At 41.5% G+C, this 115,343-nt stretch carries 90 protein-coding genes and 1 pseudogene (2 of these 91 running past the window's edge); 44 read left to right on the top strand and 47 right to left on the bottom strand.

The features are described 5' to 3' along the window. The 4 genes from BM386_RS10705 to BM386_RS10690 form a co-directional block, all read left to right on the top strand. Positions 1–1,141, top strand: partial view of an ABC transporter permease gene (locus tag BM386_RS10705; protein ID WP_091693662.1) — the final stretch only. It extends 1,262 nt beyond the left edge of the window; 1,141 of the gene's 2,403 nt are visible here — the last part of the coding sequence; the start codon falls outside the window, past its left edge; it ends in the stop codon at positions 1,139–1,141. Between the two features lie 194 nt (positions 1,142–1,335). Next, the gene (locus tag BM386_RS10700; RefSeq protein ID WP_091693660.1) at positions 1,336–3,762 is read left to right on the top strand and encodes an ABC transporter permease; all 2,427 of its coding nucleotides are present in this window, start codon (positions 1,336–1,338) and stop codon (positions 3,760–3,762) included. A 177-nt stretch (positions 3,763–3,939) separates the two neighbouring features. After that, positions 3,940–6,300: an ABC transporter permease gene (locus tag BM386_RS10695; protein ID WP_091693658.1), complete on the top strand. Its 2,361-nt coding sequence runs from the start codon at positions 3,940–3,942 to the stop codon at positions 6,298–6,300. 153 nt (positions 6,301–6,453) lie between these two features. Continuing rightward, entirely contained in the window at positions 6,454–7,353 is a 900-nt protein-coding gene (locus tag BM386_RS10690; RefSeq protein ID WP_091693655.1) for an energy transducer TonB, read from the top strand. A 104-nt stretch (positions 7,354–7,457) separates the two neighbouring features. Here the strand turns inward: BM386_RS10690 and BM386_RS10685 are convergent, their stop codons facing one another. The 4 genes from BM386_RS10685 to BM386_RS10670 form a co-directional block, all read right to left on the bottom strand. Continuing rightward, positions 7,458–9,236 carry an arylsulfatase gene (locus BM386_RS10685; protein WP_091693651.1) on the bottom strand — a complete coding sequence of 593 codons (1,779 nt, stop codon included), beginning with the start codon at positions 9,234–9,236 and terminating at the stop codon, positions 7,458–7,460. A 131-nt stretch (positions 9,237–9,367) separates the two neighbouring features. Further along, positions 9,368–9,973, bottom strand: a complete 606-nt coding sequence (locus BM386_RS10680) for a DUF2911 domain-containing protein (RefSeq protein WP_091693648.1) — start codon at positions 9,971–9,973, stop codon at positions 9,368–9,370. 63 nt (positions 9,974–10,036) lie between these two features. Next, on the bottom strand, positions 10,037–11,185 hold the full coding sequence (locus BM386_RS10675; RefSeq protein ID WP_091693645.1) for a geranylgeranyl reductase family protein: 1,149 nt from the start codon (positions 11,183–11,185) through the stop codon (positions 10,037–10,039). A 179-nt stretch (positions 11,186–11,364) separates the two neighbouring features. Then, positions 11,365–12,207 carry a sugar phosphate isomerase/epimerase family protein gene (locus BM386_RS10670; RefSeq protein ID WP_091693642.1) on the bottom strand — a complete coding sequence of 281 codons (843 nt, stop codon included), beginning with the start codon at positions 12,205–12,207 and terminating at the stop codon, positions 11,365–11,367. Positions 12,208–12,296: 89 nt separating this feature from the next. Between BM386_RS10670 and BM386_RS10665 the strand changes: the two genes are divergently transcribed. From BM386_RS10665 to BM386_RS10655, 3 genes are all read left to right on the top strand, one after another. Next, on the top strand, positions 12,297–13,340 hold the full coding sequence (locus tag BM386_RS10665; RefSeq protein WP_091693640.1) for an NHL repeat-containing protein: 1,044 nt from the start codon (positions 12,297–12,299) through the stop codon (positions 13,338–13,340). 338 nt (positions 13,341–13,678) lie between these two features. After that, positions 13,679–14,059, top strand: a complete 381-nt coding sequence (locus tag BM386_RS10660) for a VOC family protein (RefSeq protein WP_091693637.1) — start codon at positions 13,679–13,681, stop codon at positions 14,057–14,059. Positions 14,060–14,170: 111 nt separating this feature from the next. After that, positions 14,171–15,478: a sensor histidine kinase gene (locus tag BM386_RS10655; RefSeq protein ID WP_091693634.1), complete on the top strand. Its 1,308-nt coding sequence runs from the start codon at positions 14,171–14,173 to the stop codon at positions 15,476–15,478. Here the strand turns inward: BM386_RS10655 and BM386_RS10650 are convergent. The 6 genes from BM386_RS10650 to BM386_RS10625 are packed head-to-tail and all read right to left on the bottom strand — an operon-like array spanning position 15,475 to position 22,709. Then, positions 15,475–16,035 carry a LutC/YkgG family protein gene (locus BM386_RS10650; protein WP_091693632.1) on the bottom strand — a complete coding sequence of 187 codons (561 nt, stop codon included), beginning with the start codon at positions 16,033–16,035 and terminating at the stop codon, positions 15,475–15,477. The two genes, BM386_RS10655 and BM386_RS10650, sit on opposite strands and share 4 nt — an antisense overlap. Beyond that, entirely contained in the window at positions 16,032–17,390 is a 1,359-nt protein-coding gene (locus BM386_RS10645; protein WP_091693629.1) for a lactate utilization protein B, read from the bottom strand. The genes BM386_RS10650 and BM386_RS10645 overlap by 4 nt, the downstream gene beginning before the upstream one ends. After that, complete coding sequence (locus tag BM386_RS10640; RefSeq protein ID WP_091693626.1) at positions 17,387–18,145, bottom strand: (Fe-S)-binding protein; 759 nt, start codon at positions 18,143–18,145, stop codon at positions 17,387–17,389. Before BM386_RS10640 ends, BM386_RS10645 begins: the two co-directional genes overlap by 4 nt. Positions 18,146–18,164: 19 nt before the next feature. Further along, positions 18,165–19,487, bottom strand: coding sequence for an FGGY-family carbohydrate kinase (locus BM386_RS10635; protein WP_091693623.1), 1,323 nt, complete (start codon positions 19,485–19,487; stop codon positions 18,165–18,167). A 10-nt stretch (positions 19,488–19,497) separates the two neighbouring features. After that, the gene (locus BM386_RS10630) at positions 19,498–20,532 is read right to left on the bottom strand and encodes a GntR family transcriptional regulator (RefSeq protein WP_091693620.1); all 1,035 of its coding nucleotides are present in this window, start codon (positions 20,530–20,532) and stop codon (positions 19,498–19,500) included. A gap of 56 nt (positions 20,533–20,588) precedes the next feature. Further along, complete coding sequence (locus tag BM386_RS10625) at positions 20,589–22,709, bottom strand: bifunctional aldolase/short-chain dehydrogenase (RefSeq protein ID WP_091693617.1); 2,121 nt, start codon at positions 22,707–22,709, stop codon at positions 20,589–20,591. A gap of 810 nt (positions 22,710–23,519) precedes the next feature. Between BM386_RS10625 and BM386_RS10620 the strand changes: the two genes are divergently transcribed. From BM386_RS10620 to BM386_RS10610, 3 genes are all read left to right on the top strand, one after another. Beyond that, a complete protein-coding gene (locus BM386_RS10620) occupies positions 23,520–24,794 on the top strand; it encodes a TIM barrel protein (RefSeq protein ID WP_091693614.1) in 1,275 nt (424 codons plus the stop codon). Positions 24,795–24,822: 28 nt separating this feature from the next. After that, complete coding sequence (locus BM386_RS10615; protein ID WP_091693612.1) at positions 24,823–26,304, top strand: arylsulfatase; 1,482 nt, start codon at positions 24,823–24,825, stop codon at positions 26,302–26,304. 375 nt (positions 26,305–26,679) lie between these two features. Further along, on the top strand, positions 26,680–27,705 hold the full coding sequence (locus tag BM386_RS10610; RefSeq protein ID WP_091693609.1) for an SMP-30/gluconolactonase/LRE family protein: 1,026 nt from the start codon (positions 26,680–26,682) through the stop codon (positions 27,703–27,705). Positions 27,706–27,718: 13 nt separating this feature from the next. On the opposite strand, the gene BM386_RS10605 is transcribed toward BM386_RS10610, so the two are convergent. Then, entirely contained in the window at positions 27,719–29,338 is a 1,620-nt protein-coding gene (locus BM386_RS10605) for a mechanosensitive ion channel family protein (protein WP_170857078.1), read from the bottom strand. Positions 29,339–29,489: 151 nt separating this feature from the next. On the opposite strand from BM386_RS10605, the gene BM386_RS10600 reads away from it, so the two are divergent. The 3 genes from BM386_RS10600 (at position 29,490) to BM386_RS10590 (ending at position 31,115) form a co-directional block, all read left to right on the top strand. Next, positions 29,490–29,852 (top strand): transmembrane 220 family protein, encoded by a 363-nt coding sequence (locus BM386_RS10600; protein WP_091693604.1) that lies wholly within the window; start codon positions 29,490–29,492, stop codon positions 29,850–29,852. Positions 29,853–29,934: 82 nt separating this feature from the next. Next, positions 29,935–30,681, top strand: coding sequence for an NIPSNAP family protein (locus BM386_RS10595; RefSeq protein ID WP_091693601.1), 747 nt, complete (start codon positions 29,935–29,937; stop codon positions 30,679–30,681). A 71-nt stretch (positions 30,682–30,752) separates the two neighbouring features. Further along, positions 30,753–31,115 (top strand): hypothetical protein, encoded by a 363-nt coding sequence (locus BM386_RS10590; RefSeq protein WP_091693599.1) that lies wholly within the window; start codon positions 30,753–30,755, stop codon positions 31,113–31,115. A gap of 140 nt (positions 31,116–31,255) precedes the next feature. Here the strand turns inward: BM386_RS10590 and BM386_RS10585 are convergent, their stop codons facing one another. The 11 genes from BM386_RS10585 to BM386_RS10535 all read right to left on the bottom strand — a co-directional run bounded on the left by BM386_RS10585 (position 31,256) and on the right by BM386_RS10535 (position 46,310). Beyond that, the gene (locus tag BM386_RS10585) at positions 31,256–34,693 is read right to left on the bottom strand and encodes a ThuA domain-containing protein (protein WP_091693596.1); all 3,438 of its coding nucleotides are present in this window, start codon (positions 34,691–34,693) and stop codon (positions 31,256–31,258) included. Positions 34,694–34,820: 127 nt separating this feature from the next. Then, the gene (gene galK, locus BM386_RS10580) at positions 34,821–35,966 is read right to left on the bottom strand and encodes a galactokinase (RefSeq protein ID WP_091693593.1); all 1,146 of its coding nucleotides are present in this window, start codon (positions 35,964–35,966) and stop codon (positions 34,821–34,823) included. Positions 35,967–35,970: 4 nt separating this feature from the next. Further along, entirely contained in the window at positions 35,971–36,993 is a 1,023-nt protein-coding gene (locus tag BM386_RS10575) for a LacI family DNA-binding transcriptional regulator (RefSeq protein ID WP_091693591.1), read from the bottom strand. 72 nt (positions 36,994–37,065) lie between these two features. Continuing rightward, a complete protein-coding gene (locus tag BM386_RS10570; RefSeq protein WP_091693588.1) occupies positions 37,066–38,046 on the bottom strand; it encodes a M28 family peptidase in 981 nt (326 codons plus the stop codon). Continuing rightward, a complete protein-coding gene (gene cysS, locus BM386_RS10565; protein WP_091693586.1) occupies positions 38,036–39,526 on the bottom strand; it encodes a cysteine--tRNA ligase in 1,491 nt (496 codons plus the stop codon). The genes BM386_RS10570 and cysS overlap by 11 nt, the downstream gene beginning before the upstream one ends. A 123-nt stretch (positions 39,527–39,649) precedes the next feature. After that, positions 39,650–40,432 carry a hypothetical protein gene (locus BM386_RS10560; protein WP_091693583.1) on the bottom strand — a complete coding sequence of 261 codons (783 nt, stop codon included), beginning with the start codon at positions 40,430–40,432 and terminating at the stop codon, positions 39,650–39,652. A gap of 126 nt (positions 40,433–40,558) precedes the next feature. Beyond that, the gene (locus BM386_RS10555) at positions 40,559–40,777 is read right to left on the bottom strand and encodes a type II toxin-antitoxin system HicB family antitoxin (protein ID WP_091693581.1); all 219 of its coding nucleotides are present in this window, start codon (positions 40,775–40,777) and stop codon (positions 40,559–40,561) included. After that, entirely contained in the window at positions 40,767–41,027 is a 261-nt protein-coding gene (locus BM386_RS10550; protein ID WP_091693579.1) for a type II toxin-antitoxin system HicA family toxin, read from the bottom strand. Before BM386_RS10550 ends, BM386_RS10555 begins: the two co-directional genes overlap by 11 nt. Positions 41,028–41,154: 127 nt before the next feature. After that, complete coding sequence (gene purH / locus BM386_RS10545; protein ID WP_091693576.1) at positions 41,155–42,681, bottom strand: bifunctional phosphoribosylaminoimidazolecarboxamide formyltransferase/IMP cyclohydrolase; 1,527 nt, start codon at positions 42,679–42,681, stop codon at positions 41,155–41,157. A gap of 194 nt (positions 42,682–42,875) precedes the next feature. Continuing rightward, positions 42,876–43,967 carry a glycoside hydrolase family 18 protein gene (locus BM386_RS10540; RefSeq protein WP_091693573.1) on the bottom strand — a complete coding sequence of 364 codons (1,092 nt, stop codon included), beginning with the start codon at positions 43,965–43,967 and terminating at the stop codon, positions 42,876–42,878. A gap of 405 nt (positions 43,968–44,372) precedes the next feature. After that, positions 44,373–46,310, bottom strand: coding sequence for an ATP-binding protein (locus BM386_RS10535; RefSeq protein WP_091693571.1), 1,938 nt, complete (start codon positions 46,308–46,310; stop codon positions 44,373–44,375). A 509-nt stretch (positions 46,311–46,819) separates the two neighbouring features. Here BM386_RS10535 and BM386_RS10530 point away from each other — a divergent pair. The 3 genes and pseudogenes from BM386_RS10530 to BM386_RS10520 all read left to right on the top strand — a co-directional run. Continuing rightward, positions 46,820–47,512: a head GIN domain-containing protein gene (locus BM386_RS10530; protein WP_091693568.1), complete on the top strand. Its 693-nt coding sequence runs from the start codon at positions 46,820–46,822 to the stop codon at positions 47,510–47,512. Positions 47,513–47,799: 287 nt separating this feature from the next. After that, positions 47,800–50,226: an ABC transporter permease gene (locus BM386_RS10525; protein WP_091693565.1), complete on the top strand. Its 2,427-nt coding sequence runs from the start codon at positions 47,800–47,802 to the stop codon at positions 50,224–50,226. Positions 50,227–50,521: 295 nt separating this feature from the next. Continuing rightward, a pseudogene (locus tag BM386_RS10520) lies at positions 50,522–51,109 on the top strand (head GIN domain-containing protein); the annotation flags it as partial. 249 nt (positions 51,110–51,358) lie between these two features. Here the strand turns inward: BM386_RS10520 and BM386_RS10515 are convergent. After that, positions 51,359–52,345, bottom strand: coding sequence for a bestrophin family protein (locus BM386_RS10515; RefSeq protein WP_091693559.1), 987 nt, complete (start codon positions 52,343–52,345; stop codon positions 51,359–51,361). Between the two features lie 272 nt (positions 52,346–52,617). Here BM386_RS10515 and BM386_RS10510 point away from each other — a divergent pair, with 272 nt between their 5' ends. The 7 genes from BM386_RS10510 to BM386_RS10485 all read left to right on the top strand — a co-directional run bounded on the left by BM386_RS10510 (position 52,618) and on the right by BM386_RS10485 (position 63,298). Then, on the top strand, positions 52,618–53,949 hold the full coding sequence (locus tag BM386_RS10510) for a cytochrome ubiquinol oxidase subunit I (RefSeq protein ID WP_091693556.1): 1,332 nt from the start codon (positions 52,618–52,620) through the stop codon (positions 53,947–53,949). Positions 53,950–53,958: 9 nt separating this feature from the next. Next, the gene (locus tag BM386_RS10505; RefSeq protein ID WP_091693554.1) at positions 53,959–54,975 is read left to right on the top strand and encodes a cytochrome d ubiquinol oxidase subunit II; all 1,017 of its coding nucleotides are present in this window, start codon (positions 53,959–53,961) and stop codon (positions 54,973–54,975) included. A gap of 317 nt (positions 54,976–55,292) precedes the next feature. Beyond that, positions 55,293–57,653 carry an ABC transporter permease gene (locus BM386_RS10500; RefSeq protein WP_091693551.1) on the top strand — a complete coding sequence of 787 codons (2,361 nt, stop codon included), beginning with the start codon at positions 55,293–55,295 and terminating at the stop codon, positions 57,651–57,653. 181 nt (positions 57,654–57,834) lie between these two features. Then, the gene (locus BM386_RS23950; protein ID WP_244545502.1) at positions 57,835–58,653 is read left to right on the top strand and encodes an ABC transporter permease; all 819 of its coding nucleotides are present in this window, start codon (positions 57,835–57,837) and stop codon (positions 58,651–58,653) included. A gap of 66 nt (positions 58,654–58,719) precedes the next feature. Then, positions 58,720–60,258, top strand: a complete 1,539-nt coding sequence (locus tag BM386_RS23945; RefSeq protein ID WP_244545501.1) for an FtsX-like permease family protein — start codon at positions 58,720–58,722, stop codon at positions 60,256–60,258. Between the two features lie 177 nt (positions 60,259–60,435). Then, a complete protein-coding gene (locus BM386_RS10490; protein WP_091693548.1) occupies positions 60,436–62,844 on the top strand; it encodes an ABC transporter permease in 2,409 nt (802 codons plus the stop codon). A gap of 172 nt (positions 62,845–63,016) precedes the next feature. Further along, complete coding sequence (locus tag BM386_RS10485; RefSeq protein WP_086498493.1) at positions 63,017–63,298, top strand: hypothetical protein; 282 nt, start codon at positions 63,017–63,019, stop codon at positions 63,296–63,298. A 101-nt stretch (positions 63,299–63,399) separates the two neighbouring features. Here the strand turns inward: BM386_RS10485 and purN are convergent, their stop codons facing one another. From purN to BM386_RS10420, 13 genes are all read right to left on the bottom strand, one after another. Next, the gene (purN, locus tag BM386_RS10480; protein WP_091693545.1) at positions 63,400–63,957 is read right to left on the bottom strand and encodes a phosphoribosylglycinamide formyltransferase; all 558 of its coding nucleotides are present in this window, start codon (positions 63,955–63,957) and stop codon (positions 63,400–63,402) included. 280 nt (positions 63,958–64,237) lie between these two features. Further along, positions 64,238–65,434: an ATP-binding protein gene (locus BM386_RS10475; RefSeq protein WP_091693543.1), complete on the bottom strand. Its 1,197-nt coding sequence runs from the start codon at positions 65,432–65,434 to the stop codon at positions 64,238–64,240. 183 nt (positions 65,435–65,617) lie between these two features. Beyond that, the gene (locus BM386_RS10470) at positions 65,618–66,859 is read right to left on the bottom strand and encodes a glutamate-5-semialdehyde dehydrogenase (protein ID WP_091693540.1); all 1,242 of its coding nucleotides are present in this window, start codon (positions 66,857–66,859) and stop codon (positions 65,618–65,620) included. Beyond that, entirely contained in the window at positions 66,852–67,934 is a 1,083-nt protein-coding gene (gene proB / locus BM386_RS10465; protein ID WP_091693537.1) for a glutamate 5-kinase, read from the bottom strand. Before proB ends, BM386_RS10470 begins: the two co-directional genes overlap by 8 nt. 165 nt (positions 67,935–68,099) lie before the next feature. Then, the gene (locus BM386_RS10460) at positions 68,100–68,963 is read right to left on the bottom strand and encodes a geranylgeranylglycerol-phosphate geranylgeranyltransferase (protein WP_244545500.1); all 864 of its coding nucleotides are present in this window, start codon (positions 68,961–68,963) and stop codon (positions 68,100–68,102) included. A gap of 495 nt (positions 68,964–69,458) precedes the next feature. Beyond that, entirely contained in the window at positions 69,459–71,042 is a 1,584-nt protein-coding gene (locus BM386_RS10455) for a glucoamylase family protein (RefSeq protein ID WP_091693535.1), read from the bottom strand. A gap of 73 nt (positions 71,043–71,115) precedes the next feature. Beyond that, positions 71,116–72,600, bottom strand: coding sequence for a RagB/SusD family nutrient uptake outer membrane protein (locus BM386_RS10450; RefSeq protein WP_091694467.1), 1,485 nt, complete (start codon positions 72,598–72,600; stop codon positions 71,116–71,118). A 13-nt stretch (positions 72,601–72,613) separates the two neighbouring features. Beyond that, positions 72,614–75,628 carry a SusC/RagA family TonB-linked outer membrane protein gene (locus tag BM386_RS10445; protein ID WP_091693532.1) on the bottom strand — a complete coding sequence of 1,005 codons (3,015 nt, stop codon included), beginning with the start codon at positions 75,626–75,628 and terminating at the stop codon, positions 72,614–72,616. Positions 75,629–75,892: 264 nt separating this feature from the next. Continuing rightward, on the bottom strand, positions 75,893–77,773 hold the full coding sequence (locus BM386_RS10440; protein ID WP_091693529.1) for a 7TM diverse intracellular signaling domain-containing protein: 1,881 nt from the start codon (positions 77,771–77,773) through the stop codon (positions 75,893–75,895). Positions 77,774–77,876: 103 nt separating this feature from the next. Then, a complete protein-coding gene (locus tag BM386_RS10435; RefSeq protein ID WP_091693527.1) occupies positions 77,877–78,659 on the bottom strand; it encodes a glycerophosphodiester phosphodiesterase in 783 nt (260 codons plus the stop codon). Between the two features lie 512 nt (positions 78,660–79,171). Next, positions 79,172–81,832 (bottom strand): DUF7133 domain-containing protein, encoded by a 2,661-nt coding sequence (locus BM386_RS10430; protein WP_091693524.1) that lies wholly within the window; start codon positions 81,830–81,832, stop codon positions 79,172–79,174. 135 nt (positions 81,833–81,967) lie between these two features. Continuing rightward, entirely contained in the window at positions 81,968–83,209 is a 1,242-nt protein-coding gene (locus BM386_RS10425) for a hypothetical protein (protein WP_091693521.1), read from the bottom strand. Positions 83,210–83,255: 46 nt separating this feature from the next. After that, positions 83,256–84,434: an FG-GAP repeat domain-containing protein gene (locus BM386_RS10420; RefSeq protein ID WP_091693518.1), complete on the bottom strand. Its 1,179-nt coding sequence runs from the start codon at positions 84,432–84,434 to the stop codon at positions 83,256–83,258. A gap of 292 nt (positions 84,435–84,726) precedes the next feature. Here BM386_RS10420 and BM386_RS10415 point away from each other — a divergent pair, with 292 nt between their 5' ends. After that, on the top strand, positions 84,727–85,434 hold the full coding sequence (locus tag BM386_RS10415) for a ferritin-like domain-containing protein (RefSeq protein WP_091693515.1): 708 nt from the start codon (positions 84,727–84,729) through the stop codon (positions 85,432–85,434). 25 nt (positions 85,435–85,459) lie between these two features. Beyond that, positions 85,460–86,278, top strand: coding sequence for a ferritin-like domain-containing protein (locus BM386_RS10410; protein ID WP_091693513.1), 819 nt, complete (start codon positions 85,460–85,462; stop codon positions 86,276–86,278). A 653-nt stretch (positions 86,279–86,931) separates the two neighbouring features. Here the strand turns inward: BM386_RS10410 and BM386_RS10405 are convergent. Further along, the gene (locus tag BM386_RS10405; protein WP_091693510.1) at positions 86,932–87,465 is read right to left on the bottom strand and encodes a GNAT family N-acetyltransferase; all 534 of its coding nucleotides are present in this window, start codon (positions 87,463–87,465) and stop codon (positions 86,932–86,934) included. Positions 87,466–87,614: 149 nt separating this feature from the next. On the opposite strand from BM386_RS10405, the gene BM386_RS10400 reads away from it, so the two are divergent. From BM386_RS10400 to BM386_RS10380, 5 genes are all read left to right on the top strand, one after another. Continuing rightward, positions 87,615–88,424 carry an ATP-binding cassette domain-containing protein gene (locus BM386_RS10400; protein ID WP_170857076.1) on the top strand — a complete coding sequence of 270 codons (810 nt, stop codon included), beginning with the start codon at positions 87,615–87,617 and terminating at the stop codon, positions 88,422–88,424. Beyond that, entirely contained in the window at positions 88,421–89,245 is an 825-nt protein-coding gene (locus tag BM386_RS10395; protein WP_091693505.1) for a hypothetical protein, read from the top strand. The genes BM386_RS10400 and BM386_RS10395 overlap by 4 nt, the downstream gene beginning before the upstream one ends. Position 89,246: 1 nt before the next feature. Continuing rightward, a complete protein-coding gene (locus tag BM386_RS10390) occupies positions 89,247–89,624 on the top strand; it encodes a GntR family transcriptional regulator (RefSeq protein ID WP_091693502.1) in 378 nt (125 codons plus the stop codon). Continuing rightward, a complete protein-coding gene (locus BM386_RS10385; RefSeq protein ID WP_091693499.1) occupies positions 89,611–90,321 on the top strand; it encodes a hypothetical protein in 711 nt (236 codons plus the stop codon). The genes BM386_RS10390 and BM386_RS10385 overlap by 14 nt, the downstream gene beginning before the upstream one ends. Positions 90,322–90,452: 131 nt before the next feature. Then, a complete protein-coding gene (locus tag BM386_RS10380) occupies positions 90,453–90,884 on the top strand; it encodes a hypothetical protein (protein WP_091693496.1) in 432 nt (143 codons plus the stop codon). A 57-nt stretch (positions 90,885–90,941) separates the two neighbouring features. Here BM386_RS10380 and BM386_RS10375 read toward each other — a convergent pair whose 3' ends face one another. Beyond that, a complete protein-coding gene (locus tag BM386_RS10375; RefSeq protein ID WP_091693491.1) occupies positions 90,942–91,448 on the bottom strand; it encodes a RidA family protein in 507 nt (168 codons plus the stop codon). A gap of 81 nt (positions 91,449–91,529) precedes the next feature. Here BM386_RS10375 and BM386_RS10370 point away from each other — a divergent pair, with 81 nt between their 5' ends. Next, the gene (locus BM386_RS10370) at positions 91,530–91,991 is read left to right on the top strand and encodes a GNAT family N-acetyltransferase (protein ID WP_091693489.1); all 462 of its coding nucleotides are present in this window, start codon (positions 91,530–91,532) and stop codon (positions 91,989–91,991) included. A 23-nt stretch (positions 91,992–92,014) separates the two neighbouring features. Here BM386_RS10370 and BM386_RS10365 read toward each other — a convergent pair whose 3' ends face one another. Further along, on the bottom strand, positions 92,015–92,938 hold the full coding sequence (locus BM386_RS10365; RefSeq protein ID WP_091693486.1) for a DUF6089 family protein: 924 nt from the start codon (positions 92,936–92,938) through the stop codon (positions 92,015–92,017). A gap of 51 nt (positions 92,939–92,989) precedes the next feature. Next, positions 92,990–93,892: a mechanosensitive ion channel family protein gene (locus BM386_RS10360; RefSeq protein WP_091693483.1), complete on the bottom strand. Its 903-nt coding sequence runs from the start codon at positions 93,890–93,892 to the stop codon at positions 92,990–92,992. Positions 93,893–94,216: 324 nt separating this feature from the next. Here BM386_RS10360 and BM386_RS10355 point away from each other — a divergent pair, with 324 nt between their 5' ends. The 5 genes from BM386_RS10355 to BM386_RS10335 all read left to right on the top strand — a co-directional run bounded on the left by BM386_RS10355 (position 94,217) and on the right by BM386_RS10335 (position 100,717). Then, entirely contained in the window at positions 94,217–95,758 is a 1,542-nt protein-coding gene (locus BM386_RS10355; protein WP_091693480.1) for a carbon-nitrogen hydrolase family protein, read from the top strand. Beyond that, the gene (locus BM386_RS10350; protein ID WP_091693477.1) at positions 95,740–96,324 is read left to right on the top strand and encodes a KdsC family phosphatase; all 585 of its coding nucleotides are present in this window, start codon (positions 95,740–95,742) and stop codon (positions 96,322–96,324) included. The genes BM386_RS10355 and BM386_RS10350 overlap by 19 nt, the downstream gene beginning before the upstream one ends. Next, positions 96,311–97,162 carry a 3-deoxy-8-phosphooctulonate synthase gene (gene kdsA / locus BM386_RS10345; RefSeq protein ID WP_091693475.1) on the top strand — a complete coding sequence of 284 codons (852 nt, stop codon included), beginning with the start codon at positions 96,311–96,313 and terminating at the stop codon, positions 97,160–97,162. The genes BM386_RS10350 and kdsA overlap by 14 nt, the downstream gene beginning before the upstream one ends. An 8-nt stretch (positions 97,163–97,170) precedes the next feature. Continuing rightward, the gene (locus BM386_RS10340) at positions 97,171–98,811 is read left to right on the top strand and encodes a L,D-transpeptidase family protein (protein ID WP_170857075.1); all 1,641 of its coding nucleotides are present in this window, start codon (positions 97,171–97,173) and stop codon (positions 98,809–98,811) included. A 250-nt stretch (positions 98,812–99,061) separates the two neighbouring features. Further along, positions 99,062–100,717 carry a L,D-transpeptidase family protein gene (locus BM386_RS10335; protein WP_091693469.1) on the top strand — a complete coding sequence of 552 codons (1,656 nt, stop codon included), beginning with the start codon at positions 99,062–99,064 and terminating at the stop codon, positions 100,715–100,717. On the opposite strand, the gene BM386_RS10330 is transcribed toward BM386_RS10335, so the two are convergent. Next, the gene (locus tag BM386_RS10330) at positions 100,697–101,386 is read right to left on the bottom strand and encodes a murein L,D-transpeptidase catalytic domain family protein (RefSeq protein WP_091693467.1); all 690 of its coding nucleotides are present in this window, start codon (positions 101,384–101,386) and stop codon (positions 100,697–100,699) included. The two genes, BM386_RS10335 and BM386_RS10330, sit on opposite strands and share 21 nt — an antisense overlap. A gap of 295 nt (positions 101,387–101,681) precedes the next feature. On the opposite strand from BM386_RS10330, the gene BM386_RS10325 reads away from it, so the two are divergent. Together BM386_RS10325 and folE are read left to right on the top strand one after the other, a co-directional pair. Beyond that, on the top strand, positions 101,682–102,092 hold the full coding sequence (locus tag BM386_RS10325) for a 6-pyruvoyl trahydropterin synthase family protein (protein WP_091693464.1): 411 nt from the start codon (positions 101,682–101,684) through the stop codon (positions 102,090–102,092). Further along, on the top strand, positions 102,052–102,756 hold the full coding sequence (gene folE, locus BM386_RS10320) for a GTP cyclohydrolase I FolE (RefSeq protein WP_091693462.1): 705 nt from the start codon (positions 102,052–102,054) through the stop codon (positions 102,754–102,756). The genes BM386_RS10325 and folE overlap by 41 nt, the downstream gene beginning before the upstream one ends. A gap of 262 nt (positions 102,757–103,018) precedes the next feature. Here folE and BM386_RS10315 read toward each other — a convergent pair whose 3' ends face one another. Continuing rightward, positions 103,019–103,633, bottom strand: a complete 615-nt coding sequence (locus BM386_RS10315) for a hypothetical protein (RefSeq protein ID WP_091693460.1) — start codon at positions 103,631–103,633, stop codon at positions 103,019–103,021. Positions 103,634–103,778: 145 nt separating this feature from the next. Further along, on the bottom strand, positions 103,779–104,267 hold the full coding sequence (locus tag BM386_RS10310) for a hypothetical protein (protein WP_091693456.1): 489 nt from the start codon (positions 104,265–104,267) through the stop codon (positions 103,779–103,781). Positions 104,268–104,511: 244 nt separating this feature from the next. On the opposite strand from BM386_RS10310, the gene BM386_RS10305 reads away from it, so the two are divergent. From BM386_RS10305 to BM386_RS10290, 4 genes are all read left to right on the top strand, one after another. Next, positions 104,512–105,648 carry a hypothetical protein gene (locus BM386_RS10305; protein ID WP_091693453.1) on the top strand — a complete coding sequence of 379 codons (1,137 nt, stop codon included), beginning with the start codon at positions 104,512–104,514 and terminating at the stop codon, positions 105,646–105,648. A 112-nt stretch (positions 105,649–105,760) separates the two neighbouring features. Then, a complete protein-coding gene (locus BM386_RS10300) occupies positions 105,761–106,894 on the top strand; it encodes a hypothetical protein (RefSeq protein ID WP_091693451.1) in 1,134 nt (377 codons plus the stop codon). 56 nt (positions 106,895–106,950) lie between these two features. Then, positions 106,951–107,631: an SDR family NAD(P)-dependent oxidoreductase gene (locus tag BM386_RS10295; protein WP_091693446.1), complete on the top strand. Its 681-nt coding sequence runs from the start codon at positions 106,951–106,953 to the stop codon at positions 107,629–107,631. 65 nt (positions 107,632–107,696) lie between these two features. Further along, entirely contained in the window at positions 107,697–108,689 is a 993-nt protein-coding gene (locus tag BM386_RS10290; protein ID WP_091693444.1) for a phosphotriesterase family protein, read from the top strand. Between the two features lie 61 nt (positions 108,690–108,750). Here the strand turns inward: BM386_RS10290 and BM386_RS10285 are convergent, their stop codons facing one another. The 4 genes from BM386_RS10285 to BM386_RS10270 form a co-directional block, all read right to left on the bottom strand. Further along, positions 108,751–109,080 carry a type II toxin-antitoxin system RelE/ParE family toxin gene (locus BM386_RS10285; RefSeq protein WP_091693441.1) on the bottom strand — a complete coding sequence of 110 codons (330 nt, stop codon included), beginning with the start codon at positions 109,078–109,080 and terminating at the stop codon, positions 108,751–108,753. Next, entirely contained in the window at positions 109,071–109,313 is a 243-nt protein-coding gene (locus BM386_RS10280; protein WP_091693438.1) for a hypothetical protein, read from the bottom strand. The genes BM386_RS10285 and BM386_RS10280 overlap by 10 nt, the downstream gene beginning before the upstream one ends. A gap of 86 nt (positions 109,314–109,399) precedes the next feature. Next, on the bottom strand, positions 109,400–111,106 hold the full coding sequence (locus BM386_RS10275; RefSeq protein ID WP_091693436.1) for a M28 family peptidase: 1,707 nt from the start codon (positions 111,104–111,106) through the stop codon (positions 109,400–109,402). A 51-nt stretch (positions 111,107–111,157) separates the two neighbouring features. After that, positions 111,158–111,763 (bottom strand): hypothetical protein, encoded by a 606-nt coding sequence (locus BM386_RS10270; protein WP_091693433.1) that lies wholly within the window; start codon positions 111,761–111,763, stop codon positions 111,158–111,160. A gap of 294 nt (positions 111,764–112,057) precedes the next feature. Between BM386_RS10270 and guaA the strand changes: the two genes are divergently transcribed. Then, complete coding sequence (gene guaA / locus BM386_RS10265) at positions 112,058–113,587, top strand: glutamine-hydrolyzing GMP synthase (RefSeq protein ID WP_091693429.1); 1,530 nt, start codon at positions 112,058–112,060, stop codon at positions 113,585–113,587. Positions 113,588–113,771: 184 nt separating this feature from the next. Further along, on the top strand, positions 113,772–115,343 hold the 5' portion of the coding sequence (locus BM386_RS10260; protein ID WP_091693426.1) for an ABC transporter substrate-binding protein. 78 nt of this gene lie beyond the right edge of the window; 1,572 of the gene's 1,650 nt are visible here — the first part of the coding sequence; it begins with the start codon at positions 113,772–113,774; its stop codon lies off the right edge, out of view.

Here is a 115,343-nt window from a genome sequence, read left to right as displayed (position 1 = left end):
TCGGAAGTCACTTGTCGTTTTTCAGTTTGTGATTTCTATAGGAATCATCATTTGCACCTTGGTTATTCGCGACCAACTTTCCTTTATGCAGTCTCAAAGCTTAGGAATGAATGTAGCTCAGAAACTGGTGGTAGCAGGTCCAAATGACGTAGGGGAGAACCGTTCTTCTAAAATGGATGCCTTCAAGCAATCTCTAGCATCTCAAATAGTTGTAAAGGGAATTGCTGGTTCAAATAGTTTACCCGGTCAGGGCTACAATTTTTCCACTTCTGGAATTACCCCTTTAGTAGCAAGGCCGGAGGATAAGGAGTACAATTATTCTATGTTTATCATCGATGAGCAGTTTATCCCCATCTATGAAATCGAGATTTTGGCTGGTAGAAACTTCACTTCCAGTGAGGCAGTTCAGGGATGGAATGTAATAAATAAAGTAATGCTGAATGAGTCAGCAGCTGCGCAACTTGGATTTGAGAATCCTGCAGCTGCCATCGGTCAAAACATCCTCTGGGGTAGGCCTTTTGAAGTAGTTGGTGTGACCGCAGATTATCACCATATGTCTTTGCGTGAGACAATCAAGCCCATGATTTTCCTGGCTGCCCAAGCTGACGGATTCTTTACCTTAGTTGTGGATCCTGCTCAGGTTAAAGAAGCTATTTCCGCTACCCAAGAGACTTATGAATCCATTTTCCCTGGAAATCCATTTACCTATTCCTTTATGGATGAAAAGTTTGCTGCCCAATATGAGCAGGAAGCTCAGTTGAGTTTGGCCTTTTCCATTGCAGGGATTTTGGCAATTATGATTTCATGTTTGGGATTATTTGGTCTGGCCGCTTATGCAGTGCAGCAGCGAACCAAGGAGATTGGTATCCGCAAAGTGCTGGGAGCAAGCACAGAAAGCCTAATCAATTTGATCAGTAAGGATTTTATTGTTTTGGTTTTCTTCGCAATGATTTTCGCATTTCCTCTAGCGTATTATGCGATGAATTCCTGGCTGGCAGACTTCCCTTATAAAGCTGGTCTTTCCATCTGGACTTTCTCCTTAGCAGGTCTTTTAACGCTAGTTATAGCACTAGTTACGGTAGGTTTCCAAGCTTGGAAAGCAGCCTGGGCAAATCCAGCTGAGACGCTTAAGAGCGAGTGAGACGATGTCGGATTTGGGATTTATGATTTGAGATGAGGTAGGGGCGAAGCAATCCTTTTTAAAACATAGGAAAAATAGATTGCTTTGCTCGTTCCTCACTACCGATGACGGGTAAACCGAATGATGAATGTAGAATATCGAATGATGAATAGTGAAGTTAAAGAATTAGTAAGAATCAAATAATATAGAAAACCATGTGGAAAAACTACCTTAAAATCGGCTGGAGAGTCTTGAAGAAAAACAGACTTTACACATTACTCAATGTAGTCGGACTGACTATGGGTATTTCCGGTTTTTTGATGATCATGCTCTTTATTCAGGATGAGGTGAATTACGATCGCTTCTATCCAGAGTCGGAGTCAGTTTTTAGAATAACTTCTCACTGGGGAGATTATAGTACTGCAAGTTACGCCACTGCACCACCATCCCTCGGTCCGAGAATCCAATCGGATATTCCAGAGGTGGAGGCAGTCACCCGGCTATTGAAATGGAATGATTTCACCATACAGCCGGGCTCTGGACAAAATAAGGATCAGGTATTCCGGGAAGAAAATATCTTTTATGCTGAGCCAAGCTTCTTTGAAGTATTTGACCTGAATGTACTTGCAGGCAATAAAGAAACGGCTCTTGCTGACTCCAGAAATGTTGTGATTACCGAGGCATTGGGGCATAAATACTTTGGAGATGTCTCACCTTTTGAGATGGTAGGAAAGACCGTGATGATGGGGAGTAACAATCCAGATCCCAAGCAAATAGCGGCTGTGGTGGAGAATCTTCCTTCTCAGACGCATTTTCATTTCGATATGCTGGTGTATGAGCCGGGGATGAATGCGGAGATTTTTGACATGGAAAGTTGGTCTTGGGCGATACTTTATACCTACGCGAAATTCCCTCCGGAAAAGCAGGGAGTAGTTGCGGGAAAACTGGACCAAATTGTAGCGGACTACGCTATTCCTATGCTGGAAGGTGGAGACGAAAATTCGGATTATAATCTGAAAGTCATGCCCGTGCAGGACATTCACCTGAATTCTCATTTGCTTCGGGAGCATGAGGCGAACGGTTACCAAAGTTACATTTACATTTTCTCCTTTGTGGCGGCATTTGTGCTGCTGTTGGCCTGTATCAATTTTATGAATCTGGCAACTGCCAAAGCTGGACTTCGCTCCATGGAAGTAGGTGTGCGCAAAGTAATGGGTTCACAAAAGTCCCAGTTGATTTACCAATTTCTTACTGAGGCATTGATTCTGGTACTGATTAGTGTCATAATTTCAACCGTGCTGGTGACACTTTGCAATGGTCTATTCAATCAATTGACTGGCAAGGAACTTCAGTTTGAGCTCTGGAAGAATCCTATGATCCTTTGGATGGTCCCATCTCTGGTTATTATCCTGACGGTTCTTTCCGGCTTTTATCCTGCTTTTTATCTTTCCTCCTTTAAGCCGCTTCAGATTATCAAGCGGCAATTGTCTTTTGGGAAAAACAGCAATAGCCTTAGACATGGATTGGTGGTATTTCAGTTTGCTACTTCACTTACTCTGATCATTTGCACCCTGCTGGTGCAGCGACAGATGAGTTTTATCCAAAACTCTGATCCGGGATTTGAGCGGGATCAGCTGGTGATCATCCATAATGACGGAGAGATTCAAAACTCCCAGCGGGAGGATTTCAAAGGAAATTTTGTCTCCAGTTCGAATGTGCAAAATCTCAGTTTTTCCACTGGAATTCCTATGTCCGGGCAGTTCCAGATGCGCTCTTTCAATATCCCAACCAATGATTTGGAACAGGGCATGAACTGGTATGAGGCCGATGCTTCCTATCTGGACACGTATCAATTTAAGTTAGTCGATGGAAGGAATTTCGCAGAAACCGAGGGAGCAGACAAGAACAAGATCATCATCAATCAAACTGCAGCTAGACAACTTGGGATTTTGGATGATCCCATCGGGCAGTTGGTGATGAAAAACCAAGGGGAAAACGATGAAGCTACGCTGGAGGTAATTGGTTTAGTGGAGGACTTTAATTTTGAATCCTTCCGAAATGAGATCAAGCCGCTTGTGATCGAATACATGCATGATTATTACCTACGGGATTATATCACTGTAAAAGTCCAAGGTGGAAATATCACTGCGGGAGTCGCTGAATTGGAATCAGCCTGGAAGAAGTTTGAGCCTAGAGTTCCTATGAATTACAGCTTCTTAGATGAGGATTTCAACAGGGTTTACCGATCCGAATTGAAGATGGCAAATCTACTTCAGGTCTTGACAGGGATTTCAATTTTGATTGCCTGTCTAGGGCTCTTTGGACTGACTGCTTATACGACAGAGCGGCGCTACAAAGAGATCGGTATCAGAAAAGTATTTGGAGCGACTATGGCTGAAATATTCCTGATGCTTTCTCTTTCTTACCTAAAATTAATCTTGATATCCATGCTGATTGCAGTGCCACTAGCGATGGTGTTTATGAATAAGTGGTTAGAGGAATTTGCCTTTAAAACTGGAATAGAGCTTTGGGTGATTGGAGCGGCGATACTGGCTTGTTTTGGACTTGCTTTAGGGACGATATTCTTCCAAACTTATAAGAGTATCCGGGCCAATCCGGTGAAGTCGCTGAAGAGCGAATAGCACGTCATTGCGAATGACGAAGGAGTAAAGCAATCTGTATGTGATTAATAAAGGAATTGCTTCGCCGACTCATGGTGCAGGCTGTTCCTTGCAATGTCGAATAATGATGAATGACGAACATAGAATGATGAATATTGAAGTTAAAGGATAAGTAAGAATCAAAAAGTATAGATAATCATGTGGAAAAACTACCTAAAAATCGCCTGGAGAAATATCAGTAGAAGTAAGGGATATGCTTTTATAAATGTCACAGGATTGGGAGTTGGGATGGCAGCTTCCATCTTGATCCTGATGTGGGTGCAGTTTGAGCTTTCTGTCGATCGATTTTATGATAACACTGATCGGATCTATGCCAACTGGAGGAGTGCCGAAATGCAAGGAGAAATTTTCACTTGGGATTATACGCCTGCACCTTACGCTCCGGCTATAATAGAGCAGTTTCCTGAAGTAGAAGAGGTAGCTAGGATTACGGAATGGGACCAGCAGTTGCTTACAGTGGGAGATAATAACTTTTACGAAGAAGCAACTTTTACAGATCCAGGGTTTTTCAAGATTTTCAGCTTTGAGGTGCTGCAAGGTGATCCTGCTGCTGCATTGACAGAGCCTGGAAATATTGTTTTGACAGAATCTGTAGCAAAGAAGCTTTTTGGAGAGTCTTCGGCTATGGGTAAATCAGTTACTGTCGCTCAGCAATTGGAGTTTGAAGTGAAGGCTGTGATTAAAGATTTGCCGACTAACACAGATTTTCCCTTTACAGCTTTTTTGCCTTTTAAGAAGTTGGAGGCAATGGGCTGGGCGGATGATTACTGGGGGAATAACTCCTACCGAACCTTTACCATGCTAACCGAGGGGGCTGACCTCGCCACATTTAATCAAAAGTTTACTGATTTCACTGCCAAGAATTCAGAGATGGAAGATGTCTCGGATTTCTTGTTTCCAATGAGTGATCTGCACTTATATGCAAAGTTTGAGAATGGAAAATCTGTAGGTGGTAAAATCGAACTGATCCGCATGTTTGGAATAATTTCTATCATCGTTTTGTTGATTGCAGCCATCAATTTTGTGAATCTGAGCACTGCCCAAAGTGATAAGCGAGCCAAGGAGGTCGGAATTCGAAAAATCTCCGGTGCTGGAAAAGGAATGCTGATTGGACAATTTTTGGCAGAATATATTTTGATCGCATTGTCTGCCTATTTGGTAGCAATTATTATTGTGTCATTGTCTTTTTCATGGTTCAGAGATTTGGTAGGACAGGAATTGGAAAGTCCATTTACCCAACCATTCTTTTGGTTGATTTCGGTGATTTATGTCTTTGTTACTGGGATTTTGGCTGGAAGTTATCCCGCATTTTTATTGAGTTCCTTCAAACCTACGGTGGTATTTAAGTCCAAAATGAATGTAACTAGAAGTTTTGGAATCAAGCCACGCGAAGTCTTAGTTGTATTCCAATTTGCCGTGGTGGTCACCTTGATCTCTAGCGTATGGATCGTACAAGATCAGATGACCTTTGTCCAAAACAGAGACCTGGGGATAGATAAGGATAATCTGATTTTTCATGAGGTCACCGAGAGTATGAGAAAGAATAAAGTTGCACTGCGTAATGAACTGCTGGCACTCCCTGAAGTTGCTGAGGTGAGCTATACATTTTCCCCGATGACAGACATCTACAGTGATACAGATGCGATGAGTTGGCAGGGAAAAGATCCGGAGTATAAGCCAAATATCAGCAGAATGGGTCAGGACGCCAACTTGGTGAAAACTGCAGGAATGGAGTTGGTTGCTGGTAGGGATATCGATGTTTACACCTACGCCAGTGATAGTCTTTCGGCTATCGTAAATGAAAAGACAGTTGAAATTATGGGTTTTGATGATCCTATAGGCCAGGTGATCAAGGATGATTCCTATGAATTTACCATTGTGGGTGTAGTGAAGGATTTTATCATGGCTTCACCTTTTGAGGAGGTAAGACCCATCGTAGTGATAGGACCTGAGCGTAACCTGAACTTTATTCACATTCGGTTTGCAGAAGGCGGGGATTATATCAAATCACTGGCAAGTGTGGAAACCGTTTTCAATAAATTTAATCCTGACTCCCCGTTTGACTACAAGTTTGTAGATGAGGAGCATGCACGGAAGTTTAGCTCACAAAAGCGCACGGCCAAGCTTACTTCAATTTTCACAGGATTAGCTGTGCTGATTTCCTGCATGGGCTTGTTTGGTCTAGCTACCTTCATTGCGGAGCGAAGGAAAAAGGAGATTTCAGTACGAAAAGTTATGGGAGCTTCTGTAACCAGTGTGGTAGGGTTAATTTCTTCAGAATTTACCAAACTTGTACTTATCTCTGTGATCATCGGCATTCCAGCGACATGGTATTTTATGAGTGACTGGCTGGAGACATTTGCCTACAGGACGAGCATAAACTGGGCTGTATTCGTGTGGACTGGTGGGTTGACGCTTGCCATTGCTTTACTGACAGTGAGCTCTCAAGCAATCAAGGCTGCCTTAGTAAATCCTGCAGAAACGCTGAAGAGTGAGTGATTTGATTTGTGATTTGGGATTTCGGATATACGATTTGGGATTCGGACTGAAAACTCCGAATGCATATGTCGCTAGTATTTCGAAAGGGAGTTATACTTAGTTTATTTTGAATACACAAATAGATGTATTTTTAAGGCTTCAATTTCCCTACCTATGCGAATCAAAGCAATTAAGTGCCTACTATTTAATACAGTTTTTCTCCTTTCCATGGTTCGTGCTTTTGGACAGGGTGACAACTGCTTTGAGAATGCTTCTGGTTCTTATTGGCCCGTGGAGGTAGGGTTGAAGAAAAATCTTACCTATGGAAACAATTCCTATGTTTCGACTTTTAATGGGGATAGTGTGGAGTTTGAAGGAAAGTATTTTCTAGTTGAAACTCAATCCTATTCAAATGGAGATGTGAAAACTAAGTATTGGCGTGCGGAGAATGAGGCTGTTTTCAGTTTAAATCAGGAGAAAAACAAGCAATCCATGGAGTTGCCTTCTAATCCGGAAATTGGCACAAGGTGGAAAAGCAGTGATCAGGTATGGAGCTATGAGGTTGTAGGTTTAACAAGCTCTTATTCGACACCATTTTGCCAATTTTCAGGTCTTTTGGAAGTGAAAACGGAAAGTTCAGAACGGGAAGAAACAGTCTATAATTTGTTTTACAAAAGAGGTGTAGGAATGATTGGGCTAAATGTGAATGGAACCCCTTTTTCCTACATCAAGCCTAACCAAAAGCCCAATGAACGAAGTTTTATAGCCTTCGGATGTGAGGAGTTTGGCACTTCGCAGGAGATTGAAAAATGCACTAACTCTAAAATTTCACAGCATATCAGAGAAAATCTCAAAGCTCCCCAATCGGCAGCCAAGGGTAGAATAGTTTTAAATGTACGGATCGGAGAAACTGGGGAAGTGAGTGAGGTCACGGTATTGGAGACAGTTCCAAACGGAGAAGCACTTGAAGCAGAAGCCATACGGGTGATGAGTTCCATGCCAAAGTTTATCCCTGCTCAAGTTGACGACAATCAGCCAATAGCAACGAATCTTAAAGTTCCTTTTAGGTTTTAAAGGTGCCTCAGAAGTGGTTTTTAAACCATTAGGATTGCAATAGGAATTAGAGTTTGAAGTCTGAATGAGAAATGATTTCGGATTTCGGATGTTTGGTTTCGGGTTTAGTCTAAGCGCTCCAAAACCAACAAGCGAACTTCAATAAATTTGGGTCCCTTTATTTCCAATGCCTTCATCGTAATAGGATGATGTCCTTTGTCCAATTGAATAGTTCCAATTTCCATTGGCATATAATCCTTCTCAAAAGACTCATCCCGAGGGGAACGATCATATTCCACGTTTATGTAGTCTGTATCATGCGCTTCTTTGATGGTAGCACTTACTTCATTGGTTCCCTGTTTCAATTGCAGCATAGATCCTACGGCAGAAGGCTTAGCAGTGTAATAAACTGTCGCTTTGTACTTGCCGGAAGTTAGAATGTCTGTATCCCAGGTGATGCTATCGGAAGTAGAAGTCCAATTGGTGAAAAAGGATGAGTTGGGGTGGATGCTGGACCGCTCGATTCCACCGTGTGGAATACCATCTCTGGCTGGAAGGAGGGTGTATTTGCTGTCATTATATCCCACAGGGAATATTTCCTCTCGATCCCGATCTAGCTCTGATAATACCGAATTGATCCACTCATCTTTCGCTTTGGTTAATTCAGAAAAAACAGCTCCTGAAGGCTGGGCAACGGGTTGAAGTTGTCCGGGATCTGAACTTAAGTCATACAACTGATTTTCGGAATCTAGGATATAGTTTTGGTTACGGACACTGACTCTGCCATTCCAATGACTATAAACAATCCGATCCGTCCATGCTTCTTCAGATTGGGTAAGTAGAGGTTTTAAACTCACACCGTCCAGTGGCTTTTCGTAAGGATTTGTAATGCCAGCCAAGTCCATCAGCGAAGGTAAAATATCAATTGTACTTGCTAGTTGAGAGATGATCTGAGGTTTCAATGTTTCCTTCCAAAACATAATGAAAGGAGAGCGAACCCCACCTTCATCAGTGCTTCCTTTGATGCCTTTCAGTCCTTCATTCCATCTCCAACCATTTGGACCATTGTCAGATATATAGATCACTATGGTGTTTTCCAAAAGCTTCAGACTATCGAGTTTGTCAACGACTCTACCTACATTCCAATCCAGGTTTTCACATAAAGCATAAGCAGCTCGTGTTTTATCCATCTTTTCTTTATCGGCATAGCGATGAGTAGTATCTATAGCTGCATCCTTGTATTTGTCCCACCAGACATCAGGAACCTGCATAGGACTATGAGGTGTATTGTAGGCCAAGTAAACAAAGAAGGGTTGATCAGTATTTTTCTCGATATACTCTATCGCATGGTCTGTGAAGTCATCGATAATAAAGCCGTTGCCTTGGGTTACCTCACCGTTGTGCTCTAGCATAGGGCTGAAGTAATTGCCCCAATGACCCGAAGCAAAACCGTAGTATTCTTCAAACCCTCTATTGTTGGGATGATAAGGAGGTTGGGAACCGTTGTGCCATTTTCCGAAAGCAGCTGTTTTATACCCGCTAGATTGAAAGATCTCCGCAATAGTCTTTTCATCTAAATCCAATCGCTCACCACCTCTGGAGGTGGAATATACACCGCCACGAGGATGATATCTACCCGTCAAGATCTCAGCTCGGGTAGGCGAACAAACTGGATTCACATAGAACCTGCTGAATTGAACACCATTAGTTGCGAGCCTATCAATGTTAGGCGTATGTACATATGGATTGCCATTGATTCCTAAATCTCCCCAGCCCTGATCGTCAGATACGATGAGTACGATGTTGGGTTTGGTAGTCATTGTATGTTCCGGTGTACAGGCTTGAAAAAGTAGTAGTCCAATTCCAATTATTAAGTAGAATATGCTTTTTGGGTTTGGAAACATGATTTGAAAAAGGTTATTGGGCTTAAGAATTAGCTATGGATATTTTCACTGCAACTTAAGTAGAAATGCCTTAACGAAAAAAAGCCCGGATCATCTCCGGGCTTTGGTGATTAATTTTGTGAAGATTTTGATTAAAACACTCCTTTAAACTGCTCCAGCTTCTGATCCACTTGGGTATCTACTTCAAACCACAGCATTACGTCTGCCCACATAAAGGTTACCGTAGCTACTTTATTGTCTTCCGCTGAGATAAAGTAAGCTAGTCTTTCAAACGTTTCAGGAGCTGGCACTGGGGCAACCTTTATCGCTACTGCATCATCCTTAGCCATGGCTTCCTCGTCGATTTTGCCATCTTTCATGTAAGCAAAAACTGCATTTGCTTTGCGGTTCAAGTGGATAGTCCAATCCCCTGATTCTTGTGGCGTGATGAATATAGAGTATTTGCCTGCGGCTAAATTTTTACCAGCTATGTTTACTCCCGTGCTGAATTCTATGATGGTTGGGCCATTGGCGCCTGCTCTCCAGGTCACACCGTATTTTTCCAATTCACCGAAAACTTTTCTGCCTTTTACCGCAGGAGAGGAGTAGTCAATGCTGATTTTGGTGAAACCTACCGTCTGAGAAACGTGGGCTGCCGGGCTTGGTGCCGGTGCTTGTAGCTGCGCAAAAGATGCTGTAGAAACGGAGAAAAAGAGAATTAGTGCAAAGGCAGCTAAAAAGAGTTTGTTGTTTTTCATGATTGAGTTAATTGTGATATGATTTTAAAAGGGGAAAGCTAAGCCAAATTTTGCGAAAGTTGTTTATTTGTTAAGTGGGGATTTTGCTTCCAGAATTTTACTCTTTATCGTTTTCATCAGATTCTTCGGGTAGCTTCTGTCTCCCACATAGAGGTCTGTCATCAAGGACATGGCAAAGTCTCCATATCTTTTCAGCAGCATGTTTCGGATAATTCGGTAACTGTAAAACCATTTGGCTGCTGTCTGAGAAGTGTTAATCTCCGGCAACATTTCTTCCTCCAGTTTTTGCTGATAGAGTTTTCCGGCTTGGTCTGGGACTAAATTGGCTTCGATGATGGCTTCGGCTGCCAACTTACCACTCCATAGTGAATTGGAAATCCCTTCTGCTGTGATCGGATCGGCGAAACCGGCAGCGTCTCCGATCAGCAATACATTTTTGCGGAAAAAACCATCTGTACGAGGCGTGATTGGAATCTGGAAACCATGCGCTTTTTCACTCAAAACCTCTTTGATCTCCAGCTTTTCCAGGTACTTTTTATAGTAAGCTTTTAGATCGATCTTTTTCCTACGTGTAGAAGCTATGCCTAGAGAAAGGTGATTTTTCTTCGGAAAGCTCCAGGCATAACCATGTGGAATAGCGTCCATGTCGAATCGTACTTCTTTGGACAGGCGCTCGAAATCTGACTCGCTCACTTCCACTTCATATTCCAGCGCTGGAATGAGTTTTCTTGTTTCCGTCCAGCCAGCAAATTTCGCAGTAGGGCTGAGAGCTCCGTCTGCTGCTATAATCAACTTTGCATGAATGTCTCCCTGGCTGGTGTGTAGGGTAGGCGTTTCGCCGAAAGTGATCCCTGTCAGCTTGTGATCCTGCTTTAGATGAACTCCAAGTCCTTTTGCTTTTTCAATCAGGAAATTATCAAACTCATCGCGCATCACCATGCTGATCACAGGCACTTCTCGCGTGCTGCTTAGCGGCGTTTTATCACCGTCGAAGTATAGTTTGATGTCAAAAAACTCCCGATCCACCACAGCCGATATATCAAAGGGCAACTTCCTTCTTCCTCTGAAAACCAACCCTCCACCACAGGTCTTATATCTTGGCAAGGTTTCTTTTTCGATGATAACGGTTGAAATGCCTTTCTCTGCCAAATAATAGGCTGCCATGGCACCAGCTGGCCCACTACCTATTATTGCTACCTCATAGTGATTCATGCGTGAATTAGAAATCAATGTAAATTTTCAGCGTAAAGAAAATAGAAAATGAAAAGAAACCGCTGTTTTTTTTACTTTAGTCTAGGCTCGATACCTTTCACCTTTTACTTCTTACACATCTTTTCACATTTTACGAATCAATCATATTCTCATTATTTGATGTATCCGCTCTCCCAATACTAGTTGCTTTTCTCCAGTTCCCTTTTGATAAAGGCGGCACTTATTGGGATTTGGGTGACCGATCTGGAACTTTCATCCTCAATAGTTAGGTATTCAGTTCCCTGCTTTTTTGCTTCCTTGATGATCCCTGCGATATCGATATCACCAGTACCCAGAATCACATTGGTCTCTACGTCAGCTTGGCCATTTTTGGAGCCTGGAGTTCCTTTTTTGCGGTCTTTAAGGTGTAGAATCGGGAATTTTCCAGGATACTTTTTCATGATTTTCAGAGGGTCACCTCCGCCCATTTTCACCCAAAACACATCCATGTTGAAGGCGAAGTTTTTGGCGTTGGCGAGCATGTAATCAAAGCGGACTTTATTGCGGTCCTTGGCAAATTCATATCCATGTGGATGATAGAGAAATGTGATTCCTTCTTTTGCTAATTCTGCCCCGACTGCATTGAAAAGAGCAGTGGCAATTTTGATTTCTTCCATGGATATGGGGCCTTCAGCATGAGGAATCCAATAGCAGGTGGCGTATTTGGCTCCATACTTTTTTGCCTGATCTATGATGGGCTGGATGTTTTTGGTGAGTTGCATGTATTCAGCACCCACACCGATGATGCGCAGGTTATTATCCGATAAGAGCTTTGCATATTCGGCATCTGACATGCCATATCCGCCCCCTCCTTCCAAAGCTGAGATGCCCCATTCGGAGATTAATTCATGATATTTCACAGGATCCACTTTCATCTCATTTCTCAGGGAATAGAGCTGAAGAGCCACTTCTTGCGCTTGTGATTTAAGGACGGGGGTCAAACAGATTAGGGTAATTGAGATTACTTTTAAATAGTTTTTCATTTAATATTTAATTTAGTCTTGACCTTAAAATATACATTATTATTCGGTTTTCGATAGGATTCCTTAAATTGATCACTTAGCCTTTACCCATGAATACCACTAGAAGAAAGTTTATCCAACACTCCTCCCTGATGGGACTAGCCATGTCTATTTCCCCTTCGTTTACTTTCGCCCAAAACCGTGATAAAGTAATTGGACACGGTGATTTTCAATATCAAGTTGACCAAAAATGGGGAATGCTTGATCCTAGCAAGATCCCTGTAAATAACTGTCACGAGATGGTGATGGATCGCAAGGGTCGGATGATAATGGTCACTGATGAGCCAAAAAACAATGTCATTATCTACGATCAATCCGGGAAATTCCTAAGGGCGTGGACTCTCGGAATGGATAGAGCTCATGGACTGACTCTAGTAGATGAAGGCGATGCAGAATATCTGTGGATATCAGACAATGCAGGTAGGGTAGTGAAGACAACCCTGGAAGGTACACTGGTGGCAGAGATTCAAGCTCCGGCGAAGGAAGGAATTTATACTGAGAAAATGTCTTTTGTACCTACAGAGACTACTGTGGGGCCAAATGGTGACTTGTATGTAGCTGATGGCTATGGTTCTCAGTACTTTTTGCAGTATGATAAAAACGGAAATTTCATCCGGAAATTTGGAGGAAGTGGATCGGGAGATGCCCAGTTTAGCACTGCACATGGCATCACAGTAGATCAGCGTGGTGGCAAAGCGCCCACCTTGCTTTGCACTTCCCGGGGGCATAATTCCTTCAAGAGATTCACGATGGATGGGGAGTATATGGAGACGATATTTTTGCCAGGAGCTTTTGTCTGCCGCCCGGTGATTCATGGCGACAATCTCTATGCAGGAGTCTGCTGGTCTAGGCTTCGATACCTAGAGCAAACCCCTGACTCTGGTTTTGTAACGATACTGGACAAGGATAACAAAGTGGTTTCTAATCCTGGCGGAACTGCACCAGAATACAGAAATGGCGAATTACAATTGATGGTGCAATCTGAGTCTATCTTCAAGCATTGTCACGATGTATGCATAGATCAGGATGAGAATATCTATGTATGCCAGTGGAATGCAGGAAAAACGTATCCGATTAAATTGACTAGAGTGTGATATTTATAGCTGAGAAATCGAGGTTTTCTTCATTTTTTTCAATTTTATAAACTAAGTCCATATGAACATAAAATCGAGCCCGTCTGAGTCATGTCGAAAACGACATTCAAGAGGATGATTAGATCTGCTCATCCATCGATTTAGCAGATTTGCTTATAGTTATGGAGCGTTGGGTTGACGCAGCAGCGAGCCAGCGGCTGGTTTGCGCGCTGAAGCTTTGCTGGTGTCTTGGCCTTTTGCCTGCCCGACTTGGCGGGGTTCTTTTGTGACAAGCCAAAAGAACAGAGAAATTGAGGCTGACCTCTTTATAAGAACTAAAAAAAATAACTTATAAAAAAATGAAAAAAGTAACAGTTGGCTGGTTTGAAATTCCTGTTCTGGAGATGGACAGAGCTATAAAATTCTACGAAACGGTATTTGACTGCACCCTTCAAAAAATGGATATGGGAGATTTCCTGATGGCCATGTTTCCCGGAGATGCGGGCGGCAGTGGATCCGGAGGAAGTCTGGTATATCACCAGGATTTTTATGCGCCAAGTGATTTAGCAGGGCCATTGATCTATTTTTCATCCGAAGACGTATCTATCGAGCTTGCAAAGGTGGAAGGAGCTGGAGGAACTGTGCAAATTTCTAAAAAGATGATTTCTCCGGAATACGGTTATATGGCAATATTCATAGATTCAGAAGGCAATCGAATTGCCCTTCATTCCATGGGGTAGTTTTAGGCTAATGGGCTGAAAATGTGTTTTTAATGATATTTTAAGTTTGGAAGTCTTTGACAAGCATTAAACTTTATTATTTTCGAGTCAATTTAGTTAACACCAATTTTTATGCTGATTACAAAAGGTTTATTGCTCTCTGAAGAGAATGTTACTGATCTGAATTACATCCAGAGGCAGATTGCTAAAATATTTTCGCTACTAACATTCTTCCTATTATTGCTCTTAGGCCTTTCCGATTTTCTTCTTGGGATGTCTCCGGTTATTTATTTCTCTAAACTCGGATTATCCTTACCATTCTTAATTTCCTATTATATCATATCGAAATATGGCTATGAGCAGTTGATCGTAAATGTGCTTCTGATAGTGGCTCACATTATCATTTGCATCAATTTTCTATACAATGATGGAAGTAATGGTCCTACGGTCTATGCTTTCTTTTTGATGTTGGTAGTTTCTTCTTTGTTGGTTCATGGCTGGCTCAAAATTGTTTGGTACTTAGGCTCATTATCCATGTTTTTCTTCCTTTTTTATGGGGAGGTAAAGGGATTTATTACAGTGGAGCATTTTTATGAAAATGCTGAAAATCAGTTTGTTGATCATGCTGTGGCTATTTTGTGGATTAGTACATTTGTTTTTATTGTAATCCATTTTTTCATAAGAAGCTATAGAAATCAAAGTCAACTTCTTTACAAAATAAAGGAAAGACAGGATCGCTCTCTCGAAGAGGTAAAGATGCTTAATGATCAGAAAAACAGGCTTATAGCCCTGCTATCCCATGATTTAAAAAATCCCATAGGAATGCTTCATACCACCTTAGGTCTAGTGGAAAAAGATGCCTTTGAGCCTGGAGAAATGGAGCAAATTCTCTTTAATCTGAAGGGACAAAGTTATCACCTGAATAAAGTTCTCAATAACACCTTGAGTTGGGTGATGACCGAACTTGAGGATACTCCTATCCAACTGCATGAGATCAGCTTGATCGAATTGACTCAGGAAATGAAGGATATGATGGCTATGCAGGCAGAGGAAAAAAATCAAATAATAGAATTTTCTATAGAAGGGGAGGATAGAAAAATCTCCTTGGAAATCAATGAGATCAAGATCATCCTCAAGAATCTGCTGGATAATGCGATCAAGTTTGCACCTATAGGCTCTACAATTTACCTTGACCTTAAGATCTCAGCGGATAAATTGAGTTGGCTGGTGTGCAATGGGGGAGCGACTATCTCCGCAGCTGAGCAGCAGGAGTTATTTATGTTCAGAGCCAGAACCTCCTATGGTACTAAGAAGGAAAAAGGCACAGGTGTAGGCTTGCCGCTTTGCAAAAGAATAGCCGATAAAATCAATTTTGAGTTAAAGTACTCCAGCAGCGAGGATAGCAACAATTGCTTTACGCTATGTAGAAAGCTGGCTTAAATAAGCACAACTCTTAGGCTAATGGCACCGTGAGCACCGACTACCAGCGATTGCTCTATATCGGCAGTTTTGGATGGCCCTGCAATGAAAATCCCGAATCCTGATTTGGTCAAGCCTATTCGGTCATAAGCTTGATGCATATTTCCCAGAATGTTCTCTTTTTTGACCACGATCACCAGATGCGCTGTGATAAAAGGGATAGCTCTCAGGTCTAAATTGCTATCATCCAGCCAAATCGCCGCATTCTCTGCTGATGCAAATTGACCTTCTATAATTGCAAGATCCAAGTCAGCAAATTCAGCTGCATGCTGCGGTACCTGACAATTGGAATAGCTTTCGAATGCAGGTGAAGAGCTGTAGATTTTCGAAAAGGCAGTTTCTGAAATTAAGTGTTCAATCTCTTCCTTGCTTGCTACTGTTCCTTTGTTGGCATTTAAAGCAGTCGTAAAGGCCTCAACGAGGTCATCGGCTATCTCAAAATCAGGAATATCCGGAAGCGGTTTCTCCTCCAGTTTTAATCCTTGGATGGCTCCCAGTATGGATTCTTTGCTGCTCATGGTCTGTTCTTTTTATACCAGGCTTTGAATGATTCCTCAGGTAAATCAGGTAGATTTCTTCCTTTTCCCCAAGCATTCAGAGGATTGTAAATGATGCTATCAGGCAGGTTTTTCAAAGACGCCCGCATTAGTTGCCCGGAGATTCTGTAGGCCAGTGGACTTTTGAATATCCCATTTGCCATCTTCATAGATAGACCCTTCAGGGATGAACCGTTTGCCTTGGTGATTTCTTGGCGCCATTCATACAGTTGCTCGTGAATGTTGATTTTCACAGGGCACACGTCTGAGCAGCTACCGCAAAGTGTGGAGGCAAAGGGTAAGGTGCTGTATTTTTTCAGATCTATTCCCGGGGAAAGTATGGAGCCTATTGGCCCTGGAACGGTGCTTCCGTAGCTGAATCCGCCACTTCTGCGATAAATAGGGCAGGTGTTCATGCAGGCTCCACAGCGAATACATTTCAGTGAATTTCTGAATTTCTCTCTACCAAGCTGCTTGGTTCGTCCGTTGTTCACCAAGATCAGGTGAAGTTCTTTGCCAGGAGATGGACTTCTGAAATGAGAATTGTAATTCGTTATTGATTGGCCTGTGGCGGATCTTGCCAAGAGCCTTAGGAATACGCCTAGGTCTTTTCTACGGGGAATGAGTTTCTCAATCCCCATGCATGCGATATGCGTATCTGCCAGATGCACACCCATATCCGCATTGCCTTCATTGGTGCAGACGACGAACTCACCTGTCTCTGCCACAGCAAAATTAACTCCTGTGATAGCAACTTTAGCTTGGAGGAATTTTTCGCGAAGATGCAGGCGAGCAGCATGAGTCAGGTAAACCGGGTCAACGTTTCCTTTTTCTGTATTTAGCTTTTCATGGAAAATATCCGAAATATCGGACTTCTTCAGGTGAATGGCCGGCATGACAATATGACTAGGCGGTTGCTTCAGAAATTGTATAATCCGCTCGCCCAAGTCCGTATCGACTACTTCAACGCCTCTTTCTGCTAAATATGGATTCAAATGGCATTCTTCTGTAAGAATGGATTTACTCTTGACGATTGTCTTGCAGTTTTTCTCCCGTAATATCCTGCCGATTATTTGATTATGTTCTTCAGCATTTTCTGCCCAGTGAACTTTTATTCCATTTGCAGTGGCATTCCTCTCCAGTTCTTCGAGATAGAAGTCAAGCTTGGAAAGCGTATGATCTTTGATTTGTGAAGCCAATTCCCTGAGTTTTTCCCACTCTGGAATTTGGTGGATTGTTGCATCACGCTTCTCGCGCACGATCCAGAGTGTTTCATCATGCCATTTGGCACGGGCTTTATCTTTCAGAAATACCGTAGCGTTCTCTGGATGACTCATGAGATGGCTTGGTTTAGTATTTCTGCAAAGTGCATGAGCTGTACCTTGTTTTTATCACGGGTAGCAATTCCCTGCATGTGCATAAGACAAGACATGTCTCCCCCTACGATGATTTCCACGCCCTTATCCAGGTGATCTGCTATTCGATCTTTTCCCATTTGGACAGAAATAGCTTCTTCACTTACGGCGAAAGTACCGCCGAAACCACAGCATTCATCTTTGCGGGTGAGTTCCACCACTTCCATTCCCTGCAGTTCTCTCATCAATTGCAAAGTTTTGTTGAATGCAGGTTCATTTCTCTCCGAATCACTGGCAAGTCTCAGGCCGCGCAATCCATGGCAGGACGCATGAAAACCAATCTTATGGGGAAAGCTTCCTTGAATGGAATCTACCTTGAGGACATCGGTGATGAACTCACTGAGTTCGTAGATCCTGGATTGTACGTATGCTTGGTTTTTATGAAGTTTATCCACCTTGGGCGAATGCTCCTTTACATGCAAAACACAACTTCCTGAGGGAGCGACAATGTAGTCGAATCCTGCAAAATCCCGGATGAATTTGGAGGTGGTACCTAGCGTATCAGCTTCAAATCCAGAATTGGCCATGGGCTGTCCGCAGCAGGTTTGTCCCAGCGGATAAGTGACTTTGCAGCCTAGTTTTTCCAGCAGTTCCAGCGTTGCTATTGCTACATTGGGATAAAACTGGTCAATGTAGCAAGGGATAAATAAGCCAATATGGGGAGAGTGATTGTTCATGTGTGATAAATTAAGTCATCTATTCCATGGATACCAACATGGCAGCGCCTAAAGCGGAGCCATTTGGAAAGTCACTTGGAATGATCGTTAATTCTGGGAGCTTTTTGCGAAGCATCTCCACAAATATATCATTTGCATTGAAGCCTCCATCAATAAAGAGCCTGTCAACAGGAGCATTCTCTGTTACTAGCTTTATAGCAGCAGTTTGCACATCTGTCAATTCATGGATAAAGGTGTAGTAGGCTTCATTAAACTCATTGAAAGCGGACCAGTTATTTTCACTTGCCTGTTCAAAGCCATAGTCTTCGGGTTTCAGGTATTGAAAGTGTACACGTCTTGGCTTGTCTTTTACTTTTTCAAAAAGCGTGGCGTTGAATTTCAGTTTCTTGTAGGTGCCAAGTGGCATCTGAAAATGCTCATACAAGTGCTCAACCTGATATTTATGTTCCTCTCCGATAAACAAGCGCGAAATTTTGATAGGATCACCTTTGATGCTGAGGAATTGTAGGCAATCGCGCTTCAGCTCTTTTTTGGTGAGTTTGGTCTTGTTAAAAGGATTGATGCAAATAGACCACGTGCCTGTGGAAAGTAGGGCAAAGGGCTCCGCTTCTTGCTTGATGTAAGGGAGTAAAGCTGCTGAGGAATCATGAACTCCAATCCCGCAGGGGATATTTCCCAGTTCTGGTTTGGTTTTCAAAAGCGTGTTTCCGGGAACAATCGGAGGAAGCAATTTGCGAATTCCTTCCCGATCTACCCAAGCATGGTAATCCTTTGCTTCGTAATCCCAAAGCCCGGTGTGACAGCCAATACTGGTGTAATCAGAGACCATTTCTCCGGTAAATAAGAAACTCAAGTACTGAGGAAAATGAAAGGAGTGTTTGATTCTCTTGAAGAATTCCGGTTTTTGGTATTTGATAAAGTAAAGCTGCAAGCCAGAATTTAGCATGGCCAGAGGAGGGGAGGAGGTAGCCCTGCAGAAGGTCATTTTCCCACCGTTTTCCTCATAAAATCTACTTAAAAGTTCTTCAGGGAAGGGTTTTAAGTAATCGTAAAGTGGAGTGGCTGGAAGCCCATTTTCATCCGTATGCACAAAAGAGGCTCCGTGGCAGGAGAAGTTCAGTCGCCTGATCTGATAGTCCGGGGACTTCAGTGCTTCCTTGAAAGTCCTGATCATCCAGTCTTCCAGCGGAGAAAGCGGCTCACTGGGGAAATCATCTTCGTCTGGGATCGGTTCTAGACGAGTGTAGGAACTGTAAACTTCGGCCAGATTTTCATCAAAAAGAAAGAACTTTTTATTCGTCTTGCCGATGTCAAAAACAGCCGTTACTGGAATTTTACTCATAGCTACGCTGTCAAAGCGATTTTCGGATGATCATCTTGAAAGGGCTTTTAAGTGGGATTTTATCCTCTTCGCCTAATATTTGGTTTGCGATCGTGGTTCCCATTTGCACAAAATCAGTAGAAATGGTCGTTATACCTTCGGCTAAAATTTCCTTCAATGGAGTTTCGTTGTAAGAGATAATTCCTATGTCTTTTCCAAGCTCAAATTTCTGTTCCCGGGATTTTTTTACAATGTTGGCTAGGTCAGTTTCCGCTAAAACGATGAATGAATCTCCTTCGTAAAGCTGCTCGTCATCAATACCATCTAGTATAAGGTTATTGAAGTTATGGAAATAGCAAAAACGCTTGAATCCATCAATAATCTCCACCGGATACATATCTCCTTTTGGAAATACTAGGATGAGCCTTGAATACTTTCGTAGGTGAGTGATGCCAGATTCAAGCGCTTCGAGAATGTCCCTGGCAAAATCCTGATAAACACCCGGAAATTCGTTTTCATGCCCTTTGACGTCACGATCCATGATCAGGAGCTTGTCTTGAGGGACTTTCTTAATCAAATCATAGCAAGTTTCCGGATGGTTATTCTCATCAAAGAAATGAGGTGCTAAGACATAGTAATTGTAGTTCCCCAGGTTTCTTTCTAATAAGTTTTCGAGAATTGTACTGTTGTAATGGTGGATCTGGAGATCTACCGTAGCCTGATTCCCTAAAGTCTCCACTATGGAATAATAGATGATTTTCTTATAGGAACTCAGCTTATTGAATATCAACAACACTTTTAACTTATTAGCCATGTTAGTCGAGTTGATATAGAATCCCTTCCCTCTAACAGATGTGATAATTCCTCTGTCACGAAGTTCGTTATAAGCTTTTTCAACCGTGTCTCTTGAAAGTAGAAAGTCAAAACTGGTTTCATTAATAGAAGGAATTCTATCTCCGATTTTCAGTTTTCCACTATCTAAATCATCCAGAATCAGATTGACCACTTGCATGTACTTGGGGGTTCGAGAATCCGTGAGGATTTTTTCTGATTTATCGACTAACATGGCATTTTGGGTTGTTTTTAAGGTATTAGGGTAATAGAGGTTTATTAATTCATATTCTATCTTGGGAATGCAGCAGCGAGTCCGCCATCTACATTCAGCATGTTGCCGGTGGTTTTGCCTAGCTGACCGCTGACGAAAACAAAGGCCGCATTTGCGATATCACTGGTTTTTACACTTTCTTTTAATAAGGTACGATTAGCGTAGAATTGCGGTAAATCTTTCACCTCGATTCCATAGGCTTTCGCGCGATTTTCGCCCCAGCCACCTTCCCAGATGTTGGAGTTTTCGATCACAGCATCAGGATTTACTACGTTTACTTTGATTTTATCTTCTGCCAGTTCGGCTGCCATCAGTCTTGACATATGGAGTTGTGCTGCCTTGGCCGTACCATAAGCTACGTTTTTAGGGCCAGCTACTAAGCCGTTTTTGCTGGCAATGTTGACAATGTCTCCACCATGACCCTGAAGCTTCATGATTTTTACTCCAGCCTTGGAGATGTGGTACTGACCCATTACCAGAATGTCGTTCAATCTCTCCCAATCTTGATCCGAGTGATCCTCGAATGACTTGCTGATAGATATTCCGGCATTGTTCACTATGATGTCCACTCCACCAAATTGCAGGCAGGTAGCCTCAATTGCAGACTCTAGGCTTTTGCTATCTGTCACATCCAGCTTCACTGCCAAGAATGCGTCTTTGCCGTATTTTTTCAAAAGTGCATCGCTGGTGGTCTTCAATCGATCTCCGTCGATGTCTGTGACAACTACACAAGCACCTTCCTGGATGAATTTCTCGACTATAGCCAAACCAATTCCTCCAGCGCTGCCAGTCACCAAGGCTACTTTTCTGGAAAGTGGCTGCTCCTTAGGCATTCTTTGAAGTTTTGCTTCTTCTAGTAGCCAATATTCAATATTAAATGCTTCCTGCAGTGGCAAAGAAACGTATTGAGAAACAGCCTCCGCGCCACGCATCACATTGATTGCATTGATGTAGAATTCACTGGCTACCCGGCTAGTCTGCTTATTTTTTGCGTAGCTGAACATACCTACACCCGGCCAGATAATGATCACTGGATTAGGGTCACGCATGGCTGGGCTATTCGAATGCTTGTGATTCTCGTAGTAGTCGGCGTACATTTCTCTGTAGGCTTGGAATGCCACACGTATTTGCTCTTTTAGCTCAGTAAGGTCAGAGAGGTCTGCATCAGCTGGAACATCAAGCACCAATGGAGATATTTTTGTTCTCAAAAAGTGATCAGGGCAGCTGGTACCCATTGGTGCCAATTTACTCAAGTCATTACTATTGATAAACTGAAGTACTTCTGGTGCATCAGTGAATGTGCCTACCATTAAGTTTTTAGAAGAAGCTAGACCTCTAAGTAGGGGAGCAAGCTTTGCCGCTTGGCTTTTTCTCTGCTCTGGAGCTAATGCTTGTACTTTCTCACCTCCGAAAACGGGACGAGTCTTTCCATAATTTTGAGCCAAATATTCAGAAGCAGTTTCTATTACTTCCAAGCTATTGATGTAGCATTCGTAGGCTGTGTCACCCCAGGTGAATAGTCCATGTCCCCCCAGCATAATCCCGCGGATTCCCGGATTTTCATCCAGCGCCTGCTTCAATTGCAGGCCAAGATCAAAACCTGGTTTTTGCCAAGGCACCCAAGCGATTTGGCCATTCCAAAGTTCTTTGGTGATCTGTTCACCGTCTTTAGCCGCAGCAATAGCAATGGCTGCATCTGGGTGCAGGTGATCTATGTGTTTGAATGGGAGAAAAGCGTGTAGCGGGGTGTCAATAGAAGGTGCTTTTGACTTTAGGTCGTAGATGCAGTGGTTGAAAAGTTCTACCATCTCATCTTCAAAATCCAGTCCTCTATAGATGCCTTTCAACGCACGAAGTTTATCTACATAAAGCCCAGCCAAACCAGCTTTTGTTAAGGTTCCAATGTCGCCACCGGAGCCTTTGACCCACATTATTTCTACTTTTTCGTTGGTAAGCGGGTCAGCTTCGTAGGTTTTGCAGCTGGTGTTTCCTCCGCCGTAATTGGTGATTCTCAGATCAGCTCCAAGTATATTTGAACGGTATATTAAAAGGTCAACTTCCTTTCCCTCAAGTTTGGATGCTACTGCATCATCCCAGAGGTAACTTACATGCTTAAAGTTTTGTGTTGTTATGCTCATTGCGTTTGGCAGATTGTTCTGATGGTGAATATGGGTGAAAAGAATGCCTCAGGTATCCTGTGCTGTCTTGAATAGTAAAAGAATTAAAGTGATTTACATGCTTCTTGAGGCTGTTTTCGTGGATAAAGGGAATGATGCCAGTATGCAATATTTCTCGGCTGAACCGGCCATCCCGATAGCTCGGGAGACCTATGGCCGATGACTCAGTGGCGGGATAGGCAAAAGGGTCCTCAATTCTCAAGTTTAAAATATCCTGGATTGCTTTTACCTACTCACAGGCATCATTCCGTATATCCATGTGAATTATTGTTTAGATCTGTAATCTAAAAAGTAAAATTCAAAATCCATAAAGACCAAAGAGTAAGAGTACACCTAGCAAAAACACTCCAGCTTTTTCAAACTAGCTTGAAAACTAATTCAGGAGCACTCAAAAACAAAAGCTCTCCAGGTGTTGGAGAAGTATTTGATAATTTATCCTTCAGAAATGGCATTAAAATTCATCCTTGCCCTTGGTTGTAGTTTTTCTAAATCGCTCCGCAAAGGCAATTTGAACTTTCGAAACAAAGGCTAAGAAATTCAAATAAACTTCCCTAGTTGGTGTTTTAGGCCTTTTTGCTTTTCTGTAGGAGCATTTCGAAATAGGTACAAAAACGGATTGATTTCATATTCATTTTTCAAACGCTATGAAAAAATGAATTTGTTACCGCCTTTTTTCTTACCAAATAATGGAGGGGAGCTCGTAGCTGTACCTTTTGTAAATGCCCTTTTTAGAAACAAAATGAGTAGTACAGTAACAGTGTATAGTTTAGGATGAAACTCACAGAAGATCATTTAGCATCATTTTCTACCAATAATTTTCACAGCAGATCGCTGGATCTTTTACGGGATCGATTCTCAGATCAGCAGATCGACTTTGATCATTTTATACGCAAGGTTCAGGCCTTTCAGATTGCCATCCCGAGTGCAGCTTTGGGTAATGGAAAAGCCAGCACTAAAATGCATAGAACAGGCGGGGAACCGAGGAATTTGAATGAAAAACTGGAGGACATAGGCCTGCTGCAGCAGTTGACACGAAAGACTAATTCTATTTCTGTCTATATCCCTTGGGACATGCCAGAAGATTACAGAGAAACTAAGGACTTGGCAGCAGAATTGAATTTGGAATTTGATACCATGAACAGTACCAGTTCCCAGGATCAAAATCAGCAGAAATATGCTAAATTGGGATCCTTGGGCAACCCTGATAAGGAAATTAGAGAGGAAGCCATCGCTCACAATGAGGAGGTAATAAGTATTGGTAAAAAACTCGGAAGCAAAGGCTTGACGGTCTGGATGGCCGATGGAAGTAATTTCCCGGGTCAGTCAAATTTCAGAAATACGCTAGGTTGGACTGAGGAGTCGCTTAGAGAAATTTACGAATTCATGCCTTCTGACTGGAAGTTGATGCTGGAATATAAACCTTACGAGCCCAATTGCTATCACACGGTAGTACCTGATTGGGGGACTTCCAGCATGCTTGCCAAGAGATTGGGGTCCCGGGCCAAAGTACTGGTGGATTTAGGCTATCATTTGCCCAAAACGAATATAGAGCAAATCGTGGCAACACTGATGTATCAAAACCTTCTTGCGGGATTTCACTTCAATGACAGTAAATATGGGGAGGATGACATGAACCCAAGTAGCATCAAACCCTATCAGTTGTTTTTGATTTTCAATGAATTAATAGAAGGAGACCAATCAGGTGCGCAGACTTGGGAAAGTATTTCCTGGATGATCGATGCCAGTTACAATACACAAGATCCGCTGGTCGATTTAATTCAGGCGTTGGAAGCTATTACCATCGCGTATGCCAAGGCATTGCTGGTGGATCGAAAGAAACTGCACGAATGCCAGCAGAATGGTGAAAGTTCCCAAGCCCAAGAAATCTTGCAAATGGCTTATTTGACCGATGTGCGACCTTTGGTGTGTGAAGCAAGGATAAGGGCTGGAGGAGTTGCCGAGCCTTTGGAAGCCTATAGAATTCTGATGATTAGAAATAAGTTGGTTCAGGAGCGGGGAGCAAAATCCCATAGCTATCTATTTTAGTCAGATATATTTATTATTATCTTAGGGCATGTTTAAAACGCAAAACCTGCCCATAATCCTTCTTTTTCTTTGCTCTTACTTAACTTTTTCCAGCTGTACTTCAAGTTCAAATAAGGAAGTAATTGAAGAAGAAAAAAAGACAAATATCATTTTTATCCTGGCAGATGACCTAGGTTATGGAGACTTAAGTTTCTTGGGCCAGGAATATATAGAAACTCCTAACATTGACCGCCTGGCTAAGGAAGGGATGTTCTTCACCAATCATTATTCTGGAGCTACGGTATGTGCTCCTTCCCGGTCTTCATTTTTGACAGGGTTGCATACCGGGCATACTCCTATTCGCGGCAATCTAGGAACAGAGCCAGAGGGGCAATATCCATTGCCTGATTCTATTCCATCCCTAGCTAAAATCATGGAAGGCGCTGGGTATGCTACTGGAGCATTTGGGAAATGGGGATTGGGATACATAGGAACGACAGGGGATCCCAACCGTCAGGGGTTTGGTCAGTTTTATGGGTACAACTGCCAGAGTCTGGCACATAGATATTATCCTGCATACCTTTGGGACAATGCGGAAAAAGTGATTTTGGAAGGAAATGGATGGGTAGAGAAAGCTGTTTATGCTCCCGATGTGATTCAGTCTGAGACGATTACTTTTTTGGAAAATAATAAGAGCAATCCATTTTTTCTCTTCATGCCAATAGTGATGCCGCACGCAGAACTTGCTGCGCCTGACGATGCCATTTTTCAAAAATACAGAGCAAAATTCGGTGAAGAACAAGCTTACCCAGCAAGAAAGGGTTCTGAATATGGCTCTGATATCAAAACCTCTGCCTATCAATCCCAGCCTTATCCACATGCTACCTTTGCTGCCATGGTGGAGCGAATCGACAGCTACCTAGGGGAGGTACTTGACAAGTTGGAGGAATTAGGGTTGGAGAAAAACACGTTAATCATCTTTGCCTCAGATAATGGCGCACATAAGGAAGGTGGCGCTGATCCGGATTTCTTTGATAGCAATGGCCCTTTTCGTGGTCATAAGAGAGATTTGTATGAAGGTGGCGTGAGAACCCCAATGATAGCTTGGTGGCCAGGCAAAGTTAAGGCTGGGACCCAGAGTGATCATATTTCAGCATTTTGGGATTTGCTGCCGACTTTTGCTGAGTTAGCTGGAGCTCCGGTTCCAGAGAATATTGATGGAATTTCCTTTTTACCTACACTTTTGGAAAAGGAGCAAAAGGAGCATGACTATTTGTATTGGGAGTTTCATGAGCAAGGAGGCAAACAAGCGGTGAGGCAGGGGAAATGGAAGGCTGTCAAACTACAGGTATTCGGGAGCGAGGAGCCAACACTTGAGCTTTACGATCTAAGTGTGGATTTGGGGGAGGAAAATAATATAGCTGCCGAAAATCCGGAAAAAGTAAAGGAATTGGAAGAATTGATGAATTCATCACATACCAGAAACCCGGTTTTTGGTTTGTTGCCTTCGGAGAGAAAGTCTGGGGAATAAATAACATGAATATACGGAATGATGCCAGTAACCATATTTTCCTTGGTTTATTGGCTAGAAGACCCCTGCCCGACAGCAGGCGGGGATGACGGATGACTCCCGCATTGGCGGGACAGGCTGAAGTACCAACAATGCTAGTATTTACCATACTTTAAGTCGCTTTTTACCTATTTCTGGTGCAATTGCGGATATATATTTAAATAAAAAAGGCGAAGAAAATTCTCCGCCATTTTTACCCAAATGATTTACTCTTAAACTTATGATGAACTAATACTAACAAGAAAATTGAGGTCAAGTATCCTTTCCTGTCCTGCTACCTTTCACCCAAATCATGATAATGGTAATGGGATTTAACCTTTAAGTCGAAAAATTGAAATGAAAAATTCCAGTCTCCTTTACCTTTTACTTGCTTTTTCGGCATGTTCCAGTCCGAGTACTTCATCCAGTAGTAATGATGAAAATGAAGCTATTTCTTACCAGACTGTTGGTTCTGTCGATAGATTGGAGCAAGAGTTGGATTTGTTTATTTCTGAAAATGCCAAGATTGAAGTGATTGCTTCTGGCTTTGAATGGTCTGAAGGTCCCCTTTGGCTTGCCGATCAAAATGCCCTAATCTTCTCCGATGTGCCTACCAATAAAATCTGGAAATGGACGGAGAAAGATAGTTTGGGCTTGTTTTTGGAGCCGTCTGGTTACTTGGGTACTGAGACCAATAAGAAAGAGCCAGGTTCCAATGGTTTGACATTGAATGCGGATGGAGAACTCATACTTTGCCAGCATGGCGAAAGACGAATAGCTAAGATGAATGCTTCACTTTCTGACCCAACTTCTGATTTTAGTGTTTTGGTGTCAGATTTCGAAGGGAAAAAATTCAATAGCCCAAATGATCTGGTATTTAATGAAGCAGGACAGTTGTTTTTCACTGATCCTCCCTATGGCTTAGACGATTGGAATACCAAAGAATTGGACTTTCAGGGTGTGTATAGGTTGGATCCTGATGGGAGTTTGAATCTGCTTTTGGATACGCTAAATAGACCAAATGGAATAGGATTGAGTCCTGATGGGAAAACCCTCTATATTGCTCAGTCTGATGCTCAAAAAGCCAGGTACTATGCCTATGGTTTGGATGGGGAAGGAAATGTCCTAAGTGGTAAAATCCTTTTAGACGCAACGGAAAGTGTGGGGACACAGCTTCCGGGCTTGCCAGATGGCATGACAGTCCATAGCTCGGGAACATTGTTCGCTTCGGGTCCAGGGGGTGTTTTGGTGATTAGTCCGGATGGAAAACATTTGGGTACTATAAAGACCGGACAAGGCACTGCAAATTGTGCTTTTGACGAGGATGAAAGCTATTTATATATGACTGCGGATGCCTTTCTGATGAGGATCAAGATGAAATAGAAGTCTATTTCAATTAGGAATCTCTATCCTCTTTGGGCAAATTCCCTTCAGGTAAAAAAGTCGGGGGAATGGTGAGCTCATTTCCATCCCTAGAAGCACGATAATGCGGAGACATGATTTCCACTCCAGCTTCGGTAAAAGCATCTTGGATAAATGAGTGTAGGTCTGAATAGATCACAGCTGCTTTTTCAGGGGTTGCGGTATAAGCATTGATCTGGTAACTCACATAAAAGTCATCTAGACTGGTTTGCAGTACAAATGGGGAAGGTGCTTTCAAAATCAAGTCAGTTTTCATTGCTGCACCGATCAAAAGCTCATGGACTTGTCGCCAAGGTACATCATACCCAATGGTCACAGTGGAGTGGAGAATTAGACCTGGGCTATTTGCTTCTACCGAATAATTGATTGTTTTACCTGCTAAAATGGATGCATTCGGAATGGTGACTTCCTCATTTTTAATGGTGCGAAGTCGAGTAACCAACATGGTTTTCTCTATAACATCACCCGTAGTATCCCCGATTTTTACTCTATCACCTAGTTTAAATGCCCGCATGTAAATAATTACCAAACCTGCAATGATATTACTGATAGCAGAAGATGAACCGAGCGAAATCAACAAACCCAGAAATACACTGACGCCCTGAAAAGCAGGGGAGTTTGATCCGGGGAGATACGGGAAGATTACTATAAAAGAAAAAGCAATTATTATAATCTTGACGAGATTAAAAGTTGGTTTTGCCCATTCGGGATAGAATCCTGGTATGGAGAGCGTTCCTTTTTCTACTTCAAAAGAAATAAAATTGATCGCCTTGATAATGTAATAGGTGATAAAACCCACCACAATTATCATAAACAGCTCAGGGAGGTAGCCTATAAAACCAAATACGATTTGCTTGACAGGTGAAGTAATATAGGAAAGCAGCGTGGTTGCCAGACCTTTTGTAGTAGGGAAAATACTGAAAATAATAGGCAGAGAAAGGTAGAGAAGCAAGATGATCAGGAATATTTTAATCACTCGCATAGTGAAGAAAAACAACCTTTCTTCACGGTCTGCTGAGAGGATTTCAAAGTTTTTAATTTTTACACCTTTGAAGAGTTTATGCCATTTGCGAAGGATGTAATCAATCAGCTTGTTGAATCCTTTATTGATAAATCTTACGAGAATAAAGAGAACAAGAAATACTACTATGATAAGACCCGTTCTTGTGAGATAAGTTATCAGGTTTTTCTGTTCATAATTTGCTGAAAAGCTCGATTTGATAGATGCGAGGTATTCTTCCGCTACTTCAGACTTACTTTTGTTGAGAAGATTAGCATCGGCTTGGGTGACACTTCCGATTACTTGGTCACCATGAAGTATTTCCACTGCTACTTCATCTTCAGAAGTGGAAAGCAAGAGGGTGTCAAACAGGTCGTTGTCGATCAAAGCTTCTAGTTTAGCACTTTGATTTGATGCCCGCTCTTGAGCTGAATATGGGCCGAGTTTGGATGTTATGAAATAGACGGTGTCATTCAGAAAAATCACAGGACTTCTTTCAGGTAGAACTGTGGTATCAGCACTTGTTTCTTGCGCTGCGTGGACTGAGATAAGAAAACCGAAAAATAGGAGGACTGCCAATGATTTGAATTTCATGCCTCTGGATAAGATGAATGTGAGCGTCATATATAGCAGTCAAAAATGCCTTGCTTACCAAAATTAACAAAGGTAATTTGTGGGAATCTTAGCATTTCAAGTTAATTAAAAATTCTTTGTTTTGTGGTAGTTTAAATCAACCCCTGGTATTATGAAGTTTAACAAAATCTATTTCGGAATCTGGATTTTCATTTTTGCGCTCTTTGCGTTTTGGCAATTCAACGATCCCGATCCTGAAATTTGGGTGAGTATCTATGGTGTGGCAATTATATTTTGTCTGCTGGGTGTTCGCGGTATTTTTCCCAAAATTCCGTTGACAATACTGGCAATAGGCTGTATCCTCGGTGCCATCTATTACTGGCAAGGCGATGTGGGAGGTTGGATTTCTGAAGAAGTCGAGCAGCATAATTTAAGTATGAAAACCCAGTCCATGGAAGAATCCAGAGAGACCTTTGGCTTACTGATAATACTTTTTGCTATGCTTCCAGCAATCTGGAAAGCTTGGAAAAAATAGGGCTTTCGCAATAGAGAAAACTATTTATTGGAATACGGAGCATATTTCCACATTCTACTAGAACCCTTTAAATCCGATAACCATGAAAAAAATATTCCTAAGTATGATTGCAATGTTTTTTGCCCTTGGAGGCTATGCTCAACAGTTAAACGGAACATCTACCTATTTTGAAGTAAGAAAGTACTACGCCAATGAAGGGAAGCTTCCTGATTTGATAAAGCGTTTTGAAGACCATACGTTAGGACTTTTTGAAAAAAGTGGGATGGAAAATATAATTTACTTTCTACCCGTTGATAATGAGGATAATTCACTGACCTATATCCTTGGCTATCCAGATGAAAAATCCAGGGATGTAATGTGGGGTAAGTTTGCTAACGATCCAGAATGGCAGAAGGCAAAAAAGGAATCGGAGGTAAATGGAGCCTTAGTAAAAAGTGTGGATCAGACCTTTATGAAGTTGGCCCCTGGGCTGAACGATTTGCCCAAGCAGCAAGCAAGCGGTGTTTTTCAGATGAGAATCTACACTTGTTTTGATGGAAGACTTGATAATTTGCTGACAAGATTTAAAGACCACACACAGGATCTATTTGCGAAGCAAGGCTTGAAAAATTATCCTTACTGGATTACAGTCGAAAAAGACGGTAGTCAGCCAAAGCTCGTTTACCTATTGGGGGACAAAGATCAAGGTTCTTTTGAGGCTAATTTTCAAAAGTTCGCAAAGGATCCAGAGTGGGTAAGAGCTAAAGAATTGTCTGAGGCTGATGGTAGGATTGTAGAAAATGTAGATGCTGTTTTCTTTAAAACTCTCCCTTTTTCACCGATGAAATAAGCTGAAATGTAGCGTTTGCTTTGGGCTGGTCGTCATGGGATTAACTTCTTTTTATCACTTAAACTACTACCATGATTAAGTTACACTATTTAATTTTATGCTGTGCGCTGTTCAGCTTTGCATGTAACAGTGAAGATGAGGACTTTGAGCCAACCGCAGCATGCGGAGTCAATGATGCAATTTCTGACCTGCCTTGGCTAAAGGCAAAGTACGAAGGTCTATCCACAGGTGAATTATCAGAATATAGTTATTTGGTACAGGCTGAATTAGAAGGAGAGACGGTCTTTTATATGGGATCTTGCTGTCCTTTTTGCAACTGGGCGATCATCTTGTATGATTGTGCAGGCAATAGCGTGGAGTATAATGCCACTGAGGATGAGCTAGTTGATGGGAAGGTGATTTGGCAACCGGAAAATAGTGTGTGTCAATTCTAACTTAGGCACCTTACTAGCTCTATTGAATAAACCTTGACTGAAGCAGAATCGAAATAGTCGAACATTTAAACCAAAGAACTAAACAAGAAAGCCATCCCAAAATGTTTCGGGATGGCTTTCTTGTTTAGTTAAGGGTGGTTTTATTTTGAGTTGAAAGTGAATGATCTGATAATAAATCTGCCTTCACTTCCTTCAGTATTTGGTTTAGAAATCAAATAAACCTTATGCATTTTTCCATCAACAGTTCCAGTGAATGGAATTGTGAGCTCACCTTGATTTGGCGTTCTTCCCTCAGAAGGTTTTGGACTAAAAGATACTTCTCCTGCCAATTCTCCAGTAGGGCTATCCAATCTGATTTGTAGATCATATTGTCCAGCTAGGGCGCCCATAGTAAAGGTGTTAATTGTAACTGAACCAACGTCGGTCAAATCCACATTAGCGATGAGTGCGGAACCTTCTTCATTAGGAACTGTCAGTAAATTTGCTCCGTTATAGGCACTGCTACTAAATCCACCAGTGAATTCTTCGGCACCGCCCAAGTCTATGGAATTACTCTTGAGTAATAAGGTAGATGAGCCGGAAAGTGGTTTAATATTTTCGCCTCCTTGATCAGTGTAGGATGCATTCAGCATCAATACGCCAGTAGCAGTTGGTTCCTTGCCTGCAGTAGCCTCAACAGATCCAGAAGCTGGTAGAGATGGAGTGCTTACCTGGTCCAGGGAAAGAATATAGGCTACCAAAGCATTCAAATCAGACTCTTTCATATCTGGATTAGCTGGCATAGCAACTTCTCCCCATACGCCAGCACCACCATTTTTGATTTTATTTTTCAAATAATCAGCATCTCTCTGGTTGTACTTTTTCGCCACATCGATGTAGGCTGGCCCCACAGAAGCCTCGGCTTCCTTGTGACAAGTTTTACAAGTCAGTGTCGTAAAGAGTGATTTACCCATCATGGCTTCTGTCATGACTTTGTGTCCCATGTCTGATTCTGCCTGATCCAAACCTTCGATATAGTCTGCAGACACGTATAATGTGCTCAAGTCAGACGATGCTTCAGGATGATCATCGTCTTTTACAGTGACAGTATAGCTTACTTTCTTTCCAGGGAAATAAAAGGACTGGTTGCCATTGATTGCGATAGATACTTCTGGAGCAACATTTCCCGAGTAAACGCTTTCCACATTACTCGTCCCAGTTAATCCATCAGGATCTTTTGCAGTTACCTTCACTTCATATTCTCCAATAGTTTCAAATGTATGAGTTAGCGTAGGCAAATCTGTTGATTTGGTTTCTCCGTTGCCCAAATCCCAAGTGTAAGTCAAAGGATCGTTTTCAGGATCAGAAGTTTCTGCACTGAAAGTGACTGTTAATGGATTAGTGCCAGAAGTTTTATCAGCTGAAACCTGACTCACAATTGGTGCTCGGTTTCCACCGTTGAAGTCAATTCTAGAAAGTCCGGCATCTGGATTTTTGGCAAACCAACCATTACCATATTCTAAGATGTAAATCCTTCCATCGGGGCCCATTTCCATATCGATGATCGCATTGAATTTGGTGCTTGGCATAAATGCTTCCATTTTGTCATAATCACCATTTTCTTTCAGGGTCACCGCCTTTATCCATCCTCTAATCCAATCATAGATGAATACTTTCGAATCATAGTAATCAGGGAATTTAGTGTCCGCACTGTACATGTCCGAGTAATAAACTGGTCCAGCCATAGCATTTCTTCCGCCAGTACCTAATTGAGGGAATTCTTTGGATTCTCCATAAGGGTACCAAATGAACGCAGGTGCTAAAGCAGGCAAGTCTTTTTTACCGGTATTATTAACTGAGGTATTTGTAGGGCCATTAGGATCAAAAGCGGCTCCTGATTCTCCAGTTTCGTAATTATATTCACGGTAAGGATAATTGTTCCCTACAAAGTATGGCCATCCAAAATTGCCAGCTTTTCTCGCTTGATTTAACTCGTCATAGCCTCTTGGGCCGCGGGTTTCAAAGCTATCATCATTAGCATCGGGACCAACTTCACCCCAGTATAAGAATCCATTTTTCTGATCTATGGAGATTCTATATGGGTTTCTGTTTCCTTGCACATAAATTTCAGGTCTAGTTCCTTCGGTCCCTTCAGGGTAAAGATTTCCTTCAGGGATGTCATACGAACCGTCCTCATTTACTTTGATTCTAAGAATTTTACCTCTCAAATCATTAGCGTCTCCGGAAGATCTTCTGGCATCAAATTGCTCAAATCCAGGTCTCTGGTCTAACGGTGCAAAACCATTGTTTCTGAATTCCGAATCAGGCTGATTGAAAGGAGTAGAGTTATCTCCTAAAGAAAGGTATAAGTTCCCTTCCTTATCAAAGGCAATCGAACCACCGGTATGGCAGCAGATGTCGCGATCCGAATGTACTTCAAGTACCACAACCTCAGAGTTCATGTCCCAGGTGTTGTTTTTGAAAGTAAATCTGGAAAGTCTATTAATTTCTTCATCTCCGGAAGGCGAATAGTAAACAAATACATATCCGTTTTCACTGTAATTAGGGTCTTTTTGAATCCCTAATAATCCCTCTTCGGCATTAACCCCTCTTACATCTGTCTTCCAGTAAACATCAAATTTAGCCACCTCAGTAAGCTCTTCAGTCTCGTTGTTGAAGAATAAGATTTCGCCTCTTCTTTGAGCTACCAGGATGTCTAGGTTTGGAAGTATGGTCATTTCAGTAGGCTCTGTGAATTCTGCACCTACCAAAGACGTTTTTGTAAATCTGTTTTCTTCAGGAACACGCTTGCTTTTAGCATTGGAATAGTTCAATTCGGAATTGCTTCCGATGGCATATTCAATTCCTGCTAGCACATGCTTTAAGAAAAGCTCTTCTGTATATGATTCGTCCGTATGACCGCCTCCTGTATAGAATGCTCGTCCTCCATCGTAGTCATGATACCAGGCGATAGGATGATCACCCATGTCCATTCCACCTTTGTAGGATGCTTCATCTAGATTTAAAAGGACATTTACCTCAGGGTTCATGTTTTTGTAGCTGTACCACTCATCGGTCCTAGCCCATGGGCTCGGCAGGAAAGATGTAGAGGCATTACCAGCATCCACCACTGTGATCTCACCAGCCTGAACATTTGGGTTAGGGTCATTGATGCCTGGATGATCAGCGAAATTTCCGCCAACTAAGCGTGCGTACCAGCCCCAGTCATATTCAGTATCAGCCGCCGCATGGATGCCCATGAAGCCGCCTCCTGCCTGAATGTATCTTTCGAAATCAGCTTCTTGGTAGTTATTCAATACATCTCCGGTAGTGCTCAAAAAGATTACCGCTGAATATTGTGCTAAATTTTCTTCGGTGAATTTTTCTGACTGAGTGGTTGTATCCACTTCAAAATCATTTTCAGCTCCTAGCTTTTGTATTGCTGCTACTCCTTGGGGAATTGATGCATGATAGTATCCTGCAGTTTTGCTAAAAACGAGGACTTTTGGTTTTCCAGAGCGAGAATTACAGCTCCAAAAACCAATGCACGCAATTAGACCAAGTAGCAGTATGCTTCTTAGGTTTTTTGGGAAATTCATAGGTTTAATGTTGTTAGGATAATAGGCAATTTTACTCGATTGAGAGATTGGGGTACAAAATGGTGATTTTTTCGGGAAAATTCACAGGAATTATCTCCTGCAAGCTATAGAAACTGTGAGCGGTAATTTAGCTCAGTATTCTAGCGCCTTCGGAAAGAGTGACTGGAATAAAATCAGCGTCTATTCCAAACTTTTCTTTATAGGCTGTATGAATTTCAGTTTGGAAAGTCTCCAAGCTCTCATTAGAAATCAGATTGATCGTGCAACCTCCAAAACCACCGCCCATCATTCTGGAACCAATAACTCCAGGTAGTTTCCAGGATTTTTCTGCGAGAAAATCGAGCTCTACACAGCTTACTTCAAAATCTTTACTCAGGCTTTTGTGAGACTCTTTGAGTAAGGCACCAAAAGATATGAGATCGCTCTCATTAAGTGCTTTTGAAGCTAGATTTACTCGTTCAATTTCGGTAATAACGTGTTTAGCTTTAAGGAAAAGTTCGTTTGGTAGAGTCTGTTGAACTTTCGCCAAATCTTCCACAGGAATATCTCTAAGCGTGGTAGCATCTGGGTAAATAGATTGTAGGATTTTAACACTTTCTTCACAAGATTCCCTCCGTTTATTGTAGGCCGAATCGGCAAGGTTATGCTTCACTTTCGAGTTGACAAGTAGGAGAGAATGAGACATAAAATCTACTGCGACTTCTATATGCTTATTAGTTCGACAATCCAATAGGAGAGCATGGTTTGCTTTTCCGAACGCAGAAGCATATGGATCCATAATTCCGCATTTCACTCCAGCAAATAAATGCTCAGACTTCTGCGCATACAGGACGATTGATTTTTGGGAGATTTCCAACTTGAACAGTGCTGACAATGCAGTCCCTACAGCCACTGATAGTGCTGCTGAAGAAGATAACCCTGAAGCCGGAATATTTCCTCCAAAAACCAAATCAAAGCCTTCTAATTTATACCCTGCTTGTTGGAATTGGGCAACCATTCCCATGGTGTAATTTGCCCAGTGCCCTTTTTTCGGAGAAAAAGAATTGATGTCAAACACAAACTCTTCACTATAGTCTTCCGAGTAGATTCTGCATGTAGGAAGATTGTTTTTTTGAATTGCCACCCATATTCCTTGTGCTACTGCGGCTGGAAAAACCAGTCCATCCTGATAGTCGGTGTGTTCTCCGATTAAATTGATTCTTCCAGGTGCAAAAGCCAGAATAGGGCTACTTCCAAAGAGATTCTCAAAGGATTGGGCAATTTTATCTTTCATGAACTTAAAGCGCTTTTGTCGATTGACGAGGTAGCAAGGTGGTCTCTAAAACAATGGAAATAGGATCGTCAGATGCTTGACCATCTAATTGATCGAGGAGATGGCTTACAGCCAATTTACCCATTTCATAGCCTGGTTGGGCCACAGTAGTTAGGGGAGGTTCTATCACTCCTGAAGCGGGGTTGTTGGTAAATCCGGCAAGTGCAATTTCGTCAGGGATTTTGATTCCCATAGGTTTCCACACGGCCATAAAATCCAGAGCTATTGGATCTATCATACAGAATACACCGTCAGGTCGCTGGTTCATTGAGGCGATCTCATGGGCTATTTTAATATTGCCTTCTGAAGTGAGATCTGAGATTTTAACTAATTCAGGGTCTAATTCCATCCCAAATTCAGTGAGTGCATGAAGATAACCTTCCTTACGTTTTTTGCTGATATATAGGTCCTCAGGCCCTGAAACGTACATTACACGCTTGCATCCAGTCTCCAAGAGATGCTTGGTGACTTGATATGCGCCACCCTCATCATTGAAGGTGACTCTTGATACAGGTATATCTTCATTGACTCTGTCAAAAAGCAAGAAGGGGATTTCTCTATTATAGAGATCAATCAAGTGCTCGTATTTGTTAGTTTCTCGGCTCAAAGAGATTAATAAGCCATCTACTTGTGAAGCAACTAAAGTTCTGATATTGGCTTTTTCGAGCTCCAAAGTCTCATTTGATTGACAAATCATAACGTTGTATCCACGCTTATTGGCGTGATCCTGAATGCCTGATATGCAGGATGCGAAAAAGTGAGAAGTGATCTCTGGTACGATTACACCCAATGTATTAGTACGACTTATTCTAAGACTTTGGGCAAGGAGATTTGGCTGGTAATTCATCTCCTTAGCCATTTCCACTATTCGCTTTTTAGTATCTGGATGAAGCTCTGGTGAATCTTTAAGTGCTCTGGAAATAGTCGATACAGAAACGCCTAATTTCTTGGCAATTTCCTTCATCGTAACCTGATGTCCTTTTTTCATTTGGCAAAACGAGTTAACAATCCACTTTTCAACGTCCAAATTGGACGATTCTAAGATGGAAAGATAAGGTTTTTACTCTTGGTAAACAGTAAAAAGAACAGTTTCTCCTACTGCCTGCAAAGTTCGACGATCAATGATCTCTATATTGTCTGTGTGCTTATGGTGGTACTGGGCAAAGCCAAAATCCGGGGAAAACTCGATAATGTCTATCATTGGGATTTTTGCAAATGCGTTTACAAATACATGGTCGTCCGTGATTTCAGGAGCATCTTTGTAAATAAAGAAGTCACCTTGACCGATGCTGTGGGCATTATCCCAAACTTTTTTCAATATACCTGAAGCATACTGGCGGGAATATCCTTCTCTATAGAATCGCGCTCCTTTTGCTCCGACCATATCCACGAGTATGCCGAAATAGGCGGAATAATTTGGTTTATGCTTGTTTTTGGACCAATGTTGTGAACCCAGACACCACCAGAAATCCTGGGCATTGTTCTTTACTTTGGTGCTCTCAGGCTCTCCATCATCCTCTCCGTCGAAGAGAATAATATCAATGCCCACATCCGGCTTCAGTTCCTGAGTGCCAATTACACGGGCGATTTCCAATAAAACACCTACACCGCTACCTCCATCATTGGCTCCATCGATAGGTTCATCGATCCGCTCGGTATCTTTATCCGCAATTCTGCGTGTATCCCAGTGTGCTGCCAAAAGAATTCTCTTGGTAGCTTCTGGATTATAAGAAGCAATGATGTTGCTCAGATCCCATGTCAGTCCATCGTAAGTTTTTGCTTCGAAATCCTGAGTTTCTACAGCAAAGCCATAACCTTCAAACTTGGACAAAAGCCAATTTTTAGTTGCTTCATGAGCTTCAGTTTCAGGCACACGTGGGCCGAAGTCCACCTGCTTTTGGACAAAAGCATAAGCAGAATCCGGGTTGAATGTAGGGTAAGGCTTTGCAGGAGCTTTCTCAATAGTCTCAGTTTTTTTCTCTGGGCTAGTACATGCCCAAGCCAGAGCTAGCAAACTGACTAACCAAAATCTATTCTTCATATGCCCAGTCAATTTTATCTTTCATGTCTTTCACTACAAAACCTAAGGCCTTTAAGCCTGCTCTGATCTCATCTACTTTTGTGTAATCGCGAGCCGTTTTTGCTTCAGAATAAAGTTTCAGAAGCAAATCCAGCATCTCATTTTGGCTGTCTGATTTCTCTTCCATCAATCCCAAAATATCAGAGACGAATGTGCTAAATGTGTCAATCAATTTATTGAAAACCTCCTCACCAAATACGGCAGGATTCAGTTGTCCGGTGTACATGGAGTTGATTTTCTTCAGCAGATTGAAAAGATGACCAATAGCTTGAGCTGTATTAAAATCATCATCCATAGCTCGATAGGCGTTGGTGATGATTTGTTCTACTTGCTTGATTTGCTCCTCATCTTGCTGCGCATCACTTGCCTCATACTTCAAAAGCTTGGCAATTCTCAATCCGTTGATCAGTTTCTTATAGCCTTTTTGCGCAGCCTGAAGTGCTTCGTTGGAAAAATCCAAGGTAGATCTATAATGTGCCGTCAGGATGAAATAGCGGATCGTCATCGGACTGTAGGCCTGATCCAGGAGCTTATGGTTGCCGGTGAAAAGCTCCTGCAAGTTGATGAAGTTCCCCAAAGACTTGCCCATCTTCTGGCCGTTGATGGTGATCATATTATTATGCATCCAGTACTTGGCCGGATCCTGATGATTGCAGGCATTACCCTGTGCGATTTCACATTCGTGGTGAGGGAAAAGTAAATCCATTCCGCCTCCGTGTATGTCAAACTGCTTGCCGAGGTACTTTGAACTCATGGCTGTACACTCTAAGTGCCAGCCTGGAAAGCCGACTCCCCAAGGAGATTCCCACTTCATCAGATGCTCAGGAGAAGCGTTTTTCCAAAGCGCAAAATCAACTGGATTGCGTTTTTCATCCTGTCCATCCAGCGTACGGCTTCCGCTTAACAGGTTTTCCAAATCACGTCCGGAGAGCTTGCCGTAGTTGCTGGTTTCGTTGTATTTCAAAACATCGAAATATACAGAACCATTGATTTCGTAGCCCAAGCCTTCCTTCAAAATCGCTTCTACCAATGCAATCTGCTCCGGGATGTGGCCAGTAGCACGTGGTTCTATGCTAGGTTTCCAGGTATTCAGCAGCGCCATATCCCTATGATAGCTGTCCGTATATTGCTGTGCAACCTCCATTGGCTCAAGTTGCTCTAGCTTAGCTTTCTTAGCTATTTTATCCTCGCCCTCGTCAGCATCTCCCTGCAAATGACCTACATCTGTGATGTTGCGCACGTACCGAACTCTATATCCTAAATGGGTCAGATAGCGATTGACTGTGTCAAATGTGATCGCGGGGCGGCCATGGCCAAGGTGAGCATCCCCATAGACTGTCGGTCCACAGACATACATACCTACAAAAGGCGGATTGATGGGTTTAAACTCTTCTTTCTGGCGGGAAAGCGTATTGTATAATTTGAGATTATGCGACTTCATTTATAGAATCAAGATTCAAGTATCAAGAACCAAGAACGGAAAAAGCCCGAAATTGATTCAGGCTGCAAAATAGGGGATTCGAGTGGGGAAATGAAAGGGAATTAAATTTAGATTGTATGCCGGCTAATTCGACTGGCTGTAGCTATAAACTGTTTTGAAATAAGGAGAGAAGCCATATTCAGGATAAAGCTCTACTTCTTCTATCATTCTATCTTGATCATCGTAAGAATAAACAAACATGGGCTCTAAATTATCAATGCTGGAGACAGGAATAGATTTAGATATAAGTCTCCCGCTTTCGTCGTAGATATAATGCCAATCCCTGATAGGAGATTCTTGCTGATCAGACACACCCCAGATCTGGCGAGTGATTCGACTATTCTCATCATAGAAAAAGAAATAGGCCTCGTATTGGTCAGTGAATGGTCCTAGAATTTTTTCACTGACCAAACCTTGGTCATTGTACTTATACTGAAAATGGTTTAATCCATCTCTTGTGATTTGATGCAAGCTTCCATCTGGGTTATAATGGTATTTTAAGGTTACTGTCAACTTATAATCAGTGTGGAATTTTGGGTAGATATTTTTTTCAATGATCAAATCATCTGAATAGACGTAAAGAACAATACTGGTAGTGTCCAAAGATTCATCGAGGTAAACGTTAAACAATTCATTACCCTGAGAATCGTAATAGATGTCTCTATGACCTAAAAAAGTGTCTAACTGAAATTCTGTTACACGATTTGGCTGATCGTCTGAAGGTACTGCTTTCGGCAAAAGCTGAATTAAAGTAAGTTGTGGTTCAGTGAGAGTCTCTGAAAAATCCTGCTCATCCGGAACAACTTCACAACTCACAATGGATAAAATAAAGCCTAACGAAACAATTGGTTTTAGTGAGCTTTTCATGACCTAAATAGTTTTAAATCAAAATGTTGAATATAGTTGATTAATAAATATTAGACGCGAATAATATCGAAATTATTGAAACTATATGGTTATTTGTTTTGCACTTCTAAAGCATCTTAAACTTGTTTAGGTAAGCATCAATTTTCCTTTAGGAGTAGGAATAGATCTTCCAAGAGATTTCGCTGTTTCTACCCATTCCTCGATGACGATTTCTACATTAGCTAGAGCCTCTGAATAGGAATCTCCATCTGCTAGACAACCTGCCAATTCAGGAACTTCAGCAATGAATGCTTGGTCTTCTTCACTCCAGTAAATGATTATTTCGTATCTCGGGTTATTTTTCATCTTTTAGCTTTAATCTATATTTCAATATAAGATTTCTTACTTGTTTGACCTGATAAGGTTTTGCTTTTCCGCCTTTTTCCTGGATGTTAAGTATCTCTTCTACTTGGGATTTGGAGAATATATGATGACTTCCTTTGATTCTTTCTTCAAAACCGAAAATAACCAACAATCTTTTGAGGTCTTCAAAATCAATATTTTGATCTGATGCCCCTCTCATTATTTTCAGAAGGATTTTCTCATACTTTCCCATTATTAAATATATGGAAACTTCCGATTTTCAAATCCATTCTGGTTTAAAATCAATTAATCAAAAAAAGACCTTCGAAAACGTAGGTTCCGAAGGTCTTGATATTTATTTCTAGCGACTTGCTATTTCTTTAATGCTTAAAGTGTCTCACTCCTGTCATTACCATTGCAATACCATTTTCGTCACAATAGTCAATGCTTAATTGATCTTTGATTGAACCACCCGGCTGAACAACTGCGGTGATTCCTGCTTTACCAGCGATCTCCACACAATCTGGGAATGGGAAGAAGGCATCAGAGGCCATTACAGCGCCATTCAAATCAAAGCCAAATGCTTTCGCTTTCTCAATCGCTTGAAGCAATGCATCCACACGGGAGGTTTGACCCACTCCGCTGGAGAATAATTGATTCTCATTGGAAAGGATGATTGTATTTGATTTGGTGTGTTTACAGATTTTGGCTGCGAAAACAAGAGCGTTTTGTTCAGCTTCTGAAGGAGCTTTTTTGGTAGCTACGGTGAAATCAGCTTTTGTTTCTGTTGCCAAATCCTTGTCTTGCTCGATCACGCCGTTCAGCAGAGTCTTGATCATCTTGGTGCCAGGAAGATCCATTTTCTGCTTTAGCAAAATCCTGTTTTTCTTACCAGTCAATACTTCAAGTGCTTCTTCTGTGAAATCTGGAGCAATCAAAACTTCGAAGAATAAAGAATGCATTTCTTCTGCTGCGTCTTTGTCCACGGTCTGGTTGGTAACCAATACACCTCCGAAGGCTGAGGTAGTATCAGCGTCGAAAGCTTTTTGATAGGCTTCCTTTACAGTTGGAGCCAATGCAACGCCACATGCATTGGTGTGCTTTAAGATAGCAAAAGCTGTTTCTCCTTTGAATTCAGCAATCAAGTTCACCGCTGCATCCACATCTACCAAGTTGTTATAAGAAAGTTCTTTTCCATTCAACTGATCAAAAAGTGCCTCCATATCCCCGTAGAAGTGGGCATTTTGATGAGGGTTTTCACCGTAGCGTAGTGCTTTAGCTTTCGTCTCAGATACTTTCAACGCCGGAATATTTTCAGCTTCGTTGAAGTAATTGAAAATATGTGTATCGTAGTTAGAAGAAACCTGGAATGCCTGAGCGGCGAAATAACGACGGTCAGCTAGGGTAGTGGCTCCATCTTGTTCGGTTAATCTGCCTTCCAATTCAGTGTATTGATCTTTCGATGCAATGATCGTCACGTCCTTGAAATTCTTTGCTGCTGCACGGATCAAGGAAATTCCACCAATATCGATTTTTTCTATGATATCTGCCTCAGAAGCTCCAGAAGCTACAGTTTCCTCAAAAGGATACAAATCCACAATCACCAAATCTATCGCTGGAATATCATATTCTCCAGCTTGAGAAAGATCACCTTCATTATCTCTTCTGTATAAAATCCCTCCAAAGATCTTTGGGTGAAGCGTTTTCACTCTTCCTCCGAAGATAGAAGGGTAGCTTGTCAACTCTTCCACTGGAATAACTTCCGCGCCTTGGTCCTCGATAAACTTCTGAGTGCCACCGGTAGAATAAATGGTGACATCATGTTTTTTCAATAGGGCGATGATTGGTTCGAGGTTGTCTTTATAATAGACAGAAATTAGGGCGGATTTTATTTTTTTTGTTGCCATTTGGGAATGGGTTGGTATGAAAACTTAGCAAGCTGCAAAGGTAAGAAATTTGCTTGGAAGAGAGGTAGTGGAAATTTGATTTACGAAATACGAATTTCGAGATCTTCGAAACTATATACTGGTCCCAACTACTCCTTAAATTCAACTCTTTTATCGAAGGATGAATATTGAATACCGAGTAAGGAGTTGTTAAACTAATCCTTTGACGCCTTATAAATAGCATCCAGCAGACTGCCTTCCTCCTTGGTATCGTTTCCTAATTCCCAGAACATAATGCCGCCCAAGCCTTTCTCCATAGTATATCGGGTTTTTAAAGCAACAGAAACGGTATCATCATAGGATACAAAAAGACTATCAGAAGCATTATACATATAAGGAGCCTGGGCTTTTTCATCCCAGAAACGCTGGAAACTGCTGTCTTGCTCATAGTTGTTACGGATCTCATGATAGGCCATCCAACCAATATGAAGTCCTTTACTCAATTGGTGTAAACCATTGTTCACCGGTGGTACGCCTGCCCAAACTCGACCATAAAATGCACTTCCAATCACAATCTGCTCAGGTCTCACTCCCGATTGGATAAGGAAGTCGACAATCTTCTCCGCTGAGCGCGGGTCTGGATCTTGATTGTGACCATCTGCAAACAAGCTATCCAAATGTGCCTGAAAAGGTGTTCCTGTTATTTCTTCACTTTTCACATCACCTAATGGCGTATGATGGCCTGTGTAGATGGATACTCCGGAAACCTGATCGTAAGTCATCACATTGGTGTAATCGGCATATTTCATCACCTCATCCATGTCCACAAAATCATAATAACGTTTCCAGCCCGCTGAAGCAAAAGTCAACACTTTTGGGGTATCGAATTCATCTAGCATCTCTCTCAATCCCTTCATCAAAGCAGTAAAGTTCACTGTGTCTTCAGGGCGAGCCATCGTTCCGGCACCGGATATCCCTGGGTATTCCCAGTCCACATCCATCCCATCAAGTTTATATTTTGTGATGAATTCAGAAGCACTTTTGATGAATTTAGCACGGCTTTCTTCTGTGAGTGCCATATCCGAAAATCCATCTGCACCCCAACCACCACAGGCGATCATTACTTTGAGGTCTGGATTTCTTTCCTTTTGCTTTACAAGTGCTTCAATCTTCGGTCCTGCAGCCTCTTCGTTTCTGAATTTCATTTCTCCGTCAATTACATTGGTGAAGGAGTAGATGATATGAGTTAATTTTTCCACTGGAATCTTTTCTGGCTGGAAATCACGCTCAGCTACGTAATAGGCCATGATTACCGGTTTTGGAGTAAGTAAAGATGATTCTTGGGAGTCTTCAGTTTGATTATCAGTTGGGGTAGAGCAACTTAAGAAACCAAGTAGAAGAAAGAGGCAGGAGAATGAAGTGATTTTCAAAGTATGGTAATTTTAGTACTTATTAAATAATTTCGTATAAGTTAAAATTACTTATTTTAAAATATTCTTTAGGGTGAAAGGAATAAATTTTAAGTTTTTTCCATGGTTTTGAATAAAGATCAGTGGTAAATGTCCTACTGATTTTTGGAGGGCAAATGCTGATTAGGGGACTTCGGTAAATCTATTTTCATATCCAAAAAAGAACCTGAGGACTTGGATTTCCTTCCGTCTTTTTGAGGTTCGATCACTAATTCTCGCAAAAAATTCGCAGCTAAATAGGCTTTAAATTTCCACTCTGAAAGTCGTGCTACGTCCTGCCTGGCTGCTAACGGTGATTTTTGCACCTATGCTATCCGCAAAATCTTTGCAAAGCATCAGTCCTATTCCTGTGCCCTGTTCGCCGTTGGTTCCTACCGAAGAGTACTGTTTCTTATTAAACAAGCTGTCGATCTGGGCTTGACTCATTCCTATGCCGCTATCTTTTATCAGGATAGCAGTTGGGTGATCTGGATCGATGGATACCGTGATTTCTCCTCCATCTGGAGTGAATTTGATGGAGTTGGAAAGGATGTTTCGAAGAATGAACCTTAGCCTATCCCGGTCTGTATGCAGTGTCACTTCCGCAGGGATTTCGTTATGAAGCGTGAGTTCTTTTTGATCTAATTGTTTGGCAAAAAGCTGTTGGTTTTCGGTGATGAGTTCTGCGAGAGCGACTTCGGTTTTTTCTACTTTCTCTGAGCTCATCTGAGTTCTGGCCCAAGTGAGTAAGTTGGAAAGCAGGATAGATGCTGAGCGGGTATTGGTGGCAATATTGCTAAGGATATAATTCATCTCAGTGAGGCTGAGTTCACCTTCTTGCCAGAGATCCAGCGAGTTATTGAGCGAGGCAAAGGGAGTTCGCAGATCATGAGAAATGATAGAGAATAGCTTTTCCCGGAACTTATTGGCCTTTTTGAGTTCTTTGTTCGAGGTCTTAAGTTGTGCTGCCTGTTCCTGAATTTGATTATTTTGGAGCTGTACCTTTTGGTTGGTTTCTTCCAATTTGTGATGAGCTATCCGTAGTTTTTGGTTGATTTTGCGCTGATGCCAGGCAAGACCGAGCAAAAGCAACCCTACTGAGATGAATATCCAGAGTAGCTCATTTTTACGTGTAATAGTGAGTTCAGCGAGCGCTTGGTCCTGTGTCAATTTCTGATTTTCCAGCTCTTTTTTTTCACTCTCATATTGGATCTCCAACTCATCTCGGATTTTTTGCCTTGAGTCATTGAAGACTGAGTCCTTACTGGCTCTATGAATGAGTTGGAATTCGTAAGCATTTTCAAAATCCTTATTCAAGGCCGACAGATTAGACATTCTACTTGCTGCAATGGAGATCTGGTAGTATGATTCGGTTTTTTCCGCCAACTCGTAAGCCTCCTTTGCATAAGCAAGAGATTTGCTGAGGGACTGCTCATCCCGGTAGTAATCAGAAAGCGTCCCAAGTGAAGAAAGCCTGCCCTCTATATCGTTTAGTTCCTCAGAGTATTCCAAGGACTTCTCCACCATCTCAATGCCTTTGGCTTTTTCTCCTGATTCGTAATAAAGCTCACCAAGCTGGCTGAGGGTGTTGATGATACCCCGATTGTCCTGAAGTGTTTCTTTTAGGGTTAGCGATTTTTCTAAATAATCCTTAGCCAAAGTAAAGTCATTCCCATCCTTAAAAGCCAGCCAACGATCTCTATAAAAGCTCCCCAGGTTATTGAAAAGTAAACTCATAGCTCGCTCATGGTTGATCTGCTGCGCCAGGGCGAGTGCTTCATGGTATTGCAATACTGCCTTTTCCGGATCATTTAATCTGTAATAGATGTTGCCCAGATTCATTGTGGATTCTATCATTCCCACGGTATCCTGCAGCGTTTCACGTATTCCCAATGCTTCAAAATGTGTGCTTAGAGCTTTTTCGTATTCAGCTTTGATCAGATAGGAAACTCCAATGATATTGAGGGAATTGGCCTCCATCTTTCGGAAATTCATCGCATGAGAGATCTCCTTGGCTTCAGTAGCAAAGAGAATAGCTGAGTCTTGATCGTACGGATAATAAATTTTGCTCAGATTATATAATCCTGATGCTTTGATAGAATCATTGTCTGTCTGCTCCACAACCGTTTTAAGACTATCTGTCTGTGACTGTTGAATAGGTGGAACAAATAGAACCATCCAAACCAGTAAGTGAGTAAGCATATGGGTAAATAAAGTAAGAATTTATCCTTGGGTGATAAACAGGATTCGTAGGTAAAGATGCATTTGAATGCCTGTAAATCAAACCTCTGAACTTATATATTGAAAAAAATACTTCATGCCTATCCAAAATATTGACAGGGGAGAAAATAAGAAAATGTAATTCGGCTAGTTCCGAGATCTCTTCTTGTTCTCTATACAAGGCTCTGAAGGTTAAGTTTACCGTGGCCATACTGGTTTTTTTACCGACTTAGAAAGTTTGTAATCAGATTTCTATTCTTGAAACATTCGTAAAAGCTCGTCTTGCGGAGCTGTTTGGAATTGTGTAAGCCGAAGAAGCCGCCTCATCCCAATCTTTACTATGTGCAGTAATTGTTCGTATCCGAACAAAACGGCTGTTTCTCGGACAGAGTAGAAACGTGAAATACTGTTAAATCAGGCATAGAGGCATTTTTATGCCTTGGCATAATCTCTGAAACCTATCTGTCAAACACGACATAAATTAATTTGACATGAATACTTCAAAATTATCTGCATTTGTCCTTCTCCTATTTTTGATGGGCACAACTGTACAGGCACAAACTGAAACCCGTAGTCCCGGCAAATTCACAGGAGTCAATTCCGAAGGATCTTGGGATGTGATCATCACGCTTGGGGACAAGGATGAAGTCAAGCTCGTCTCCAAAGGCTTTGACTTGGGCGAGGTAATCACCGAAATCGAAAATGGAAGTCTTAACATTGAGTTGGAAGACTCCGATGATGATAAGCGTGCAAATTTCACTGCATATGTGACTGTCAGAAATCTGGAAAGCTTGGGTTTAAGTGGTTCGGGAAATATGATTGTCCGTTCTGATATCTCCTCTCACGAGTTTAGCATCGGTCAGGCCGGCTCAGGAACGATAGAAATGGAGATGCTTACAACCGGAGAATTGAATATAGGTATGGCTGGCTCGGGTAGTGTTTTGATCGCCAGCGGAACGGCTTCTGATGTGAATATTGGGCAAGTAGGCTCCGGAGATTTAAAAGCTTTGGCATTGCTGGGCAAAGATGTGAATGTAGGTAAAACAGGTTCGGGGGATACTTATATAGGAGTAGAAGGCGACCTTACCGTTGGCTCGCTTGGTTCCGGGAATGTTTATTACAGTGGAGATCCTACTGATATTTCTAAGGGGAGTTTAGGGTCTGGAAAAGTAGTTAGAAAATAGTAGGCAGTATCTAGTAGTGAGAACCAAGATCCAAGAACCAAGAACCAAGAACCAAGAATCAAGAGTTTAGAGACAAGATAGATAGGGATAAGTAAGATGTGGAAAGTAAAATGTAAGAAGAGAATTAGGGTTAAGAAAAACGGTTTGCGAAGAATGAGAAATCACTTCAGCTTTCACACCTTCTATTGGCTTCCTATGAACTTTACATCCTTAAACATTTACCACCTTCCAACTCTTAATTAATCTTTCAATTTTTAAATTTTCCAATTTTTAAATCAAAACAAGCCATGCTCAAAAACTACCTAAAAATACTGATCCGAAATACTAAGAAAAGTCCTTTATACATGTTTATCAACGTGTTTGGGCTGGCTGTGGGAATGGCTGTGAGTATTCTGATTTTCCTTTTTGTACAGCATGAGCTGAGTTATGATAAGTACAACGCAAATGCTGACCGGATATATAGAGTTTCCAGGAGCTGGAGCAATGCAGACGGTGAAGTGAGCTTGCATTTGGGGCACTTGGCTCCACCTTTTGGACCACTGATCAAAGCGGATTTTGAGGATCAGGTAGAAGAGGTGGTCCGGTTTTTCAATGCAGGACTTTTAATCAAGTCCGGAGAAAATACATTTGTAGAGGACGAGTTTTTCTTTGCTGATCCTGAGGTGTTTGATGTGTTTTCCTGGAAAATGTTGGAAGGAGATCCTAAAGCTAGCCTCAATCAGTCCGATGGGGTTTTGATCTCCGAAGATATGGCAAATAAGTACTTTGGTGATGTGAAGGCTACGGGCAAGGAACTACTCGCAGAAGTAGATGGCATGGAAATGACTTTTCAGGTCCGTGGTGTTTTTGAAAATGTTCCTGACAATTCCCATATGCACCCGGATTTCATTGCATCCATGAATCCCGTGATCCAGTTCTACGGTGGGTTGGAGCCCTTTATGAGCAACTATGGCTCAAACAATTTTTCTACCTATGTTTTGATGAAGGAGGGTTATGATTATAAGAACTTGGAAGCTCAGTTTCCTGCTATGATTGACAGAAATATGGGAGAAGCACAGGCAGGGATTCCCATGTCCAAGACTACAGCTTTGACCATGTGGCCATTGGAAGATATCCACCTTTACTCCAATCTGGATTCGGAGATTGAGGCCAATAGCAACATTGATTATGTTTATATCTATTTCGCAGTTGCGCTGTTTATCCTGCTGATTGCCTGCATCAACTTCATGAATCTATCCACAGCAAGATCTTCCATGAGGTCTATGGAGGTGGGCTTGCGCAAAGTGATGGGAGCTGATAAGAGTCGTCTGATCAGACAATTCATGGGCGAATCATTTATGCTGACCTGCGTCTCCATGATTTTCGCATTGATATTGGTTTACTTGTTTTTACCTACATTTTCGAATTTCACGGATAAAGAACTCAGTTTAAATTTTCTCCAAAATCCAGAATACATAATCGGAATAGTTGGTCTGATTGCTTTTGTTGGACTGATATCCGGTAGTTATCCAGCCTTATTTCTTTCCGGTTTTTCTCCAGCCAAAGTGCTGAAGGGAGCATTTAAGGCAGGAAAAGGGCATGAGAATTTCCGTTCTGTGCTGGTGGTGGGACAATTCGCGATCTCAGTTGTGTTGATTGTAGCAGTGTTGGTTGTCGTGAGACAGTTGGACTTCATGCAAAGTAAGGATTTGGGTTTTGAAAAGGAGGACATCGTAGTGCTTCCCTCCAGCCCGGCTATTGAGCAGAATTATCAGATTATAAAGGACAGATTGGAGAGGCAGCAAGGCATACAATCCGTGAGTATTTCCAGCCGGGTCCCTTCGGGAAGATTGCTGGATTCCCAAGGTAGTACAGCCGAGATAGATGGGGAAATGACACAGCTGAACGTGCGCATTGCTGACGTGCATGTAGCACATAATTTCCTGGATACCTATGGTATTCCGGTCGTGGCAGGAAGAGATTTCGATTTTGATCTAGCCAGTGATTCTACGGAAGCTTTTATCCTAAATGAAGCTGCAATCAGGGAGATCGGATGGCAGACTGCAGAGGAAGCAATAGGCAAAAAGTTTTACTATGGAGGAAGACGTGGATTTGTGACGGGTGTGATGAAAGATTTTCATTTCGAATCCCTGCATCAGCCTATCGTGCCGATTGTTTTTATGATTTCGCAGGATAGAAACAATCAGGTGAGCTTGAAGATAGATGCCGAAAACAAGGAGCAAACTTTGGCCTACTTAAAAGAAGAATGGGCAACATTAAGATCCGATTTTCCATTCGAACCCATATTTGTAGATGAAGGATTCAATAGACAATACGAAGCGGAGGAGCGAGTGAAGACTATTTTCACCTTCTTTTCTGGATTAGCAGTGATCATTTCCATTCTTGGGTTGCTTGGCTTGACCACCTTCGCCACACAGCAGAGAACGCGAGAGATCGGTATCAGAAAAGTAATGGGAGCAGAGACAGGGAATATTCTGATTTTACTGGGTAAGGACTTCCTAAAACTCGTGATGATTGGTTTTCTTATAGCTATTCCGATTTCCTGGTTTGGAATGTCCAATTGGCTGGAGGATTTTGCCTACAAGATCGGTATCAGTTGGACAGTGTTCCTCTGGGCAGGGTTGATTGCTGGGGCGATAGCTGCCATCACCGTAATGTCACAATCGCTGAAAGCCGCTTGGGCTGATCCGGTGAAGAGTATTAAGAGCGAGTGATGTTTTGGTAGCAAGTATCAAGATGCTAGAACCAAGAGTCAAGATCCAAGAGTCAAGTGTCACGACTTAAGAATCAAGAAAAAATCAGCTGATGCAACCTTATTCCTAGATGTCGCATCTAACGAATACAAGACTGTTTAAAAAACCTTTTAACATTTCAACTTTACAACCTTTCAACTATATAAAAATGAAACTCTATTCAAAAATTTTAGCATTTGTCTTCACTGCTTTCGTGATGGCCTCATGCGTACAGGCACAGCAAACTGAAACCAGGACTCCTGGACATTTTACAAAAGTACATTCTGGCGGGAGCTGGGAAGTGATCTTGACAGAAGGAGATAAGGAAGAAGTAAGAATCGAAGCAAAGGGTGTTGACCTCAACAAAGTGAAAACAGAGATAGACGGTGATGTGCTAAGTGTGGGCTTAGTAAAAGGAAGCTATAATAATGTTAAGCTGAAGTTTTACATCACCTACAAAGATCTTGATGGTATTAAGTGCTCAGGTTCTGGAACCATGGAAGTGACTTCTCCGGTAAGATCTGAATCATTTTACGCAGCCCTTTCTGGATCTGGGGACATTATTATAGAAAAGCTGGAAGCAGAGAAATTATCAGTTGGAATTTCAGGGTCAGCAGATATGCTGATCAAAAGCGGCTCTGTAGATCAAGCTGAGATCAAGCAGTCTGGTTCTGGTGATTTCGAAGCAGAGCGCTTGGCAATCGGCGAGTTGGTAGTGGGCAAATCAGGATCAGGAGATACTTTAGTTGGTGACCTTGGAATGCTTTCTGTAAGCTCTTCAGGATCCGGTGATGTTGTTTACTCAGGTTCGCCAAAATTGGGAAATATCAGAACTTCAGGTTCTAGCAGCATAACAAAAAGGTAAAAGACACAAACCAACCAAAAAGTCCCTCAAGCGAAAGTTTGAGGGACTTTTTTTTAAATTATTTAACCACAAAGTACGCGGAGATTTCGCAGAGTCCGCAATTTTCAAAGTGTCTTACACTCGTCAATATAGAAACTAAAGCATTGCAAGATTTGGTAAAGACTAGAATATGGACCACTTCGGTCTTTTTATTCGATTTAGAATTTTTAAAACTTTACCACTTTTCAAACTTATTACTTTAGAACAACATCACATCAAAAACCCATTTTCCACCGCGTAAGGAGCAGGGATGTTTTCCTCTTCCAGCATTTCCAACAAATCAATTTCTATCGCTCTGGCAATGGATGAAATAGGCACATCGTTATAACCGCCTTCGAATGGATTCTCTGAATAATCTCCGATCCGGTCCACTACAAAGAAAGTCCAGATGATTATCGCTGAAAATGGAATGGTCAGCCAATAGTGTAAGGCTGAGGACTGAGCGAAAATATCCAGCAAACCGAAGGGAATCAATGCGCAAAAAATGTAAGTAATCCATAATCCTGTAGATGCATATTGTCTTGGAAATGGAAAGTTTTTAATACGTTCGCTCATTCCTTGATTGGTGTACAATTGACCGATCAGCTCATGAAGCCGAACTTGTTTGTAATCAGAGATGTAGGCTTTTTCGTTTAAACTTCCGATTTCCAAACTTTGATTTTTCAGCAGTTGGGAGGGGATATTGGATAGTTTCTTTAAGCTCCCGAGCTCTTCTTTTGAAAGGTATTTTTCTATTTCAGCGAAGATTCCATCGTTATATTCTTTAATAAAGCCTGGGATGAAATTCAGCTTATTTACAGGTAGATTATGCTCCCAAGTTTTCTCCTTTCGCATCACATGTTTTAGCGCCAAAAGCCAGGCGAGGTGTCTGTAAATAAGTTTCTTTTTGTCTTCCGCTGGCATATTTTGGCTAGGAAGACTTAGAACAGCTGTGGCAAATGTTCTGCTGTCATTGACTATTGCTCCCCAGATTTTTCGGGCTTCCCAAGTCCGATCATAAGAAGAGTTGTTTTTGAAACCTAGAAAAAAAGCTACAGCTACACCGATTACAGAGATTGGCTGCCAGGGAAGTGAAAAAGGAATGGAGGTGACTTCGTATAACACGATTATGACCACAGAGTACAGTATGCCATAGATCAATGATAATTTGGACCAGCGCACTGTCATCCAAAAACTGTAATACCGTTTTACGTACATAAAAATATTTTTTTGCAATTAAACTACAGAAAATTGTCAAAAGTCCGGTATTTAAAGACTTGATTCTGTGGGAAAAAGTAAAAAATCCTTGAAAATGGGGATCTGTTTTTACCTCAGAATATCAGTTCTTCTGAATTTTGAAATGCCTGGTCACGTATGGGTAAATTAAGTTTACTAAACTTGAACTTATCCTGCATTTTCAGCGTCAATCCTATGATTAGTTTAATGTGTTCAGTTCTGGGTTTTTGGCTGAATTAAACCAAATAAAGTGCATGGAAGATCTTTTTGCTGCCCGTTCTCAGATGGCTCTTTCTCTGGGATTCCATATTATTTTCGCTTGTATCGGCATGGTGATGCCGTTTTTTATGGCGACTTCCCATTACAAATACCTCAAAACAGGAAATCCACTTTACAAGGATTTGACTAAAGCTTGGAGTAAAGGAGTAGCGATTTTTTTTGTCACAGGAGCAGTTTCCGGAACCATGCTTTCCTTCGAACTCGGATTGCTTTGGCCGGAGTTTATGCTTCATGCAGGACCGATCTTCGGGATGCCATTTTCGCTGGAAGGAACAGCTTTCTTTATTGAAGCGATCGCCTTAGGATTTTTTTTGTACGGTTGGGATCGATTCAAACCTTGGTTTCATTGGTTCACAGGTGTAGTGGTAGGTGTGAGTGGCTTGGCTTCGGGGATTTTAGTTGTGGCTGCCAATGGCTGGATGAATAGCCCGAGTGGATTTGAATATGTAGAGGGTAAGTTTCTGAATATTGATCCTGTAGCAGCGCTGTTTAATGAGGCTTGGTTTACGCAGGCTTTGCACATGACTTTGGCGGCTTTTACAGCTACAGGTTTTGCAGTGGCGGGAATCCATGCGTATATGATACTGAAGGGGAAGTATATAGATTTTCATAGAAAAGCGTTTACTATCGCAATTTTGTTTGGGGCAGTTGCTGCCTTGCTTCAGCCAATTTCCGGTGATATTTCTGCGAAAGATATTGCTGTAAGACAGCCCGCCAAACTAGCGGCTATGGAAGCGCACTTTGAAACTAGTAAGGCAGCTCCGCTGATCATCGGTGGGATTCCAGATGAAGAAGCTAAAGAAGTTAATTATGCGATTGAAATTCCCGGTGCTCTAAGTTTCTTGGCTCATGGGGATTTTGAAGCAGAAGTGATTGGTCTGGATCAGTTCCCTGAGGAGCATCATCCTCCTGTGGCAGTGGTTCATTATGCATTTCAGATCATGGTTGGGTTAGGGATGATTCTGGTTGGCTTGAGTTTGCTGTATTTTTTCTCTACTTGGAAAAAGAAAAACTGGCAGGCTCAATCCTGGTTTCTATGGCTTTTTGTGCTTGCCACCCCGCTGGGATTTATTGCGCTGGAAGCTGGATGGACAGTCACGGAAGTGGGAAGGCAGCCTTGGATTATTTATGAAATCATGCTGACCAAGGATGCCGTGACTCCAATTCCAGGAATCAAATACTCGTTTTTCATATTTACAGCGATCTATGTATCTCTTGCTGGGATAGTTTCCTTTTTGCTGTACCGTCAGATCAAAGCAGTTCCAGCGACACTGGCACAAAAAACCATGGCAAACGTTGAATCTTAAACTGTACTCATGCTATACGTCGTAATCATTTTCCTTTGCCTTGCTCTATTGATGTATGTCATCCTTGGCGGTGCTGATTTTGGCGCTGGGATTTTGGAGATTTTCACGCCAGCACGCATGCGTTCTCAACTTCAAGACACTACCTATAAAACCATAGGGCCGATCTGGGAAGCAAACCATATGTGGTTGATTATCGCCATCGTAATTCTGTTTGTGGGGTTTCCATCGATTTATACGACGCTTTCGGTGCATCTGCATATTCCCTTGGCTTTGATGCTGATCGGAATTATCGGCAGGGGAACTGCTTTCGTTTTTCGTCATTACGATGCCTATCAGGATGATATGCAAAAGGTTTATAATTTTATTTTCACCTATTCCAGCTTTATCACACCTTTCTTTCTCGGATTGATTTTCGGGGCAGCTGTGGCAGGCCAAATAGATCCAGAAGCCAAAGGGTTTTATGAGGCCTACATTCATCCTTGGTTCAATTTTTTTAGTGTTTCTGTCGGGATTTTCACTGTTGCGATTTGTGGGTTTTTAGCTTCCGTATTTTTAGTTGGCGAGGCCAAAAAGTCTGAGGTCAAAGCGTTTGTTGTGAGGAAAGCAAAGCTGTTTATTGTGTTTACTGTACTTACGGGAGGTTTGGTGTTTGCGGCTTCGATCATAGATGAAGTGCCTTTGGTAGGGTTATTATTGACCGAATGGATTACCATTGGGACTTTGGTGTTGGCTACTCTTGCGATAATTGCGCTTTGGCTAAATTTGAAAGAGGGAAGTAAATCGCTTGTTCGCTTACTGAGTGGTTTTGTCGTTACCGCTATTTTAGCAGCTTTTGGTTACCATTATTTCCCAGACTTGATCATCACCAAGTCAGGTGAAAACTTATCTCTTTTTAACTCCGCTGCTATTGGAAAACCCATAGATACCTTGGCTTGGGCACTGATGATAGGAAGTGTTTTTATTTTGCCTTCGCTTTTTTACTTATTGTATAGTTTTCAGGGGAATAAAATGGTTGAGAAAAAATAGCTAAGCGTTGGGTTTCCTTAATCCCACAAAAGTCTGGGGATCGAATTGAATTTGCCCGTTGGCGAACAAAACTGTCCGACAGCTAATTAGGATTAAATGGAAAAATGCCTTCCTACGCTTAATTAGGCAACTTTTTAATGGCATAAATCTGGAATTACTATTTGAAAGAACCAACTTGTTCTACCAGAGGTAGAACGATAAATTAAGTTACGTGATGTGGTGGGTTAGGCTATGCAGTCTGATTTATTGCTACTCAACTTTACCACTTTGCAAGCTATCAACTGTCAAACCTTAGTGTCTTTTAACTTTCCAACCTTATGCTCAAAAACTACTTTAAAATCGCCTGGAGAAATATCGTTAGAAGTAAAGGTTACGCTTTCATCAATATCGGAGGATTGGGTATTGGGATGGCGTCAGCTATTCTGATTTTGCTGTGGATACAGAACGAGGTGAGTATGGATCGGGAGCATTCCAAGTCGGACCGAATCTATCGAATGTATAACAGAGATACGTTTAGCGGCGAACTATGGGCATGGGGTACAACTCCCAAAATAATGGGGCCTACGCTAGAAAAGGACTATCCAGAAGTAGAGCAAGCGGTTCGGATCAATCATGCCAATTTCCTTTTCACGGTTGGAGATAAGAAAATGAACGAATCAGGTTCTTTCATCGATCCAGATTTTTTGGATGTGTTTGATTTTCCGATGCTGCAAGGCAATAGTTCTACTGCTTTGGAAGATCCGTATAACATGGTGGTCACTGAAGACTTTGCCAAAAAATTGTTTGGTACTGAGATGGCTGTGGGGCAGACAGTCAAGATCGATAGTACAGATATTTTTACAGTGACGGGAGTTCTGGAGAATTTGCCAAATAATACCCGCTTTCAGTCGGATTACTTTCTGTCGTGGGCTTACATGAAAAAACTGGGTTGGGATGACGAATGGTGGGGAAATAACTCCGTTGAGAACTATGTATTGCTCACAGAAAATGCTTCCCACGAGGCATTCAACGAGAAAGTGATAAACATAACCAAGGAACATACCAACGGTGAGAATACAGCAGACGTATTTAGCTACCCTCTTTCACAGATACACCTATATGGAAAAAGTGAGAACGGCCAGCTCGTAGGAGGAAGGATAGTGACTGTCCGAATGTTTGGATTTATCGCATTGTTTATTCTGGTCATTGCCTGTATCAACTTTATGAATCTGAGCACTGCTCGAAGTGAAAAGAGAGCCAAGGAAGTAGGTTTGAGAAAAGTCGTAGGAGCTAGAAAAACTTCTCTTATCGCACAGTTTATTGGGGAAAGCACGCTCATTGCGTTGATCGCGGGGGTTTTGGCAATCCTTCTGGTGGAACTGGCGCTTCCTTCCTTTAATATACTGATTGGCAAGCAGCTATTTCTTCCATACACTGAGGTGATTTTCTGGCTTCAGTTGATCAGCTTTATATTGCTTACTGGTCTTTTGGCAGGAAGTTATCCTGCATTTTTCCTCTCTTCGTTTAGTCCAGTAAATGTATTAAAAGGTACTTTTCGTTCAGCTGCTTCGGCGGTTAATCCCCGGAAAATACTGGTTGTGATCCAATTTAGCTTCGCTATTATCCTAATTGTCTCTACGATCATCATCCAGCGTCAAATAAGTCATGCTCAAAACCGTGAGTTGGGTTATAACCAAGATAATCTCATCTACATCTCCATGCAGGGCGATATAGAGAAGCATTATAGCGCAATCAAACAAGCACTTCTTTCTAGTGGCTCCAGTCTTGCGGTCACGCAATCGATGAGCCCGATTACCCAGCGCTACAGCGATGGTTGGGGTTATTCTTGGGAAGGTAGTACGCCAGAGGATGAAAAGCTTGATTTCATTCGGTTCAGTGCAGATGCTGATTTTATGAAAGTAATGGGAACCAATTTGGTAGAAGGTAGAGACATAGATATCTATGAATTTGCAAGTGATTCTACAGCGATTTTATTGAATGAAACAGCGATAAGAAAAATGGGATTGGAAAATCCTTTGGGGCAGATAGTTTCTGATGGAGAAGATAACTATACAGTAGTTGGCATCATTGAGGATTTTATTTTCGAATCCCCTTATGATCCAGTTAACCCATTAATGGTATTTGGACCTTCTTCCTGGTTCAGTTACCTGCATATCCGTCTGAATCCTGATCAACCTGTAGCAGATAATCTCGCTAAAATTCAGAGCGTTTTTGAAGAGTTTAACCCAAATTTCCCTTTTGAATACCAATTTGCCGATGAGCAATATGCCAGGAAATTTGATGATACCGCTAGAACGGCAAAGCTTTCCATTGTCTTTACTATTCTGACTATTGTGATTTCATGTTTGGGGTTATTTGGACTTTCCACTTACATGGCTGCCAATCGTCTGAAAGAAATAGGAGTGAGAAAAGTGCTGGGAGCAAGTGTAGGCAGTATATCACTATTGCTTTCTAAGGACTTCCTAAAGCTAGTTGGGATCGCCTTTTTGCTTTCAGTTCCTATTGCCTGGTATATCATGGATCAATGGTTGCAAAATTATGACTACAGTGTAGGAATCGAATGGTGGGTTTTTGTCGCAACTGGTACTGCTACGATGTTGATTGCTTTGTTCACCGTAGGTTTTCAATCCATCAAAGCTGCTTTGACTAACCCGGCTAGAACGCTGAAGAGCGAGTGAGGATTAGTATCAAGGAACAAGACATAAGTAACTAGTATCAAGTATCAAGACATAGGCACAAAGTATTGATTGTCAATCACAAAGTGTCTTGAATTAAAACTGAGAGTATTTAAGGATTGAATGATTGTTAGGGCTAAATTTTTCAATCTTCCAATCTTTTAATTTTCCAATTCAAAAAATTATGCTCAAAAACTACTTTAAAATCGCCTACAGAAACCTGCTCAAGAAGAAGGTGTATTCCTTTATCAATATAGTAGGTTTGGGGATTGGTATGGCTTGCTGTGTACTTATTTTCATGTTTGTGCAGGATGAACTTTCCTATGATAAGTACCATGAGAAAGGTGACAGGATATATCGACTTACACATGGTTCTAGCTCACCGGAAGAAGTGGAGGAAGGATCTGAAGCTGAGCCTTTCTGGGTTTGGCATAATGCTCCGGTTGGTCCGGCTATGAAAGAGCAATTTCCGGAGATTGAGAAGATTGTTCAGTTTTCCGGTCGATCAGATTTATTGTTGAGCTATGGGGAAACTACCCAGCAGGAGGATGGCGTATTTTTTATGGATTCCACGGTATTTGATGTGTTTTCCTGGAAGCTGATTGAAGGCGATCCGAAGACAGCATTAGTCGCGCCATTTAGCATAGTGCTTACAGAAAGTACGGCCAAACGATATTTTGGAGAGGATGAAGCATTGGGAAAAACGCTGAAAGGAAGTGAATCCTCAGGAAGAGCGAATGCAGGAGATTACACTGTCACGGGAATTATGGAAGATGTACCTGGAAATTCACATTTTAAATTCAATGCGCTTCTTTCTTTGAGCACGTTCAAACAATCCCGTCCAAGTGTTTTTGACGAATGGGGATATGTGGATTTCTATACGTATTTCTTGGTGAATGAAAGTTTTGATCAGGTCGCTTTTGAACAAAAGATCCCTAAATTTTTGGAGGAGAACTATCCGTATAAAGAAGATCCATATACAGTTCATGTTGAAGCGCTATAGGATGTTTATCTCCGAACTTCTGCTGACCGTCAGCCAGGAGAAACTGGTTCACTAGCCAATATCTATGTGTTTTCTATTATAGGTCTATTTATCCTAGGGATTGCGATTATCAACTTTATGAATCTTTCTACGGCCAGATCTATGGAGCGAGCGAAGGAGGTGGGAATTCGGAAATCTATTGGCGCAGATAAAAGCAGTTTAATTTTTCAGTTTTTAGGGGAATCCCTGATTATCGTACTTCTTTCCGGAATTGTGGCAATTTTCTTAGTGACTGTTTCTCTTCCCCTAATGAATAGTCTTACTGGAAAAGTATTGGTGGTCAACCAGATTATCAATTGGCAGACAATTCCTTTCTTTTTGGGAATAGTTGTTCTGGTTGGCTTACTAGCTGGTTCTTATCCTGCATTGATACTTTCGAGTTTTCGCCCGGTCATGATCTTAAAAGGAATTAATAAATCCGATGCAAGGGGAGTTAATCTTCGAAAGGGATTGGTGGTGTTTCAGTTCAGTCTTTCCATTGCCCTAATTGCAGGGACATTCATAGTTTACTCTCAGATGAGCCATATTCTTGATAAGGAAATGGGATTTGACAAGGAGCAAATGCTGGTGTTGGATTACAATTATGACGAGGATGTAAACAGGGTTTCTTCTGCTTTGAAAACAGAGATGGAAAACATTCCATCTGTGACATCAGCCGCTTTTTCGCGTAGCGTACCGGGTAGCTATTTTCCAAATGCAGGAACCTCCATTGAAAATCCTGAGGGAGAAATGATTCAAGAAGGGCAGCCTATTTTCCAGGTTGGGATCGATTTTATAGATCATTACAGTCTAGAATTAGTCGCAGGGAGATCTTATTCCAGAGATTACCCATCAGATTCCAGTGCTGCTTTGGTCATGAATGAAGCCGCCGCAAGACAATACGGCTATGCAAATCCAGCGGATATTATAGGAAAAAAGTTTTCCCAGTGGGGCAGGGAGGGCGAAGTGATTGGAGTAGTGAAGGATTTCAATTACATCTCCCTACACCGTACTATCGAACCTTTGACCTTGCCATTTGAAGCGTATGCAAGTCGGTATATGTCATTGAAAGTGACTGGAGAAAATCTTCCTGCGACAATTGACCAGATAGAGCAGGTTTGGAGCCGAATTGCACCTCACAGACCTTTTCTGTATAGTTTTCTCGATGCTGATTTTAACAAGCAATATGAATCAGATTTCAGGTTCAGACAGATCTTTACCACGTTCTCAGTCTTGGCGATTTTGATAGCCTGTTTGGGTTTGCTAGGCTTGGCTACTTACACTGCAGAGCAGAGAACCAAAGAAATCGGAATCAGAAAGGTATTAGGTGCAAATATCGGCAACATAGTAGGATTACTATCCAAAGACTTTATCAAATTGGTTTTGATAGCGATTCTGGTCGCTACTCCTGTTGCATGGTTTGCCATGAATAAGTGGCTGGAAGGATTTGCTTATCAGGTTCCTGTTCATTGGTGGGTTTTCTTGGTTTCAGGACTTTTGGCTGTTATTGTGGCTTTAGTTACAATCAGTTTCCAAGCAATTAAAGCTGCTATGCTGAATCCGGTGAAGAGTTTGAAAAGCGAGTAAGAAAGTATAAAGTATCAAGTACAAAGTATCATGATTAAGAGCCAAGAATCAAGAACCTAGGTTCAAAACTTCGATCCCGGTAATAATCTGACACACTTTACAACTTTATTACTTTCCAACCTTTGAACCCAAAATATTCCGATCTTCCAATTTTATATTCTTCCAATCTTAGAACAAATGCTGAAAAACTATCTTAAAATCGCCTTCAGAAATATCAGGAAGAACAAGCTCTTCTCTTTTCTGAATATTGCAGGACTGTCCATAGGTATGGCGGTTTGCATTATGATCCTGCTTTTTGTGAATTATGAGCGGGATTTTGATAGTATTCACACTAAAAACATTTATCGACTGGATGTGGTGCAGAATTGGGAAGGGATGGTGGCTCCACAAAAAGTCGCTTTGTCCATGTATCCTATGGGGCCGACTCTTCTAGATGAGTTTCCTGAAATTATGAACTTCACTAGGGTAAGGCCAGGAGGAGAATTGAGGTTTAAGAATCAAGAAAAAGAAGCTATTCTCTCAGAAACCATATGGGCAGATTCTTCCTTTTTTCAGATTTTTGACTTCAAACTTGTAGAAGGTAACCGAGCCACAGCTTTGACTGAGCCTTACAGCCTTGTTTTGACTGAGAAAAGTGCTGAGAAGATATTTGGTGAAGAATCTCCTTTGGGTAAAACCCTCACACTTTCTGACCAAGACACTATCTCATATACGGTAACTGCTGTATTGGAAAATATCCCTGAAAATTCCCATTTGAGATTTGAAGGACTTACTTCTTTCAGTAGCTATGTAGGTCCTCAAGCCATGGAGAACTGGGGTGGGAATTGGCTGACAACTTATCTCGAACTAGGAGAAGAAGCAGATATTGAGGCAATGGAATCAAAATTCCCGGCGTTTCTAGTTTCTCATATGGGTGAAGAAGGAGCAGGAGGGTATGAGCTTTTTCTTCAGCCATTAAGTGAAGTGCATGCCGGCTCTACAGATATCACTCACGATTACATCAATTATCAAAAATTTGACGGAGCTTACACTAGGATATTTTTCTACATCGCATTGATCGTGCTTTTTATCGCAGGAATCAATTTTGTGAATCTATCATCTGCCAAATCAGTAAGCCGTGCCATGGAGATTGGTGTGAGAAAAGCTTCCGGAGCTTCCAAATCCCAGTTGTACTTACAATTTATTGGCGAATCCATTCTAATTAGTTTGATGGCGATGGTGCTGGCGGTGATTTTCGTTTTTCTGGCTCTGCCATTTTTGAACGAGTTCAGTCAGCGGCAGCTAGAGTTTCCATTATTCAGTAATCCTCTTTTCCTAGTTTCAATGTTTTTTGGAGCTGTGATAGTAGGCATACTTTCCGGTTTATATCCTGCGCTTTATTTATCCAGTTTTAACCCGGTAAAGGTTTTGAAAGGCTCTCCAGTCACTGGAAAAAGGAAGGCTGATTTTAGGAATGTATTGGTTGTGGTACAGTTTAGCTGTGCTATTTTCCTGATTATCTCTACCTTATTTGCCTCTCGTCAAGTGAGGTTCATGCAGGAAAAAGATCTTGGGTTTTCCCACGAGCAAGTAATCACAATTCCATTTGGTCAGCGATATACAGATCGATATGAGACGCTAAAGCAGGCATTGCTTGGTAGCTCTCAAGTGCAGGAAGTCTCTGCGTCTGGACAGAGACTTGGCAATAATCTTCATCAGACTGGAATTACTTTTCATGGAGCAGGTCCAGCTATTAATTTGGCTACCTCCCAAGTGGTAGTAGATCCTGATTTTTTGGATGTTTACCAGATTGATTTGATAGCAGGGAGAAACATCAATGATAGTGAAGGGGACAACGGAAATACCTACCTGATCAATGAATCCCTTGCCAAGGAACTTATCTTAAAGGATGGAGAAAACAGAGATATCGAGTCATTGATTGGTTCTCAATTTGGATTCAGCGGAATGGACTCTGCCGGAAGATTGGTGGGAATTGTGAAGGATTTCAATTTTAATTCTCTACATCATAAAATTGAAACACTGACCATATTCAATCAGCGCAATTGGGGATTTGAAGAATTGTCTGTGAAAATAAGCGGTGAAAATGTTCCTGAAGCTCTAGCTCAAATAGAGTCTATCTGGAATACCCAGATCCCTGAACGGGAATTTGAATATCAGTTTTTGGACGATCACTTTACAGAATTGTATAGAGCTGACCAAACTGTAAATGCTATTGTGGGCATGCTTACGGGGCTTTCCATCTTGATTTCCTGTTTGGGGCTTTTTGGATTGGTCTCATTCACCTTGGAGCAGCGGGTTAAAGAAATAGGCATCAGAAAGGTTTTGGGTGCTTCCGTAACCACGGTTGTCGCCATACTTTCCAAGGATTTTATCAAACTGGTATTGGTTGCGATTGTAATTGCTGTTCCGGTTTCCTGGTATGTGGTAAATCAATGGATTCAGGATTTTGCTTATAGAATCGATATTGAATGGTGGGTTTTTGCCCTCTCAGGACTAGTTGCTATCCTAATTGCTTTGGCGACTGTAAGTTCTCAAGCTTTCAAAGCGGCGCTGAGGAATCCGGTGAAGAGTTTGAAGAGTGAGTAGAGTAGCTAGTAGCAAGACATAAGTACTAAGATTTTAGAGCCTAGAGTCAAGAACCTAGTGTCACGATGAAGGATTTCAATTTCATCACAATTAGAATATCAGATTAAAAAGTTTAAAGTAAACCAACCCACAATACATGCATCAATAAGTACACACTAAAACATCTAAACCCATGAGTCACATTGCCATTCCTATTCCGAACTTGCCAGGCAAGCAGAATATTGACATTCAAGTTATCATCAACAATGAGGTGAAGTCGCTTCATTACAAAGTGGAGTTATTTTATTGGGATGACTGTCAGAATCCCACGGCGCATCGCGCAGACTGCATCTCCGAAATGCTGACTAAACACGATCCAAATTGGACTGTGTATTACATTGGAGCACCTACGGATAAATTTGTTCCGATCACCTTTGTGGATCGGGAGAGTAAGAAGTGGATGCAAGTCCGCTGATTTCGGATTTATGATTTCGTTATTGCGAACTAGGAAGGAGGGCGGCACTCTGTTTTTGATATCCCTAAAGTGACGCTATAGGATGAAACCGAAAATTGAATCTATAATAGCCCCTCAATCACCTCAGGAAAGTGCTTGTGCTCTAAGGCGTGCACTTTCTCGGCGATGGAATCTGGCGTGTCATCTGAAGTGAGTGGGGTGGAGGCTTGGAAAACTATTCTTCCTTCGTCGTAATTTTCATTGACCAAGTGAATAGTAATGCCGGTTTCTGCTTCACCCGCAGCTTTTACTGCTTCATGAACGAAGCTTCCGTACATTCCTTTTCCTCCATATTTAGGCAAAAGAGCTGGATGAATATTCACCATTCGATCTGGAAAAGCTCTAGTCAATTCAACTGGGATTTTCAGTAAAAAGCCAGCCAGAATCACCCAGTCTATATTTTCTTGCTGCAATTTTTGAAGTAAAACACCAGCATCCATTTCTTTTCTGGAAAAAGTAAAAGTCGGAACGTCGAATTTCTTGGCTCTCTCCAACACAAAAGCATCAGCCTTATTGGAAGCTACTAATGCAATTTCGGCTATTTCTGAATTCTGGAAATGTTCCATGATCTTTTCGGCGTTGCTGCCAGATCCGGAGGCTAAGATTGCGAGACGTTTCAAGGTAGTATTGATTTTGGTAGGTTGTTGCGAAATTAAGGGAAATCTCCTGTAGGGCAGGGTAACCTTTGAGGTTTTTTTCGAACCTCAAAGGTTTTGGTGTTTCTGTTTCTCGCGACGGCGCTCCCGACAGCTGTACGTGAGGCGCAGCTAAAAGATTTTCTAAATATTCGAGGTTTTTGCAGTCTTTAATAATTTAGTTAAATGTATAGTCTCAGTCTTTCTGATGATTTCTGGCTTTTGTGATTTTCGCGGAAATTGTCATTTCAACGTTCAGCTATTTTCAATATAAAAACCCGAATAACCATAACGGGATTTTTCTTCCAAATCCAATTTCCATTTCATCCAGAGCTAAAAAACTATTTTCTAAATCTTTGATTTGGTCTCCGCTTTTTGATTTTCCACCGATTTCTACTGTCCAGTTTTCATCTATAAGAAAGTCTCCTTTCATAGCTAGCTGCAGTTCATGTCCAGAATTTGATAATTGATTTGCAAAAAAAGTTTCTCTGATAGTGCCTAAATTAGGTTGTGGCTGCAAAGCATACGCAAAATTCGTGTTTTCAAAATAAATTTTATCGGGCTTTTGCAGATAGTTTATTCCTCGATTTGGTTTGTTTATCATTCGAATGACTTTCGCATCTTGCAAATGAGCCAGAAACGAATAAACAGTTGTTCTACCTAACCCTAGTTTTTCTGCAATTTTTGAAATGTTAGGTTCAAAAGGTACAGAAACTGAGATTACTCCCAGGAGTTTTTTGATTTTAGTAATGTTAGATGATGAATATTCTTTGGCAAAAGCCAAGTCACTTTCCAGCACGGTATTTATTATCTGAAAAATCCTTGTATTTACACCTTCAGGTGATATTTGATTGACTATCGGGAAATATCCATAATTGAGATAGTTTTTGAAACTCGAAGTAACTTGGAATTTATCAATAAGAGTTGAGGAGATTTCTAAGTGATTTTCGATCACCTCTCCAAATGAAAACTTAGGTAATTCCAAGTTTTGGGTCAAAACCAAAAATTCTCTAAAAGACAGCCCGTCTAGGTTTTGTGTAATCAATCTTCTGCTCAAATCCGATTCACCTCGGTACAAATCCAAAGCAGATGAACTGGTGAAAATCACTTTTAGATTTGGAAATCCATCGTAAATGAGCTTTAACTCCCTTGACCAGTTTTTATATTTATGTACTTCATCTATCAATAGTAGTCTTCCTGAAGCTAAATAAAACTGTGAAGCGAGATCAAAAAGAGTGTTTTGATAAAAATAGGGGTGGTCTGCTGTAACATACAGCTTTTGGCTAGTAGGTTGTGGAGAAGAAATTAAATATTGAAGAAGTAAGGTGGTTTTTCCAACTCCTCGAATTCCCTTCAGCCCCAGTAATTTTTCATCTGTTTTGAGGTTTGAAAATAAGTATCTCTTCCATTCTAGGGATGTTTGCGATACTAAATTATGTTGGAATAAAAAGAGCTCTTCCATGATATTGTCTTGAAGTCAAGACAAATATATAGATAAATTGTCTTGACTTCAAGACAACCGGAGATAGAAATTGTCTTGGACTCAAGACAATCTTCCAATTTTTCAATTTTCAAATCCTCCAATATCGAATACCCAATGATGAATACTGAATACTGAAGTCCACTTAATACTGACCATTGAAAACTATTCTCTCACTTGTCCATTCCCTCTCACGATCCACTTATAGCTGCAAAGTTCTTTCAAAGCCATTGGACCTCGGGCGTGAAGTTTTTGGGTACTGATTCCTATTTCTGCTCCCAAACCAAACTGAGCGCCGTCTGTGAAAGCCGTCGATGCGTTGGCATAAACAGCAGCGGCATCTACTTCCAGTAAAAAGCGATCAATAATTTCCTGATTTTCTGCGACAATAGCCTCAGAATGCTTCGAGGAATATTCCGCGATATGATCTAGTGCTTCGTCTAGATTAGCCACAGTTTTGATAGCCAGTTTCAGCCCGAGGAATTCTGTCCCAAAGTGCGATTCCTCTGCTTTGGAAATCAATTCATTTGAAGTTAAAGCAGCAAAGGATTTCTCATCTGCAAATACCTGAACCTTGCTTTCCAACATAGGTTGGATTAACTCATTCAACACATTGAGATGAGATTCATGGATCACCAAGCAATCCAAGGAATTGCATACACTTGGTCTTCTGGTCTTTGAATTGAAGATGATTTCTTTTGCTTTTTCTAAATCAGCTGATTCATCCACATAGGTATGCACGATTCCAGCTCCAGTTTCTATCACAGGCACTTTTGCATTATCTCTGACGAAATTGATCAAGCCCTGAGATCCTCGCGGTATGATCACATCCACAAAACCAACTGCCTCCAAGAGCGCTTTTGTGGCAGCTCGATCTGCAGGTAAAAGTTGAAAGGCTTCTGTCGGCAATTCATTATTTTCTAAGACCTGATGGATCAAACTCATGATTGCGCGGTTGGAGTGGTCAGCATCTGAACCACCTTTCAGTACCAAGCCGTTTCCTGATTTTAAGGCTAGTGTAAATACATCAAAAGTTACATTTGGTCTAGCTTCATATATGATCCCAATCACACCAAGTGGAACGGTAGTTTTCTCCAGTGAAAGTCCATTTTCTAAGGTTTTACTTTCCAATACATGATGCAAAGGGCTAGGCAAGGCACTCACTTGGATGATTTCTCCTGCGATACTTTGAATGCGTTCTTCAGTAAGCAACAACCTATCATACATAGGATTGTCCTGATCCATAAGATCCAGATCCTTTTGGTTTTCCTCCAGTAAAAAGTACATGTTTTCAACGGCTGAAATTGCCAGGTTGTGTAAGACTTGGTTAACCTTCTCATTGCTGAGTCCAGTCAGTTTCCTAGACCCTTTTTTCACTCCTTCAAATATATATTGGTACTCAGTCATGATCGAAAATATAGAGGTAATCGTAGTGTATTAGTGCTTTTTGATTCTTTTGGCCGATTCGTTCATTGGCGACTTTGGAGGAATATTCTGCGCGACCTAAGCCTATTTTGTGACCTGTTTCATCGCGAATTAGTAAGATATCTCCTTTGGAAAACTCTCCTTCCAGTTTAATAATTCCAATTGGCAAAAGACTGCGGATAACCTCAGCCGTCAGCGAGCTTTTCGCACCTTCATTTATAGTGATCTCACCTACATAATAGTGCTCTCCATGTGCTAGCCATTTTTTAGCTCCATGCTTCGCTTTTTGTGGTTCAAACCATGTGCATCTCAAGCTTTTGTCAGCAAATTCGCCCAATACATTTTCCCGCTTTCCATTGGCGATAATCACTTGAATGCCTAAATCAGCTGATTTCTTTGCCATTGCATATTTGGTGAGCATTCCGCCACGTCCGAAAGAGGATTTGGATGCAGAGATATAATTAGAGACTTCAGGCATTTTTGAAGATACTTTTTCGATTAGCTCCGAATCTGGGTCAGAAGGATTTCCTGTGAAAATACCATCCACATTTGTCAGCAACATCATCGTGTCCGCGTTGATCATAGCAGCCGTCAGACTTGCCAGTTCATCATTATCAGTAAACATCAACTCGGTGATCGTGACCGTATCATTTTCATTGATGATGGGCAAAATACCCTGTGAAAGCAACGCCTGAAAGCAGTTCTTCATATTCAGAAAGTGCTTTCTGTCGCGAAAATCTTCCTTGGTTACTAAGATCTGGGCCACTGCCTGCCCATGCTTTTCAAAGAAGTTTTGGTACTGATTGATCAGGCGGATTTGTCCTGTGGAAGCCCAGATTTGTTTTTTGAAAACCGGATTGAGCTTTTCAGGAAGAGGAATTGCCTGTCTTCCAAAAGCCACCGCGCCTGAACTGACCAGTACTACTTTCTTTCCCAGAGAAGTCAAGTCTTGGATTTGTGCCACAAGCTTTTCCATGCGCTCCAAATCAGGAAGCCCATTTTCCTGAGTCAGTACATTTGACCCGATCTTGATTACCAGTAATTTGCTATCTAGCATGATTGAAAAATTTCGGTGAAAATAGGCAAGAAGGGCTGGAATAGCTAAAATTCAATGAATGAAGTGGGGTTGAGGATAAGAACTTGGTCATTCATTATTTCTTATTCATCATTCGATATTCAATTTTAATAATAAATGATGAACGTGTAATGTCGAATAATGAAGTTAAAGGAGCCCCATACTAAGCGTTCCAATCAACATCAACACTTTGGCCATTGTGCTCAATTGTGTAAAGTGATCTTTGCGATCAGCTATGTAAATTCTGTACATGAAATAGGTAAAGAATATACCTAGACCACTGAAATAAATAAAGATTATCGGGCGGTCAAGTTTGAACATTACAATCAATATCGCACAAACAAATACTGCCGCAATCAGGAAAATCACCGCTTTTGTTTTACGAAATCCCAACACAATTGGCAATGTTCGACAACCGTGTTTCCTGTCGCCCGGTCTATCTTCTATATCTTTAATGATCTCACGGATGAGATTTAGGAAAAATGCAAAGATGGCATAAGTCAGAACCAGCAGTTCGGATTTCTGAAAGTAGAAACCAATCAAATAGATGGATAACCCCGTGAGAAAAGCCACGGTAAGATTCCCTACAAAAGGTTCTCTTTTTAGATTATTGCTGTAAAACCAGAGGAGAAAAGCTGCAAGGAAATTGATTAAAGCGAATATAGGGCTCACCAGAAAACCAAGTCCGATAGCAGTGAAATTCAACACGGTGTGAAGAAAAATAACTACCCGGCGCTTAATTCCTTTTCCTACCACGACATTTCCAGGGCGATTGACGTAGTCGATTTTGACATCGTAATAATCATTGATCATGTAACCCGCTGCAGTGATCAATAAGGTTGAGATAATGATCAGATACAGTTTGTAATCCTGAAGAACAGGCAAACCAGCATTTGTAGTGCCCACCAAAAAGTAGGCTGTCATTAGCTGCGCGAATCCCACCATCAGCAGATTGATAGGTCTGCTGATCCGAAATAGTCCTCGGATGGAGATGGTTCTTTCCACAGTCATGGTATGCATACCTCAAAAATAGATTCAATTCCTGTCACATCTAAGGAAATAGCTAGGTATGTGGGAATTAAAAGGTTTTTTTACCACTGAGGTCACAGAGGGTAACGCAGAGGACGGAAGTAATCTTTTTTTTATTTCTTGTGAGAAATGATGAATTGAGTATTATCCCATTAAGCTATTCGGAGACAATTGAGAATTGACCATTGAATTTGATCATTGAGAATTTTTCTGCTTTTGATTAAAATGACCAGTGGCATTGATTTGTCCCGTCAGGGACAAACTATGGGTAGATAATTAATCGAAAATATATCCGGTTGTGCCTTTAGGTACGGCACTGTGATAGAAATTATCCGAATGCAACCTTGGATCAAAATTATCGGGCTGCGCAAAAGAAATCATCCTAGCCCCCTTTTGGAAAGGGGGAATAGCCGAATTGATCCTTAAGAGTTAATTCAGGATTCTTGTTTTAAAAGCCCCAACAACTAAGTGAAATTTCTATTTAGTAATACTAGGACTCTCAAAACCCAACTTCTTCAAGCCTTCCTGAACTTCAGGTGCTTCCATAAATAATTTCCACCCCAGCCCGGTTCTGTAATTTTCTATCATAGCGACCATCGGGCCTTGATCGATCGCAAGGTATCGCTCAGGATAATATTCATGCTCAGGACTCATTGCATCGTAAAAGCCGTATCGCCCCAAAACTTTCTTACCATAATTGTAATATAGATTTTTGATCACTTTCATGGATTCCTCAGGAGTGTAAGGAATGGAGGAAATCGCTGCTGTTGGAGAGATCACTCCGGTATCATTTCTGGGGAAATGCGCATTATAACCATTGATGGAATAGGAAGCAGTAAGCCCCCAGAGATCTTCACCGTAGCCAGCAAATCCGTTCGGGTTTTCTACAGCATGCGCCCTATTGATCAGCGTATGGTTAGTGTTCAGTTTTTGATAATCAGCGTATTGATCTTTCAATCCCATAGGATTAAGTCCCAAATAGGAATAATGTGCCCAAAAAAGTGGCCCGCCTTTTTCTTCTGCGCCGTTATGTTTTAGAATCAAGTCATATCCAAAAGCTTCCTTGTCTGATTTGATTCCTCCGCTTCTTGCCCAGCCTTTGTGATAAGCAGCTGGATCGATGGTGTGAGTAGGAGAGGAAGCTGCGAGTACATAGGTGATTAAGCACTCATTATATCCTTCCAGAGGGAAATTCATATCCCAGGCATACTCGGGTGACCAGTGCCAATACAGCACATCCTGCCCATCTCTTGTGTACCAAGTCCAGTCCATTTCCTTCCAAAGTTTATCTATCCGCTGGGCAACAGCTTTTTCTCTATCATCTCCATCTTTGAAATACTCCCGGACAGCAATCAAACTTTGCATCAGAAAGGCAGATTCGACCAAATCACCTCCATTATCTTTCTGGCCAAAAGGTTGAACTTGTCCTGTTTGTCCATTAATCCAGTGAGGCCAAACTCCTTTGAATTTGTCGGCTTTTTCCAGAAAACCCACAATCTTTTCAAATCTAGCAATGCCCTGCTCCTTAGTAATCCAGCCCCTTTCCATTCCTGCGATCAATCCAAAAATTCCCATTCCTGATCCACCTGTGGTCACTACATGAGCATCGTTTTGTGGATATTCTCCGTCAATATGAATCCGCTCAGGAGCCAGACCCGAATTGGGCTCAGCTCCATCCCAGAAGTATCGGAAGGTATAAAACTCCACCATGTCCAGAAGTTCTTCATCGGTCATCTTGTGGGTTTTGGAAGCAGCTTTTCCTACGATAGTAGAATCCGCGCCAGAATAAGCTCTGATCTCATAATTCAGATCCAGCTCCATCCCAAGGTCATTTACAAAATCCAGGTAAAGTGTGTCTTCCAGAATTGCTCTTTGGGTGTAGTGATCATTATCCATGCTTACCCACACGCCATAGGAATCTGCTTCTGGGTTTTTGTCCCAAGAGAGTTCCACATGGATATCGTATGGGGTGGCTTTGATGGTATTGGTTTTTTCTTCTGTTTTTTGGCAGGCAAAAGAGATTGCTGCTATCGCGATAAATTGGAGAGAGTAGTATTTCATAGCTTAAAAATTGGGTGAGATTTAGAAATAAAGAAGACTCCCGCCACAGCAAGTAAACGGGAGTCTAAGGGGATTAATACCCCGGGTTTTGGGTGATAGAACCTCCACTAATATCGATTTCTGATTGTGGAACAGGATAGACTTCATGCTTTCCAGGAGTCCATGTGATTCCTAACTCAGCAAATACTTCCTGAGCTCTTCCCTGTCTTACCAAATCAAAATATCTGTGTTGCTCCATGGCAAGCTCTACTCTGCGCTCTTGGTAGATGGCCATTCTCAGATCCGCTTGATCAGTAGTAGCCACATCCGGCAAAATATCCTCATTGCCTTGACGCGCTCGCTCTCTTACCATATTTACATATTCTAGCGCTTGGCTTGGATTTCCGATTTCATTAGCCGCCTCTGCTGCAATCAAGAGTAAGTCTGCATATCTGAACAAACGGATATTTGCACCGCTGTTTCCGAATCCAGATGGTGGTCTTTCTGGAAGCCAGGCTTTTCTACTGAATCTTGCATTTTCACCCATATTGGGATCTGGCATCACTACCTCACCCGATGGAAGTGTATCTCCTTCATTGATGATTGTTGCTGCAAGTCTTGGGTCATTTTCCTCATAAGCAGCCATCAGATCATCCGATGGGCCATTGAATCCCCAGCCGTTGTTTGGATTCCCGCGTATTCCTTGAACCTCATTGAACTGGGATCCACCGCCCCCGGCTTCGAGAGCTACAGTGGATACTTCGAAAATGCTCTCGGAGGAATGTTCTCCTTCTCTTCGGAAAATTCCCTCGTAGTCAGGATAAAGTTCGTATTCACCGCTTGCGATCACTTCCTGAGCTAGGTCATAAGCTTCCTGATACTCGTTTTGGAAGAGATGCACTTTTGCCAAAAATGACTTTGCTGCACCAGAAGTAGCCCTTCCCAACTCTGAAGCTGGGTATTCGGATTTTTCTGGTAGGTTTGCTGCCGCAAAACGAAAGTCCTCTTCGATGAATTCATAAATCTCCTCTTTGGAAACTCTGGCTTGTGAATACTCATCTGGGTTCAAGGGACGATCGATTAGCGGAAGGTCTCCATAAGTTCTTACCAGAAAGAAGTAGAAATATGCTCTAAGAAAACGCGCTTCGCCAATTAGTCGGCTTTTCAATTCCTCATCCATGTCGATTTCAGGCACGTTTTCTATCACCTGATTGGCACGAAAAACCCCTTGAAAGTATCCTGACCAGATGCCATTTACCGCAGTGTTATTTGCGTCAAAAGTGAAGTCATTGATATCCTGAAGGAAGCCTGCATCACCTGGTACGGAACCTTTATCTGCATCATCTGATGCGATATCCGTAATTCCTATGTAGGAAAACACGTGTACATTGAAATTTCTCAAGTGTGAATAAATTGCATTCACAGCCTGCGTTGCCTGTAGCTCATCCTTGAAGAAGTTTTCCGAAGTGAGTTGACCTAATGGGGCTTTCTCCAAATAATCTTCGCAGGATACTATCCCTACACTCATCAGAATGCCTAGACCGATCACTGCTATTTTATGATTTATCTTATTTTTCATGGTTTGATTGGGTTTAGAAGCTAGCTGAAACACCTACGTTAAAAGTTCTTGCTACTGGATAAAGACCGCTGTCATATCCAGTTCCTAGTACATTTCCACCGCCGATTTCAGGAGTGTAGCCAGAGTATTTTGTCCATGTCCATACATTTGTACCAGACAAGAAAACTCGGAAGTTTTGAAGTTTTACCTTGCTTAAAACAACTTCGGAGAAGCTGTAGCCAACTTGGATATTTCTTAATCGAAGGAAAGAACCATCTTCTACAAATCTGTCGGAGACTTCGTAGTTGTGTCCACCGTTAGTGACTCTAGGCTCTGTATTGCTGCTGCCTTCTCCAGTCCATCTGTCTAGGTAGCTGGTTTCAAAATTGTAGGTATTAAAGCGCGTCTGCTTTTTGGCATTGTAGATTTCGTTTCCGAGCGTACCGTTGAAATCTGCTCGTAGATCAAAACCTTTGTAATCAAAGCCGAAATTGAAACCATAAACCAGATCAGGAATAGGGCTTCCAAGAATTACCCGGTCATTGTTGTTCACAGCGCCATCGCCATTGGTGTCTTCATAGATTAAGTCACCAGCTACTTCTGGTCCTCGCTTAGGTATGGAAGAAAGGTCAGCTTCGTTTTGGAAAACTCCTGCTGTCTTGTAACCATAGTAATGTCCGATTGACTCCCCTACGATCGTTCTTGATCCTAGGTAGCCAGAGATTCCTACGGCTCCGCCGAAAATGGCCTCATTGCCATCGCCCAAATCCAATACTTCATTATTCACAGTGGAAGCTACTATTCCAAAATTGTAGGAAAAGTCACCTTTTTGATCTCTCCAATTTAAAGTCAGATCAATCCCTGAGTTCTTCACATTTGCTGCATTGACCACAGGATTGTTGGAAGCACCTACGTAAGAAGGAATCGGAACTGCTACCAGGATGTCGTTGGTGGTTCTAGTATAATAGTCCAATTCACCTGTCAGTTTCTCATTAAAAAAGCCAAACTCGAAACCAATATTTGAGGTAACTGTTTCTTCCCACTGAATAAATGGATTAGAAAGTCTGGTTATTGTCGCACCGTAAACCAATTCTTCATTTTCACCGAATACTGCGTTTTGATTTCCATTTACCACAGGACGGCCTTCATAAACATAGATTTTGTCGTTACCGACTTTTCCCCAGCTACCGCGTATTTTCAGGTTGGAAAGGAAATTTTGGTTTTGTAGAAATCCCTCTTCGATGATGTTATATCCAAGTGCAATAGAAGGGAAATTTCCATATCTTCTTTCTTCTCCAAATCGGCTGGATCCATCTCTCCTGAATGTTCCGGTAAAGAGAAACTTGTTTTTGAACGTATAATTCACTCTGAAAAGGTAGGATAGCATAGCCCAGGATTCTCCTCCATTTGAATTGGTCTGAGAGGTGAGCTCACCAGCATTCAGATACCAAAGCGAAGGATCTTCCCCAGGAAGATTTCTTCTACCACCACCAAGCGATTCTGTGTAGAAATCCTGCGTAGTGATACCGCCTAAGAGGTTAAGGCGATGGTCTTCCCACTCTTTGCTATAGTTCAGCGTATTCTCCCAGAGAATATTCGTATTTCTCAGATTGGAAACATTGACAGAATTTTCAGGGTTTTGCTGAGTAGGAGATACGAAATATACAGGAGTAAAGCTTTTCGAATCCTGAAAAACCAGATCAAGTCCTACATTACTTCGGAAGGTGAAGTTCTTAAGGAATTTGACGTCCATGAAGAAGTTACCTACCCCGCGGTAATTGTTGGTTCGGTTGTTTGAATTGTACTCAAACTGTGCCGCCGCGTTTCCTACAGGTGCTGTGTTGGTATAGCTTCCATCAGGCTGAGTTGGTTCAAATATCGGATAGGCACGATAGGCATTTCCGATAACCCCGGGTTCATTTTGCTGATTGTAATAGATGAATGATAGGTTGTGCCCAAAGGTAACTGCTTCGCTCATCTTGTATTGGTTGTTCAGTCGGATTGTCAAACGTTCGAATTCTGATTCTTTCACCACTCCTTGCTGATTGAAGTAATTTGCACTTAAGTTGAAGTTAGTTTTCTCCGAACCTCCATTTGCACCAATACTAAAGTTGTTAATTGCAGCATTTCTGAAGATGTAATCTTGCCAATCTGTGCCCTGACCAAAATCGTTCACATTATAAATTGGCTGATTGCCTACATTTTGCTCCAACTCATTTGCCAGCTGTGCAAATTCACGGGCATTGACCAAGTCTATTTTGTTGGCAACTTGCTGCACACCGGTGTAAGCATCCACGGTGACTCTCGTGTCTGTGTCAAATGAACCTTGCTTGGTTGTAACGATAATAACTCCATTTGCACCTCTGGAACCGTAGATAGCAGTTGCGGAAGCATCTTTAAGCACTTCCATCGATTCTACGTCATTTGGATTCAGGAAATTGATGTCGTCAAGCAACATCCCATCGACTACATAAAGCGGAGAGGAATTATTCAAGGTGCCGACGCCACGAATACGAACAGTAGATCCAGCACCAGGGGCACCTGAGTTTTGGGTGATCTGAACACCACTGACTCTACCTTGGAGAGATTGGGTCACATCCGATACAGGAAGCCTACTGATGTCTTCCGATTTCACACTGGAAATGGCACCTGTCAGATCACTTTTTCGCTGGATGCCATAGCCGACAACAACAAACTCATCAAGATCAGATAGGTCTTCTCCAAGAGTCGCGTTTATGGTAGATCTTCCATTTACTGGCTCTTCTATAGTTTCAAACCCTACAAAGGTGAAGACCAAAACTGCATCTTCGGGGACTTCTAAGGAGTAGTTACCATCAAGGTCAGTGACGGTTCCATTGGTGGTTCCTTTGATCACCACATTGACTCCTGGAAGTGGAAATCCAGTATCATCGACAACAGTACCGCTGACTGGAACATTTTGTCCAAAGGAATCATGGGAGATAACTAAGGAGAATAGGAGGAGTAGGGATAACATAAAATGCTTGCTATGATGCCATGCATTTTCCCTCTCAGGTAGCAATTTTTCCATTTGGCTAATTGGGTTAGGTTATAGTTTTCGATAAAATCCTGCGACACTTCGCAGACAGTAGATGAAACTATAAACCTCATGCTATGCTACGCATATTTGGAAATGAATTCTTGCCAAAATACCTATGAAAAATTGTTCTAATTGGAACAAAATTCCTGCTTTAATTTCAGGGAAAAATACCTTAAAATGCGAAAATGAGGCGATTTTGAAAAAGTATTCCCGCTTTATTGACAGAATAGCTAGAATGAAAATTTAGTGTCACATTCAGTTCAATTCATGAGATCTCTCCAGCACAATATCTTCCCATTCTGGATGATGAATTCCCTTCATTTCAAGCTGCAATTTTACCTTCACTCGGAAGCTGCTGATGGCATTTACCCGCAAATCCAACAGCTTCGAAAGCTCATCCAAAGTGAGCTTGTCGTGCTCAGAGATGACCGTGTAGCTTAGATAAAAAGCCTTCTCAATGGGTAGTCGAATTCCATGGAAAATAGTCCCTGCTGTAGCGGATTCTATATGTCCACAACGGGAGCAGCGACGGTGAAAAATCTTGGAGCTCTTGGAGGATTTTTTATGCTCACAGGCTTTGCAGGTAAAACCGTTTTCCCATTTTACCTGCTCCAGATACCTTAGGCAAGAGGTAGAGTCAGGGAAGATCTTTTGGAAATCTGCGTAACTCATTCGTTTATTCGTAATTCTTGCCTGTAGATTTTCCTTGATTTGGGATTTGAGTTTCCAGATATCTTTGTCAAGCATGGAGTTCATTCGCTTGATTTCCTCGTCTTTTGCAAGGATTTGCTGGTTGTATTCTAAGAGTAATTGGTTCTTTTTATCAAGCTCCTGAGTTCGTTCATTTACGCGCTGCTCAAGTTCTCGATTCACTTTGTCTTTCAACTTAGCGTTTGCCTCAGCCTGCCTCAAAGAGCGGAGAAGAGCACGATCCCGGTTTTCTTTGAGGATTTTTACTCGATCTCCCAGAGCCAATGTGAGAAGTAACATTTCCATTAGAAAGGCAATATGCAAACTGTAATATAAGACGGTGCTATGGGGGATGATGGCAGTATGCACCATTACTTTCAAGGCTACGCCCAAAAATAAGATGGCGTAAGCGATCACAAAAAGCCTCGCCACACTGTAGCCTTTTACCCACACATAAATACTGGAAAACAGGATCAAAAAGAACGGAACAATGTCATAAATCTGAATTTCCAGCAACTTGGGGAAAAAGGCTATGCCTGCAGCGAAAAGCATCGTCTTCACTAGCAGGATGACCTGAAAACTGCGATGCATGCTGGGGAATCTCCTCTTCAAATTGAGGAAGTGAGTGGAGAAAAGCAGCGCAAAAATCACGATCAGATAGCTGAAAAGGCCAGATGCGGGTTGGTTCCATCCAGGATGATCGGGCCATAAATACTGAAAAGCTATACCGTCCACACATGCGGCATAAATACCTACACTCATCAGATAAAAAACGTAATACAAGTACTTCACCTCCTTGATTGCCAGATAAATAAGTCCGTTGTAAAGGGAAATAATCAAGATCATCCCGTAGAAAATCCCATAGAGAAAATACTCGTTTAGGGCATAAAAGATGAAGCGATTATAAGATCGAAAGGCGATTCTTACGTCAGCTTTTTGGGAGGATTTGATCTTGAAATAGTAGGTGTCAATTCCTTCAGTTTGGTTTGCTACAGGGATTTGGAAGTTTTTGTGCGAAAAAACCCTATCATTAAATGGAGCTTGATCTCCAAGTTTTAATTCCTTGAAACCATCCTCTGTGGGGATATAAGCCGTTATTTGATCAATGGTCTGATCATAAAACTCCAGAAGCCATTGTTTATTGCTAGTGGGAGTTTTCTGAATTGCTACTTTGACCCAATAGGTGTTTTCGGTAGAGAACTGATGCTTGGTAAAGTCGGAATTGATCTTCAGTTTTCCGGATATTGAACTGCTAAGAATATCGTCCAATTCAAGTTTATTGCTTTCATCTTCGTAGAAAGTGAGTCGGTCTATCGCATAGATACGCTCGTCCAGTTGGTCATTGATCTGAAATGTGTAGTTAGAGGATTGGGCAAAAGCAGAAAAGGAGAAAATGCTGGCTATTGCACAAAGCAATACGAATATCTTCCGATAAAACTTATCCATAATACATTGGGTCTATTCCAGTATAAGGATCAAAAACGAGGCCCAAGGTGTATAGTTAGCTCAAAGAGCTCATTTTAAAAATTGTAAAGAGCTGAAATTGTAATTATTTCCGCTCCTCGATAAGCTTCAATAGTAGCTCAGGCTCATCAGTAGTGATGAAATCAGGATTCTGATCCAGAAACCACTTAAGATCCTCTTCCTTATTTACTGTCCATGCATTTACCGTCAAACCCAATTCCTGCGCTTCTTTGATCCATTGAGGATTCTGCTTTAAGAGGTTGATATTGTAATCGAAGCCGAAGAATCCGGCTTCTTTCAGTTCTGCTGGGGTTTTGTCTCCTGTTAAATAAGCAACATTTGCTTTTGGATCCATTTCTATGGCTTTCAACCCACCTTCGTAACTGAAGGTGATGTAATCCACCCATTTCTCAGCTCTCATTTTCTTCACAGCCAGCACGGACTTTTCGGCCACTTCTATGCTTCTCTCCACAGAGATTTTGGATGGCTTTATTTCAAAAATCAGTTTAGTGCCTTTTTGCTTTTTACCTGCCTTCAGGTATTCTTCAACGGTAGCAAGCTTCTCGCCGTTCTCATGCTTTTTTGTCAAAAGCTGCTCGTAAGTGGAGGTTTCGATTTCCATCCCTTCGAAGTCTGCATCGTGGTTTACCACCAAAACTCCATCAGCAGTCATCCACACATCGAATTCAGAGCCTTCGCATCCTAATTCCACAGCTTGTTTGAGGGATGCTAGTGAGTTCTGGGGAAGATCATTTGCTTTCCAGGCACCCCGATGGGCGATCACCTTGTTTTGGTGAAAAGACTTTTGCGCAAAAGAAGCTGAGCTGGCAATTATGAAAATAAGCAGGGTAAAAAGGGCGAATCGCATGGTGGTATGATTTAGTAAAGCTTCCAAAAGTAAAGAACGAACTCTTATGAACTATCCCGTTTATAAGAATTCATATAAACTTAATGGTATGTGTTTTAACCGCAGTGGGCGCGCAGGTTAGCGCAGAGGTCGCCATGAGGTCAATAATCCTTTTATGAATTAGGGATGGTTAGCATTCATTGAGAATTGAAGTTTTGCAGCATAGCTTTCTTTTTTATGTTCTATTTAGGTACAGCGCTAATCCTTGTGAATTTTTTGTAGTGCCATACCTGACGGCACGGCTTGGCTCCTCGTGAATTTCATTCTACCCATAAGTCCCTGACGGGACTGAATTGAAATAGTTAAAAGTCTGTCCGCTTCTGGCAGAAATGAAGGCTTGGCAACAAACAGGTTTGTCATTACTTGCGCCCTCCGCGTACCTATCTGTGTCCACCGCGGTTAAATCCCAAAAAAAACACCTTGAAATTCTAAAATCTCAAGGTGTTTTAAATCGCTGGAAATCCCGATGTTTCTTATTTCTGCTGCTCCAAGTAGGTGATCAAAGAAGCCAGTTCTTCATAAGAAAGTGCGTTTGCCAAGCCTGGAGGCATCATGGAAGTTTCCATTACCTTGCGGGTCTTGATTGTACTTTTATCAAGTTTAGTTGCTGTTCCCGTGATATCTTGGATTACTACTTCATCTGCTGTTTCAGCAGTGACAAAGCCCATATAACTCTTATCGTCATTGGTATCGATCAACACAGATGCAAAGCCTTGAGAAATGGAAGCATTTGGCTTTAGAATAGATTCTGTAATCTGTGAACGATTCATGATGGAGCCGATCTGACCCATAAATGGACCTTTCAGTGGCTGACCTTTCTCTATACTATGACAGGCTATGCAACCCTGACTGGTAAATAATGCTTTGCCTTTCACTGGATCTCCTTTAAGGTCTTGAACGGCGATCATTACATCCTCGATAGAGGCAGCACCAACCTGTCCCTTTTTATTTTTTATTTCCTCCAAATCTACTTCTGTTTCCTGGATCACCAGATTTGATTCCTCCTCACCAAATTCCTCAATGTCCATTCTGTTTCGCTCATTGAGCTCAGCGAAGAATTGTCTTTTCTCAGCGTCAAAACTGCTTCGCTCACCCACCAAGAAATCCTTGATTTGATCGGAAGACTCCCAAGTGATGCCTTTATAATAAGGTCCATGTGTATCTGGGCGCGTTCCCCACCACCAAGAACCGTCATATGGTGCTTCTTTTTTATACAATCGGGAAAGTGTTCCCAAAATCTCCAACTTCAATTCTGCGTCATCTGTGTCACGATATGCATCGATCAATCCATTTACTGCTTTTGGATCGTGCATATAGCGAAGAGCCCAAAGCGCCAGCTTCGAATCTTCAGTTCCAATGGCGTCCACAGCAGCATCCACTGCATTAAGAGCTACCAAAGATTTCACAGCTACGTGTGGAAGTATGATAGCAGAATTTGGAGTGGCGTGAGGACCTTCAGTTCCTTTTTCAGGCTGTTCGAAAGAAGCAGGTACTTTTACTTTCAACAATTCCTCAGCTGCTTCTGGATTTCCAATCCGTCCCAATGCCACAATTGCGGCGGATTTTACCCGGTCATTTGGATCAGATACACCTTCGATAAATGGCTCAAGAGGAACTCCCTGAAGGCAGGTTTTGCGATCTGCCAAAGCCCTTAAAGCAAACTCTCTAACTTTCTCTTCCTGACTTAGCTTTACCAATTCTTCGCTTCCGCTTCCGCAAGTAGCCTGAGCGTAGGTGTAAATACCCGCTACTCTTGATTCCAAGGACAAAGACTTGTCTGTAGCTACGGAAAGTGCAGCTGCTCCTGCTTCTTCTGGGAATCTAGACAGCAATTCACGCTGTGCATGAAAGCGGGACACTGAATTAGTTGCTTTTAGCAATTCTGTCAATTCCTCAACCGTAGCTTTCGTCAGATCTGGAAATGCTTCGTAAGTCCAGTCTTTTGGCACTACACGTACCACATAGCCTTTTTCATCACTTCCAAAATATCCTGCGCCATCCCATGCAGCTAGAAACATCCGACCGGATGCATCCAGGTCAATGTCAGTAATCTGTGCAAGCTTGATAAATTCCTCATCCTGCTGGGTAAATCCCGCGCCATCCATAGTCACCCTGTGAATGTACAGCTGGCTGCGACCCCAATCTGCCATCATCGGCACGTGATTGTATTTGGCTGGCCAGCGATCATCGTCCATGAAATAACTACCAGTACCGGATCCACCACCTAGATCTACCAGGGCTGGGATAGTCTCTTCAGTGAAGTTTTTGAAAAAGTTAGGGTATCCATACTCACCAGACTGGGTGTAGTGAATGAAACGGATATTCCAGCCACCACCATCATTAGTATTACCACGAGTATAAATGTTCATAAATGGGTCAATTGCCACATCGTAGATGTTTCTTGTTCCATGGATGTATTCTTCCATTTCGGTACCATCTGGACGTACTCTTACAATTCCTCCTCCCAGCATGGTCATTTGGGTTCCATCTCTATCAGTGGCATTGTGAAATCCAAAATCACCCACGGCAATGTAAATCCAGCCATCGATGCCCATTCTGATACCATTTGTGGAATGGTCTGTGCCACGGGAACGGAGTGAGGCTGGAGAGGAAATTCCTTCAATTAATAGCTTAGAAGGTCCATCAGCTACACCGTCGTTATCCTTGTCTTCAAATACGACTAGATTCATTCCTTCGGCTTCCCCAGTTTCTTCAGAAAATTGGGTATGCAGCACAAAGACTTGATCTCTCACAGCAATTATTCCCCGAGGATTGTCCACTTTGACGAACTCGGTGTGCGAATCCAATTCCCCATCATTATTACTATCGACCAAGCGGACGATGGCTCCTTTTCCAGGCTCTTTTCCCAGAGAACCCATCATATCCACTCCTACGAATACATTTCCGTTTGGAGAAACTGCCAAAGCAGCCGGGCTGGGAACGATATCGGGCCCGGCAAAATTTGTCATGATCAGCTCGGTGCTGTCTGCGCCATGCTTTGCCGTGTCCAGCGGGAATTGAGGATAGTAATTAGTAAGTTCTTCTAAATCAGCTTTTCTAGTGTCAGGACTTGAGCATCCGAATGCTAGCGCCGAACCAACTAATGCTAATATTGGTAAGGAAATTTTAGACATGCTAAAAGATTAATTAGAGGTTTATTATTTCGCGGGGTGCGAATTGCAGCCTCAAATATATCAGGATCTCCGACAAAAGGCCTTCTAATATCAACAGAAGCTCAGTTCTAGTGAATTCTGGCGTATTTGTAGGGCTTAGCGGTTGAAGGAATATTCATTTATCCAGTGAAAACCACGCTGCATCAGAAAGTAATCAGATTTCTTTTTTCTGGTGGCGGTGATGTCCATCTGTTGCTCACCCAGGGTTACCAGCAATTGATATTCTCCGTCAGAATTTTCTCGGATCTTAAGAAGGTATGGGTCTTCTTGGTTGGCAGTACGGACAAAGTAAATTTCCCCTTCCTCATTGGTGTTTTCTATGGTATAGTAATGGTTATTTTTGCCCGAAGTTTTTACATTCATGCGGTTTTGGTCGATCATGACTTGGGTCCAATATACTCCCGTACTGTCAGGTAAGTTGTTTTGTGAAAAAGTATAGGCTCCATCCCATTCATTTGCGTACATCGTTCTCATTGGTTGCGAAGCAAAATGCCCGACTATCATAGAAAGTGGAAGTAGTACAGCGAATAGCACTTTGCCTGCTAGCCATAATCTACGCTGTGTTTTCGTCCTCCATGGGATTCCGGGAGTAGCAAGTCGGGTGGGTTTTTGGAGTATAAAAAAGTCCAGCAATACCTTGATCGAGGGCAATAGTATCAGCAGGGAAAAGAGAAGCAAATGTGATGACATGAGTTTCACAGGCACGTCAAAGCTGAAATTCACCAGCACAATATTCGTAGTGACAGCAACTGATATCAATGCGCCAAGAACTGTGGTTCGTCTAAAAAGTAACAGTAATCCCGCAGTGATTTCTGACAGTCCCATGAAGATCTTGTAGGTGTCTGAATAGCCGAAAAATCGCCAAGCCAATCCCATAGGAGATGATTCTCCAAATGTTTGTTCCAGAGAATAAATACTCGGACTGGGGAACTGCCCAATCATGAATTTAGCCACGCCGTAGGAAATCAAAATCAAGCCTACATAGTACCGGGCATAAATCAGAGACCAGGAAAATAGTTTGGTGATCCAGGGTTTTTTTCTGAAAAGAACTAACGCAAATACAGCTAGAATAAGAGCAATTACAGGAAAGCTTATAAGCTCCATGTAATTGAAAGTAGTGTCTCCGCTGCCATTCATCTCGGGCTTCACATAATCTGTCTGACCTAAGTATGCTTTTGCAATCAGAATGGTGAATTCATCTCTGATCGCAACGAAGTATTTTAAAAGGAAATCGTAGAGAAAAGGGATGTATGAAAAAGGTGCAGGAAATGCATAGACTACAATGTAAAAAGCAATCCAAGTTTTGAGAATATTTTTTGGGCTGAAAGTTGAATTCATAGCAACGTTTTAGGAGTTTGTAGATTTTGAAAAAAGTTGGTTGGCTTTAGTTTATTCTGTTCTCAAATAGAAAAATTCCATTTTTATTAGCGATCACAATGTCAGGTTTGCCGTCTTTATTCATGTCTTCGACAGCGATATTCAATCCTGCCCCGGAGTCATTGTCGATAATATGCTCTCTGAAGAATGGGCCAATCATAGGTGTAAATTCATAATACACCAAGTAGGGAGTGTCATCGTCACCCGCGTCATTTCCGTTATGGGCCAAATATCGTTTGCCAGTGATCATTTCCATATTTCCGTCTCCATTCAGATCAGCCATCACGGTGGAATGGGTTTGTGCTGTCAAATTGCTCATAAGATGGGTTTGGAATGTGGTGTCATTTTTTTGCTCATGCCACCAAATACCCAATGAATGTGCGGATGCACTCACAATATCGTTTTTCATATCTCCATTCACATCCAAAACCTGCATATGGGATGCAGGTTCGCTGATCTGTACGGGATGAAAAACCCAATCTCCTGATTTCAGATCGGCTGTTCCTTCAAACCAACCTTCAGAGATGATCACATCATTGAGCTTGTCACCGTTGATATCACCGAATCCTAATCCATGTGAAAACCGGTCAGTGCCAGGGACGTTTTCTTCAGAAAGTGCATGCCGCTTCCATTCCGTTTCTCCCGGAGTAGTGGGAGCTTGCAGCCAGATGATTTGTCTTTTTTCATAATCCCCACACAGAATGTCCAAGCGACCATCTCCATCGATGTCAATAAATCCCGGAGATTCTATCGAAATCCCCACAGAGTCAGCTATGATATGTTTTTGCCATTCAGTGCTTTCGGTTTTCGGGTTTTCAAACCAATAGCCGGGAGTGCCAGGGTAATCAATAATCACTACTTCATCCCAACCATCCAAATTGACATCCATGCCTAGGTTTAGGAAAGAATTGCTGTATTCTGTTCTGGGGTCGTATGCGCGTGAAGGAGAGATTTGATGCTTCTTCCAATCCGGAGCTTCAAACCAATAATAGCCCGCTACGATATCAAGTTGACCGTCTTTGTTGATGTCAGCCACTGCAACTCCCTCCGAAAGGAAATCACGGGTGATCACGGTCTTTTCAAAATCCGACTCATGTTCTTGAGCCCTCGCAGAATTAGAAAAAATAGGGAGTGCCAACAAGATTATCAGCCCCTTGGCAAAGTTTTGAAAAAGAGAACTGGTCATAATGTGTTCAATTTATTAAGGGTTAGATCTATAAAATTGAGTGATTCATACTTTTTGCTCAAAAGTAGGATAATAGAGAATTCTGAGCTTTTGAGCATTCCTACGCTAACTGGCTAGCACATTAAAATACCAATCAATTTTGATTTATCTCAAAAAACTTTGCGGCTAGGTAAATCCAGTAGTGAATATGACTTCGTAAATATTTTTCAAATCACCTCTTCGAATCTCGATTTGTGATTGATTCTTTTCAGTTGAAAACCATAACCGGATTATTAACCTAAACAATCAGAAAATGAAAAATGAACTAATTAAGCCACAAGGACTGGTCAAAAATGCAAACCGCAGACAGTTCTTAAAGACGGGCTCACTCTCAGTAGCCGCTGCTGGATTGATCATGGTAGGCTGTAAAGATGTGGAAGATGTGAATCCTATGCCTCCTATGGGAGATGGCGTGATGCTGGGCTCAGGAGATATTGGGATTTTGAATTATGCCTATGCGTTAGAGCAATTGGAAGCAGCTTTTTACGCTGCAGTGATGCAAGGAAGCTACTTTGCGAATGCAAGCGCTGAGGAGAAGACTATCATGGGAGACTTGGAAAAGCATGAAAGAGCTCACAGGGAGTTTTTCAAGGCAGCGCTAGGAGATGCGGCGATTGCCGATCTGGAAGTTGATTTCAGTTCTATTGATTTCAGCAGTAGGACATCAGTTTTGGGAGCAGCAAAGACTTTTGAAGATCTTGGAGTGGCAGCCTATAATGGTGCTGGACAGTTTCTGGAAAATGTGGATTTCCTGCTTATCGCTGGTAAAATTGTATCTGTGGAAGCTAGACATGCAGCTGCGATCAGAGACTTGATTAATCCTGGTTCTGCTGATTTTGCAGGAGATGATTTGATCGATGCAAACGGACTGGAGCGTACGCTGAACTTTTCAGAGGTATTGACTGCTGCAAGCACTTACGTTATCACACCTATCGACTTCAGTCAATTACCTACATCATAATTAACCACTATAAACTACACTAGATATGAACTTATTAAAATTGCTTGATAAAATGTGCCCGGATACTAATAGTCCGGAAGAAAAAGAGATGTTTTTCTCCAGAAGAGAGGCTTTCCGCCAGTTTGGAGATATGAGTAAAAAAGTAGCAATGGCTGCTGTACCCTTGGGAATTCTATCTGCTTTGCCTAAAGTAGCAAAGGCAGACACTGAAAGTTTGATAGGTGTACTGAACTATGCTTTAACCTTGGAGCATTTGGAGTACAGATATTACCAGATGGGGATTGAGTCAGGAGTAATTGATAGTGCTGATTCGGCCATTTTTACAAAAATCAGAGACCATGAATTGGCTCACGTGAATTTCTTACAAGAGGTGATCTCTAATGTGCTTATGGGAACTCCAGTTGCCGAGCCGGAATTTGATTTCACTGCGGGCGGAAACTTTATGCCCTTTGATGATTATCCTACTTTCTTGGCACTCTCTCAGGCATTTGAAGATACAGGAGTAAGGGCTTATAAAGGCCAGGCTGGAAATGTTATGGAAAATGATGTGGTACTCACTGCGGCTCTTTCGATACATTCAGTGGAGGCAAGACATGCTTCCATGGTGAGAAGATTAAGAACAAAAAAAGGACAGGATGATGTGAAAGGTTGGATCACAAATGCCTCTATAGGATCACTGCCAGCAGCTACACAGCCGATCTATGCTGGTGAAGATAATGTCACACACGGGGGTGTAAATGTGGTAAATCTGACTGGTATAGATGCCGGAGCTGTTGCTGAAGGCTGGGATGAGCCGCTTAACAAAGATCAGGTATTGGGAATTGCATCGCTATTCCTAGCCTAATGAATAGTGATTAGTTGGGGTTAAGTGGTTAGATGTCATCTCTTAGTGGAGGTGGCATCTTTTTTATTTAACCACAGTGGCCATAGAGGGGAACGCAGAAAACGAGGCTGTTAAATTCCGATATTCTGGACTTTTAGAACATGGACATTCCAGCACTTGCTTGAAAATCTCCCGCAGATTTGCGGAGATAAAAGGCGCAGATTTCCGCAGATTTTGATTCCTACGTATCAATCTTTTTTGTTAAACAATAATGGTCACAGATGTGGATGCAGAGCACGCAGCTATTTGATTCCGTTATCCTGGACTTTTAGAACCTGTACAATCCAGCACTTGCTTGAAAATGTCCCGCAGATTTGCGGAGATAAAAGACGCAGATTTCCGCAGATTTTGATTACTGCTCGCCAATCTTTTTTAATTAACCGCAGTGGCCAGGGAGGGGAACGCAGAAAACGAGGCTGTTAAATTCCGATATTCTGGACTTTTAGAACTTGGACATTCCAGAACTAGCTTGAAAATCTCCCGCAGATTTGCGGAGATAAAAGGCGCAGATTTCCACAGATTTTTGTCCTACTGTTTGTCACCTTGAAACCTTGATACTTTCAACTTTCTACTTTTCACTTCTTACAACTTTACCACTTACCACCTGCCAAACGCTAAAAAGCAATCTTATACAAACTACAAGGCTGCAATCTCGGATGTTCCAATAAGTCAGGATGCTGGAAGTCGTACGCGTAATTCATTCCTATTTTCTGCATCACACGGATCGATGCTAAGTTTTTTGCGGAGGCTAGTGAAAACACTTCTTTGACACCCAAAACTTTGGCGAATTCAAGACATCGGGTAGCTCCCTCAGTGGTATATCCTTGATTCCAAAATTTCTTCCTGATTCTCCAGCCAATGTCCACACAGGGAGTGAAGGGAGCTTGGAAGGATTTTGTCCCCAAGCCAATCATACCTAGGAATTCCCCACTTTCTACTAAATCGACCGCGAAATAGCAGTGCCCTAGCTCATCGTAGAGTTTGGTCATTCTATCCATCAGGGCTTGTGATTCCTGCTTGGAAAGCGGATGTTGGAAAAAAGTCATAGTTTCCTTATCAGCATTCATAGCTGTAAAGGCAGGAAGGTCTGAAGGTCGCCAGGTTCGGAAACTAAGCCTTTGGCTTTCGAAGAGATAGGGTGAATCCATAGGCTGAATTTAAGAGTTTGAAGAAAATCTTTCTAGAAAAGTTTGATTTTCAAAATTAGTCTGTACTTTAGTGTCATAATACACTATGACGGTATAACACTATGGTAATTTCAGTCAAAGATTTAAATTTTTCATACCGCAAAAGGCCTATGCTTTTTGAAGGGCTTCAGTGGTCTGTTCCCGAGGGTTCGGTGGTAGGTTTGCTCGGAAAAAATGGCGCTGGTAAATCCACTTTACTTCATTTGCTCTCCGGTTTGCTATTTCCTAAAAGTGGCGCAATAGCACTTGGTCAGCACCTTCCAAAAGACAGGAAGCCAGCTTTTTTAGAAGATATTTTCTTTCTCGCCGATGATGTGGCTTATCCTGGAAATATGAGCATTGGAGAATATGAAAGGGTCATGGGGGCTTTTTATCCAGGGTTTGACGCTTCCCAGTTTGATCAGATTTTAGCTGATTTTGGTCTGGAAAAGAAAGTTAAACTCAAAGAACTTTCCCTTGGAGAGCGAAAGAAGGTTTTTCTCTCTTTTGCATTAAGTACGAACTGTAGGTTCTTGCTTTTCGATGAGCCAACAAACGGGCTGGATATTCCCTCCAAAAGTGTTTTTAGAAAAGTGGTGGCTGGCAATATCAAAGATGAACAAACGGTGATTATCTCCACGCACTTGGTGGCCGATGTGGAGAAGCTGATTGATCGGGTGGCGATTATAGATGCCGGGAAGGTTCAGTTGGATGCTGATTTGTTGGAGTTGTCTGATCGCTTGCTTTTTAATACTTCTCCAAATCTTCCTGAGGATAGCTTGCATGCTGAAAAGTATGGGACCGGCTATCAATTTATTCGGTCAAGAAGTGGGAGCGAGGCTCAAACGCCCGTTAATCTGGAATTGCTTTTTAACGCAGTTCTGAATAAAAGTCTTAGCAACGAATCAATTTTTCAAACTCAAAACTCCGAAGTCCTATGAATGCTAACTCAATTAGTTTACACCGTTTGAAAAACCTAATTCGATATGAATGGGCAATGGAAAAGAGGTTTTACCTAGTTGGAACCTTGGGGATATTCTTGATTACTTTTAGTGTTTGCCTGACTATTTGGTTCAATAATATTTCAGGATTTGTGTGGACATCAACTGATTATAATCCCATCTTTTTTGGAGGATTTGTCTTTCTATCTGTCTTCGGAATTAGTCAGGGTTTTATTGATTTAAGGGAGAAAAGCAGTACGATCAGGTATTTGACTTTGCCAGCAAGCATACTAGAAAAGTATGTTCTTCAGGTTTGCTTGCGACTGGTTTTGCCTATACTAATTTATTTGATCGCATTTTGGCTGGGAGCAAATCTTTCAGTTGACATTTATTATTTCATTCAAAATTCAATTTTAGAAAAGTCGGCTCTTCCAGAGATTGAAAAGGCAGAGATCTTGTATTTGTATTGGATTCCAAATGCGAATATTGATATAGGGTATTGGGGACTTTTTGGGTTAATCCTTTTGCTGCCAATTCTTATGTTTATGGGTGGGGGTATTTTTGGCAAGTGGGGTTTTATCGCTATGCCTGCTTCTATAGCTGTTTTCCTTCTACTTATGTTTGGGAGTTACTTTGGACTGAGTTGGCTTGTAGATGCAAGTGCTTTCAATGCCGGAGGAAGTTATGCTATTCGAATTGACTATCCTGCGGTAGCTATGGATGTTCCTTTATTTGTTCTAGTCTGTGTGGTTTTGGTTTGGACTGCTGTATTTCTACCCTTTATAGTCACTTATCTAAAGCTTAAAGAGCGGGAGGTTTAAAATGGAGTTTAACGAAACAAAAAACATCTTCCTCCAAATCCGAGACTGGGTAGCAGACCAGATTCTGCAAGGGAAAATTGTAGCCGGAGAGAAGGTTCCTTCGGTAAGGGAATTGGCCGTGGATATGGAGGTAAACCGCAATACGGTGATGAGAAGCTACAGCCTGATGGAGGAGGAGGGAATTATAGAAAACAAGCGTGGCATTGGCTTTTTTGTGGCTGCCGACGCAAAGCGAAATTTACTCAAGATGCAAAAACAGACATTTTTAAAAGATGAACTGCCTTCTATTCTACACCAGATAGAAGTGCTGAAACTTAACTCAGAGGATTTACAAATCCTGATTCAAACCATTCAATCCAACGACCATGCAAACCAGTAATAAAATTATCATTTCCTTTTTGACTTTCGCATGGCTGAGTATCATGGCTTCGCTCTTGATTTCACATCAATTCGCTGATTATAATAATATTCCAGGAAAGCGCAGAGTGGTTAAAACTGAGACTGCTTTAGCAGATTTTTCTGTGGTAATAATAGAAGAAGCAACGAACCTTCTTATCGCTCCTTCAGACAGTAATCTGTTGGCTTATAATGAGTTGATTGGAGATGGGATTGAGCAGCCTAAGACTAAGCCAACCCATGATTTAACTGTGAAAAATGATACGCTTTACATCAGAAATATCCGCAATGCACGTAATGGTAATTACACTTTACTAGTTGGTAATTTGAAACATCTGATAGTTAATAATACGGGTAACGTTAATTTGATAGGATTTTCTCAGGATTCTCTTTTGATCAATTCTGAAAACAGTACTGTAACTATTTCCGAAAGCTCTGAATTTTCATTTCTGCATCTCAAATCAGAGCCAAAATTCGATTTGACTTTTAAATCTGTGAAAGAATTTAGCCTATCCCTTACTGAGGATAACTGTAATGTCTTTGGTGAAATCGAGGAGATTTCTGGGATGATAGGAAATTATGCTGGGCTTAATATTCCAAGAAAAACAGAGAAAGTGGATGTCGATACTTCGATTAACGGAAAGATCAACTATTCCCAAGCTGTCTATGTAGATAAGTAGGTAATCTTGAAAGGTGTTGTCTTAATTTTTTTTCGTTGAAGAAATTCAAGGTTTTAAGAAAAAAACTTTAAGTAGCTGATTTCCAATGTCCAATTCTTTTTAAATTTATACGCACTTAAATTTTTATACTTATGAAATCTAGCTTTAGAGTTTTTGCCCTGCTAATCACTGTGTTTACCCTTCTGAATATTTCCTATGCCCAGGCTCAACGTGTATCGACACCTAGAGGTGGGAAAGCAGGTTCATGGAGAGTATTGGGGACAGTTTCAGCGTCACATTCTGCAGACCATGATGTAATTGTGGTAAAGGGGCCCTACGATTACTTTAGAAAGTTGAAATTCAAAGTGACAGATTCACCAGTTAACATGAGTAGGATAATTGTTCGCTATGAAGACGGAAGACCTGAAGAATTGCAGACTCGTTTTGAAATCCCAAAAGGAGGGGAAAGCAGAGTGATCGATCTGAAAGGCGGAAGGAGAAAACTTAAGTCCGTGGAGTTTTGGTATGATACCAAAGGGATTTTGAATGGGAAGGCAGATGTGACGCTTTTTGGGATGAAGTAGCGTGAGATTAACGAAGTATTAAAAGGGAATAGAGACTATCTTTCCCTTTTTGGCAGATTAGTTTACCAACTCCACGATCACTTCGATCTCCACAGCCATGTTATTTGGTAAGGCTGCAACACCGACTGCTGAACGGGCATGCTTTCCTTTTTCTCCAAAGATCTCTACCATCAGATCAGAAAAGCCATTGATTACAGCTGGCTGTTTATCGAAGTTTGGATCGGAATTGACCATTCCCAGTACTTTTACAAACTGCTTCACCTTGCTAAGATCTCCTGTGGCAGCTTTTATTATGGCAATCACTTCGAGTCCCGTTTCCCTAGCCGCATGATAGGCTTCTTCTGTGGTAAGTTCTGCTCCCACTTTCCCAAAAACATCTGGTCCGGTACCTGAGAGATACAATAGATTACCAACTTGTTTCCATTTCACATAGTTTGCTATTGGAGTGCCAACTTCTGGTAAAGTGAGACCCAGTTTTTCCAGATTTTGTTCCGGTGACTGAGCATTTGCTAGAAAAGCGAAAAAAAGTAAGGGAAGTACGAGAAGGTTGAACTTGGTTTTCATATAAAGGAAGTGTGGTTTTAGTGTTTCTAAGCTAAGTGATTCTTTTTACTTTTGACATTCATATTCTAAAAAGATATCCTTATGGATCAGATTGAGATATTACCCCATTCACCTGAATTGAGCCCTTTTTTCAAATCCATTAACCAAGCTTGGGTGGAGGATTATTTTTCGATTGAGCCATTTGATCAGGCTCAATTTGACCGTCCAGAAGAGACTATTATACAACCTGGCGGGACGATTATTTTTGCAAAGTTAGGAGAGGAAATTGTCGGGACTGTAGGGCTACATAAAGTCAGTGAGCAGGAATATGAACTCATAAAAATGGGGGTTGCTAAGAATGCGCAAGGAAAAGGCCTAGGTATGATTCTGGCTCAAGCCATTTTGGAAAAAGCGAAAGAAATGGGAGGGAAGAAAGTGGTACTCTATACCCATTCCAAGCTAGGTCCAGCTTTAAGAATCTATCAAAAGCTAGGATTTAAGCCAGCAGAACTTGAAGAAGGGAAGTATTGCAGATGTGATATAAAGATGGAAGTAGAAATTTGAAATTTGAGATTTCAAATTTGAGATTACCAGAATCGGAAAGCTTTTTCGTTCACACGGTTTCGGAAGAAGAAGTTGTCCCAAATGTCCGGTGATAGGTAGATTTCTACGCCTAGATTTACGGTCATATAGCCATCGTATCGGTGATTGAGTCCTGATCCACGACGAATTCTACCATTGTTTCTCAGGATTTTATCTACATCAGGCAAGCCATTATCGTCAAGGAAATTTGGATTCCTAATGGCCAATCTCAGACGGTCAGGATTAGTTCCCGACACATAATCATCTACTAGATCCAAGTAAAATTCACTGATATTATAGGCTGAAATATCATCCATATAATCAGTGAGCGTGAACCTGTAATTTCCTTCCAGGAAAAGATCCATATAGACATTCATCTTATATTTCAGACCCAAGCCCATCGGGAAAGTAATGATATACCGATTGTAAGGATTGTTCTCCAGTTGTAATGGACGAAGATCTACCCATTCCCCATCCAGCTGCGTCTCTGGATTATTAGTGGACATACCCACACCTGCAAAAATATAGGGATTCATCAGCGAACGGTGGATATTCGGGACTTTAACTGGGAATAAATAGTACTCCACCATCGCAGTACCTTCCCAGTTTTGAGCTCTGAAATTCAGGTTTCTGGGCGTACGGTAAGCTCGTGGGTCTGAGGGCGGATCTGAACCGGACATCTTGATATAGGAAAAATCCATTCTCGCCCGGAGGTTTGTTCCAAAAGTATAGTGGGCTGCGATATTGGCATTCCAGTCAGGCTGAATTCCTTCGTTATACTTCCAAAATGAATACAATTCTCCGAAATATTGTGTCATTCCTGCGCTGGCAGAAAAAGACCAGGGCTCTTCAAATCTAAATCGATAAAAGCTTTGGGAAAAGGCCTCCGTAGAAAAAAGAAAAAGAATTATGAATAGAAATTTTTTCATAGAAAGCCTTCATATGATAGCACCAAAATGGGATCATGGGTGAAAATTAGGCTATTTTTCCAACTTATCAAATCCTGATTTAAGATGAAGATCTCGCTGCGGGAATGGTATCTCCACACCTTGCTCACCAAATTTTTTGAAGATGGCATAATATAATTGGCTTTTCAGCACTTTTGGGCGATTGATGTATTCTGAAGACCAAACCCTTAATGTGAAGTTGATGCTGTTGTCTCCATAACTATCAAAAAGAACATCGGGCGCAGGAGTATTTAACACACCTACATTTTCCTTTGCCACTTCCATTAATATGCCCTTTACTTTTTCGGGATCCTCTTTATAGGCAACTCCTACCGGGAAGTTAAACCGGATGTTTCGGTCATTATGAGACCAGTTGATGACTGGACTGTCTATAAATTGACTATTGGGTACGATGATGGTGATGTTGTCATTGGTCACAATGGTCGTAGAACGAGCCGAAATACGAATCACATCTCCCGATACATCGCCCACTTCTATGCGGTCGCCCACTTTTATAGGTTGTTCGAAAAGAATGATAAGTCCCGAAATGAAATTGTTTGTGATATTTTGGAGACCAAAACCAATACCAACACCCAAGGCTCCAGCCAAAATCCCGAAGGCACTCAGGTCAACTCCGTTTGTCTGCAAAATAGAAAATACCCCCGCCATGATCAGTACATACTTGACTATCATGCCGATGGAAGCCCTTGTGCCAGAGTCGATTTGGTATCTCGTTAACACCTTTTGAACCAGCAGTTTTCTGATCCATTCGCTTACAATAAAAAGTACTACAAAGGATATAATTAAGGTGAGAATGAGACCAACCGTAAGCTTTGATTCACCTAAACTAACTAAGCTGTAGTTGAATATTTCCTGAATCCATTCTATAAATCCCTGTGCTTTTTCCTCTGCTACTTCTTTTATTGCTTCCTGCATTTAGTTGGTGATTACTTTTTATTTCTCACAAGTATATAAAATCCAAAATTGATATTAATGTAGATGTATATCCGCAATTGTACCAACAAAAGGTGAAAAGCGACTTAAAGTATGGTAAACACTAGCATTGCTGGTACTTCGGTCACCCGTCATCGGTCTTCCAGCCTGATAAGCAAAGAAAAAGAGGTCACTGGTATCATTGCGGATAAACAGTTTAATGTACTACAATTCTGTTAAAACAAGCAATTCTAGTGATTGTTCTCTTTCTTTTGCTTCCGGTAGAGACTATGGAAATAATTAATTGATTTTGGCTAATTTTGAACCATGAGCAAGCAAAAAGAAGAGCTGGAGCATAGGCTAAAGCTTAGAAATATTAAACTCTCGGATTACGATGATATCCGTGAAATCATGGTTTCTATTTATAAAAACCAAGGTGGAGCATGGACCAAGGAGGAGCTTAAAAACCAACTGAAAGCCTTTCCAGAAGGGCAAATTGCCATTGAGGACAATGGGAAAGTGGTTGCCGCGGCCATGAGTTTGGTGGTGGATTATAATAAGTTCGGAGACAATCATACCTACGATCAGATTACCGGTTACGGCAAATTCGATACGCACGATATGGAGGGGGACACCCTTTATGGAACTGATGTTTTTGTTCACACCGATTACCGAGGGATGAGACTTGGACGTCGATTGTATGATGTGAGAAAGGAGATCTGTGAAAATCTAAATCTCCGCTCAATTATCGCAGGCGGTAGAATTCCAGGCTATACAAATTACGCTGATGAAATGACACCAAGGAAATACATTGATTTGGTGAAAAACAAGGAGATTTTTGACCCTGTACTTTCATTCCAGCTGGCGAATGAATTTCACGTGCGGAAGGTGATCACCAAGTATTTGCCCTCAGATACAGATTCCAGGGCATATGCCACACTTCTGGAATGGATCAATATTTACTATGAAAAAGATGAAAAGCTAATCGGTAATAAAAAGTCAATCGTTCGCTTGGGCTTGGTGCAGTGGAAAATGCGTCGTTTTTCCAATGTGGATGACTTAATGCAGCAAGTAGAGTTTTTCGTGGATACGGTTTCCGGATACAAATCTGATTTCTGCCTTTTACCTGAATTCTTCAATGCTCCGCTTTTGGCGGAATTCAATGACATGGATGCTTCGGAAGCGATCCGTAATCTGGCTGATTACACCGACGAAATCGTAAGCCGCATGAGTGATTTGGCAGTTTCATATAACGTGAACATTGTAGCAGGATCCATGCCTGAGTACGATGGTAAAAAGCTTAGAAATGTGAGTTACCTTTGCCGTAGAGACGGTACGCAGGATAAGCAATACAAGCTGCACATTACCCCGGATGAGGCTTCCTACTGGGGACTTCAGGGAGGAAATGGGATCAATGTATTTGATACCGATGCGGGAAGAATAGGGATTTTGATCTGCTACGATGTGGAATTCCCTGAGCTTGGAAGAATCCTAGCTGAGCAGGAAATGGATATTCTATTTGTGCCATTTTGGACTGATACCAAGAATGCTTTCCTTCGGGTAAATACCTGCGCGAAGTCTCGGGCCATAGAAAACGAATGTTATGTAGCCATCACAGGTTCGGTGGGAAACCTTCCGAAAGTGGAGAACATGGATATTCAGTATTCTCAGGCTGCGATTTATTCCCCTTCAGATTTCTCTTTTCCGCATGATGCTGTAGTGGCGATGGCTTCAGAAAACGAAGAAACCATCATCGTCGCCGATGTGGATTTGGATCTTTTGACCAAGCAGAGAAAAGCAGGAAGTGTACGAAACCTCGAGCAGAGAAGGCTCGACCTTTATTCTATCCAATGGAAACAGAAAAAATAATAGCTGATTACTTCGCTCACATTTCAGAAGAAGTGTGGGAGAGAGCAGCCAAAATAAAACTGGTCATCACCGACATCGATGGGGTGATGACTGATGGCGGGATTATCTATGACGATAATAAGCTGGAATTTAAGAAATTCAATGTGAAGGATGGTTTGATCGTCTATCACCTTAGAAAGAGCGGCTTGATGGTTGGGGCGATTACAGGAAGAGAGTCTTACGTTGTTCAAAACCGCTGTGAAGAGCTCAAGTTTGACTTTCACTACCATGGAGTTAAAAACAAAGGCAAGAAGTTTAGCGAGGTTCTAGAAACCCTTGAGCTGCAAGCCGAGGAAGTAGCTTACATAGGCGATGATTTGATCGATTTGCCGATTTTATCTCGCGTAGGCTTGGCGGTCGTTGCAGCAGATGCCATAGAGTATGTTAAGCCGATTGCGCACTATGTCTCAAGATTTAAAGGTGGCGAGGGTGTTTTTAGAGAGGTTGGTGATATTCTGCTTCACGCCAACGAGCAACTTGTCCCATTAATTGACACTTTATCCCAAAAGGAAAATGATAAGAAATAACCAACCCATGCGTATCACCGATTCAGTGATTTTGGGAGAAGAAAAGCCTGTTTTGTTTGCCGGACCTTGTGCTGTAGAGAGCTATGATATTTGTCTTGAAATTGGTACCAAAACTAAAGAATGGGCTGAGCAACATGGCTTTTCATATGTGTTCAAAGCATCTTTTGATAAAGCCAATAGAACATCCTCGGGATCTTTCCGAAGTATAGGGATGGACAAATCCCTGGAAGTATTACAACGGGTCGGAAATGCCTTAAATGTACCATTGGTGACTGATATCCATGAAAGCTACCAAGTGAAGGATGTTGCTGAAGTCGTGGATGTATTGCAGATTCCGGCATTTTTGTGTCGTCAGACAGATTTGCTTTTAGCTGCTGGCGAAAGCGGGAAAGCTGTCAAAATCAAGCGTGGACAGTTCATGGCTCCTGAGGATATGCAATATGCGGTGACCAAGGTACGATCAACTGGAAACGAGAATGTTTGTCTTACCGAGAGAGGTTTTTCTCTGGGTTACCATAATCTTGTCGTTGACATGCGTGGGCTTCCTATCATGCGTCAGTTTGCTCCTGTGGTGTTTGATATCACGCATTCTGTGCAACAGCCAGGAGGTCAGGGCGGAAGTAGTGGAGGACAGCGGGAATTTGCGCCGATATTGGCTAGAGCAGCAGCGGCCACTGGAATTGATGGTTTTTTTATAGAAACTCATCCAGATCCTTCCAAAGCGCTTAGCGATGGACCAAATTTGATCCCGCTTCATAAGATGGGGCAATTCCTGGAGATGCTAAAAGAAGCTTGGACGCTTGGTAGAAAGTACCAGGATTTTGATGTAAACAGTTAATGAAAAATATGCCTAAGCATCTATTGGTTTTATTGCTCCTGAGCCTTGCTCCGGGGCTTTTTTGTTTTGCTCAAAACACGGATTTGCAGGATAATATCAGATTAAAGCTGGAGCTTGACCAACCAGATGTTCCTTTGAGCGTGCGTCAGAATGAGCTTTTTGCCAAGGGTGATATTCACCAGTTTTATACAGATCGACTGTTTGCTCCCGTTTGGACCGAAAAGGGAGTGCTGAGCGAATTTGCCTATGAACTTCGCTTTGAAATAGGCCAAAGCAAATTTGATGGCCTGAATCCTCAAGATTACCATTTAGAGTTGATTAATATAGTTTTTAGCCAGTTTGAGTCTAATAAAAAGCAAGCAATTCCCAACGCCATGGATGATCTGGCGGACATAGATTTGTTGCTTTCAGATGCATTCTTTCATTTGGCAGCTCATCTCGAAGTGGGCAAAGTAAATCCTAGAAATCTGGCCGGAGACTGGGAAATAACACCTAAAACCTCAAAAGTATCTTTTCCGGAATTACTGAATATAGCTGTGGAAAAGCAGCAGATCAGGCAGACGCTAGAGACACTCTATCCGAATATCACGATCTATAAGAAGGGGAGGGAAGTGATTCGGGCTATGGATGAAATCAGAAAGCAGGATTCACTAAACTGGAAGGCTGTGAAAGTCTCTAAAACTATCAAGGTAGGAGAAACTAATAATGGGATTCCTGACTTAAGAAAGCGTTTGGCTTTTTGGAAATATCTGGTGCCTTACCCGTTTGAAGATGAGAATGAATATGATTCCACCATGTTTTTGGCTGTTCAGAAGTTCCAGCAAAGAAATGGTCTGGATTCTGATGGAGCACTGGGTAAAAACACCTTATATGCGCTGAATCTATCTCCAGCTGATTTGATAGATAAGGCATCAGTAAACATGGAACGTCTGCGATGGTTGCCTGACACCTTGCGAGGAGCTGAAATGATCCTAGTAAATATTGCCAACTATCAATTGGATTACTTAAACAACCGCGACACGCTCTTCTCTACACGAGTGATCGTAGGTAAGAAATACCATGAGTCTCCAATTTTTTCTTCGGCGATGAGTTACATCGTATTCAGCCCTTATTGGAATTTACCAACTTCCATTGTCCGAAACGAGGTGATGCCTGCTGTGCGCAAAAACTCAAATTACCTTGCCCAGAAAAACATGGAGGTGGTGACGTTCTCAGGTAAATATGTGGATCCTTCTACAGTAAACTGGAGTGGTAAATCCATCCCGTATATGGTTCGCCAAAAGCCAGGTGAAAACAATTCTTTGGGATTGGTGAAATTTATGTTTCCCAATGAGCACAGTGTTTACATCCATGATACCCCGGCAAGAAGTCTATTTACCAGAGAAGATCGGGCACTAAGCCATGGTTGTATCCGGATTCAAGATCCAGCAACTTTTGCAGCTTTGCTGCTGAAAAACAATACTGCTTGGACCCCAGAGAAGATCAATGCGGCGATGCACCAAAGCAGTGAGCAGATTGTGACGCTGGATCGTAAGATTCCTGTTGTACTGCTCTACCTGACTTTCTGGGCTGATACCAAGGGACAGGGACATTTCCGTCAGGATATCTACGATCGGGATGCAGAGGTATTAGAGGCATTGCGCAAGTAATAGTTGGCCCTGTTTTCCGTTCTGTGATCATGCAGCCTGCACCTTCCATTAGCTAGAAAAAACCAGAAATTGACCCCAACTTGGGTAACATCAGTCTCAGTGATTCTTTTTGAACGAAATTGAGGTTGACATTTTTATTTAGCTAAAGAGTTGGTTCCTAGCAGTGTGACTTTTTTTAGGTGAGGTTTTATTTGCAAAATATAGAAGCGTACGAACTTTGACTAGTGAAAGGTGATACAAAACGCCTTTTATGAATAAGAAATTAATTGTCCCAATAGTAGCTGTCTTAGTTCTGGCTTTTGGACTGATTTGGTTTTTTAACCAACGGAGATCTGATATTTCAGATGAATTGCAAGCAAAACTTAGTGGAGAGGAAATCGGGGTGTTGGTGAATTCCGATTATTCTGAAGAAATCCAACTTTTTTACTCCGAAAGAGAATACATAGAAGTTTGGCTGTTCAACGGCTCACTTTCGAAATCAGGTGAAGAGCTGCTAGAACAAATCGAGAATTCAAAATTTGATGGACTGCAGCCTACCGATTATCACTTGGAGGATATTTATGCACTTTCTTCAGATCCTGAAAAGAAGAATAAGAAATTCAGAAATCTCTCGTCTGAGGAAAAAGTCAAGTTGGAACTGATGCTTAGCGATGCTTTTTTGACTTTGGCACATGACCTGGAAAACGGTAAAGTAAATCCGGTCAATCTAGATCCAAACTGGAAGTTTGAGACGAAGAAATCCGAGATTGATTACCTCGCTTTGCTCAAATATGTAGGGAGCGGGAAATCAGTTGAAAAAACGTTTGAGCAGCTTTATCCTCATTCAGAATTATATGAACAAGGTAGAGAAGCGATTGAAGAACTTTATACTATTCAGAAAAATGATACGCTGACTTGGGAGTTTGCCAAAGTGGAAGGAGCAATCAAAGTAGGAGAGAAGCATTCCGCTATTCCCGCTTTGCGCAAGCGCCTGATCTTTTGGGATTTTTTGAAACCTTATGAAATGGAAGATCCTACACTTTTTGATTCCACCATGTTTGAAGGTCTTCAGCAATACCAGAAGTCCAATGGCATGAATCCCGATGGAGTGATAGGTTCTTTGGTGGCTGAGGCATTGAACAATTCTCCTCAAAACCTGATCGATATCGCATCGATAAATATGGAGCGTCTTCGCTGGATGCCTAAGATGGATTGGGACCAGGAGATGGTGCTGGTGAATATTGCAAACTACCAGTTGGATTATATGAAAAAGCAGGATACGGCCTTCACAGCTAAAGTGATCGTGGGAAAGGAATACAATGAGTCACCAACTTTTACTGCGCCGATGAGTTACATCGTGTTTAGTCCGTATTGGAATATCCCTGAGTCAATAACCAACGACGAGATAATTCCTTCCATACAGAAAAACTCAGATTACCTTTCTCAGAAAAACATGGAAGTAGTGGATGGAAGTGGAGAAGTGGTAAAAGCTTCTAAAGTCAATCTAAGCAAAGAGACTGGATATAGAGTGAGGCAAAAACCTGGAGGTGACAATTCCCTAGGTTTGGTGAAATTCATGTTCCCAAACGATTACAATATTTACATTCACGATACGCCTGCGAGAAGTCTTTTTGAAAAGGAAACCAGAGCGCTGAGTCATGGATGTATCCGAATACAGAATCCTGATCAGTTCGCGAAAATATTAATCAATGATAAGTCATGGGATGATGAAAAAATTCAGGAGGCGATGCATCAGGATGAAGAAGAGGTCGTGGAGTTGGATAGAAAAATCCCCGTTGTCCTGCTTTATATGACTTTCTGGGCGGATAAAGATGGGAAAGCAAATTTCAGATCAGATGTATATGATCGTGATGCCGCACTTTTGAAAGCTTTGCGAAGCAATAAATCAAGCCTGGATAAGGCTTGATTTATTGAGGTAATTGTCGTCTTTGCCGAAAATAAAAAGTAGAGAACCCTCTTTGATCAGGTCAATAGCTTGGGCAGAAAGTTCGCTTGGAAGTGCTGGACATCCTAGGCTTCGACCCAGTCTTCCGACTGATTTGGCAAATTCCTCACGTGCATAATCAGCTCCGTGAATTACAATTGCCCGGTTTCTAGCTTGATCATTGAAGCCTTTTTCTAGGCCATCTAATCGGAGGGAATAGCCATGTTTACCAGAGTAAGTTTCGGCAGTTTTATAAAAGCCAATACTGCTTTTGAAGGATTCAGGGACATTTGAGAAGGTTTTTGCCATCAAATCACCAGAGTTTCTTCCGTGCGAAACCACTGAGTTCAACAGGATTTCGCCTTTTACAGGATCAATGACCCACATGCGTTTGGCAGTAGATGGAAGGCTGAAATCAATTACTGTAAGGACTTTCGACTTAAGATTGTCCTTCATTTTTAACCAACCCTGAAAAGCCAAACTAAATACTTCCTTTGAAGGTAAGGCTCCTGTGGAGGATTGTAATCCATCGTAAACAGCAGTTACTGGATCGATGGAGGTGATGTTAATTGGCTTGCTTTCTTTTAAATCTGTAGTGTTGAAGATTCCTATGAACAATAGGAAGGTAATCGCAATAGTTTGTAAAGACATAAGCATTTGGGTGATTGTGCAAATTTAGGTGGTTATCCCGTGAGTACAAACGATATGAACTTCAGTCTCTTATGATTTGTGTCATAAAATCGGTGAAATTCATTCGGGAACCTTCTCGCTGCTTTTGATGGTTCAAGGCTTGATGAATGTACTCTGGATTTTGGAACCAATTATTATTCTGTAATTTTGCGTTCCGAAAATTATTTCCCTGTGGGTCAGTGCCATCCTTGTACTGTAACAGTCAAAAGCGAAAATAATTCAAACAAAATCAGAAAAGCCGCTGTTTCAGCAATCAATGAAAGTATCAGTATTTAGAAAAGAACATTTCAACGCAGCGCACAGGCTTCATAACCCAGAGTGGTCGGATGAACAAAATCAAACCGTTTTTGGGAAGTGTAACAATCCTCATTTTCATGGTCATAACTATGAATTGATAGTAAAACTAAGAGGGGAAGTGGATCCGCGAACAGGTTATGTTTACGATATGAAAGTGCTCAGCGATTTGATCAAAGAGCATGTGTTAAGAAAATTAGATCATAAAAATTTAAACCTTGATACCGATGAATTCAAAGAACTTAACCCAACCGCTGAGAACATTGCAGTGGTTGTTTGGAATATTTTAAGGGAAAAAATTGATCGAAAATTCGAGTTAACAATTCGACTTTATGAAACAGAAAGAAACTTTGTTGAATACGATGGGAATTAATATCGCAAGAGCATCTGCTGAGGACATCGGTGATGAGCATGTGGGAACTTCCCTGGAAACTCCACTTCGGGAGGATGCTTTCGAAATGGATGATGAGCTGAAAGTCGAGTTGATCGAGAAGCATTTCAGAGAAATTATGCATATCATGGGATTGGATCTGACGGATGACAGCCTGAAAGGCACTCCGCATCGTGTGGCAAAGATGTATGTGAAGGAAGTATTCAGTGGTCTAAACCCTAAGAATAAGCCTGTAGCAAAGCTTTTTGAAAATAAATACAAATACAACGAGATGCTGGTGGAGAAGAATATTACCTTCTTTTCACACTGTGAGCATCACTTCGTGCCGATCCACGGCAAGGCACACGTCGCCTACATTTCCAATGGATCTGTGATCGGACTTTCCAAAATCAATCGAATCGTTCAGTATTTTTCCCAGCGCCCACAGGTGCAGGAGCGTTTGACCATGCAGATCGGAAATGAGCTGGTAGAAGCGCTTGGTACAGACGATGTCGCCGTTATCATGGATGCAGATCACATGTGCGTGAGCTCAAGGGGAGTGAAGGATACAACAAGTAGCACACTTACCTCGTTCTATTCAGGAAAGTTTGAAAAAGATGAGCAAACTCGTAATGAATTTCTGAAGTATATCAGCTTAGAAAGATAACTTTTGAAATACTAGACCAACATTGAAAACCGGGTTGAGAAGCTCGGTTTTTTTGTTTTTTAGCCACAAAGGGCGCGAAGGAAGCGCGAAGGTCGCAATTTTATAGGGTTGTCCTGCTTCTCCTGAAGGTGGACTTGTTTTGTGTCTAGATACTACTACTACTACTGTAGCAGGTCCATTGCAGATAATTTTAAGGACTGGAATTTTTTAATCCAGAAAGGCACTTTAAGTATATTTCCTAGCATCCCTATTATTTAATTTTTCAATCAAATATTTCATACTTCCAATGTTCAAAGCCAGTCTCGTGCAATTCTTTCATTTCGCCCTTTGCTGAATGACTGTTTGTTTGGTCGTAAGTGACTATTTCAAAATTAAAATTCAATATTACATTTTGCGAAAAGGTCAATTCGTAATGATCAGGATCGCCTTGATAATGGAAACCGTTAATGCCAACGATTCCTGTTGAAGGCTTTTCTATTCCTACAATGGAAAGAGAATCAGGATATTGCCCATTCAGTTCTTTATGCTTTTCAATAGCTTCGATTAATTGGTTGGCCCGAGTAATTGCAAAACCTCGACTAAAGTCACGAGTCAGATTTGATAAATACGTAGTTGAAAGAAAAACTGTAAACGGAACAGTCCAAAGTAGTATTGGGGCTAATTTGAATTTACTTTCAGGGTTTATGAACTGTCTTACAGTCCAAACTAAGCCAAATGGCACTAACACTAATCCAACTAAGCCAAATAACTGACCTCCATTATAGAAAAGCTGGGCTGGTGTATTCAAGAAATTGGGTCCTGGTAAAAAAGGAAGGTTAGTCAGGATAACTATACCGATAAAAATCCCTGTCAGAATAAATAGTTGTCTTTGTGTCATTTTAGGTTGATGAAAACTCTTAAATAGATGTCAAGGCCTTTATTAGCCAACTCTTATTGCTTTTTTGGATCTATATATAATGTGTCCACAAGTGTTCAAATTTGGTTTGGCATCAGAAGTTTTAGCTTGAGACAAGCCAAAATATTTACTCAATTACCGGCTGATTTTGCTTTCCGTGACTAACTCGTTTAAAAGAGTTAAGTAGCATATAGTAGTAAATAACACTTGTGCCCACTATAAAAATCAAGTCGAAAAATCCTTCAGAGTTTGGGGTTGCATTTGGGTTGATACCTACAATTCCAAAAGTGATACCAACTGGAATTGCTATAATCAGACAAAAAACCAATAGTCGTATTCCCGTCACAAAGGACAGCGCAAGATACCTTTTGAAAAAATCCTTTCTGTCTCCTGATTCATTGATATCAAATACTTTTTTAGTGCCAATTGCCGTTATTGCGATGGTGAATAAGACCTGAAATAAAATCATCACAATGGTGGATGAATCATCCCCAGCGATAAGGGGGCTGATTGAAAATAGAATCAAGTTTCCCAATAAATAATTGAAGATTCCCTTATCTGAGATTTCTCCATTTCTAAGACCTCTTTCTAATTCTTGAATGTCAAACCAAATCATAGCCTAAAGTTTAAAGTGTTTATTTGTCTTTTACTAAAAAGCAGCTTTCAACCTATCTATCAGGTCTTAACTTTCCCTAAATTAATACTTTCGTCAGGATGAACTAGTGAATTGGTGTGTTTTTTATTCTCTGATGGTAAGATTCATATGCTTTTCATTTTGAATTTTAACGAAAAAAATAAATCAACCAATTGAATTTTGAACTTGTTGTTTCCAGACCTATCTTATTAGGAAATTGAGATTTATGAAGAACTTTTTACTACTAATTCTTTTCGCAGTACTTCTAGCCTGCAGCGAAAAGACACAAGAAACGCAATCGGAAGCTTACGATATTCCAGAACTGTTGATTAGGGACAGCTTAGTGATTGATCACTTGACAAAACTCTATTTGATTGATGTGAAATCTGACAGATCAGAATACTTGTTTTTTGATTTTAAGTCCAAGGATTTTTTGCGCGTAAATAAGGATGGAGAGGTTGTTTTTAAAGCAAATAGAAGTGGTGATGGGCCTAATAGCTATAAGGAAACCTATTTTTACACAGCTGACTACCTCGATAGTGATAAAATCCTATTGCTTACCTATAATTTTGCGTTTTATTATGATTTGGAGTTCAACCTTCTTGAAAAGAGAAAACTTGATTTTGCTTTGGATACCAGGAATGTAGGGGGAAGCAGAGCAGCAGAAGTTTTAGAAAACCAGTTTTATACTTTCTCAATTGAGGTGAGCGATATTGACGATGTTTATAGAGGCGAGGAATTTAACATTGCTTATCCTTTTTTAACGTTTCGTGACCAACATTCTCTGGCTAAAACTGCCGATGCTTCAATACCTGAGGAAAGTCAAATCAGAAAATCACCCGCAAACTATGTAAATAAAGACCCCTTAGTTTTAGAGAATGGAGAAGGTTTATGGGTATTGTTTCCAAACTCTCCAGAACTGTATGTTTTTAATAGAGATAGTCTTAGTCTGAAAAGAACATTTTCTTTAGAGCCAAATGATACCTACAAACAGATTCTACCACCTAATCCTGAGATTGATTTTGATGGTTTTTTGAAAGAGCTGGCAGCATCTCAGTATTTGTCCTTTGCTTTTTCTAATGACTATCTCTTGACTATGTATTCGGGTGCAGCTCCGCAGGCTGAAGTTGATAGATTGCCTAAAGAATACCTGGGAGGACCTGAATTCACGGACCTGGCAGATAAATACAAAACCATATCCTATTATCAGATATTTAAAGAGGAAAAGAAGCTTTGGGAAGGGACTTGGGATGTAAGACTCTCCTCCATTCGTAATCTTATCTATTCTGATGCCAAGCCAGGTGAAGATCCTGATGCAGTGGAGAAGGATGTTCAGACCATTTATTTTTATGAGCTGAAATAGGAAACTATTATTAATTTAGACAAGAAGTGATTTCAAAATATCTAAACTATTATGTAGCTTTTTCTAATTTGAATTTCAAGTCTGAAATCTATAGCAAAAGTGAAACCTATTTATGAAGAACTTTTTATTACTACTTCTTTTCACAGTGATTGTAGCTTGCAGCGAAAAGACTCCGGAAACTCAATCTAAAGCCTATATTCCGGAGCTGGTGATTACTGATAGCATCACTATTGATCGTTTGACGCAACCAACGTTCATTGATGTTAAGAATGACAAGTCGGAGTTTTTGTTTTTTGATTTTAAAACTTCTGATTTTTTCAGGATCAGTAAATCAGGAGAATTGCTAAAAACAGCAAATCTTACTGGAGACGGCAAAAACACCATACAATCAACTTATTTCGTCGGAGCAAAATATGGGGAGAAGAATGAGATTGTGATCCAAACCATGACCGCAACTTTCACTTATGACCTTGATTTTCAATTGAAAAATAAAGTGACCAGTGACTTCAGCCTTGTGCTTCCTAGGGTGGGGGGAAGTAGAGGGTTTGAGACTTACGGGGATTATATCTATACATTTTCAATAGATGAGAAGGATAGGAGTACCGAATTAATGCAGTCCAAAAACTTCAGTAACTCATATCCATTTATTACCCTCAGAGATAGCGAGACATTAAATGTAGTAGAGTCTGATTCTGTGCCTGCAACAAGCTATGTAGCTCAATACCCTGGTCAATATTTGGATTTGGATCCGATAGTAAAATTTGCAGGTAATGAAATGTTTGTTCTTTTCCCAAATTCACCTGAAATGTATGTTTATAATTTACCTTCTTTGCGATTAAGGGATCAGTGGCCTTTGAATCCTGAAAAATCATACAGACAAATGGAGCCTTCCACCTCGGTAGGTGAAAACGACGTGAATCGTAGTCTTTCTGCGGGAAGATATCAAAATTTTGTTTTTTCAAATGGCTATTTACTGACTGCTTACCAAGGGGCAGTACCCCAAGATGAAGTTGATGCTCTGGCGAGCTACGAGAGGGGCGGGGATGAATATAAAGCGCTTGTGAATAAATACAGGTCTATGCCATATTATCAATTGTTTAAAGGGAAAAGCAAACTATGGGAAGGGCAATGGAATGTTAAATTGTCCATGCTTAGAGATGTGATTTTTGCCTTTTCTAAACCAGACGAAGATCCAGACGCATTCGAAAAGGACGTTCAGACCATTTATTTTTATGAGTTGAAATAGGGCTGATTTCAAACAATCTTCTTTCAAAACTGCTTTACTAGAAAAGTATTTTAACTATGAAAGGAAAGAATATTGTCATCATCGGAGGGAATTCGGGAATCGGAAAAGCAGTCGCAGAACAAGCTAAAGCAGGTGGAGCAAATTTGTTTCTCTATTCCAGAAATGGTGAGGGAAATAACCAATTCGATGTAACCAACGAAGGTGCAGAACTTCAGGATTTGCCAGAGGTAATAGATGGCTTGGTTTATTGTCCAGGATCTATTAATCTGAAGCCATTTCATAGAATCTCTATGGAAGATTTCAAGGCTGAGATGGACGTTAATTTTTTTGGAGCTGTCAAAGTTCTGCAGGCTTGTTTGAAAAATCTGAAAAAATCAGAGGCTGCTTCGGTAGTTCTTTATAGTACCGTTGCCGTGCAGACGGGAATGGGTTTTCATGCAGGGATTGCTTCTGCAAAAGGAGCTGTAGAAGGATTGGTGAGATCCTTGGCAGCAGAATGGGCACCAAATCAGATCAGAGTAAATGCTATTGCCCCATCGTTGACTGACACACCGTTGGCAAAGCAATTGGTAAGCACCGATGAAAAGCGTGCCGCATCAGACAAAAGACACCCGCTAGGTCGAATCGGAACACCGAAAGATATTGCTGACGCAACACTGTTTTTGTTAGATGAAAAATCATCTTGGGTCACTGGTCAGATACTGCACATAGACGGAGGGATGTCTTCTTTGAAGTAAGACAAAGAAGTAAAATCAATTGAGTTTCAGTTGACTTAATCTGAAGTAGTTGCTTAGTTTTATATATGAAGCATTCTCTACTCATCGGATTAAGTTTTCTGTTTTTAGCTTTTTCCTGCACAGAATCTGACACCACATACATAAATACCGTCACTGGACCGATTTCCTTGGATTCAATGGGGCTCACATTGGTTCACGAGCATGTGCTGGTTGACTTTATTGGTGCGGACTCAGTGTCTCCAGATCGATATAACCAAGAAGAAGTAATCGCAAAGGTTCTTCCTTATTTACTAGAAGTGAAAAAGTACGGAGTAAGAACTATTTTTGAGTGTACTCCTTCTTTTTTGGCGAAAGATCCTGTTTTACTTAAGAAACTGAGCGAGCAATCGGGTATTCAGTTTATCACCAACACAGGATTGTATGGTACGCAAAATGGAAAGTTTTTGCCTGAATATGCTTTTACCGAAACAGCTGAGGCTTTGTCAGAGCGATGGGTTGAGGTTTTCAGAAATAGGATAGAAGGAACAGGAATCAAACCTGGCTTTATCAAAATATCAGTGAATGAGGATTCTCCTTTGGGAGAAATGGATGCAAAATTGGTCAGAGCAGCAGGCCTGACTTATAAGGCGACTGGTTTAAAAATCTATTCCCACACCGGAACTTGGAGCACTGCGAAACAGGAAGTAGAAATCCTTCAAAATATGGGAGTGGATCCTTCAGCATTTGTTTGGGTGCATGCTCAGGCCGAGCAGGATTTCCAGAATTATGAGAAAGCTGCCGAACTGGGCGTTTGGATCAGTTTGGATGGAATTGGTTGGAGTTTGGATGAATATGTGGATCGCCTACTTTTCGCCAAGGAAAATGGATTTTTGGCAAATGTCCTGATTTCACATGACGCTGGATGGTATGATCCCGCCAAACCCGATGGAGGAGATTTTGTGCCGTTTACTAATATTTTTGAAAAGCTGATGCCCGCCTTGAATTCTAAAGGGTTTCAAGAGGCTGACTGGAAAATGTTATTGGAAGAAAATCCGAAGAGGGCTTTTAGGAATGAGTAAAATGTAAGTTAAAAGGAGCCCTTCGAATTTTATTGATGGATTGAGGAATACAGAAATTCTCCTATTTATCTTCTTGTGTCCTTCTTATTTTCGGAGGATTCTGTCTTACATCGAAAACATCGATTATCTCGATATGATTACGAGCATTATTGAGCCAATAAATAATTTTGAAGTTGTTTTTGTAAATTAGATACCGAAATTCTCGTTCCCTGTCTTTCAGTAATTCTTCAATTTGCCCAATTTCAGGCTGTGTTTTTAGTATGAAAGGTTCCTCATAGATTCCATCGATGAGTTTCTTCGCAATAGTATATCCGGCTTCTTTTTTATAGTAGTTGAAGATTTTAAAAAGTTCTTGTTCAGCAAAATCTGTCCAATAAACCTCTAAGTCCATTTTTCAATCTTTGCTTTTAGCTCATTGTCCTTGATTATTCTACCATTTTCAGAGTCATCCATAGACTTGTCTATTCTACGATTAAACTCTTCGATCGTCATTGTATCAATTTCATTCTTGCTCGAAACGGACTTTTCTTTCCATAAAATTTTTTCCAGGCGTAAAATGACTTCTTCGCTCTGTAGCTTTAAGAACTCTTGGATGAATTCAATTTTCCGTGTCTGTAAATCCATATTTTCTTGCTTTTGTTTAAAGATAGCAAATTCTCGATTTTGTTGCTAAAAGTCAGGTTTGCCAACGTTTTCTTAAAACTTAGGTTTTACTGTAGAATATGCGCCTTAATTGACTCTTTTGCCAGTACTATTCTTCTCAAAGTTTTTTCATCATCAGCAGGAACCAAGTCTTTAATCGAGTCCATAGCCTTCACATAATAGTCCGCCCAAGTATCGAGGATTTTCTGTTCATCCTCCTTTGATCCACCTTCTGTAATTGCTTTTTTGCTAAGCTGAACTTCTGTCAGCAATCGTATATGGGCCTTTGCCGCGATCATGCTCATGAGGTGGTTTACAGTTTTTGAATCTGCATTCAATAGGGTATATGCAGAGACCAAAGCTGCTGTGCCTACGTTGACCATGGTTTTTTGGGAGACCTTGTCCAGGCGATCATTATCTGTATGGTAAAACTGATCAGTAAAGTGCCAAAGTAACAATCCCGGAATGTCTGCCTGCAAAAATGGGGTATGATCGGATCCACCTTCGAATGGATTAGTCTTTACTACCCAGTCCGCATACTCACCTTGAGCTTCGAAATTAGTTAAGATAAAGTCATTCAAATAGTGCGGCTTCATTTGGTCAACAGTCATAGGTGAGCCACCCCATTCGCTGTGCTTGTCCTCTCCGCGTGTCCAGATCGCACTTGGGTCAGGCATTTTTTCGATGAGGAAAGTTCCACCTGTTACATCCGTATTTTCGCCAACCATATCTAGCGAAATCCCCCAGTTGATTTTGGCTTTACGCTTATCTTTTTCTTGGATATATCTTCGAGTGGAAATTATCTCATCTCCCCAAAGGAAAGTTAGGGTTCGCTTTAGGTCGAGTTTTTTATCCTTAATCAGTTCCGCGGTGATCTTCGCCATTTCCAATTGAGTTCCCACTCCAGTTGCATTGTCATTGGCTCCCGGTTCTTGAATGTGCGCGGAAAAAACTAAGCTTTCCAAAGGCAAGTCTGAACCTTTTACATTGGCCACTACGGTAAGTTCTTCCGATTCGTAGATCTTAGTTTCTGCTTTCACTAGGACTTCTACTTTTCCTCTCGCCAACTCAGCTTTCAACTTTTCTTTGGCTTCGAAAGAAAGAGCAATCGCCCAAGCTGGATTTTTCTCATCGTGTCTTAATCCTCTGAATTGGATGGAAGTCGTGTTTTTCTCAGGTTGTAAGTACGAAGGCATATCGTAAGTCAATACGCCCAAAGCACCTTTATCTTTCACCGCTGACTGTAGTGTTCTATAGCTAACCTGATCCGAGAAGAGGATTTTTCCAGTCACTTCTAGTTCCGAAAGCGCATCTTTGTTTTCTACATAAATCACTTCCCCAGTAATTCCTTCAATAGGAGTGGAGGAGGAATACTGATAAATCATATTTCGGTTTGTCTCCGAGGAAAGTAAATTTTCATTGGAGCCGACAATTTTCAAGGAAGCCGAAACTGGTTCCCAAGTTGGTTGTCTCATCTCCCGGTTTTCGATTCTATAGGTGAATCGATCTGATTCGGTGGCTTTTTCTTCCAATACATAACCGGCGGATTCCAGCTTCACAGCAATCTGATATACTGTATTATTAAAACCGGTATTTCCAGCTATTCTCCAGTATTGCTCTACAAAGGCAACAGTCTCATAAGCCAAATCCCCTTTGAATTCCGGTCTCACCAACTTGAAGTAAGGATCGGTAACTTTTTGAAGAGGAGCGTTTTGAGCAAAAGAACTTATGCTGAGAACGAGGAGAAGCAGGGAAAAGGAAGTTTTTAAGTACATATAGGATAGTTGAATTAAGTCGCTAGAAGGCCGCAAGATAGCCGTTTAAGATTATTTCTTTCCGACTTTAAATCTCATTTTATAAGTAGCGTTCAGGTACCAGGGCATGGCATTATTAGCACCGAATGCTGAAAGACTGACTGCGTTTTTTCGATTAGGATTCTTGGAGTTCCACTCAGCTTCTAATTCCATGAATAAGCCCACACGCTGATATTTGTTCGTAATGTAAGTGGTGGATGGTGTCTCCGAAAAAGGATCGGAGCGAATGAAAGTTTCTCCACCCAGCTGCAGGGAAGGTCCCGCTGAAAAAGCCAAGTTGAACCCTGAAGGGCGTTGTATGATGTCGTATTTGAAAGATGGCGTGATAAATATGCCAGAGGACTGTTCCTTATTTTTACCGTCTGATAATGGCGGTAATGTCCTCTCTTCATAACTACCCAAAGATTGGTAAAATGAAACACCAGCATTGAATGAAGTTCTTTTACCTAACCTTACATTTAGTTCATTGGAGAAATTCAATCCATACAATTGATTCATTCCATCTAAAGATGAACCGAAGCCTACGGTGTACTGTAATTTGGGCTTCACTTGTGCGCGCGAAACCATAGGTGCACAAGCAAAAATGAAAAGGATGAGAAGTAGTCGATGTGTTTTCATAAAAAGAAAGTTTATAAGTTGATTTCACGAATATGTAGTAATCAAATCTTTAAATAAATTCTCTTTAGTTTAATTAACTAAAAGATTGTTAAATCAATAGTAGCCAGTAATTTGTCGGTTATTAAAGCCTTTAGAAATCACTCCCAAACCTTCCAGCTTTACCACTTTTCAACTTCTAAACCAAATCTTCCAATCTTTCAATTTTCCAATCCTACAATCAGTTAAGACCAAACATTATTCTGTAAATTTTCCAAGAACACTTCCTCAATTTAACTGCCCTGCTTACCTTTGCGCATGGCAGAACAAATCTTGATCCTCGATTTCGGTTCTCAGTACACACAACTCATCGCCCGAAGAGTTAGAGAACTGAATGTTTATTGCGAAATCCACCCTTATAACAAAGTTCCAGAGATTACCTCCGATATTAAAGGAGTGATTCTTTCAGGTTCGCCTTGCTCGGTAAGAGACGAGGGATCTCCTGATTTGGACTTAGATATTTTGAGAGGCAAACTTCCTCTACTGGGCGTATGTTACGGTTCCCAACTTTTAGCTCAGAAATACGGAGGAGAAGTGCTTCCTTCGGAAATAAGAGAATATGGAAGAGCCAACCTGAGTCATTTGGACAATCATTATGACTTGCTTAAGGAAATGAGCCATGGTTCGCAAGTTTGGATGTCTCATGGAGATACGATCAAGAATTTGCCGGAGAATTTTGAGGTTATTGCCAGCACAGACTCTGTGCGAGTTGCTGCTTTCAAAATTCAAAATGAGGAAACGTACGGAATTCAATTCCACCCAGAGGTAACACATTCCTCAGAAGGTAAAAACCTACTTAGAAATTTCGTGGTAGGAATCTGCGGATGCTCCCAAGACTGGACTTCTGATGTGTTCATCGATGCAAGTATTGCTGACCTGAAAGCTAAAATCGGTTCTGATAAAGTTGTCATGGGTTTGTCAGGCGGTGTGGATTCATCTGTAGCTGCTACCTTAATTCACCGAGCGATCGGCGATCAGCTGATTTGCGTGTTTGTGGATAATGGCTTGCTTCGCAAAAATGAATTCGAAGAAGTTTTGGATTCATATAAGCACATGGGGTTGAACGTGATTGGCGTAGATGCCAAGCAGAAATTCTATGATGCGCTTGCTGGGGTGACTGATCCTGAAGCAAAAAGAAAAGCAATTGGAAATGCTTTCATCGAGGTTTTCGACGAAGAATCAAATAAGCTTGAAGGTGTAAAATGGCTTGGACAGGGCACCATCTACCCAGATGTGATTGAGTCTATTTCTGTGAAAGGACCTTCTGCTACCATCAAATCTCACCATAATGTGGGCGGTTTGCCAGACTTCATGAAGCTCTCTGTAGTGGAGCCATTGAATACACTTTTCAAAGATGAAGTTCGTGAAGTAGGGCGTGCACTGGAGATTGTAGAAACGATTATCGGTAGGCATCCATTCCCGGGTCCGGGGCTTGGAATCCGTATTTTGGGGGATGTGACTGCAGAGAAAGTGAAGACACTTCAGGAAGTTGACCATATATTTATCAAAGGCTTAAAAGATTCTGGTCTTTACGATCAGGTTTGGCAGGCGGGAGCGATGCTTCTTCCTATTCAGTCTGTTGGCGTGATGGGAGATGAGCGTACGTATGAAAAAGTCGTGGCGCTAAGAGCTGTAGGTTCTGTAGATGGGATGACTGCTGACTGGATTCACCTTCCTTATGAGTTCCTGGGCAAGATTTCTAATGATATTATCAATAAAGTGAAAGGCGTAAACCGCGTCGTTTACGATATCTCTTCTAAGCCACCAGCAACTATTGAATGGGAATAGTCTCCTTTGAGGTTTTTAAAACCTCGAAGGTGTTGTAAACCTCTCATCTTTTAAATATTCAAAAAACCCGAAGGCATTTCTTCGGGTTTTTACTTTTCAAGGCTTTTCGGCCTGAACTTTGGGTTTGAAAATAATGGGTTAAATTTGCACACCCTTGTTTTGATGTTTGATTCACCTCAATAAAATGAAAAAATTTCTTTTAGTAATTCCGGTATTTTTCATCCTGAGCGTAGCATTTGCTCAAATCCCAACACCGGATGCGTATCGTAAGGCCCAGTCGGAACTTGCCGCCAAAAACTACTGGGAAGCGATCCCACTTTTCAAGCAATTTACAGACCCAAAGGAGTATGGGAATCTGGCTAACTATGCAGCTTTTCACTTAGGTGAAGCCACTCTTGGTGCTAATCAACCTGGTCAAGCTATAGACGCTTTGGAACCTATTATAAAAGGGAATTGGGCAAAGTCGGAAGAAGCGAAATATCTTTTGGCGGTTGCTTATTTCAAGAATCAACAGAATGTAGAGGCATTGACCCTGATTAAGTCAATTAAGAATGATCAAATCATGGCGATGGCTGAAAATGCCACTTATGAAAACCTGAAGCAGGTGAGTGCAAGTTTTATGATTGCTAACCTTTCTGAGTTCAAAGAAAATAGAGGATATGGAGCGGCTCTGAAGAGAGTTTTGGAAAGCCAAACCATCTTATCCGCAACCGAACGCGCTGCTTATTATGAGTTGCAGGGAAAGGCGACAGAAAGTAAAAACGTGGTGAAAGACCAGGTATTGGACATTGTGGTGATTTTGCCTTTTACCAATTCATCCAGATCTAACCTGTCAAGTATTCCTCAGAATGATTTTGTATTCGAATTGTACCAAGGGTTAGAATTCGGTGTAGAGCAATTGAAGATAAAAGGAACAAAGGTCAATATGCTGACCTTTGATTCAAAGAGAGATGTTGCTCATTTACAAAACCTACTTTCTGATCCAGCCATTGCGTCAGCTGATGTAATTATTGGTCCAATCTATCCAGAAGAGTCTGATGTAGTAAGTGCCTTCGCAGAGACAGCCAAGATTCCTTTTGTCCATCCACTTTCCAACTTGGGGGAACGTTTTGAAGAGTTGAATTATAGCTATTTGTTTAGACCTTCCGTAAGTTCTATTGCCGATGGCATAGTAGATGGCCTGAGAAAACAGAATTGGGGAAAAAGAGTTGCGGTAGGATATAGCGGAAGCTCTCGTGATGAGATGTTGGCGAAAATGCTTCAAACTCAGTTGGCAGCAGAAGGATTTCAGCTTACTAAATTCGAACAAATCAATCCTCGAAATGTCAGCGACTTTATGCAGGGTTTGGGAGTAAAGAGTGGAGAAGGATCTGTTTCTGTAGATCAGGTTGTATTACTGACAGATGATCCTTCGATCGCTCAGCCGGTATTTTCCCTGATGGAGTCAATTACTGCGTCCATTCCTACACTTGTAATGGATTCTTGGTTGAGCTTCAACTTTGCAAATTATGAGATGCTGGAGTTTCCGAATTTCTATTTTATAGGCAATAATACCTTGAATTTCTACGGTGAGCCAATGCAGCAATTCCGAAACAGATTTTACGATAAATACCTAAATTTACCTAGCATAAATTCCACACTTGGAGCTGAGTTGATCAACTGGGTGTCTTCCAATATGTCCGACTCAAAGGGCTTTGATTTGAGAAGAAACCTGGATCAGAAGGCATTTGAGGCGGGTAGATTAACTTGGGGATTT

This window comes from Algoriphagus locisalis (genome assembly GCF_900116615.1).
In the GTDB taxonomy this organism is placed as follows: Bacteria; Bacteroidota; Bacteroidia; order Cytophagales; family Cyclobacteriaceae; genus Algoriphagus; species Algoriphagus locisalis.
Note: the sequence above shows the minus strand (reverse complement) of the source record. Positions and strands in the feature narration are given on the sequence as shown.

What these genes read in the sequence shown, in the direction of transcription:
- BM386_RS10700 (WP_091693660.1), top strand. Translation starts at nt 1,336, where the DNA reads ATGTGGAAAAACTACCTTAAAATCGGCTGGAGAGTCTTGAAGAAAAAC.
- BM386_RS10695 (WP_091693658.1), top strand. Translation starts at nt 3,940, where the DNA reads ATGTGGAAAAACTACCTAAAAATCGCCTGGAGAAATATCAGTAGAAGT.
- BM386_RS10690 (WP_091693655.1), top strand. Translation starts at nt 6,454, where the DNA reads ATGCGAATCAAAGCAATTAAGTGCCTACTATTTAATACAGTTTTTCTC.
- BM386_RS10685 (WP_091693651.1), bottom strand. Translation starts at nt 9,236, where the DNA reads ATGTTTCCAAACCCAAAAAGCATATTCTACTTAATAATTGGAATTGGA.
- BM386_RS10680 (WP_091693648.1), bottom strand. Translation starts at nt 9,973, where the DNA reads ATGAAAAACAACAAACTCTTTTTAGCTGCCTTTGCACTAATTCTCTTT.
- BM386_RS10675 (WP_091693645.1), bottom strand. Translation starts at nt 11,185, where the DNA reads ATGAATCACTATGAGGTAGCAATAATAGGTAGTGGGCCAGCTGGTGCC.
- BM386_RS10670 (WP_091693642.1), bottom strand. Translation starts at nt 12,207, where the DNA reads ATGAAAAACTATTTAAAAGTAATCTCAATTACCCTAATCTGTTTGACC.
- BM386_RS10665 (WP_091693640.1), top strand. Translation starts at nt 12,297, where the DNA reads ATGAATACCACTAGAAGAAAGTTTATCCAACACTCCTCCCTGATGGGA.
- BM386_RS10660 (WP_091693637.1), top strand. Translation starts at nt 13,679, where the DNA reads ATGAAAAAAGTAACAGTTGGCTGGTTTGAAATTCCTGTTCTGGAGATG.
- BM386_RS10655 (WP_091693634.1), top strand. Translation starts at nt 14,171, where the DNA reads ATGCTGATTACAAAAGGTTTATTGCTCTCTGAAGAGAATGTTACTGAT.
- BM386_RS10650 (WP_091693632.1), bottom strand. Translation starts at nt 16,035, where the DNA reads ATGAGCAGCAAAGAATCCATACTGGGAGCCATCCAAGGATTAAAACTG.
- BM386_RS10645 (WP_091693629.1), bottom strand. Translation starts at nt 17,390, where the DNA reads ATGAGTCATCCAGAGAACGCTACGGTATTTCTGAAAGATAAAGCCCGT.
- BM386_RS10640 (WP_091693626.1), bottom strand. Translation starts at nt 18,145, where the DNA reads ATGAACAATCACTCTCCCCATATTGGCTTATTTATCCCTTGCTACATT.
- BM386_RS10635 (WP_091693623.1), bottom strand. Translation starts at nt 19,487, where the DNA reads ATGAGTAAAATTCCAGTAACGGCTGTTTTTGACATCGGCAAGACGAAT.
- BM386_RS10630 (WP_091693620.1), bottom strand. Translation starts at nt 20,532, where the DNA reads ATGTTAGTCGATAAATCAGAAAAAATCCTCACGGATTCTCGAACCCCC.
- BM386_RS10625 (WP_091693617.1), bottom strand. Translation starts at nt 22,709, where the DNA reads ATGAGCATAACAACACAAAACTTTAAGCATGTAAGTTACCTCTGGGAT.
- BM386_RS10620 (WP_091693614.1), top strand. Translation starts at nt 23,520, where the DNA reads ATGAAACTCACAGAAGATCATTTAGCATCATTTTCTACCAATAATTTT.
- BM386_RS10615 (WP_091693612.1), top strand. Translation starts at nt 24,823, where the DNA reads ATGTTTAAAACGCAAAACCTGCCCATAATCCTTCTTTTTCTTTGCTCT.
- BM386_RS10610 (WP_091693609.1), top strand. Translation starts at nt 26,680, where the DNA reads ATGAAAAATTCCAGTCTCCTTTACCTTTTACTTGCTTTTTCGGCATGT.
- BM386_RS10605 (WP_170857078.1), bottom strand. Translation starts at nt 29,338, where the DNA reads ATGAAATTCAAATCATTGGCAGTCCTCCTATTTTTCGGTTTTCTTATC.
- BM386_RS10600 (WP_091693604.1), top strand. Translation starts at nt 29,490, where the DNA reads ATGAAGTTTAACAAAATCTATTTCGGAATCTGGATTTTCATTTTTGCG.
- BM386_RS10595 (WP_091693601.1), top strand. Translation starts at nt 29,935, where the DNA reads ATGAAAAAAATATTCCTAAGTATGATTGCAATGTTTTTTGCCCTTGGA.
- BM386_RS10590 (WP_091693599.1), top strand. Translation starts at nt 30,753, where the DNA reads ATGATTAAGTTACACTATTTAATTTTATGCTGTGCGCTGTTCAGCTTT.
- BM386_RS10585 (WP_091693596.1), bottom strand. Translation starts at nt 34,693, where the DNA reads ATGAATTTCCCAAAAAACCTAAGAAGCATACTGCTACTTGGTCTAATT.
- galK (WP_091693593.1), bottom strand. Translation starts at nt 35,966, where the DNA reads ATGAAAGATAAAATTGCCCAATCCTTTGAGAATCTCTTTGGAAGTAGC.
- BM386_RS10575 (WP_091693591.1), bottom strand. Translation starts at nt 36,993, where the DNA reads ATGAAAAAAGGACATCAGGTTACGATGAAGGAAATTGCCAAGAAATTA.
- BM386_RS10570 (WP_091693588.1), bottom strand. Translation starts at nt 38,046, where the DNA reads ATGAAGAATAGATTTTGGTTAGTCAGTTTGCTAGCTCTGGCTTGGGCA.
- cysS (WP_091693586.1), bottom strand. Translation starts at nt 39,526, where the DNA reads ATGAAGTCGCATAATCTCAAATTATACAATACGCTTTCCCGCCAGAAA.
- BM386_RS10560 (WP_091693583.1), bottom strand. Translation starts at nt 40,432, where the DNA reads ATGAAAAGCTCACTAAAACCAATTGTTTCGTTAGGCTTTATTTTATCC.
- BM386_RS10555 (WP_091693581.1), bottom strand. Translation starts at nt 40,777, where the DNA reads ATGAAAAATAACCCGAGATACGAAATAATCATTTACTGGAGTGAAGAA.
- BM386_RS10550 (WP_091693579.1), bottom strand. Translation starts at nt 41,027, where the DNA reads ATGGGAAAGTATGAGAAAATCCTTCTGAAAATAATGAGAGGGGCATCA.
- purH (WP_091693576.1), bottom strand. Translation starts at nt 42,681, where the DNA reads ATGGCAACAAAAAAAATAAAATCCGCCCTAATTTCTGTCTATTATAAA.
- BM386_RS10540 (WP_091693573.1), bottom strand. Translation starts at nt 43,967, where the DNA reads ATGGCCTATTACGTAGCTGAGCGTGATTTCCAGCCAGAAAAGATTCCA.
- BM386_RS10535 (WP_091693571.1), bottom strand. Translation starts at nt 46,310, where the DNA reads ATGCTTACTCACTTACTGGTTTGGATGGTTCTATTTGTTCCACCTATT.
- BM386_RS10530 (WP_091693568.1), top strand. Translation starts at nt 46,820, where the DNA reads ATGAATACTTCAAAATTATCTGCATTTGTCCTTCTCCTATTTTTGATG.
- BM386_RS10525 (WP_091693565.1), top strand. Translation starts at nt 47,800, where the DNA reads ATGCTCAAAAACTACCTAAAAATACTGATCCGAAATACTAAGAAAAGT.
- BM386_RS10515 (WP_091693559.1), bottom strand. Translation starts at nt 52,345, where the DNA reads ATGTACGTAAAACGGTATTACAGTTTTTGGATGACAGTGCGCTGGTCC.
- BM386_RS10510 (WP_091693556.1), top strand. Translation starts at nt 52,618, where the DNA reads ATGGAAGATCTTTTTGCTGCCCGTTCTCAGATGGCTCTTTCTCTGGGA.
- BM386_RS10505 (WP_091693554.1), top strand. Translation starts at nt 53,959, where the DNA reads ATGCTATACGTCGTAATCATTTTCCTTTGCCTTGCTCTATTGATGTAT.
- BM386_RS10500 (WP_091693551.1), top strand. Translation starts at nt 55,293, where the DNA reads ATGCTCAAAAACTACTTTAAAATCGCCTGGAGAAATATCGTTAGAAGT.
- BM386_RS23950 (WP_244545502.1), top strand. Translation starts at nt 57,835, where the DNA reads ATGCTCAAAAACTACTTTAAAATCGCCTACAGAAACCTGCTCAAGAAG.
- BM386_RS10490 (WP_091693548.1), top strand. Translation starts at nt 60,436, where the DNA reads ATGCTGAAAAACTATCTTAAAATCGCCTTCAGAAATATCAGGAAGAAC.
- BM386_RS10485 (WP_086498493.1), top strand. Translation starts at nt 63,017, where the DNA reads ATGAGTCACATTGCCATTCCTATTCCGAACTTGCCAGGCAAGCAGAAT.
- BM386_RS10475 (WP_091693543.1), bottom strand. Translation starts at nt 65,434, where the DNA reads ATGGAAGAGCTCTTTTTATTCCAACATAATTTAGTATCGCAAACATCC.
- BM386_RS10470 (WP_091693540.1), bottom strand. Translation starts at nt 66,859, where the DNA reads ATGACTGAGTACCAATATATATTTGAAGGAGTGAAAAAAGGGTCTAGG.
- proB (WP_091693537.1), bottom strand. Translation starts at nt 67,934, where the DNA reads ATGCTAGATAGCAAATTACTGGTAATCAAGATCGGGTCAAATGTACTG.
- BM386_RS10460 (WP_244545500.1), bottom strand. Translation starts at nt 68,963, where the DNA reads ATGACTGTGGAAAGAACCATCTCCATCCGAGGACTATTTCGGATCAGC.
- BM386_RS10455 (WP_091693535.1), bottom strand. Translation starts at nt 71,042, where the DNA reads ATGAAATACTACTCTCTCCAATTTATCGCGATAGCAGCAATCTCTTTT.
- BM386_RS10450 (WP_091694467.1), bottom strand. Translation starts at nt 72,600, where the DNA reads ATGAAAAATAAGATAAATCATAAAATAGCAGTGATCGGTCTAGGCATT.
- BM386_RS10445 (WP_091693532.1), bottom strand. Translation starts at nt 75,628, where the DNA reads ATGGAAAAATTGCTACCTGAGAGGGAAAATGCATGGCATCATAGCAAG.
- BM386_RS10440 (WP_091693529.1), bottom strand. Translation starts at nt 77,773, where the DNA reads ATGGATAAGTTTTATCGGAAGATATTCGTATTGCTTTGTGCAATAGCC.
- BM386_RS10435 (WP_091693527.1), bottom strand. Translation starts at nt 78,659, where the DNA reads ATGCGATTCGCCCTTTTTACCCTGCTTATTTTCATAATTGCCAGCTCA.
- BM386_RS10430 (WP_091693524.1), bottom strand. Translation starts at nt 81,832, where the DNA reads ATGTCTAAAATTTCCTTACCAATATTAGCATTAGTTGGTTCGGCGCTA.
- BM386_RS10425 (WP_091693521.1), bottom strand. Translation starts at nt 83,209, where the DNA reads ATGAATTCAACTTTCAGCCCAAAAAATATTCTCAAAACTTGGATTGCT.
- BM386_RS10420 (WP_091693518.1), bottom strand. Translation starts at nt 84,434, where the DNA reads ATGACCAGTTCTCTTTTTCAAAACTTTGCCAAGGGGCTGATAATCTTG.
- BM386_RS10415 (WP_091693515.1), top strand. Translation starts at nt 84,727, where the DNA reads ATGAAAAATGAACTAATTAAGCCACAAGGACTGGTCAAAAATGCAAAC.
- BM386_RS10410 (WP_091693513.1), top strand. Translation starts at nt 85,460, where the DNA reads ATGAACTTATTAAAATTGCTTGATAAAATGTGCCCGGATACTAATAGT.
- BM386_RS10405 (WP_091693510.1), bottom strand. Translation starts at nt 87,465, where the DNA reads ATGGATTCACCCTATCTCTTCGAAAGCCAAAGGCTTAGTTTCCGAACC.
- BM386_RS10400 (WP_170857076.1), top strand. Translation starts at nt 87,615, where the DNA reads ATGCTTTTTGAAGGGCTTCAGTGGTCTGTTCCCGAGGGTTCGGTGGTA.
- BM386_RS10395 (WP_091693505.1), top strand. Translation starts at nt 88,421, where the DNA reads ATGAATGCTAACTCAATTAGTTTACACCGTTTGAAAAACCTAATTCGA.
- BM386_RS10390 (WP_091693502.1), top strand. Translation starts at nt 89,247, where the DNA reads ATGGAGTTTAACGAAACAAAAAACATCTTCCTCCAAATCCGAGACTGG.
- BM386_RS10385 (WP_091693499.1), top strand. Translation starts at nt 89,611, where the DNA reads ATGCAAACCAGTAATAAAATTATCATTTCCTTTTTGACTTTCGCATGG.
- BM386_RS10380 (WP_091693496.1), top strand. Translation starts at nt 90,453, where the DNA reads ATGAAATCTAGCTTTAGAGTTTTTGCCCTGCTAATCACTGTGTTTACC.
- BM386_RS10375 (WP_091693491.1), bottom strand. Translation starts at nt 91,448, where the DNA reads ATGAAAACCAAGTTCAACCTTCTCGTACTTCCCTTACTTTTTTTCGCT.
- BM386_RS10370 (WP_091693489.1), top strand. Translation starts at nt 91,530, where the DNA reads ATGGATCAGATTGAGATATTACCCCATTCACCTGAATTGAGCCCTTTT.
- BM386_RS10365 (WP_091693486.1), bottom strand. Translation starts at nt 92,938, where the DNA reads ATGAAAAAATTTCTATTCATAATTCTTTTTCTTTTTTCTACGGAGGCC.
- BM386_RS10360 (WP_091693483.1), bottom strand. Translation starts at nt 93,892, where the DNA reads ATGCAGGAAGCAATAAAAGAAGTAGCAGAGGAAAAAGCACAGGGATTT.
- BM386_RS10355 (WP_091693480.1), top strand. Translation starts at nt 94,217, where the DNA reads ATGAGCAAGCAAAAAGAAGAGCTGGAGCATAGGCTAAAGCTTAGAAAT.
- BM386_RS10350 (WP_091693477.1), top strand. Translation starts at nt 95,740, where the DNA reads ATGGAAACAGAAAAAATAATAGCTGATTACTTCGCTCACATTTCAGAA.
- kdsA (WP_091693475.1), top strand. Translation starts at nt 96,311, where the DNA reads ATGATAAGAAATAACCAACCCATGCGTATCACCGATTCAGTGATTTTG.
- BM386_RS10340 (WP_170857075.1), top strand. Translation starts at nt 97,171, where the DNA reads ATGCCTAAGCATCTATTGGTTTTATTGCTCCTGAGCCTTGCTCCGGGG.
- BM386_RS10335 (WP_091693469.1), top strand. Translation starts at nt 99,062, where the DNA reads ATGAATAAGAAATTAATTGTCCCAATAGTAGCTGTCTTAGTTCTGGCT.
- BM386_RS10330 (WP_091693467.1), bottom strand. Translation starts at nt 101,386, where the DNA reads ATGTCTTTACAAACTATTGCGATTACCTTCCTATTGTTCATAGGAATC.
- BM386_RS10325 (WP_091693464.1), top strand. Translation starts at nt 101,682, where the DNA reads ATGAAAGTATCAGTATTTAGAAAAGAACATTTCAACGCAGCGCACAGG.
- folE (WP_091693462.1), top strand. Translation starts at nt 102,052, where the DNA reads ATGAAACAGAAAGAAACTTTGTTGAATACGATGGGAATTAATATCGCA.
- BM386_RS10315 (WP_091693460.1), bottom strand. Translation starts at nt 103,633, where the DNA reads ATGACACAAAGACAACTATTTATTCTGACAGGGATTTTTATCGGTATA.
- BM386_RS10310 (WP_091693456.1), bottom strand. Translation starts at nt 104,267, where the DNA reads ATGATTTGGTTTGACATTCAAGAATTAGAAAGAGGTCTTAGAAATGGA.
- BM386_RS10305 (WP_091693453.1), top strand. Translation starts at nt 104,512, where the DNA reads ATGAAGAACTTTTTACTACTAATTCTTTTCGCAGTACTTCTAGCCTGC.
- BM386_RS10300 (WP_091693451.1), top strand. Translation starts at nt 105,761, where the DNA reads ATGAAGAACTTTTTATTACTACTTCTTTTCACAGTGATTGTAGCTTGC.
- BM386_RS10295 (WP_091693446.1), top strand. Translation starts at nt 106,951, where the DNA reads ATGAAAGGAAAGAATATTGTCATCATCGGAGGGAATTCGGGAATCGGA.
- BM386_RS10290 (WP_091693444.1), top strand. Translation starts at nt 107,697, where the DNA reads ATGAAGCATTCTCTACTCATCGGATTAAGTTTTCTGTTTTTAGCTTTT.
- BM386_RS10285 (WP_091693441.1), bottom strand. Translation starts at nt 109,080, where the DNA reads ATGGACTTAGAGGTTTATTGGACAGATTTTGCTGAACAAGAACTTTTT.
- BM386_RS10280 (WP_091693438.1), bottom strand. Translation starts at nt 109,313, where the DNA reads ATGGATTTACAGACACGGAAAATTGAATTCATCCAAGAGTTCTTAAAG.
- BM386_RS10275 (WP_091693436.1), bottom strand. Translation starts at nt 111,106, where the DNA reads ATGTACTTAAAAACTTCCTTTTCCCTGCTTCTCCTCGTTCTCAGCATA.
- BM386_RS10270 (WP_091693433.1), bottom strand. Translation starts at nt 111,763, where the DNA reads ATGAAAACACATCGACTACTTCTCATCCTTTTCATTTTTGCTTGTGCA.
- guaA (WP_091693429.1), top strand. Translation starts at nt 112,058, where the DNA reads ATGGCAGAACAAATCTTGATCCTCGATTTCGGTTCTCAGTACACACAA.